96 protein-coding genes (2 of these 96 only partly in view) are annotated in these 113,530 nt (G+C 73.7%); 53 read left to right on the top strand and 43 right to left on the bottom strand.

Translation table 11 applies throughout. From position 1 onward, the window contains the following. The 11 genes from ACSU6L_RS33125 to ACSU6L_RS33075 form a co-directional block, all read left to right on the top strand. Positions 1–2,255 carry the 3' portion of a lantibiotic dehydratase gene (locus ACSU6L_RS33125; protein ID WP_437062819.1) on the top strand. It extends 994 nt beyond the left edge of the window, so 2,255 of the gene's 3,249 nt are visible here — the last part of the coding sequence; the start codon falls outside the window, past its left edge; it ends in the stop codon at positions 2,253–2,255. After that, on the top strand, positions 2,252–3,643 hold the full coding sequence (locus ACSU6L_RS33120; protein ID WP_437062817.1) for a lanthionine synthetase C family protein: 1,392 nt from the start codon (positions 2,252–2,254) through the stop codon (positions 3,641–3,643). Before ACSU6L_RS33125 ends, ACSU6L_RS33120 begins: the two co-directional genes overlap by 4 nt. Next, positions 3,640–4,596, top strand: coding sequence for an ABC transporter ATP-binding protein (locus ACSU6L_RS33115; protein ID WP_437062815.1), 957 nt, complete (start codon positions 3,640–3,642; stop codon positions 4,594–4,596). Before ACSU6L_RS33120 ends, ACSU6L_RS33115 begins: the two co-directional genes overlap by 4 nt. Further along, complete coding sequence (locus ACSU6L_RS33110) at positions 4,593–5,390, top strand: ABC transporter permease (protein ID WP_437062813.1); 798 nt, start codon at positions 4,593–4,595, stop codon at positions 5,388–5,390. Before ACSU6L_RS33115 ends, ACSU6L_RS33110 begins: the two co-directional genes overlap by 4 nt. Next, positions 5,387–6,838 (top strand): DUF6895 family protein, encoded by a 1,452-nt coding sequence (locus ACSU6L_RS33105; RefSeq protein ID WP_437062811.1) that lies wholly within the window; start codon positions 5,387–5,389, stop codon positions 6,836–6,838. The genes ACSU6L_RS33110 and ACSU6L_RS33105 overlap by 4 nt, the downstream gene beginning before the upstream one ends. Beyond that, positions 6,835–7,113, top strand: a complete 279-nt coding sequence (locus ACSU6L_RS33100) for a hypothetical protein (RefSeq protein ID WP_437062809.1) — start codon at positions 6,835–6,837, stop codon at positions 7,111–7,113. The genes ACSU6L_RS33105 and ACSU6L_RS33100 overlap by 4 nt, the downstream gene beginning before the upstream one ends. Before the next feature lie 109 nt (positions 7,114–7,222). Beyond that, positions 7,223–7,882, top strand: a complete 660-nt coding sequence (locus ACSU6L_RS33095; RefSeq protein ID WP_437062807.1) for a dienelactone hydrolase family protein — start codon at positions 7,223–7,225, stop codon at positions 7,880–7,882. Positions 7,883–8,067: 185 nt separating this feature from the next. Continuing rightward, a complete protein-coding gene (locus ACSU6L_RS33090) occupies positions 8,068–9,492 on the top strand; it encodes a cytochrome P450 (RefSeq protein ID WP_437062805.1) in 1,425 nt (474 codons plus the stop codon). Between the two features lie 5 nt (positions 9,493–9,497). Further along, positions 9,498–10,505 (top strand): (-)-alpha-amorphene synthase, encoded by a 1,008-nt coding sequence (locus ACSU6L_RS33085; protein WP_437062803.1) that lies wholly within the window; start codon positions 9,498–9,500, stop codon positions 10,503–10,505. 189 nt (positions 10,506–10,694) lie between these two features. Then, entirely contained in the window at positions 10,695–13,598 is a 2,904-nt protein-coding gene (locus ACSU6L_RS33080; protein WP_437062801.1) for an ATP-binding protein, read from the top strand. Positions 13,599–13,649: 51 nt separating this feature from the next. Then, complete coding sequence (locus ACSU6L_RS33075) at positions 13,650–14,324, top strand: hypothetical protein (RefSeq protein WP_437062799.1); 675 nt, start codon at positions 13,650–13,652, stop codon at positions 14,322–14,324. 15 nt (positions 14,325–14,339) lie between these two features. Here ACSU6L_RS33075 and ACSU6L_RS33070 read toward each other — a convergent pair whose 3' ends face one another. The 16 genes from ACSU6L_RS33070 to ACSU6L_RS32995 all read right to left on the bottom strand — a co-directional run bounded on the left by ACSU6L_RS33070 (position 14,340) and on the right by ACSU6L_RS32995 (position 36,243). After that, positions 14,340–15,710, bottom strand: coding sequence for a DUF6519 domain-containing protein (locus tag ACSU6L_RS33070; protein ID WP_437062797.1), 1,371 nt, complete (start codon positions 15,708–15,710; stop codon positions 14,340–14,342). A 43-nt stretch (positions 15,711–15,753) separates the two neighbouring features. Next, a complete protein-coding gene (locus ACSU6L_RS33065; protein WP_437062795.1) occupies positions 15,754–17,877 on the bottom strand; it encodes a hypothetical protein in 2,124 nt (707 codons plus the stop codon). Continuing rightward, on the bottom strand, positions 17,874–21,134 hold the full coding sequence (locus ACSU6L_RS33060; RefSeq protein WP_437062793.1) for a putative baseplate assembly protein: 3,261 nt from the start codon (positions 21,132–21,134) through the stop codon (positions 17,874–17,876). Before ACSU6L_RS33060 ends, ACSU6L_RS33065 begins: the two co-directional genes overlap by 4 nt. After that, positions 21,131–24,187 (bottom strand): putative baseplate assembly protein, encoded by a 3,057-nt coding sequence (locus tag ACSU6L_RS33055; protein ID WP_437062791.1) that lies wholly within the window; start codon positions 24,185–24,187, stop codon positions 21,131–21,133. The genes ACSU6L_RS33060 and ACSU6L_RS33055 overlap by 4 nt, the downstream gene beginning before the upstream one ends. Further along, positions 24,184–24,546 carry a GPW/gp25 family protein gene (locus ACSU6L_RS33050; RefSeq protein WP_437062789.1) on the bottom strand — a complete coding sequence of 121 codons (363 nt, stop codon included), beginning with the start codon at positions 24,544–24,546 and terminating at the stop codon, positions 24,184–24,186. Before ACSU6L_RS33050 ends, ACSU6L_RS33055 begins: the two co-directional genes overlap by 4 nt. 5 nt (positions 24,547–24,551) lie before the next feature. Next, on the bottom strand, positions 24,552–24,905 hold the full coding sequence (locus ACSU6L_RS33045; RefSeq protein ID WP_437062787.1) for a hypothetical protein: 354 nt from the start codon (positions 24,903–24,905) through the stop codon (positions 24,552–24,554). Between the two features lie 16 nt (positions 24,906–24,921). Beyond that, positions 24,922–25,494 (bottom strand): phage baseplate assembly protein V, encoded by a 573-nt coding sequence (locus ACSU6L_RS33040; RefSeq protein ID WP_437062785.1) that lies wholly within the window; start codon positions 25,492–25,494, stop codon positions 24,922–24,924. Next, positions 25,491–26,588 (bottom strand): hypothetical protein, encoded by a 1,098-nt coding sequence (locus tag ACSU6L_RS33035; protein ID WP_437062783.1) that lies wholly within the window; start codon positions 26,586–26,588, stop codon positions 25,491–25,493. The genes ACSU6L_RS33040 and ACSU6L_RS33035 overlap by 4 nt, the downstream gene beginning before the upstream one ends. Positions 26,589–26,608: 20 nt before the next feature. Further along, positions 26,609–26,935 (bottom strand): LysM peptidoglycan-binding domain-containing protein, encoded by a 327-nt coding sequence (locus ACSU6L_RS33030; RefSeq protein ID WP_437062781.1) that lies wholly within the window; start codon positions 26,933–26,935, stop codon positions 26,609–26,611. 15 nt (positions 26,936–26,950) lie between these two features. Next, complete coding sequence (locus ACSU6L_RS33025; protein ID WP_437062779.1) at positions 26,951–27,595, bottom strand: hypothetical protein; 645 nt, start codon at positions 27,593–27,595, stop codon at positions 26,951–26,953. Next, the gene (locus ACSU6L_RS33020; RefSeq protein WP_437062777.1) at positions 27,592–27,897 is read right to left on the bottom strand and encodes a hypothetical protein; all 306 of its coding nucleotides are present in this window, start codon (positions 27,895–27,897) and stop codon (positions 27,592–27,594) included. Before ACSU6L_RS33020 ends, ACSU6L_RS33025 begins: the two co-directional genes overlap by 4 nt. Further along, a complete protein-coding gene (locus ACSU6L_RS33015; RefSeq protein WP_437062775.1) occupies positions 27,894–29,090 on the bottom strand; it encodes a DUF4255 domain-containing protein in 1,197 nt (398 codons plus the stop codon). Before ACSU6L_RS33015 ends, ACSU6L_RS33020 begins: the two co-directional genes overlap by 4 nt. A gap of 3,382 nt (positions 29,091–32,472) precedes the next feature. Beyond that, positions 32,473–33,210, bottom strand: a complete 738-nt coding sequence (locus ACSU6L_RS33010; protein ID WP_437062773.1) for a hypothetical protein — start codon at positions 33,208–33,210, stop codon at positions 32,473–32,475. A 6-nt stretch (positions 33,211–33,216) separates the two neighbouring features. Beyond that, on the bottom strand, positions 33,217–33,738 hold the full coding sequence (locus tag ACSU6L_RS33005; protein WP_437062771.1) for a phage tail protein: 522 nt from the start codon (positions 33,736–33,738) through the stop codon (positions 33,217–33,219). Between the two features lie 10 nt (positions 33,739–33,748). Then, on the bottom strand, positions 33,749–35,590 hold the full coding sequence (locus ACSU6L_RS33000; RefSeq protein WP_437062769.1) for a phage tail sheath family protein: 1,842 nt from the start codon (positions 35,588–35,590) through the stop codon (positions 33,749–33,751). Between the two features lie 230 nt (positions 35,591–35,820). Then, entirely contained in the window at positions 35,821–36,243 is a 423-nt protein-coding gene (locus ACSU6L_RS32995) for a secondary thiamine-phosphate synthase enzyme YjbQ (RefSeq protein ID WP_437062767.1), read from the bottom strand. A 212-nt stretch (positions 36,244–36,455) separates the two neighbouring features. Here ACSU6L_RS32995 and ACSU6L_RS32990 point away from each other — a divergent pair, with 212 nt between their 5' ends. After that, a complete protein-coding gene (locus ACSU6L_RS32990; protein WP_437062765.1) occupies positions 36,456–37,532 on the top strand; it encodes an NAD(P)-binding domain-containing protein in 1,077 nt (358 codons plus the stop codon). Positions 37,533–37,571: 39 nt separating this feature from the next. Here the strand turns inward: ACSU6L_RS32990 and mltG are convergent, their stop codons facing one another. Both mltG and ACSU6L_RS32980 read right to left on the bottom strand, forming a co-directional pair. Next, on the bottom strand, positions 37,572–38,435 hold the full coding sequence (gene mltG, locus ACSU6L_RS32985) for an endolytic transglycosylase MltG (RefSeq protein ID WP_437062763.1): 864 nt from the start codon (positions 38,433–38,435) through the stop codon (positions 37,572–37,574). Positions 38,436–38,488: 53 nt separating this feature from the next. Further along, positions 38,489–40,291: an ABC transporter ATP-binding protein gene (locus ACSU6L_RS32980; RefSeq protein ID WP_437062761.1), complete on the bottom strand. Its 1,803-nt coding sequence runs from the start codon at positions 40,289–40,291 to the stop codon at positions 38,489–38,491. 89 nt (positions 40,292–40,380) lie between these two features. Between ACSU6L_RS32980 and ACSU6L_RS32975 the strand changes: the two genes are divergently transcribed. After that, positions 40,381–40,830, top strand: coding sequence for a MarR family winged helix-turn-helix transcriptional regulator (locus ACSU6L_RS32975; protein WP_437062759.1), 450 nt, complete (start codon positions 40,381–40,383; stop codon positions 40,828–40,830). 59 nt (positions 40,831–40,889) lie between these two features. Here the strand turns inward: ACSU6L_RS32975 and ACSU6L_RS32970 are convergent, their stop codons facing one another. Next, on the bottom strand, positions 40,890–42,545 hold the full coding sequence (locus ACSU6L_RS32970; RefSeq protein ID WP_437062757.1) for a peptide-N4-asparagine amidase: 1,656 nt from the start codon (positions 42,543–42,545) through the stop codon (positions 40,890–40,892). A gap of 226 nt (positions 42,546–42,771) precedes the next feature. Between ACSU6L_RS32970 and ACSU6L_RS32965 the strand changes: the two genes are divergently transcribed. The 4 genes from ACSU6L_RS32965 to ACSU6L_RS32950 all read left to right on the top strand — a co-directional run bounded on the left by ACSU6L_RS32965 (position 42,772) and on the right by ACSU6L_RS32950 (position 47,591). Further along, positions 42,772–44,619, top strand: a complete 1,848-nt coding sequence (locus ACSU6L_RS32965) for an ABC transporter transmembrane domain-containing protein (protein ID WP_437062755.1) — start codon at positions 42,772–42,774, stop codon at positions 44,617–44,619. Then, the gene (locus ACSU6L_RS32960) at positions 44,616–46,397 is read left to right on the top strand and encodes an ABC transporter ATP-binding protein (protein WP_437062753.1); all 1,782 of its coding nucleotides are present in this window, start codon (positions 44,616–44,618) and stop codon (positions 46,395–46,397) included. Before ACSU6L_RS32965 ends, ACSU6L_RS32960 begins: the two co-directional genes overlap by 4 nt. 402 nt (positions 46,398–46,799) lie before the next feature. Then, a complete protein-coding gene (locus tag ACSU6L_RS32955; RefSeq protein WP_437062751.1) occupies positions 46,800–47,270 on the top strand; it encodes a DUF5709 domain-containing protein in 471 nt (156 codons plus the stop codon). A 63-nt stretch (positions 47,271–47,333) separates the two neighbouring features. Then, a complete protein-coding gene (locus ACSU6L_RS32950) occupies positions 47,334–47,591 on the top strand; it encodes a type B 50S ribosomal protein L31 (protein WP_073943614.1) in 258 nt (85 codons plus the stop codon). A gap of 35 nt (positions 47,592–47,626) precedes the next feature. Here ACSU6L_RS32950 and ACSU6L_RS32945 read toward each other — a convergent pair whose 3' ends face one another. Continuing rightward, a complete protein-coding gene (locus ACSU6L_RS32945) occupies positions 47,627–48,421 on the bottom strand; it encodes a metal-dependent hydrolase (RefSeq protein ID WP_365511169.1) in 795 nt (264 codons plus the stop codon). A gap of 145 nt (positions 48,422–48,566) precedes the next feature. Between ACSU6L_RS32945 and ACSU6L_RS32940 the strand changes: the two genes are divergently transcribed. Together ACSU6L_RS32940 and ACSU6L_RS32935 are read left to right on the top strand one after the other, a co-directional pair. Further along, positions 48,567–51,080, top strand: coding sequence for a DEAD/DEAH box helicase (locus ACSU6L_RS32940; RefSeq protein ID WP_437062748.1), 2,514 nt, complete (start codon positions 48,567–48,569; stop codon positions 51,078–51,080). Positions 51,081–51,099: 19 nt separating this feature from the next. After that, positions 51,100–51,966 (top strand): acyl-CoA thioesterase, encoded by an 867-nt coding sequence (locus ACSU6L_RS32935; protein WP_437062746.1) that lies wholly within the window; start codon positions 51,100–51,102, stop codon positions 51,964–51,966. A 1-nt stretch (position 51,967) separates the two neighbouring features. Here ACSU6L_RS32935 and ACSU6L_RS32930 read toward each other — a convergent pair whose 3' ends face one another. Continuing rightward, positions 51,968–52,876 (bottom strand): DUF6397 family protein, encoded by a 909-nt coding sequence (locus ACSU6L_RS32930; RefSeq protein WP_437062744.1) that lies wholly within the window; start codon positions 52,874–52,876, stop codon positions 51,968–51,970. A gap of 126 nt (positions 52,877–53,002) precedes the next feature. After that, entirely contained in the window at positions 53,003–53,416 is a 414-nt protein-coding gene (locus tag ACSU6L_RS32925) for a roadblock/LC7 domain-containing protein (RefSeq protein ID WP_437062742.1), read from the bottom strand. 93 nt (positions 53,417–53,509) lie between these two features. Between ACSU6L_RS32925 and ACSU6L_RS32920 the strand changes: the two genes are divergently transcribed. Further along, the gene (locus tag ACSU6L_RS32920; RefSeq protein WP_437062740.1) at positions 53,510–53,938 is read left to right on the top strand and encodes a PPOX class F420-dependent oxidoreductase; all 429 of its coding nucleotides are present in this window, start codon (positions 53,510–53,512) and stop codon (positions 53,936–53,938) included. 27 nt (positions 53,939–53,965) lie between these two features. On the opposite strand, the gene ACSU6L_RS32915 is transcribed toward ACSU6L_RS32920, so the two are convergent. The 5 genes from ACSU6L_RS32915 to ACSU6L_RS32895 are packed head-to-tail and all read right to left on the bottom strand — an operon-like array spanning position 53,966 to position 58,859. Then, positions 53,966–54,571, bottom strand: a complete 606-nt coding sequence (locus ACSU6L_RS32915; protein ID WP_437062738.1) for a GTP-binding protein — start codon at positions 54,569–54,571, stop codon at positions 53,966–53,968. A gap of 46 nt (positions 54,572–54,617) precedes the next feature. After that, on the bottom strand, positions 54,618–55,094 hold the full coding sequence (locus ACSU6L_RS32910) for a DUF742 domain-containing protein (RefSeq protein WP_437062736.1): 477 nt from the start codon (positions 55,092–55,094) through the stop codon (positions 54,618–54,620). Between the two features lie 22 nt (positions 55,095–55,116). Beyond that, the gene (locus ACSU6L_RS32905; RefSeq protein ID WP_437062734.1) at positions 55,117–55,548 is read right to left on the bottom strand and encodes a roadblock/LC7 domain-containing protein; all 432 of its coding nucleotides are present in this window, start codon (positions 55,546–55,548) and stop codon (positions 55,117–55,119) included. Continuing rightward, positions 55,545–58,052, bottom strand: coding sequence for a sensor histidine kinase (locus tag ACSU6L_RS32900; RefSeq protein WP_437062732.1), 2,508 nt, complete (start codon positions 58,050–58,052; stop codon positions 55,545–55,547). The genes ACSU6L_RS32905 and ACSU6L_RS32900 overlap by 4 nt, the downstream gene beginning before the upstream one ends. 33 nt (positions 58,053–58,085) lie before the next feature. Next, positions 58,086–58,859 carry an MHYT domain-containing protein gene (locus ACSU6L_RS32895; RefSeq protein ID WP_437062730.1) on the bottom strand — a complete coding sequence of 258 codons (774 nt, stop codon included), beginning with the start codon at positions 58,857–58,859 and terminating at the stop codon, positions 58,086–58,088. A 152-nt stretch (positions 58,860–59,011) separates the two neighbouring features. On the opposite strand from ACSU6L_RS32895, the gene ACSU6L_RS32890 reads away from it, so the two are divergent. After that, a complete protein-coding gene (locus ACSU6L_RS32890) occupies positions 59,012–59,611 on the top strand; it encodes a class I SAM-dependent methyltransferase (protein WP_437062728.1) in 600 nt (199 codons plus the stop codon). 4 nt (positions 59,612–59,615) lie between these two features. Here the strand turns inward: ACSU6L_RS32890 and ACSU6L_RS32885 are convergent, their stop codons facing one another. Next, complete coding sequence (locus ACSU6L_RS32885; protein WP_437062726.1) at positions 59,616–60,371, bottom strand: alpha/beta fold hydrolase; 756 nt, start codon at positions 60,369–60,371, stop codon at positions 59,616–59,618. Positions 60,372–60,516: 145 nt separating this feature from the next. Here ACSU6L_RS32885 and ACSU6L_RS32880 point away from each other — a divergent pair, with 145 nt between their 5' ends. From ACSU6L_RS32880 to ACSU6L_RS32870, 3 genes are all read left to right on the top strand, one after another. Then, complete coding sequence (locus tag ACSU6L_RS32880) at positions 60,517–61,041, top strand: PadR family transcriptional regulator (RefSeq protein WP_437065138.1); 525 nt, start codon at positions 60,517–60,519, stop codon at positions 61,039–61,041. 153 nt (positions 61,042–61,194) lie between these two features. After that, positions 61,195–61,491, top strand: a complete 297-nt coding sequence (locus tag ACSU6L_RS32875; RefSeq protein WP_437062724.1) for a hypothetical protein — start codon at positions 61,195–61,197, stop codon at positions 61,489–61,491. A gap of 137 nt (positions 61,492–61,628) precedes the next feature. Next, complete coding sequence (locus ACSU6L_RS32870) at positions 61,629–62,450, top strand: hypothetical protein (RefSeq protein ID WP_437062722.1); 822 nt, start codon at positions 61,629–61,631, stop codon at positions 62,448–62,450. A 92-nt stretch (positions 62,451–62,542) separates the two neighbouring features. Here the strand turns inward: ACSU6L_RS32870 and ACSU6L_RS32865 are convergent, their stop codons facing one another. Beyond that, positions 62,543–62,725 carry a hypothetical protein gene (locus ACSU6L_RS32865; RefSeq protein WP_062704261.1) on the bottom strand — a complete coding sequence of 61 codons (183 nt, stop codon included), beginning with the start codon at positions 62,723–62,725 and terminating at the stop codon, positions 62,543–62,545. 296 nt (positions 62,726–63,021) lie between these two features. On the opposite strand from ACSU6L_RS32865, the gene ACSU6L_RS32860 reads away from it, so the two are divergent. Further along, on the top strand, positions 63,022–65,823 hold the full coding sequence (locus ACSU6L_RS32860) for an SNF2-related protein (RefSeq protein WP_437065137.1): 2,802 nt from the start codon (positions 63,022–63,024) through the stop codon (positions 65,821–65,823). Next, positions 65,820–67,106, top strand: coding sequence for an SWF or SNF family helicase (locus ACSU6L_RS32855; protein ID WP_437062719.1), 1,287 nt, complete (start codon positions 65,820–65,822; stop codon positions 67,104–67,106). The genes ACSU6L_RS32860 and ACSU6L_RS32855 overlap by 4 nt, the downstream gene beginning before the upstream one ends. A 385-nt stretch (positions 67,107–67,491) precedes the next feature. Here the strand turns inward: ACSU6L_RS32855 and ACSU6L_RS32850 are convergent, their stop codons facing one another. Beyond that, a complete protein-coding gene (locus tag ACSU6L_RS32850; protein ID WP_437062717.1) occupies positions 67,492–67,953 on the bottom strand; it encodes a hypothetical protein in 462 nt (153 codons plus the stop codon). Positions 67,954–68,092: 139 nt separating this feature from the next. Continuing rightward, entirely contained in the window at positions 68,093–69,259 is a 1,167-nt protein-coding gene (xylA, locus tag ACSU6L_RS32845; RefSeq protein ID WP_437062716.1) for a xylose isomerase, read from the bottom strand. Positions 69,260–69,407: 148 nt separating this feature from the next. On the opposite strand from xylA, the gene xylB reads away from it, so the two are divergent. From xylB to ACSU6L_RS32815, 6 genes are all read left to right on the top strand, one after another. Further along, positions 69,408–70,853, top strand: coding sequence for a xylulokinase (gene xylB / locus ACSU6L_RS32840; RefSeq protein WP_437062714.1), 1,446 nt, complete (start codon positions 69,408–69,410; stop codon positions 70,851–70,853). Positions 70,854–70,867: 14 nt separating this feature from the next. Then, positions 70,868–72,076, top strand: a complete 1,209-nt coding sequence (locus tag ACSU6L_RS32835) for an ROK family protein (protein ID WP_437062712.1) — start codon at positions 70,868–70,870, stop codon at positions 72,074–72,076. A gap of 476 nt (positions 72,077–72,552) precedes the next feature. Continuing rightward, positions 72,553–73,152 (top strand): N-acetylmuramoyl-L-alanine amidase, encoded by a 600-nt coding sequence (locus ACSU6L_RS32830; RefSeq protein WP_437062710.1) that lies wholly within the window; start codon positions 72,553–72,555, stop codon positions 73,150–73,152. A 161-nt stretch (positions 73,153–73,313) separates the two neighbouring features. Further along, on the top strand, positions 73,314–74,690 hold the full coding sequence (locus ACSU6L_RS32825; RefSeq protein WP_437065136.1) for a GAF domain-containing protein: 1,377 nt from the start codon (positions 73,314–73,316) through the stop codon (positions 74,688–74,690). 166 nt (positions 74,691–74,856) lie between these two features. Beyond that, positions 74,857–76,380 carry an acetaldehyde dehydrogenase ExaC gene (gene exaC / locus ACSU6L_RS32820; protein ID WP_437062708.1) on the top strand — a complete coding sequence of 508 codons (1,524 nt, stop codon included), beginning with the start codon at positions 74,857–74,859 and terminating at the stop codon, positions 76,378–76,380. A 53-nt stretch (positions 76,381–76,433) separates the two neighbouring features. Next, complete coding sequence (locus ACSU6L_RS32815) at positions 76,434–76,967, top strand: hypothetical protein (protein WP_437062706.1); 534 nt, start codon at positions 76,434–76,436, stop codon at positions 76,965–76,967. A 54-nt stretch (positions 76,968–77,021) separates the two neighbouring features. On the opposite strand, the gene ACSU6L_RS32810 is transcribed toward ACSU6L_RS32815, so the two are convergent. Genes ACSU6L_RS32810 through ACSU6L_RS32800 form a run of 3 tightly spaced genes read right to left on the bottom strand, consistent with a single transcriptional unit; the run spans position 77,022 to position 78,829 of the window. After that, positions 77,022–77,771, bottom strand: coding sequence for a phosphodiesterase (locus ACSU6L_RS32810; protein WP_437062704.1), 750 nt, complete (start codon positions 77,769–77,771; stop codon positions 77,022–77,024). After that, positions 77,768–78,181, bottom strand: coding sequence for a hypothetical protein (locus ACSU6L_RS32805; RefSeq protein ID WP_437062702.1), 414 nt, complete (start codon positions 78,179–78,181; stop codon positions 77,768–77,770). The genes ACSU6L_RS32810 and ACSU6L_RS32805 overlap by 4 nt, the downstream gene beginning before the upstream one ends. A gap of 48 nt (positions 78,182–78,229) precedes the next feature. After that, on the bottom strand, positions 78,230–78,829 hold the full coding sequence (locus ACSU6L_RS32800; protein ID WP_437065135.1) for a hypothetical protein: 600 nt from the start codon (positions 78,827–78,829) through the stop codon (positions 78,230–78,232). 337 nt (positions 78,830–79,166) lie between these two features. On the opposite strand from ACSU6L_RS32800, the gene ACSU6L_RS32795 reads away from it, so the two are divergent. The 6 genes from ACSU6L_RS32795 (at position 79,167) to ACSU6L_RS32770 (ending at position 87,809) form a co-directional block, all read left to right on the top strand. After that, complete coding sequence (locus ACSU6L_RS32795) at positions 79,167–80,366, top strand: hypothetical protein (protein WP_437062700.1); 1,200 nt, start codon at positions 79,167–79,169, stop codon at positions 80,364–80,366. A 10-nt stretch (positions 80,367–80,376) separates the two neighbouring features. Further along, the gene (locus ACSU6L_RS32790) at positions 80,377–80,970 is read left to right on the top strand and encodes a hemerythrin domain-containing protein (RefSeq protein ID WP_437062698.1); all 594 of its coding nucleotides are present in this window, start codon (positions 80,377–80,379) and stop codon (positions 80,968–80,970) included. 109 nt (positions 80,971–81,079) lie between these two features. Continuing rightward, the gene (locus ACSU6L_RS32785) at positions 81,080–82,177 is read left to right on the top strand and encodes a carboxylate-amine ligase (protein ID WP_437062696.1); all 1,098 of its coding nucleotides are present in this window, start codon (positions 81,080–81,082) and stop codon (positions 82,175–82,177) included. Positions 82,178–82,353: 176 nt separating this feature from the next. Beyond that, the gene (locus ACSU6L_RS32780) at positions 82,354–83,937 is read left to right on the top strand and encodes a SpoIIE family protein phosphatase (RefSeq protein ID WP_437062694.1); all 1,584 of its coding nucleotides are present in this window, start codon (positions 82,354–82,356) and stop codon (positions 83,935–83,937) included. 67 nt (positions 83,938–84,004) lie between these two features. Beyond that, positions 84,005–86,935, top strand: coding sequence for a SpoIIE family protein phosphatase (locus ACSU6L_RS32775; RefSeq protein WP_437062692.1), 2,931 nt, complete (start codon positions 84,005–84,007; stop codon positions 86,933–86,935). A gap of 106 nt (positions 86,936–87,041) precedes the next feature. After that, positions 87,042–87,809 (top strand): hypothetical protein, encoded by a 768-nt coding sequence (locus ACSU6L_RS32770; protein WP_437062690.1) that lies wholly within the window; start codon positions 87,042–87,044, stop codon positions 87,807–87,809. Here the strand turns inward: ACSU6L_RS32770 and ACSU6L_RS32765 are convergent. Continuing rightward, positions 87,784–88,293, bottom strand: a complete 510-nt coding sequence (locus ACSU6L_RS32765) for a DinB family protein (protein WP_437062688.1) — start codon at positions 88,291–88,293, stop codon at positions 87,784–87,786. The two genes, ACSU6L_RS32770 and ACSU6L_RS32765, sit on opposite strands and share 26 nt — an antisense overlap. 147 nt (positions 88,294–88,440) lie before the next feature. On the opposite strand from ACSU6L_RS32765, the gene ettA reads away from it, so the two are divergent. Next, positions 88,441–90,105, top strand: a complete 1,665-nt coding sequence (gene ettA, locus ACSU6L_RS32760; RefSeq protein ID WP_437062686.1) for an energy-dependent translational throttle protein EttA — start codon at positions 88,441–88,443, stop codon at positions 90,103–90,105. A gap of 5 nt (positions 90,106–90,110) precedes the next feature. Here the strand turns inward: ettA and ACSU6L_RS32755 are convergent, their stop codons facing one another. Beyond that, the gene (locus tag ACSU6L_RS32755) at positions 90,111–90,500 is read right to left on the bottom strand and encodes a RidA family protein (RefSeq protein WP_437062684.1); all 390 of its coding nucleotides are present in this window, start codon (positions 90,498–90,500) and stop codon (positions 90,111–90,113) included. A 72-nt stretch (positions 90,501–90,572) separates the two neighbouring features. Here ACSU6L_RS32755 and ACSU6L_RS32750 point away from each other — a divergent pair, with 72 nt between their 5' ends. Both ACSU6L_RS32750 and ACSU6L_RS32745 read left to right on the top strand, forming a co-directional pair. Then, positions 90,573–91,154, top strand: a complete 582-nt coding sequence (locus ACSU6L_RS32750) for a DUF1360 domain-containing protein (protein ID WP_437062682.1) — start codon at positions 90,573–90,575, stop codon at positions 91,152–91,154. Positions 91,155–91,179: 25 nt separating this feature from the next. After that, entirely contained in the window at positions 91,180–92,805 is a 1,626-nt protein-coding gene (locus tag ACSU6L_RS32745) for a right-handed parallel beta-helix repeat-containing protein (protein ID WP_437062680.1), read from the top strand. 7 nt (positions 92,806–92,812) lie between these two features. Here the strand turns inward: ACSU6L_RS32745 and ACSU6L_RS32740 are convergent, their stop codons facing one another. Both ACSU6L_RS32740 and ACSU6L_RS32735 read right to left on the bottom strand, forming a co-directional pair. Further along, positions 92,813–94,267 (bottom strand): FAD-dependent oxidoreductase, encoded by a 1,455-nt coding sequence (locus tag ACSU6L_RS32740; protein ID WP_437062678.1) that lies wholly within the window; start codon positions 94,265–94,267, stop codon positions 92,813–92,815. A 91-nt stretch (positions 94,268–94,358) separates the two neighbouring features. Further along, the gene (locus tag ACSU6L_RS32735; RefSeq protein ID WP_437062676.1) at positions 94,359–95,585 is read right to left on the bottom strand and encodes a polysaccharide pyruvyl transferase family protein; all 1,227 of its coding nucleotides are present in this window, start codon (positions 95,583–95,585) and stop codon (positions 94,359–94,361) included. A 530-nt stretch (positions 95,586–96,115) separates the two neighbouring features. Here ACSU6L_RS32735 and ACSU6L_RS32730 point away from each other — a divergent pair. The 10 genes from ACSU6L_RS32730 (at position 96,116) to ACSU6L_RS32685 (ending at position 107,205) form a co-directional block, all read left to right on the top strand. Next, a complete protein-coding gene (locus ACSU6L_RS32730) occupies positions 96,116–97,120 on the top strand; it encodes an NAD-dependent epimerase/dehydratase family protein (protein WP_437062674.1) in 1,005 nt (334 codons plus the stop codon). 56 nt (positions 97,121–97,176) lie between these two features. Further along, positions 97,177–98,838 carry a carbamoyltransferase family protein gene (locus tag ACSU6L_RS32725; protein WP_437062672.1) on the top strand — a complete coding sequence of 554 codons (1,662 nt, stop codon included), beginning with the start codon at positions 97,177–97,179 and terminating at the stop codon, positions 98,836–98,838. Further along, entirely contained in the window at positions 98,838–99,923 is a 1,086-nt protein-coding gene (locus ACSU6L_RS32720; protein ID WP_437062670.1) for a glycosyltransferase family 2 protein, read from the top strand. Before ACSU6L_RS32725 ends, ACSU6L_RS32720 begins: the two co-directional genes overlap by 1 nt. After that, the gene (locus ACSU6L_RS32715; protein ID WP_437062668.1) at positions 99,920–100,669 is read left to right on the top strand and encodes a D-glycero-alpha-D-manno-heptose-1,7-bisphosphate 7-phosphatase; all 750 of its coding nucleotides are present in this window, start codon (positions 99,920–99,922) and stop codon (positions 100,667–100,669) included. The genes ACSU6L_RS32720 and ACSU6L_RS32715 overlap by 4 nt, the downstream gene beginning before the upstream one ends. Next, entirely contained in the window at positions 100,666–101,796 is a 1,131-nt protein-coding gene (locus ACSU6L_RS32710; protein ID WP_437062666.1) for a glycosyltransferase family 9 protein, read from the top strand. The genes ACSU6L_RS32715 and ACSU6L_RS32710 overlap by 4 nt, the downstream gene beginning before the upstream one ends. Then, a complete protein-coding gene (locus ACSU6L_RS32705) occupies positions 101,793–102,758 on the top strand; it encodes a glycosyltransferase (protein WP_437062664.1) in 966 nt (321 codons plus the stop codon). Before ACSU6L_RS32710 ends, ACSU6L_RS32705 begins: the two co-directional genes overlap by 4 nt. After that, positions 102,755–104,023 carry a glycosyltransferase gene (locus tag ACSU6L_RS32700; protein ID WP_437062662.1) on the top strand — a complete coding sequence of 423 codons (1,269 nt, stop codon included), beginning with the start codon at positions 102,755–102,757 and terminating at the stop codon, positions 104,021–104,023. Before ACSU6L_RS32705 ends, ACSU6L_RS32700 begins: the two co-directional genes overlap by 4 nt. A 94-nt stretch (positions 104,024–104,117) precedes the next feature. Then, positions 104,118–104,747 carry a D-sedoheptulose-7-phosphate isomerase gene (locus ACSU6L_RS32695; RefSeq protein ID WP_437062660.1) on the top strand — a complete coding sequence of 210 codons (630 nt, stop codon included), beginning with the start codon at positions 104,118–104,120 and terminating at the stop codon, positions 104,745–104,747. Further along, positions 104,744–106,153, top strand: coding sequence for a D-glycero-beta-D-manno-heptose 1-phosphate adenylyltransferase (gene rfaE2 / locus ACSU6L_RS32690; RefSeq protein ID WP_437062658.1), 1,410 nt, complete (start codon positions 104,744–104,746; stop codon positions 106,151–106,153). The genes ACSU6L_RS32695 and rfaE2 overlap by 4 nt, the downstream gene beginning before the upstream one ends. Continuing rightward, complete coding sequence (locus ACSU6L_RS32685) at positions 106,150–107,205, top strand: glycosyltransferase family 9 protein (RefSeq protein ID WP_437062656.1); 1,056 nt, start codon at positions 106,150–106,152, stop codon at positions 107,203–107,205. The genes rfaE2 and ACSU6L_RS32685 overlap by 4 nt, the downstream gene beginning before the upstream one ends. Positions 107,206–107,489: 284 nt before the next feature. Here ACSU6L_RS32685 and ACSU6L_RS32680 read toward each other — a convergent pair whose 3' ends face one another. Then, positions 107,490–108,749 (bottom strand): MFS transporter, encoded by a 1,260-nt coding sequence (locus tag ACSU6L_RS32680; protein WP_437062653.1) that lies wholly within the window; start codon positions 108,747–108,749, stop codon positions 107,490–107,492. Positions 108,750–109,198: 449 nt separating this feature from the next. Between ACSU6L_RS32680 and ACSU6L_RS32675 the strand changes: the two genes are divergently transcribed. After that, positions 109,199–109,762, top strand: coding sequence for a hemerythrin domain-containing protein (locus tag ACSU6L_RS32675; protein WP_437062651.1), 564 nt, complete (start codon positions 109,199–109,201; stop codon positions 109,760–109,762). A 50-nt stretch (positions 109,763–109,812) separates the two neighbouring features. After that, on the top strand, positions 109,813–110,007 hold the full coding sequence (locus ACSU6L_RS32670; protein WP_073943547.1) for a DUF2795 domain-containing protein: 195 nt from the start codon (positions 109,813–109,815) through the stop codon (positions 110,005–110,007). An 82-nt stretch (positions 110,008–110,089) separates the two neighbouring features. Here ACSU6L_RS32670 and ACSU6L_RS32665 read toward each other — a convergent pair whose 3' ends face one another. The 4 genes in view from ACSU6L_RS32665 to ACSU6L_RS32650 are tightly spaced (at most 4 nt apart) and all read right to left on the bottom strand, a layout consistent with a single transcriptional unit that may run on beyond the window. Continuing rightward, on the bottom strand, positions 110,090–111,004 hold the full coding sequence (locus ACSU6L_RS32665) for a glycosyltransferase family 2 protein (protein ID WP_437062648.1): 915 nt from the start codon (positions 111,002–111,004) through the stop codon (positions 110,090–110,092). Beyond that, positions 111,001–111,918, bottom strand: coding sequence for a glycosyltransferase family 2 protein (locus ACSU6L_RS32660; protein ID WP_437062646.1), 918 nt, complete (start codon positions 111,916–111,918; stop codon positions 111,001–111,003). The genes ACSU6L_RS32665 and ACSU6L_RS32660 overlap by 4 nt, the downstream gene beginning before the upstream one ends. Before the next feature lie 4 nt (positions 111,919–111,922). Further along, the gene (locus ACSU6L_RS32655) at positions 111,923–112,786 is read right to left on the bottom strand and encodes a glycosyltransferase family 9 protein (protein WP_437062644.1); all 864 of its coding nucleotides are present in this window, start codon (positions 112,784–112,786) and stop codon (positions 111,923–111,925) included. Next, positions 112,783–113,530: the 3' portion of an NAD-dependent epimerase/dehydratase family protein gene (locus ACSU6L_RS32650; protein ID WP_437062642.1), read on the bottom strand. It continues 275 nt past the right edge of the window; only the last 748 of its 1,023 coding nucleotides appear in the window; the start codon falls outside the window, past its right edge; the stop codon is at positions 112,783–112,785. The genes ACSU6L_RS32655 and ACSU6L_RS32650 overlap by 4 nt, the downstream gene beginning before the upstream one ends.

Genomic DNA, 113,530 nt, shown 5'->3' with positions numbered 1-113,530 from the left:
AGCTGCGTCTGCCGTACGCCGTGCGGGAGGAGGTCGAGCGGGCGGCGACGCTGATGCTCCGGCTGTCGCGGCCGAAGCGGGGACTGCTGGCGCTGCGCGACTTCCACCGGCGGTTCCTCGACGTGTACGGCGCCGACCGGCTGGTGCCCGTGCTGGAACTGCTCGATCCGGCGACCGGGCTGGGGGCGCCGGCAGGGTACGGCTGGCCGAACAGCGAGGCCGCGCCCGCCCCGCCCGAGGAGCCGCGCGCGGTCGCCGTCGACCGGGCGATGGCGCGGCTGGCGGCGACGGCGGTGCGCGAGCGGCGGCGCGAGATGGTGCTGACCGACGCCGAGCTGGCGGAGCTGTGCCCGGACACGGCGGACACGGCGAACGCGGCGGACACAGGCGCTGTCGGCGCCGTCGCGCAGAATTCGTGCGAGGTCACGGTGCAGGTGGTGGCCGCCGACGCGGACGCGCTGACCGGCGGGGAGTTCCTGGTCTTCCTGTCCCCCTCCCCCGGCTCCCACCGGGCGGGTTCCACCCTGGCGCGGTTCGCCGACCTGGACCCCGGCTGGCGGGAGCCGTTCACAGCCCTGCACCGGGAGACGCCGGTGCACGTGGCGGGGGCCGTGGCGGTGGACCTCGCCTTCCGGACCCGGTCGGGCCGGGCGTCCAACCTGGCCCACACCGTGCCCGCGACGGGGCGGCGGATCTCCGTGGGCGTCCCGGACGCGGCCGGTGCCGAGGAGTTGCGGCTCGCGGACATCGGCGTCGGCGCCACCTTGGACCGGCTGACGGCCGTGCACCTGCCGACGGGCCGGGAGATCGTGCCGGTGCTGGGCAACATGGTGAGCGCTCCCGCGCAGGCGCCCAACGCCGCCCGGCTGCTGTGGGAGATCGGCCTGGAGGGGCAGCGGCTGTGGGAGCCGTGGAACTGGGGTCCGCTCGCCCAGGCGCCGTTCGTGCCGAGGATCCGCTCCGGCCGGTTCGTGCTGGCCTGTGCCGTGTGGCGGCTGGACGAGCTGCGGGCCGTGGCGCCGGGCGCGACCGGGGCCGCGTGGGACCGTGAGGTCGCCGCCTGGCGCGAGCGCTGGGACGTTCCCCGGCTGGTCCTCGCCGTCACCGCGGACCAGCGGCTGCTGCTCGACCTGGACCGGGCGTGGCACCGTGAGCTGCTGCGCGACCGGCTCCCCCGGCACCCCGACCTGATCGCCCAGGAGGTGCCCGGGGAGCACGAAGGACTGCTGGACGGTCCGCTCGCCGGGCACACCACGGAGATCGTCGTTCCCCTCACCCGACGCCCGGCACCGCCGGCGTACCGCCCCTACACCGGTCACCACACCGCGCGGCGCGCCGTGCACGGGCTAGGCGGCGACTGGCTGTCGCTGAAGGTGTACGGCTCCGCGCGCGGCCAGGACGAGCTGCTGCGCACCGCGCTGCCCGGGCTGGTGGAGCGGGCCCGGGAACGCGGCGTGGACCGCTGGTTCTTCCTGCGCTACACCGACGACGCCGGGCACCATCTGCGGGTGCGGCTGCACGGCGCGCGGTCCGATCTGTGGGGCGCGGTCGCGCTGGAGGTGGGCGGGCTGCTGGCCGAGTGGCAGCGGCGGGGGCTGGTGCGCGGGCATGCGCTGGCCCCGTACGACCCGGAGGTCGAGCGGTACGGCGGCGCGGGCGCGCTGGCGGCGGCCGAGGAGGTGTTCCGACGCGACAGCGAGGCCGCCGTCGCGCTGCTGCGGCTCGCCCACGAGGTCCGGCACGCCCCGCCCGCCGGTGTCTGGTCAGGCGTCCGGTCCGGCCCGGCCGGGATCCGGGCCGACGACCTCGCCGTGGTCTCCTGCGCCGCGCTGGCCCACGCCTTCGGGGCGCCCGCGCCCGGGCATCCGCTGCTCGCCGAGGACTGCGGGGGCGACGGCGCGGCGGCCTGGCTGGGCATGACCGGCTCCCGGCGGGACCTGCCCGAGGCCTTCCGGGAGCGGGCCGCCGGCTGGCGCCGGCTGGTCGATCCGTACGGCGGCTGGCCCGCGCTGTCCGCCGACCCCGTCGGCGCGCGCGTGCTGGCCGCGCTGGGCGAGCGGGACGCGGCCGTGCGGCGACTGGCGCGGGCGGCACGGGAGAGCGGACGGACGCCGGAGGGCCGGGTCGTGGGCAGTCTGCTGCACATGGTGTGCAACCGGCTGCTGGGCGGCTCCACCGCCCGGGAGACGGCCGTGCTCGGCATCGCCCGGGGCGCCGTACAGGACCATCTCTACCGCCGGAGGCACCTGTCATGAGTTCCGTCGCCCTCGGGCACCGCTCCCCCGCCTTGGCGGCGGCGGCCGAGCGGGCCGTGGCGCTGGTCGCGCGGCGGCTCGCGGACCCCGACGCGGTCGCCGCCGTGGCGTCCCGCGAGGACAACCGGGACCCGGTGTACGACGCTGTGATGTGGGGGCCGCTCACCCTCTCCAACGGTCTGCCCGGCACCGCTTTGCTGTACGGGGAGCTGGCCCGCGCGGACGCGTCGTGGCGTGCGGTGGCGCACCGTCATCTCGCCGCCGCCGGCCGGGCGGTGGGCGCCGTGCCCAGCCGTGGCCTGTTCTCCGGTCCGGCCGCGCTGCTCGCCGCCGCCCAGACCTGCGCGGGCGGCGCGGGCCATTACGCGTCGCTGCGGCGCCGCCTGGCGCAGTGGGTCGCGCGGGAGCAGCGGGAGCGGCTCGCCGCGTTCCAGGAGCGCGCGGGGCGGGGCGGGCAGGGTGTGGACTGGGCGTCGTACGACCTCGTCAACGGGTTGTCGGGGACCACGCGGATCCTGCTCGACTCGGCGGAGGACCCGGCCGAGCGGTCCCCGGAGGTGGCGGAGACGCTGGCGGCGTCGCTGCGGCACCTGGTCGCGGTCAGCGAGCCGGTCACGGTGGTGGGGCCGGTGCGGCGCACGGTGCCCGGCTGGTGGGTGCCGGCCGATCTGCAGGTCAGCGAGCGGGACCGGCGGACGTATCCGCGGGGCGACTTCAACCTCGGTATGGCGCACGGCATCGCCGGGCCGCTCGCCGTGCTGGCCGCGGCCGCGGAGCGTGGGCACGAGGTGCCGGGGCTGGCGGAGGCGGCGCACCGGATCGCGGGCTGGCTGCTGGGCTGGACGCTGCACGACGAGGCCGGGCCGTACTGGCCGGCGCGGGCGGGCTGGGACGACGAGACGGCCGCCGACCGGCCGCGCGCCCTGTTCACCCGTACGGCCTGGTGCTACGGCACGCCGGGGGTCGCTGCGGCGCTGCACCGCGCGGGGCGGGTGTTCGGGCAGCCGCGCTGGCGGGCCGCCGCCGCCGAGGGGCTGCGCGCGGCGCTGCGGCGGGACGAGCGCCGGTGGGCGGTGGACGGGCCGACCGTGTGCCATGGCTTCGCCGGGCTGCTCGCGGTGCTGTCGCGGGTCGCCGAGGCGGAGCCCGATCCGGTGCTGCATGCGGGCCGTGACCGGCTGACGGGGATGGTGCTGGCAGCTCTCGACGAGGAGGCCCCGTTCGGGTTCCGGCACCTGATGCGCTTCCCGGCGGCCGCGCACTCGTCGGTGCCGCACCGGGCGCTGGACGTGGCCGGGATGCTGGAGGGCGCCGCCGGGGTGGCCCTGGCGCTGTCGCCGGTGCCGCACGGACCGCTGCCGTGGGACCGCTGTCTGGGGCTGGTGTGAGCGGCGCGGCCGGAGCGGCGGGCGGGGCCGGGGTGCCCGCGTACGAGGTGCGCGGGCTGGTCGTGCGGTACGGGAAGGTGACCGCCGTGCGCGGGGTGGACGTCTCCTCGCCTCCCGGGCGGATCACCGCGCTGCTCGGGCCCAACGGGGCGGGCAAGTCGAGCCTGCTGCGGGTGCTGTCCACGGCGGCCCGCGCGGACGCGGGCGCGGCGCGGATCTTCGGCCATGACGTGCGCAGCTCCCCCATGGCCGCCCGGCGCGCCCTGGGCCTGGTCTTCCAGGAGCGCACCCTCGACAAGGAGCTGTCCGTCGAACGCAACCTGTGGTTCCACGCCCGGCTGTTCGGGATGCGGCGGGCGGACGCGCGCGGCCGGATCGCGCTGATGCTGGAGCTGTTCGGGCTCCAGGACCGGGCCCGTCGGCCCGTCGAGGAGCTGTCCGGCGGTCTGGCCCGCCGGGTGGAGATCGCCCGCGCGCTGCTGCACCGGCCGGGGCTGCTGCTGCTCGACGAGCCGACCAACGGGCTCGATCCGAGCGCCCGGAGCGCGGTGTGGGCGGACCTGACCCGGCTTCGGGACGAACTGGGCGTGACGGTCCTGTACTCCACGCACTACATGGACGAGGCCGAGTACGCCGACGAGATCGTGATCATGCGCGACGGCCGGGTGGTCCGGCAGGGCAGCGCCGCGCGGCTCAAGAGCAACCTGGACTCCTCGCGGATCGTGGTGGCCAGCGCCGACGACGCGCTCGCCGCCGCCCAGTTGCGCGCGGCCGGGTTCGCCCCGCTGACCGGGCCGGACGGGATCGCCGTGCACTGCCCGGACCCGGAGAGCCGGGTCGCCGACGTGGTCCGCGCCCTGGACGTCCCCGGGCTCACCCTCTCGGTGCGGCACCCGTCGATGAACGACGTCTACCTGGCCGCGGCCGCCGACGGGCAGGTGAGCGCACGGTGACTCTCCCGGCGGCGTTCGGCGCGGACACCCCGGCGCAACGGCTGGCGTCCGGCCTGCGGGCCGTCGCGGTCATCGCCCACCGGGACCTGCTGCGCCAGGTCATCCGGCCGGGCATGCTGGTCAGCCAGGCCGTGCAGGTCCTGTTCTTCGTGCTGGTCTACGCCGTCGGCTTCGACGGCATGATCGGCTCCGTGCGCCCCGGGGTGCCGTTCAGCGCGTACGTCTTCCCGGGGCTGATCGCCATCCAGGTGGTGTCGGTCGGCATCGCCTCCGGGCAGACGTACGCCTGGGACCGGGAGTACGGCGTGCTGCGCGAGCTGCTGGTGGCGCCGGTGCCGCGGATCTGTCTGCCGCTCGGCAAGGTGGTCGCGGGTGCCGGGGCGGTCACGGCGCAGAGTGTGCTGATGCTCTCCTTCAGCCCGCTCGCCGGGGTGCCGCTGACGCCGTCGGCTTTCGTGGCGGCGGCCGCGTGCTACGCGTTGAGCGCGGCGGTGTTCAGCGTCATCGGGCTGTGTCTGGCGACGCTGATCCAGCGGGTGCAGACGCTCCAGGCGGCCGTGCAACTGGCCATGTTCCCGCTGCTGTTCCTGTCAGGTTCGGTGTTCGCCCCCGAGGACGCGCCGGGCTGGCTGGCCGCGGTGATGCACCTCAACCCGATGACGTACGCGGTGGACCTGGCCCGGCAGAGCCTGCTCGGCGGCCCCGGGATCCTGCCGTGGTGGGCCGATCTAGGGGCGCTCGGCGCGGTCCTGGCGCTGTCGTTGACGCTGCTGCGGCTGCGGAGCGGCCGGTGAGGGAGACCGCGCTCCGGGTCCTGGAGGGAGTGACCGGCTGGCTGTCCTCGCAGCTCGACTGGTTCGACCCCGGCGAGTGGGAGCGCCGGCTGCCGCGCCGCCCCTTCCGGCCGGGTCCGCTGCTGGAACTGCTGGGGTTCCTGCGTCTGCTGGAACGGGTGCCGGGGCTGACGGTTCCGGCGTACTCCGAGCTGCGTGCCCGGGCGCTCGACCTCGCCGAGCGGATCGTCGACGAGCCCGGGTTCGTGACCGGGCTGCGCCGCGCGGACCTGTACTTCCCGTACCACCTCAACCTGGTGGCGCTGCTGGAACTGCTGGGCCGCCCCAGACCGGAGCTGCGGCGGGACTGCCGGGCACTGCTCGCGGTCGGCGCGGGCGGGCACACCCGCCCCCACAGACCGGTGGCGAGCCGGCTGGAGCTGCGCTGCTTCCTCGACCGCTGCGGCCTCCCCGCCCCGCCCGAGCTGCCGGACCGGACGTCCCTCTACCGGCAGAGTCTGCCGGGGCTGGGCGCGGACCCGCTGACCCTGGACGAGGGCGAGGTCTACGCCTTCACCCACGCGCTCTTCTACGCCACCGACTTCGGCGCCCGCCCGCTCCCGCCGGACGTGCCCCTGCCGCGCGACACCGTTCACGTACTGCTGGCCGCGCAGCTCGCCCTCGGCCACCTCGACCTCGTCGCGGAGCTGCTGGTGTGCGCGGAGCTGGCGGGCGATCCCGACGACCGGCTCAGGTCCGCCGGCTGGGCCACCCTGGCCCGCTCCCAGCGCCCCGACGGGGCGGTACCCGGCCCGGTGCACCGACCCGCCCTGCTGACCGGTCCGACCCCTCTGACCGGCGAGAAGGCGACGGCGTACCTCTTCGGCACCTGCTACCACACCACGCTGGCGACGGGGCTCGCGGCGGCGGTGCATCTGGGTTCACCGGTATCGGCCGACGGCCGCGCGGACGACCCCGGGCACCCCACACCGCCCGGCACAGGGTCAGGCGGCACCACACGGCCCTCGGCACCCACCGAAGCCGACAGCGGCAGCCGCAGCACCGACCGCTCCCCAGAACCCGCAGCACAGTCACCGCCCGCCGCCGGAGCCGACGGCACCCCACGACACACAGCCCCACCGTCACCCCCCGACGCCGGTGACGCCGACGCGGTGTGTCGCTGGGCCGACGCGGTGCGGGGTGGCGTAGGGGAAGCGTCCGACGGGGAGCGGGCCGCGTGGGGTGCTTGTGTCGAGCCGCTGCTCGTCGTGTGTGCGTGGCGGCGGGACCGGGCGGGGCTCGCGGCGGTGCTGGCGGTGGCGCATGTGCTGGGGCGGGGCGACACGGCTCTGGCGCGGTCGGCCGCCGCGCTGCTGGCCGCGGGGTGGTGTGACTCGCATGAGGCGGGGCCGGACGGGTACACGGGGGGACCGACCGGGACCGATCGGACCTCGGGAGGAACACGATGAGCGAGCAGACACCGTCCCAGGCCGAGGGCGAGCGGGACGACGCCACCGACACGTACGACCCGCCGCGCACCACTCCCTCCCAGGCGGAGGGCGAGCGTGAGGACGACGTCGAGGACGTGCCGGAGACGGATTACTCCCGTGCCCTCGACGAGGAGGAGCCGGGTTCCCACTCCGGTCTGGAGAGCCGGCCCCGTGAGCCGGAGCCGCCGGGCACGGCGACCGGCGATCCGCTGACCGGTGTCGAGGGAACGGCGGACGACGAGCGGAGCGGCTGACCCCGGCTCGCTGACCTCGGCCCGTCGGCCCGTTGGCGGGTGCCGGCCCAGTGGAGGGCCGGGGGTTCGGCGTGCCGCTGTCGATACGCGCACCCGGAGGTGAGGGCGGATGAACTCCGAGGCGGTGACGGTGCCCGCCGGTGAGGTGGCGCTCGCGGGCGATCTGGTGGTGCCGGGCGGTGAGGTCCCGGCGGTGGTGCTGTTCGCGCACGGCAGCGGCAGCTCCCGGCACAGCCCGCGCAACCGGGCGGTGGCCGAGGCGCTGAACCGGGTGGGTCTCGGCACGCTGCTGCTGGACCTGCTGAGCGAACGGGAGGAGTACGAGGACGCCGCGACGGGCCGGCACCGTTTCGACATCGGTCTGCTGGCCGGGCGGCTGGTGGCCGCGGTCGACTGGCTGGAGCGGCGGCGCGGCACCGAGGGTCTTCCGGTAGGGCTGTTCGGGGCGAGCACGGGCGCGGCCGCGGCGCTGGTGGCCGCCGCCGAGCGGCCGGGGCGGGTGTACGCGGTGGTGTCGCGGGGCGGGCGGCCGGATCTGGCGGGCGACTGGCTGCCCCGGGTGGAGGCTCCGGTGCTGCTGATCGTGGGTGGCGCCGACGAGACGGTGCTGGGTCTCAACGAGGATGCCGCCGCGCGGCTGTCCGTGCCGTACCGGCTGCATGTCGTACCGAACGCCACGCATCTGTTCCCGGAGCCCGGGGCGCTCGAGGAGGTCGCCGAGGCGGCCGGTGGCTGGTTCCGGGAGCGGCTGGCGCAGCCTTCCGGCTGAGCGCGCCGCCGTCAACGGGTCGGCGGTGAAAATCTCTTTGTGTGCTTCACCGTGCTTCCGTGCGCCCCTGTGGAAAAAGGATTCCGCAATCCGCGACCAGGTTGAACTGGGCAGGACTTGGTTCAAGTGCCCATTCGGTGGGTGATCACCGAATTTCGCGTTTCGACTGAGGCGGGTGGTATCCGATGAACGGTTCCGCAACGGAACCAGAACAGGCATGGACAGCGGGTTCCGCGCCGGGCGCAATCCCACTGCTCGGCCACGGTATCGCCTTGTTCCGCCGACCGCTGGCGTTTCTGAATATTTTGCCGGCATACGGCGATTTGGTGGAGGTGCGGCTGGGCCCCCGGCGCGCATGGGTGGCCTGCCACCCGGAACTGGTCCACCGGATACTCGTGGACGCACGGACGTTCGACAAGGGCGGCCCGCTGTTCGACAGACTGCGCGGGCTGATGGGCGACGGCGTCGTCACCTGCCCGTACGAGCCGCACCGGCGCCAGCGCAGACTGCTCCAGCCGGCCTTCCGCCCCTCCCGCGTGGCCGGCCACGCGGAACTGATGGGCCTGGAGGCCGAGTCGGCGTCCGCCTCCTGGCAGGCCGGACAGCAGGTCGACGTCAGCGCGGCGATGATGACGGTGACGGCCCGGGTGATGAGCCGCGTGCTGTTCTCCGACTCCCTCGACGCGTCGGCTCACGCCGAGGTGCGGCACTGCCTGGCCGAGGTGGTCCGTGGCCTGTTCGTCCGGACGATCGTGCCGTTCGACGCCCCGTTCCGCTTTCCCATACCGGCCAACCTCCGCTACCGGCGCGCGGTCGACCGGCTGCACGCCATCGTGGCCGCGGCCGTCGCCGAGCGGCGGCGGGCGGGCGACCACCGCGACGACCTGCTGGGAACGCTCCTGCAGGCCGCCGCGCTCGACACCGGGCCGACCGTCACCGACCAGGAGGTCCACGACCAGCTGATCACCCTGCTGCTCACCGGCGTGGAGACCACCGCCCTGTGCCTGGCCTCCGCGTTCGACCTGCTGGCCCGCAATCCGGCGGCGGAGCGCGCGCTGCACGCCGAGATCGACATGGTGCTCGGGGGGCGACGGCCCGGCGCCGAGGATCTGCCGCGCCTCGAACACACCCGCGCGGTCGTGACCGAGACGCTGCGCCACTCCCCGCCGGGCTGGCTCTTCACCCGCGTGACCACGCGCGAGACGGAGCTGGCGGGACGCCGTCTCCCGCGCGGGACGACGGTGCTGTACAGCCCGTACCTGCTGCACCACGACTCCGCGTCGTTCCCCGAGCCCGAGCGGTTCCTCCCGGAGCGCTGGCTGCCGGGGCGGCCCCCCGCCGGGCGGGAGCACGCCATGGTGCCCTTCGCCGCGGGGAGCCGGAAGTGCCTCGGTGACGGCTTCGCCATGGCGGAGGCGACGATCGCCCTGGCGGTCGTCGCCGGCCGCTGGCGGCTCCGGCACGCGACCGGTCCCGCCGAGGAATCGCGCCCCGCGGTGACGCTGGGCCCGAGGGCGCTGCGGATGATCTGCGTGCCGCGTACCCGCGAGCGGGTCGGCACGGCGCACCCGTACGACGTTCCGCGAACCGGACTCCCGAACGGCAGGTGACAACGGTGTCGACGACGCATGAGGAAATCACGGTCCCGCGGCAGGGCGGAATTCACAATTCCAGCCTCAAGGAGCTGATCGACGCCCATCTCTACATGCCTTTTCCCTTCCAGCGGAACCGGCATGAGGCGGAGGCCACGGCGGGAGTCGAGAAATGGCTCCGGGCGTGCGGACTCGGCGACGAGCCGGGCGTGCTGGACATGATCGCGTACACGCGTCCGGCTGAACTGGCGTCGTTCAACAGCCCGGCCATGGACGCCGAAATCCTGCAGATCATGGCCAACCAGATAGCGTACCAATTCGTCTACGACGACCGAGCGGAGGAGCTCGGCCGCCATTGGCCGGAACGGCTGCTGCCGATGCTCTGCGAGAGCATCGCGATCCTGCGGGACGGTGCGGCCCCCAGCACCGCGCTCGGCTCGGCCCTTGCCGACCTGTACCGCCAGGTCCAGGAACGGTGCACGCCCGCCCAGGCGGCGCGGTGGGCCTGGAAGAGCCGTGAGTACGTCCATGGCCTGCTGTACGAGGCGGTGGCGCAGACCCGTTCGGCGCCACCGACCATCGAGCTGTGCACCTCGGTCCGCTCGCTCACCGCGGGTGTGGAACCGTTCTATCCGCTGTGCGAGGCCTCGCACTCCCAGGAACTGAGCGCCGCGGAACTGCACCACCCCGTCATGCGACGCCTGGAACGGCTGTCCGCCGACGCCGCGGTGTGGATCCCCGATCTGTTCTCCGCGGTCAAGGAGCAACTGGCGGGCGAGATGATCAACCTGGCGCTGGCCCACCAGTACACGGACCGGTGCTCCCTGCCGGTGGCCGTCGCGCGTGCCATCGGGCAGATCAACAGCACCATCAGTGAGTTCGAGGGGCTCCACGCGCAGATCGAGCCGGAGCTGAGCCCGGCCGGCGTCTCCTACGTGGAGGGCATGATCGGCTGGATGCGCGGTTGCTACTACTGGTCCCGCACCGTCCCCCGGTACGCGGAGGCGACCACGCCAGCCGTGTTCCAGTGAACTCCGGCGATTGGCCCTCACTCCGAGGGCCAATCTTGCTTGATTACCAGACAGACGGGTGGTCAAACCAGCAGAGTCGTCGATTCACCCATCCTTGTTCTCCTCCTGTATCAATGCGGCCGATTGGGGGACGTTGAGGGCGTACGCTCGGCGCTGCCTGCGAACCAGCGACAGGAAGCGGTAAGGCACATGGCGCCTGAGTCACGGCAATCGATCGCCCCGGCCCGGCCGTTGTTCGAACGCCAGAGGGAACTCGATGCGCTCGACGCCGCCATGTCGGAACTGCGTGCCTCTTCACACGGCGGCGCGCCCGGTCACGGCGGTCTGCTCGCCTTCACCGGTCCGGGCGGCCTCGGGAAGACGGCACTTCTCTCCGCGGCTCGTGCCCGGGCCACGGCCCACGGGTTGCGAGTGCTCTCGTGCCGGGGTGGCGAGGCGGAACAGGAGCTGGCGTTCCGTGCCGTCCGCCAGCTCGTGCAGCCCACTCTGGCCACGATGAACGAGTCCGCTCTTCACAAGTTCATGGGGAGTTGGTACCCCATCGTCGCCACCACCCTCGGCCTGGAGGCGGCACCCAACGGGCATGTGCCGGACCCGACCGGGGTGCGTGACGGTCTGGACTGGGTGATGACTCGGCTCACGGCGACGAAGGGGCCGCTCGTCCTGCTCCTCGACGACTTGCACTGGGCCGACCTGGAGTCCCTGAGCTGGCTCACCTCGTTCGCTCCCCGCGTCGCAGACCTGCCCGTCCTGATCGTCGCCGCCTACCGGCCCGCCGAACTGCCGCCCGAGGCGGCGGCGTTCCGCGCTCTCATCGAGGACCACGGCCGCCGTCCCTACTCGCTGGCCCCGCTCACCACTGCGGGCGTGGCACGGATCGTGCGGGACGTGGTCGGAGAGCAGGCCGACGACGAGTTCTGCGCGGAATGCTGTGCGGCCACCGGCGGCAGTCCGTTCGAGACCGTCGAGCTGGCCCACGGGCTCGCCGAACGCAAGTTGAGGGGCACTCGGGAGGACCTCCCCGCCATGCGGGACATCGCGGCGGCGGTCAAGGGCCCGGGCCTGCTGGAGCGTCTGCGCGGGCTGGGCACCAGCACCGTCCTCTTCACCCACGCGGCGGTCGTCCTGGGATCGCCGTTCTCCCCCGAGCTGGCCGCCACGCTTTCGTCGGTCGGCAGCCAGGCCGCTGCGGAAGCGGTCGAGAAGCTGCGCGCCGCCCGCATCGTGGCCGAGGGCCAGGCGCCCGGAGGCGGACTGGACTTCGAGCACCCGATCATCGCCAAGACGATCTACCGGTCCATCTCTCCGGCCTTTCGCAGCGGGCTGCACAACGCGGCGGCGGTGGCCGTCCGCGCGGCGGGGCACGGTCCGGCGGCAGCCGCCCGCCACCTGCTGGAAGTGCCGTGCGAAGGCAAGCCGGAAGCGGTCGACAGCCTGCGGGAGGCCGCGCACGAGTACCTGCGCGCAGGGGCTCCGGAGGCGGCCCGGCGGCTGCTGAACCGGGCCTTGCAGGAGCCGCCTCTTCCGGAGCAGCGTGCCGCGCTTCTGCACCAACTCGCGTGTGCCACGTTTCTGATCGAGCCGACGGCCACGGTGCATCATCTGCGGGAGGCCCTGGCGGAGCCCGGTGTCGACCCCGAGCTGCGCGCCGCGATCGTCTACCGGCTGACCCAGGCGCTCGCCCACACCGACCGGATGGCCGAGGCCGCGACGGTGGCCGCCGAGGAGGCGCACAAGGCGGCCCATCCACGGATCCGGCTGCGGATGCAGGCCGATCATTTCGTGTGGAGCATGTTCCGCACCGACGAGTCCGACTCGCCCGCGCGCTCACGCCGGTTGACCCGGCTGGCCGAGCGGCTGCCCGGACGTGGGCCCGAGGAGCGCTGGATTCTGGGACTGCGGGCCTGGGACGCCCTCCTGCGCGGAGAGCCCCAGCAATCCGTACTGCGCTACGCCGAGGAAGCCCTGCGCGACGGCATGAGCTGGACCGACGAGAACCGGGGCTTCGAGGTGCCGGTGTCGGTGGCCCTGGCGTTCATGTACTGCGACCGGCCGCGGCGGGCCGAGGAACTGTTCACCAAGGGCATGGCCGAGTGTGAGACGAAGGGCTGGCGCGGCTCCCACCTGGCCCTGGGGCAGACCCTGTTCGGCTACATCCGCTACCGCCGTGGCGACCTCATCGAGGCGGAGGAATGGGTCCGCGGGGGCCTGCGCACCGCCGCGCGGGTCGAAGGAGCCGTGCCCGCGCAGTGGTTCGCCATCGGCATCCTCATCCAGACGCTGCTGGCCCGCGGCCGCACCACCGCCGCGCGCCGGGTCGCCGACGAGCACCACTACGGCGAGGTGGTCCCCAACGCCGTCATCTACCCCGACCCGCGCACGGTCTACGCGGAGTTGCTGCTGGCGGAGGGGCGCCGGGCCGAGGCGGAGCGGTTGCTGACCAAGGTCGGGAAGTGGCTGGACGGGCGGGACTGGCGCAACCCCGCCTGGTGCCCCTGGCGGATGGATCTGTCGACCGCGCTCGCCCGATCCGCCCCGGAGCGGGCGGTGGAGACCGCCCGGGAAGCCGTGGCGCGGGCCCGGGACTTCGGTGCGGAATCCGCGATCGGCCAGGCGCTCCGCGTCGAGGCCGAGGTGACGGGCGGGCCGGCGGCGCTGGAGTTGTACACGGAGGCCGTGGACCGCCTCGAGCAGTCGCCGGCGGCCTACGAGCTGGCCCGGGCACTGGTCGGACACGGCGCCGCGCTGGCCCGCCACGGCCGGCTGCAGGATGCCGCCGACCGGCTCTACCAGGGGCTGGAGGTGGCCGTCCACTGTGGTGCCACGGCGTTGGCCGCCCAGGCCAGGGAGGAGCTGTCGACCGCCGGGCTGCGGCCGTTGCCGTTGCGGTACACGCAGACGGACTCGTTGACGGCGCACGAGCGCCGGGCCGCCGAGCTGACGGCGCAGGGCCAGCCGGCGTCGGTGGTCGCGAAGGATCTGCGCCTCACGGAGCAGGGGGTGCGGCAGTTGCTCTCGGCCGCGTACCGCAAGCTCGGCACCGACCCGGCGGGGCTCGCCGAGGCGCTGGGGGCTCCGCGGTCGCGTCCGTGACGGGGGTTCGCTCCTGTGGCGCGGGCGTGGCAGCGGGGTGACGATGGTGGTGTGGATGGCGCCTGGACCTGCGAGAGCTGTGGCAGAGAGGCACCCGCCAGCGCGCAGAAGTGCCGCGTCTGCGGATCGTGGCTGCCGCCCTTCCTGAACGAGGACGAGCGGCCGTGGTGGCGGCGTCGGCGCCGGCGGTCGACCTGGACGGAGCCGCCTCCGGAGAGCACGGTCGGCCGGCCCGTCGTCCGTGACCCGACCGTCGTCACGGACGCCCGGACGGACACGCGGATGAACACGCGGACCGACCACCGGTCCGTGGAACCGCCGCTGCGCCCCGTGAGGCAGCCTCCCCCGTCCCTCGTCCACACCGGCGGCGGCACCATCGAGGGCGTGGCGCAGAACGTGCGGATGCGCACCGAGGTCGACGAGGGTTCCGGCAGCACGGTGGTGTGCGACTTCCGGGTGGAGATCCAGGAACGCCGGAGCGGTACGCCGCTGCGGCTGGTGGCCGTCGAGATGCGCGGCGACCGGTTCGACGGCGCCGTCCACGACGGCGACTGGGTGCGCGCCACGGGTGAGTTCAAGCGCGGGACGCTGCGGGTGCGGCGGCTGCGGAACCTGACGACCGGTGCGGAGGTGTCGGTCGGCCGGACCAACGTGGTCGCCATCACGGTGATCCTGGTGCTGTTCGTCGCCTACATGGTGTTCCTGTTCGGGTTCGTGGGCCGCTGACGGGGGTGTCGTCGGTCACCGGCGGCCGTGGATGGGCACGCGGAGGTCCACCAGTCGGAAGTCGCCGTCGCCGCGCGGCTCGACGTAGGCCAGTGGCGCGTAGTGGTAGTGGACTCCGTGGGGGCGGCGTGGGAGCGGGCGGCCCCCGCGGCCGCGGGGCCATTCGACGTCGCCGGTGAGGACTCTGGCGGGGATGATCCAGTGGTCGCCGTGCCGGTAGACGCGGGAGCGGTCCTCGCCGGGCTCGAACCAGATCTCCACGCCGTCCTCCAGGGGCAGCCATTCCGCCTCCCGGACGGGAAGGCCCTCGCCCTGCTCGTCGCCCCAGGCGTTGGTGCCGTGGTCCCAGCGGCGCAGCAGCGGGTGGTGGCGGGCGGACTGGCCGGCGGTCCGCAGGTAGGGGTCGTGTCCGGGTTCGGCGTCGAGGCGGACCTCGTGGCCGCCGTAGTCGATCTCCTGGACGGTGTAGAGGCGGCAGCAGCCCTCGTCGGGGTAGTCGGCGGCGCCACGGCTCACGGTGGCGTCGTCGACGATCTCCACGACGTCGCCGGTGTCCACGCCGAGCTTGTCGTCCCGTCCGAGGGAGTCGAGCAGGACCGTGGGGCCCTGGATGTCGCGGATGGGCAGGACGACGGAGCCGTTCTCCCGTGACCATTTGAAGGTCGCCGTGCCCTCGGTGCCGCCGCGGTGGATCTCCACCCGGTACAGCTGGTTCTCGGGGGCGCGGTAGCCGGAGGACGCGGGCAGGGCGCCGGGGGCGAGGGTGATGGTCTCCTCGGGGCGCCGGGTGCGGGCGGCCAGCGCGCCGCGCGGCTCGAAGCGCCGGCGGATGCGTTTGCGTACGTAGCGTGCGGCGTCGTGCGCGTCGGGGACCGAGCCGCCTTCCATGGGGAGCAGGCACAGCTGCCAGACGACGCGGGTGCGGGCGGTGGTGTCGGGCCCGTCGGTGCCGAGGGCGACCTCGCGGATCCAGGGCGCCTCCAGAGCGGTGACGAGGCGTTCCCACACCCGCAGGTAGATCAGGAAGGGCCCGGAGGGGAGCCGGTCGTCGTCCTGGCTGGGGTCGAGGTGGCCGTCGGGCTGCTCCCAGTAGTCGGTGCCGTCGCACTCGCAGAGGATGCCGTCCACGTACATCCGGCCCGGTGCGACGGTGAAGGTTTCTCCGTCGCACCCTTCGACGCCGAATCCGCCGATGCCGTCCCGGTCGTCGTCGGGCGGGTAGGCGGCGGGGCCGAGGACGTCGGCCGCGAGGGTGCGGACGTAGTGCAGGAGGATCGCCGTCTGTTCGTTGAACTCGGCGTCGAGCTGGACGCGGCCCTGCTGGGAGAGCACGGCCGAGAAGCGCTGGGCGGGGTCGAAGGTGACGCGGGAGAAGTCGCCGTGCATGGGGGGTGTTTCCTGCCTGTGGGGGTGGGCCGGGCGGCGGCTGTCAGGTGACGAAGAAGATTCCGGTGTCGCAGCCGGCGGGGGTGTACTCGGCGAGCCGGGTGCGCAGGTTGTCCTCGCGCTGGGGCTGGAACAGGTGGTGCAAGGCGCCGGGTTCGCCTCCGTCGTCGGCGCCGCGGCGGATCTCCTCGGCGCAGCCGTCGGCGAGCCGGACGTAGTCGGGCAGGCCGTACCGGGTGCCGGCGAAGCGCAGCCGGACGCGGTCCGGGTCGCCCGAGTGCTCGGGTTCGCAGCGGAAGCGGGGCGGTGTCCGTGAGCCGTCGGGCACCCAGCAGTAGCGGACGGAGCCCTGGTCGTCGCGGGTGATCCGGACGTCGCCGTCGAGGAGGGAGTTCTCCAGCACGTCGACGGCGCGGGCGCGGACCGCTCCGATGACGGTGGTGCGGCGGGCGGTGAGGAGGACGTCGGCGGGGCCGCCGTGCGGGGCGGAGAGCGCCGTCGCCTCGCGGTGGGTGGCGTCGAGGACGGTGTCGTGGAGGGTGATCCGGCAGGGTGTGTCGCGCCCGGTCACGGTGATGGCGCCGAGGACGCTGTGCCGCACGTCGACCCGGTCCGGGCCGTCGTCGATCTCCAGGGCCGGCGCGTCGGGTGCGAGGGGGGTGCCGTCGGAGGTGACGGCCCAGCCCGGTACGAAGGTGCAGTGCCGGACGGTGAGACGGCTGACGCGGCCGGTGACCCGTACGCGGCCGCCGGTGATCAGGAGGCCGTCGAGGACGATCCGGGCGCCGGGTGTGCCGGGGTGCCCGTGCTCGCTGCCGGTGATCCGCAGTGACCGGGGTTCGGCGGCGTGCCGCCGGGTGAGGCGGACGACGGGGCGGACGCCGTCGGCGGCGCGCAGGGTGAGGTGGTCGCCGGGGTCGAGCCGGATCCGGGTCAGGTCCTCTTGGACGTCGTTGGCGGTGATCTCGACGATCGCCTCGGTGTAGCCGCGGTCGCCCTGTTTCTCGACGCGCCAGCGTTCGAGGGCGTCGGCGATGCTGTGGTGGTCGTCCGGGCCGGGGCCGACCCGGTAGGTCGCCGTCTTGCCGCTGGTCTCCGTGTCCGGGCGGGGGTATTCGCCGCCGCCGAGGTCGCCGGAGAAGGCGTGGTGGTAGGTGACCCGGACTCCTCGGGCGGGGGCGGCGCCGGTGGGCAGGGCCAGGCGGCCTAGGACGGGGTCGACGGCGATGCGGCCGGGCCGGGGCCGGTACCGCCAGTCGGAGAGGTCGGCGGCGACGATCCGGTCGGGCACCACCAGGTCGTCGCCGGTCCACACGCACAGGCTCTTGCCGGGACCGTAGAAGTCGTACAGACGTTCGGCCAGGGCGCGCCGGCCGATCGGCTCCGGGACGTTCGTCTCGTCGGCGACATGGCCGCTGGACGGCTCGGGCACCGGGGACGTGTACAGGGGCGTGTCGAGGGCGAGCACGTTGAAGGTGTAGCAGGCGTCGTCCCGGTCCAGGCAGTACGCGGGGGCGCGTGTCACGGAGTAGGTGCGCAGCCGCCACACGTGCAGGCCCACCGACTGGAGGCCGTACCGGCCGGGGCGGCGGACGGAGCCGGGGCGGGGTACCTCCACGGTGCGGGCCAGCGGGTCGAACGGGCCGCCTACGGAGTCCAGGGCGGCGGCCCGCCGTACGTCGGCGAGGGCGCCGTGGGCCGCTCGGCGGCGGGCGTCGCGGTCGTCGGAGGTGTACCGGCGCACCGGCTGGGTGACGGCGAGCGCGTGGCGGTACTCGACGACCCGGGCGGGCCAGCCGGCCACGCCGGACGCCAGGTCCTCCAGGAGGGCGAGGGTGCCCTTGCGACGGCGGTTGGCGACGGTGTCGGCGACGTCCCGCCGGGGTACGGCGGCGGCCGGCAGGCCGGTGGCGCGGGCGGTGTCGTCGGAGAGGGCGGCGGCGATGCCCGGCAGGACCTCGTAGCCGACGAGGTCGCCGATGTAGGGCGCCACCCAGTCCTCGCAGGTCTCGATGAACCAGTTGTCGTAGAGGCGTTCGATGTCCTCCTGGAGGACGCGGGCCTGTTCGGCGACGACGGTGAGCAGCGCGTGGAGGGGGCGGCCGCGTTCCTCGTCGTGGCGGCGGTGCACCGCGGGCAGCAGCGCGTACAGCTCGTCGGGGGTCATGGGATCCTCCGCAGGATCAGGGTCCCGGGCACGGCGGGGTCCAGCAGGACGAGTTGGGCGGGGCGCAGCAGGGTGCGCGCGGCCGGGCCGGTGGTGCGCGGGCGGGCCGGCCGCGGCCCGCCGGGCCGGTCGAGGACGACCGTGGGGGCGTACGCGGAGTCGACGACGGCGGACGTGCCCTGCGGGGTCGACGTCTCGCGTCCGGCGCGGGGGCCGGCCGGCAGGCCGGGCACGACGGAGACGGCGGACGGGTGGGTGGCGAACCGGGCCACCTCGGCGGCGGTGGTGCCCTCCGGTACTCCGCCGAACGCGTCGACGTCGACGAAGTCCACGCCCGGCACCGAGTGGGCGGCGGCGACCACGGCGCTGAGGTACACGGGCTGGGCCAGGCGGGCCGCGTCGAAGCCCAGCCGGGCGGCCAGCGCCTCGCGCACCCGCCGCTCGACCCTCTCCGGGTTGTGGCCGGGCAGCGTGCGGACGCCGAGCACCAGGACGAGCCGAACCCGTTCGCAGGGCTCGACCCGGACCGGCAGGCCGGGGTCGCCGTACCGGCGCAGCGCGGTGCGCAGCGCGGTCAGCAGGGGTGCGGCGGGGTCCAGGGGGGCGTCGTCGGCGGCGGCGACGGTGATGTGGACGAGTGAGCGGTGGTCGTCGGTGACTCGGCGGGCCACGGCCTTGCCGACGCCGGCGAAGGCGCGTGCGAAGGACTGGTAGTCGCGGACCGAGACCAGCCGGTCGAAGGCGGCGAGCCTCAGCGGGATGGCCTGCCGCAGTTCGGCCGGGCCGTCGGCGTCGGCGCCGCCGGTGGCGGGCAGCGGGTTGGTGACGCCGCGGACGCCGAGCGGTTGGGTGATCACCTGGCTGATCCGTCCCGCCGGGACGTTCCCGGCGCGGCCGCCGCCGATGCGGTAGCGGGCGGTGACGTTCTCGCTGCCGGTGGGCAGGCGCGCGCCGTGCCGGCCGTCGCCGAACTCCACCACGGCCTGGCCGTCGACGGCGGCGGCGAGCCGGTACACGGGGTCGGCCGGGCCCGCCTCGCCCAGGTCGGCGGTGCGCCGCCACGCCACGTCGTCGACGCGGACGGTCAGCGCCTCGTCGCCGCCGTCGGCGGTCGCGGACGGCAGCCAGACGAGCGGCCCCTGCCTGAGCGGCAGCGACTGTCCGGCCAGGCCGGCGTCACCGCTGCCGAGCACCTCGGTGACGGTCTCCCCGGCGGTCGCCTGGACGACGTTGCCGTGCACGACGGCGGTGTCGCGCCGGTAGCGGTGCGCGAGCGGGGCGGTGAGCAGCAGCGTGGTGCGCACCCGGGCGTCGGCGGACGTCCCGTCGAAGGCGTGCCGCACCCCGGCGAGCACGGCGAGTTCGGCGCCGGGGACGCCCGGACGGGCGCCCGGGGCCGCACCGTCCTCGGGCACGATGTCGGTGCGTTCCCCGGCGACGACGACCAGCCGTCCGGGGGCCAGTCCCTCGAAGGTGCCGTCGAGGTCGACGGCGTCGCCCTCGACGTCGGTGAGGTCGGGTGAGGGCGCGAGGACGAGGGGTGCGGGCGCGGCCCACACGGTGGTGGCGCGGCGGGCGGCGACGTCCTCGGCGTCCTCGGTCCACGGTGCGTCCAGGCGCAGCCGGGTCACCCGGACGGCGTCCTGTTCGTTGGCGACGGCGATCCGGTCGGCCTCGGTGACGCGAAGGACGCGGGTGCGGGAGCGGCCCGCCACGCGTACCGCGATCCAGCTGCCGGGCTGGATCTCCTCGTACACGGCGTCGAGCAGCAGGACGCGGGTGTCGAGCGCGGCGTCGCCCTCGGCCGGGGCGGGTACGGCGGCGCGCAGCAGCCGTTTCACCCGGGCGTCGTCCGGGACGGCGGCGCCGAGCGGGGTCGTGGCGAGCCGGAAGTGCCAGACGCCCGGCGCCGGCCCGGCCGCCGGGGTGACGGCGGCCAGCGCCTCGTACAGGGCGGCGGTGAGGCCCGGCCGGTTGCCCGCGAGGAGGCGGGGCAGCGCGTCGGAGCCGGGGCCGAGGACGTCGCGGACGGCGGGCGGGCCGCCGGGCGGGGGTCCGCCGCGGCGAAGGGCCTCCAGCAGCGGGCCGACGGTGTGCAGGACCGGGCGGTCCGGTGTCTCCAGGTCCCGCAGCAGCGCTTCCCGCTCGGTTCCGGCGGTCGGCGCCTCGGGTTGCCGGGTCAGGCGGCGGACGGCGTCGCGGACGGTGGCGAGGCGTACGGCGGCCCGCTCGGCGAGGGCGTCGGCGTCCAGGTCGTCGGCGACGGCGGACAGCCGCTCGCGCAGCCGGCGCAGCCTGCGGTCGAGGCGGTCGGCGAAGGTTTCCGGGTCGTGCAGTTCCCCGGCGCGCTCGCGGACGTCCCGCAGCAGGTCGAGCAGTTCCTCGAAGGGGCCCTGGGAGCGGGCCCGGCCGGCCGCGTCCTCCATGTCCTCGCGCAGGGCGTCGACCGCCACGTTCAGCTGCCGGGACGGGTCCGGTACCCGCAGCCGTACGGTGGTCCGTCCGAGCGCGGGGTCCCGCTCGACGTCCGCCACCAGGCGGGTCTGGTTCAGCCGGCGGTCGGGATAGGTGAACAGCAGGCGGTCGCCGGGGCGTACGGGATGCTGGACGCCTTCGACGTCGACGGCCGCGGTGCGGACCGCCGCGTGCGGGGCGAGCGCGGCCGGGCGGGTGGTGCGGACGGGGAGCCGGTTCCACTCCGCCCTCGCGGTGAGGTCCTTGGCCGTCTCGAAGGTCAGGGGCAGGCCGCCCGGTTCGGGCTCGCTCCTCACCTGGGAACCGGCCGGCAGCACACAGGAGGCGCCGGGGTCGAGGGTGTACGCGAGGTGGGTGGCGGCGGCGAGGGCGGGGCGGGGCCGGTGGCCGACGAGCCGGCCGAGCCGGACCAGGGAGTCGTGCTCGGTGGCCGTGCGCAGGAACCCCTCGTTGGCGATCCGCTCCTGGTAGAAGGTCAGCACGTCGGCGACGACGGCCCAGGCGTCGAGCAGCGCGATCGTGGGGTCGTCCGGTTCGCGTGTGGTCAGCGCGGCCAGGGGGCCCTCACGGGTCGCCGCGGGGACGTGGCCCGCCGCGGGCAGCCCCGTTTCGGCGGGGTCGCCGTCCGCCCCGGGCGGCGCTCCCGTGGGGTCGCCGTCCACCAGGGGCAGCCGGGCGAGCATCGCGTCGAGGAACTGCCGGTGGGTGCCGACGCGGTACGACAGGGCGGGCAGCCCGGGCCGGTTGCGCGCCGGAGCCGGACCGTCGGTCGGGGAGGTCATCGTCCTCCTCTCAGGCGCAGGGTGAGCCGGCCGTTCTCGGGCCGGGTGACGTCACCGTCGAGCCGGGGAATCTCCAGGGGCCGCATCCGCAGCTCCCCGGAGGGCGGCACGTCCGGGACGCGGAGCGCGTCGTCGTGGACCCTGCGCAGGCGGACGACCTCGGCGTGCCGCACGCCGGGGACGTCCATGCACAGGGCGACCAGGACGCTGGTCCGCACCGGTGTGCCGAAGGTGAGCGCGGAGGGGTCGAAGAACCCCGGCCGGCCGCCGGAGCCGCGTCCCGGCAGCAGCCGCCGCAGCAGGGCCGCGCGGATGTGGCCGGTGAGGTGGTGCGGGTCGACGAGGACGTCCAGCGCAATGTCGAGGGGCACCAGGAGGGCGGGCCGGGTGACCACGTCGTGGCCGATGCGCCGGTAGCGGCACAGGTCGTCGCGTACGTCCTCCAGCAGCCGGGGCGACGGGGCGGTGGCGCCGTCCGGGTCGAGGGCGACGTCGGCCTCGTACCAGCTGCCGGTCCAGCGCAGCGAGGCGGCGGCGCGCTGGACGCCGGGCCGCTGGGCGGCGAGGGTGGCGTAGTCCTCGGCGGTGACGGCCCGCAGCAGGGTCCGGAACGGGGCGCGGGGAGCGGCGAGGCGGACCTCGGCGACCGGCTCCGGGTCGGTTCCGCCGCTCGCGGGCAGGGGGTTGCGGACGCCGGTGACGACGCCCCACAGGTTTGTGCGGCGGGCGGCGATCCGGTTGACGACCTCCCGGCCGGCGTTGCCGGAGCGGCCGTTGCCGACCCGGTAGACGGCGCTGAGACTGCGGCCCGGCTGCGGGGCGCGCCCGCACCGCCCGTCGCCGAAGCGCAGCCGCAGTACGCCGTCGTCGTCGGTCTCGGCCGTCACGTGACGGTCGCGGGGGCCGCTGGAGAGGAGGTCGCGGCGGGGACGCCACTCGGGTTTGGCGGTGCGTCCGCTCCCCTGATGCCCGCTCCTCCCTTCCCCGCGTCTGTTCTGCTCCCCGAGTCCGCTCTCCTCCTCGATGAGGCGCAGGGTGGGCAGAGCCTCGCGGGGGTCGGGGCGCAGCGCGGTGGCCGCCGGGCCGTGCAGGGCCGGGTTGGCGGGATCCAGGGACGCCGCGGCGAGGCCCCGCCAGGTCCGGTCGAACCCCTCGCCCACGTCCGCGGGGTCGAGGACGTACCCGGAGCGGGCCCGGCGGACGAGTCGTTCGACCTGGCGCAGCCTGGGCCGCAGCAGCTCGTCGAAGCGCGACCGCAGGCGCGGCAGGAGGCGTTCGGAGTCGGGCCCGCCGGCGAGGGAACGGCCGAACAGGGCGCGGAGGAAGTCCCGGTCCTCGTCGGTCGGCGCCGTCGCGTCGACGGCGCGCAGCCGGTCGCGTGCCTCGGCGGCGAGGTCGAGGAGCCGGCGGGCCTGGGCGGCGGCCACGTCGGCGGGGCGGGGGTACGGCGGCGACCAGGTGACGGGGCTGCCGCTCAGCGTGGCCGTGAAGGGGCGACGCCGGCCGCCGTCCGGCTCCGGGTCCGGGCCCGGGACCGTATCCGGGTCCGGGTCCGGGTCCGGGTCCGGGACCGAGACGATCTCGGCGGTGGCCGAGGGCAGCCAGGTGTTCTCCAGGCCGTGCTCGACGAGGACGGCGTTGCCGCACGCCACGGCGGTCCTTCCCGGTCTGCCGTCGCCGTTCGGCGGGTTGCGCAGGGTGAGCGGGAAGGTGAGGGCGTCCTCCTCCGCCCAGGCGATCTTCAGGACGTGTGTGCCGGTGTACGCGTCGACGTCCCTGTCGACCCGGGTGAGCCGGACCGCCTGCCGGTGCGCCGGGTCGGGCGGACCGCCGTCGGACCCCTCGGTCTCCTCGATGACGACGAGGTCGCCCGGCACGAACTCCAGTTTCCGGTCCGGGTCGTACAGGGCGGCCCGGGTGGTGCCGACGGGCAGCGGGAAGGCGTCCTGCCCCCAGGCCCACAGCGGGACGCGGTTGTGCTGGGGCCGCAGCCGCAGCTTGTAGTGGCCGAGTGGCTGGTAGACGGGGTGCGGGCCGGCGATGAGGGCTTCGGGGGTCATCACCGGGCCGCTCGCCCCCGTGAGTTCGTCCTCGGGGAGCGCGGTGAACGCCAGCTCCTCGGTGTGCAGGTCGTTCACGGCCGAGGCCGTCTCCAGGCAGACGACGGTGCGGGCGGCGCAGCCGTCGTGCATCGGGTAGCCGACGAGCCGGGCGTGCCGCCGCACCGAGGTGCGCAGCCGGGCGGTGTCCAGGTAGGCCTCGGTGGCAACGGCGTCCTGCTGGTAGCTGAGCCGGTCCCCGACGTGGGCCAGGATCTCCACCAGGGTGATCCAGAGGTCGGGCACGTGGCGTTCGGTCCACTGCGGCATGGTGAGCGACATCCGCTCCAGCAGCAGCCGCCGGAAGCTCGCGTAGTCCTTGGCCAGGTAGTCGATGGCCGGCGCGGGCCGCGGGAGCGGCGTGCCGGCGGGCTCCGCCGCGGGTTGCTCCTCCGGGCGGGCGGTCGGCCGGAACGTGAACTCGGCGCGGTCGCGGCCGCCGTGGAAGCCGGGGCCGCGCACCCGCAGCCGGTAGGTGGACTCGTCGCCCGGCCGGTCGAGGGTGAGCCTGAGCCGTCTCGCGGTCCGGTCGCCCCGGGCCTTTCCGTGCTCGTAGCGCTCCTCGCGATCCTCGCGGTCTCGCCGGTCCTCGCGATCCCCGCGGTCTCGTCGCTCCTCCCGCTCCTCCCGCTCCTCCCGCTCCTCCCGCTCCTCCCGCTCCTCCCGCTCCTCCCGCTCCTCCCGCTCCTCCCGCTCCTCCCGCTCCTCGCGGTCCCACCGCTCCTCCCGTGCCTCGCGTTCGTCGCGTTCTTCGCGCTCCTCTGTGACGCGCACGACGCGCAGTCCGACCACGCGGCGGCCGCCCTCGATCAGGAAGTCGTCCCGGCGGAGGAGCCGTGGGGGCGGTCCGGAGAAGGTGACGGTGAGGGTGCGCCGGTCCGGGTGCGCCGTCACCTCGTCGAGGCCGACGGGGTCGGCGGGCCGGCGCAGGTCCAGGTCGTGGAACTCGGTCATGCGGCCACTCCCCCGCTCACCGTGACGACACGGCTCTCCCCGGTCGCCTTGAGGACGTACGCGACCCGGACCCGGAGGGTGGCCTCCTCCGAGGTCACCGTCAGGGACTCCACCTCCAGCAGGTCGCCGAGCCAGCGCTGCAGGGCCGCCTGGGCGGTCATCTCCAGGGTGGCGGCGAGTTCGGGGCTGTTGCCGGCGAAGACCATGTCGAGGAGGTTGCAGCCGAAGTCGGGCCGGTTGACCCGCTCCCCGGGGCTGGTGAAGAGGACCTGCTCGACCATGTCACGGACGTGGCCGGGGTGGTCGACGGTGGCCGTGCGGCCACGGGCGTCGACGCGGTAGGGGAAGTCGATCCGCATCCCGGTCACATCCCCCGCACCCGCAGCTGCATGGCCAGCACCATCGGGGGGTTGGGCGGCGGTGTGCCGATCCCCATGGCGGGGGCGGGGCTGACCGGCGGGCTGGGCTGCAGCAGCACGGGCAGGCCGTTGACGAACACCCGGGTGGAGGTGTGCAGCCAGGTGACGCTGGTGCAGGGCGGCGCGCCCGCGGTCATGGCCGGGAACGTACAGCCGGCCACCAGGAACACGTCGGCGCTGGTGGCGACCGGTTGCGGCCCGACGAGCACACGTTGCTGCACGGGGGCCGGGATGGTGACGAGGCCGGGTGGATGGGCGCACATCATCATGGCGCCGAAGTGCATCAGCAGTCCTGGCATGGCGTCCTCACAGCCCTCACAGCACCGTCAGGGCACCGCTGTTGACGGTGACCTGGGGTCCGACGAGTTGGATGGTGGCGAGCCCGGGGCCGCAGGACAGCTCGATCGACGTCTCGTTGATCTTGAGGTAGGGCCCGGTGTCGCCGTGCAGTTGCAGCTTGATGCCGCCCGCGGGTCCCGGCAGGTCGCTGATGACGAGGGCGTTCCCGGTGGGGGTCGCCAGCACGATCTGCGGGATGCCGGGCGGGGTGGACTTCGCGGCGGGCGGTACGTCTCCGGATCCGCCGCGCCGGAACCCGAGCCACACCGGCCGGTTGGGGTCCTTGTCCAGGAACCACACCCACACCCCGGAGCCGGGGGGCGGCACCACGTACATCCCGCAGTCCGGTCCGGCCAGGGGGGTGAGGGGCGCGGCCCACACCGGGTTGCCGTCGCCCAGGACCTCGGGGACGCGCACCAGGAGCCGGCCGACGCCGGTCGGGTCGACGGCGGAGACGACGACGCCCTGGTACATGCCGTCCCACTGCCCGGCCCGCGCCGGGGTCGCGCTCCCTTGTGCGCCGGTCGTGTTCATCTCGGATGCGGTCATACGGTCACCACCTGGATGTCGGCGCCGAGCCCGTCGCGGACCAGCGTGAAGTGCTGTCGGTAGGTGTCGCGGGTGAGATCGTGGGTCACCGCGGCCACGAGGTACCGCCCGTCGTAGGCCTGCCCCGCCCCGCGCACCCCGACCAGGGCGTGCGGGCTGAGGACATGGCCGTAGCGCAGGACGTCGACCGTGCCCCGGCCGGTGACGGGGTCGGCGGCGACGGACCGGCCGAGCCCGGCCAGCAGGGTCTGCGGCAGGGACCGTCCGGTCTGGCCGCGCAGCGCCTCGACGCGCAGGGCGGGGGCGGGGCCGGCGGCGAGGCTGCCGCGCAGCATCCGGGTCTCCGGGGCGGTGACCTCGGAGGAGGAAGCCGACGACCCTTCGAGGCGGTGAGTGCCGTGCCCGGACGCGGCGAGCCCGTCGAGGGCGAACGTCAGCTCCTCCACGTTGTCCGCCGCTCCGCAGCCCGTGGTGAGGGCCGGTTGGAGGGCTCCGTCCCGCTTCTGCGGCCCCCAGTAGGCGGTGCTGACGCCGGGCGCGGGGCCCGGTTCGAGGTGGAAGACGTGTCCCACGTCGGCGGCCATGGAGCGCAGATAGACGAGGTCGGTCGCCGACTGCACCGGGATCTCCACCAGCGGGTTGGGCTGGTGGGTGAGGACCGGGGCGACGCACCGGGGCGTGATGCCGTACTGCGCGTACCCGGCGCACACGGTCGTCGCCCGCAGCTGCGACGGCAGGCCCGGGAAGGCGCGGCGGACGTGCCGGAGATCCATGAGCAGGGTCAGATCCTCGCCGGTCACGACGAGATACGACGAGCCGGGCGTCCGGCCGGCGTGCAGCTCCTGCCGGGTGATCACACCGTCGACGAGCACATGGCAGCGGCCCGCGAGCACGACGGCCAGGACGACCCGCTTCTTCGGGTGCAGCGTTCCGCCGGGCAGGACCGCGCGGTGCAGCGGTGAGCCGGGGCTGCTCGCGAAGGTCAGCTGGAAGCCGCTCGTGGTGCCGCTCGCGGCGGTGACCCGGGCGCCGTGCAGGGCGTCGATCAGCGCGGCGGGGGCCGGGCTCGGCACGGTGTCCCCGACGAGTAGCATCAGGTGCAGGCTGTGCGTGGTCACCGGGCCGGCCCGCCCGTGACGGGCGCCGCCGACGCCTCGGCGGGCAGGGTGATCCGCAGCCGGCGGCCGGGCACGGCGGTCAGATCGTCCGGCCGTACCGCCCGGTTGGCGTCCGCGATCCGCCAGGACTGCTCCGGATCGCCGTACCAGCGGGCCGCGATCCGGTCGAGCCGGTCCCCCGCGACGACGACGTGCTCGCCGACCACCGCCAGTTCCTCGGGCTGCGGCAGCAGCCGGCGGCGCAGGTGGGCGACGGTCCGGCCGTCCGGGAGGGTGTGGACGGCCGTCGGGATCCCGCGGTATCTGCTGGTGGGCTCGAACATGTCCGATCTCCTCGCTCAGCGGCCCGTGTAGCCGACCGCGCCGGGGCCGTAGCCGACGAGCGCGGCGAAACGTTCCCTGCTCTGCTGGTACTGCAGATACAGCCCGCCCGCCTTGTGCCGGTGGCCGACGTCGTCGACGGTGAGGATCCGGACGGTGAGCGTCACCCGCGCCCGGATGGGGTTGAGTTCCCCGTCGTACGTCTCCTCCGTCACGTCGATGTCCAGCATCCGCACCGGCAGCACCCGGTGCGGGCCGAGCACCAGCACCGGCAACGGCCCCTGCACCGGGGCGACTTCGAGCATGCCGCGGGCGGCGAGGTCGTTCTGCTGGGTCAGCTGCGCGCCGGTCGGGCAGACGGCGGACTCCAGCGCGGACAGCATCCCGAACAGCCCGCTGCCGACCGGCGGCGCGCCCGCCGGGGCCGTGCCGACCTGGTCGGTCGCGTCGAACTCCGCGTCGATACGGAACGTCTCCCGCGGCGGCCCCTGCAACCGCAGTGCCTCCAGCCGGTCCCCGGCGTCGGCTCCGATGCCGCGCGGCCGTACGGCGCGGATGATGGTGTCGGGGTTGTACTGAAAGGGCACGACGCGCAGAACGCGCCCCTGCTCGGGGTCGAGGAAGACGAAGCCGCCGCGTCGGGGGGCTGCCGGAGTGCTCATGACGCTCCGTCACCTTCCGTGTCTCGGGCCCGCAACGCGGCGTCGTACACGGCACGGGCGATGTGCCGGGCGAGGACGGCGGCGTGGGGATTGGCTGGGACGGTTCGTACGGCGGGTGGTGCCGAGGTTCGCACGGGGGCTGGAGCGGCTGTCCGGGCGCCCGCCGGCGTGCCGTCGAGGCCGAGCAGTACGGCCAGCTCGGCCTCGACGGCCGCGCACAGCGCCGTCGGCGACAGTCCGACGGGCGCGTCCAGCTCCAGCTCCAGCCGCCGGATGCGCAGCTCGACCCGCGTGCCCGTCATGTGATCACCACCGCCGCCTCGGGGTCGAACCGCTCGGCCCGCTCGTCGGTCAGCGGACTGTCCACCCCGTCGACGCGCAGCCGCACCGGATACCGGCCGGGCCGCGCGCCGTCCAGCCGGAACCGCAGCTTCCGGGTGGCCCTCTCGGCCATGGGCTCGGCGGGCACGGGCAGGTCCCCGACGAGCAGTTCGGCCCGCTGCCCGGGATGCACCGCCGGAACGCAGTCCACGGAGAGCAGCACGGCCCCGGCGCGGTCCCGCTCGACCGTGAGCGGCAGAGCACTGGTGATGCGCGGCGCGATGTGCAGAGGCCGGGGCCCGGTGGTCCGTTCGCTGCCGTCGGGCGCGGCGAGCACCACGACCGCCGACCAGCGCCCCGCGCCCAGCTCCTCGCCCACGGTGGCCGTCACGGTGCCGCCCCCGTCGGCGCGCGCGGACAGCACCACCGGGCCGCCGAGCAGCGGATGCGTCAGCCGCACACTCGGCGTCCCGGCGTCGAGCCCCGTACCGCTGAGCACCAGTTCCGCACCGGGCACGGCCACCGCGGGCCGTACCGCGTGCAGCACCGGCCACGGGCCGGTGGCCGTCGCCGGCGCGGCCTCGGGGCCCCGCCCGGAGTCGCCGCGCCGCAGGACCGGCAGCGGCGTCCGCCCCGGCACCGCGCTGTCGATGAACACGACCCGCGCCTCATAGGCCGCCGACAACCGGTAGCCGTGGCCCAGCGCCTCCCACAGGCGGTACAGCTCCTCGGCCGCCGGCTCCGCCGGGGTCACCTTGACCGGCTCCTGCTGCAGATGCAGATCGCTGAAACCCGCGGCGGCCCGCAGCTCGGCCGCTCGCAGCACCGGCCGGTCGTGCAGCGCCGCCATCGCCGCGCCGAGCAGCCGCTCCGGGAGCGCGGAGTCCTCGGCCGGGGCGGCGTAGCCGGTGAGCAGGTAGTGCAGTACGAGGGGCAGCGCGGGTCGCCGGGTCTCACCGGGGTGCGTGTTGACCGGGTCGGTGTTGCGCCAGGCGGCGTCGATCGACGTCCGGTACAGGAAGACGTTCAGCGCGGCGGCGACGCCGTCCTCGACACCGGCAGCCTCCGGATGCCGCGCGGTCACCACCGCACCGGGCACAGCCCGCCGCACGGCGTCCTCCAGCACCGCCCTCAACGTCTCCGTCACCGCGGCGACGGCCAACGCGTCACTCATGGGCGCCGCCTCCCCAGGTAGTCGTCGAGGCTCAGGTCCGGTCGGCGGGGAGGGGCGGGGGGTTCGTCGGGGGGCAACGGTGCGGGGGTGGTGCGGACGACCAGGCGGTCGATGGTGATGCGTACGACTGTTTCTCGGTGGGTGGGGGCGGGGGCGGGGGTGGCGGAGAGGGTGGAGGTGGGGGTGGGGGCGAGAGGGGGGGTCGGTCGAGACAGGGGGCTTCGGGAGGGGGCGGTGGGTCTGGCGGGGAGGAGGGCTGGTGAAGCGTGTGCAGAGGAGGGTTGTCCGGGTTCGTGTGACCGATCCCGGGTCGCGCCAGGGGTGGCAGAGGCAGCGAGTGAGGGGTGGGTCGAGTGCCGGGGCGGCGTGTCTTGGGGGTTCGGCGCGGAGGTGAAGGTGTCTCGCGGAGGCGTGGCGGAGGAGGTTCGGGAGCGGGAGGAGTCGGCGGGCGCGTGCGTCGCGGGAGAGGGGTTCGCGGGTGGTTCAGCGGACTCCGGCGACGCGAGTGGGGCGGGGTGTCGGACGGTTTCGGTTCGGGGGCGGGGGCCGACAGGGGTGTCCGGCGTGGGGGCGAGGGACTGCGGTGCTGAAAGCGGGGACGGCGTGGGTGTCGGGGAGGTGGTGGCGTAGGGCTCGGACGGTACATGTGGACGTGAGGTCAGCGGGGGCAGGTCGGTGCGCTTCGGCGGCATGCCTGAGGGCTTTGGCGGCAGCTCGTCAGTTGCCGGCCGCTTCGTTTCGGGCATTGGCGAGAACTCGTGTGACGTCGGCCGCTTCGCTGCGGGCGTCGGCGATTGCTCATTGGGCGCCGGCCGCATCTCTGAGGGCTGTGGCGAGAACTTGTCTGACGCCGACCGCGTTTCTGAAGGCTTCTGCGGCAGCTCGCCGGACGCCAGCCGCTTCTCTGAGGATGTCCGCAGCAGCTCGCCGGACACCAGCCGCTTACTGGATGGCTTCCGCCGCAGCTCGGCAGGCGCCGACGGCGCATCTGAGAGCGTCGGCGGCAGCTCGGCAGCCGCAGGCCGCTCGTCTGAAAAGCTCGGGGGGAGCTCACCTGACGGCATCAGCGGCAGACCGTCAGCCCGCGACAGCACGCCTGACGGCCTGAGCGGCGACTCCCCCGACGCCGACGGCCTGCCTGAAGGCTTCGGCGGCAGCTCAGCCGCTCGCTCGAAGGGCAGCGCTTCAGCCCCCGACAATGCGCCTGACGGCCTGAACGGCGACTCGCTCGGCGCCAATGGCGCGCCTGAGGGCTTCGGCGGCAGCCCACCGGACGCCGCACCCTTCTCTGAGTTGCCCGGCGGGAGTTCGCCTGACTGCTTCAACGGCAGCTCGTCAGCCCCCGACAACGCATCTGACGGCCTGAGCGGCGACTCCACCGACGCCGACGGCCTGCCCGAAGACTTCGGCGGCAGCTCAGCGAACACCAGACCGTTCTCTCGGGAGCCCGGCGGAAGTTCACGCGCCTGCTTGAAGGGCAGCTCGTCACCCCCCGACAGCGCTCCTGGCCGCCGCAGAGGCGTCTTCGCCGACGCCGTCGGCTCGCCTGAGGGCTTGTCCGGAGGGCTCACCGGCTCGGGCTGCGCAGCTGCGGGTTGCGGCGACCGGCGGTGCGCACTCAGCCACGCGGCTGCGGACCCCGGCGACAGGCCGTCGCCCTCGGGCCGCAGAGCTGCGGACTCCGGAGAAGTTCCCTTGGATTCCGGCCGCACAAAGGCAGATGGCTGCGAGAAACCCTGGCGCTCCGATCCCGCCGCTGCAGCCCCCGCCGACAGATCCTCTCGCTCAGGCTCCGCAACCACGGATCCCGGCGGCACGCCCTTGGACGCCGACCGCGCTGGGACGGGCCCCGGCGACAGCGCATCGCCCTCTGGCTTCATAGCCTCAGCCCCCGACAAAGGACTCCTGGACTCCGACCCCACAGGCAGGCCACCAGGCCCCGGCCCCATAGCCGCAGATCCCGGCGACAAGCCCTGGCGCTCCGCCTTCACCGCCGCAGACCCGGGCGACGAACCCTGACGCTCCGATTCCACCGTCGCAGATCCCGACGACGTGCCCTGACGCTCCGACCCCACCGCCGCGGCCCCCGGCGCCAAACCCTCCCGGTCGGGCTGCACCACCGCGGCCCCCGGCGTCAGGCTCGCGGACACCGACCGCACACCGACCGACCCCGGCGGCAATCCTTCACCCTTTGCCCCCGCCGCTGCCCCCGGCGAAGGCCTCCCAGGCTCCGACCCCGCAGCAGCGAACCCCACGGGCGGTGCCTCGGACTCCGCCCTCACAGCAGCCCCAAACCTCGACGGCGCGCGCTCGCTTTCCGGCCCTGCCACCGCAACCCCCGACAACGAGCCCTCAGACCCCGCCCCCGCAGCGACGGCCCCCGGCAACACACCCTCGCGCTCCGACCGCACCACCGCAGAACCTGACGACGGACCCTCGAACCCCTCTCGCGCAGCTGCGGGCTCAGGGGAACGACGATCAAGCCCCAGCTGCCGCCCAGCCCCAGGCCTAGGCGACGGACCGCGAGACGGCGGCGACTCAACCGAACCGGTCCGGTGCCGAGCGGCGTGTTCGTCGGCCGGCAGCGGGCCGGGGCTGTGCGATGCCGTGGCCGAACCGTTCGGCAACGGATCAGAGGACGAATCGTCGTAGGAGCCAGATGGCCCGTCCGCCGCAGTCGGCACCGAACCGGCGACCGTGGAAGCCGCTTCCGCCGGACGCGCCACGTCCCCCGTCTCCCGCACCGGGCCAGGCCTCGACGGTGGTTCCAAGCCACCCCCAGCACTCCTCGGCAACGCATCCGACTCCGGCAGGCCCCGCCCAGGAGTGGCCGCCCAACTCGCTTCCACACCCGCCGAAGGCACCGTGATCTCCCCCCGGCCGACCGCGCCCTCTCCGGTCGTACGACGGTGGGGTTCCCCTCCCGGAACCTGCCCCGGCGTCACCACCGGCCGCTGACTCCCGCCCCACACGGCGTCCGACGCGCAATCCACGGCTCCCGCCGCACTCTCGACATGCCTCGGCGCGTCCCCGGCACCGGCGAGCCGACGAGTCCCACCCGGCGCCGCCGGGCCCATGGGTTCAACCTCTCCCTCACCCTCATCACCCCCCGGCGTCCACATCGACTCCAGCTCAGGCACGGCCGACACCACAGTCCCCGCAGCCCCCGCCACAGCCGCGGTGCCGCCCACAGCCGCCACCCCCCGGCCCACCGATCCCGATCCCGATCTCGATCCCGGTCCCGCTTCCGATTCGCCCTCCTCCCACCCGTCATCGACCACCTGCCCACCGGGCAACCGCGGTGCCGCAGGGTCGAAGACGTTGGGTGCCAGGGGCCGCAGCCACGGTCCCGGTGCCCCGAGCAGCCGGGCCACGAAGTCGCTCATTCCGCGGTCGCCTCCAGGTAGAACTGCCGCCGCACCGGGCTGACGGCCAGCGCGTCGGCCTCCGACCAGCCGTAGGCCCGGGCCAGGGCGTGCACCTCGTGCAGCAGCCGGTGCGCGTAGCCGCTCACGTCGGTCCACAGGTGGTCGGCGATGTCGAGCGGCGCCTCCCACCGGTGCTCGCACTGCGGGCAGTCCAGCGTGAACGACGGATCCGCGCCGGGGTCCAGGCCGGGCAGCCTGCGGGCGATCTCCTCCAGGGCCTGGTCCGGGATCTCGCCTTCGCTCGGGGAGACGTCGACCACGCAGCGCCGCAGCAGGTGCTGGCGGGCGCGGGGCGCAGCGGGGTCGACGGACCCTACGTCGCGGGCGGTGAGCGCGCGGAAGGTGATCTCCATGCCGTGCGCGGTCAGCGTCGCGGTGGCGGGTTCGGCCCGTTCACGGGTCGCCGGGGCGGCCCGGGAGGCCCACTGCGCCCACAACTCGCCCGTGGAGACGGTGACGTCGAGGCTCTCACCGCACTGGGGGCAGTCGGTGACGCAGGGCAGCCGGTCGCCGAACGCCCCGGACCGCAGTTCCAGCAGCAGGGCGTTCAGGGCGCTGAGCGGCAGGTCCGCGACGTCGTGACCCGCGGGTGCCGCCAACGAGGCGAGCAGCAGGGCCCGGACCGCCGGCGTGCGGCCGAGCCCGCTCTCCCACACGTCGAGGACGTTCGCCTCCGTCAGCGACCGCGGCACTGCTCATCACCCGGCGATGTCGGTGAACTGGGAGTCCTCGGGTGGGCTGGTCTTCTCCCGCACCCAGCCGTGGTGCTCCACGGTGATGCGTTCGAAGGCGACCCCGGCGGACCCGGCGTCGAGTTCGGGCAGTCCCTGGTACTCCGACACCCAGGCCTCGCGGACGGAGTAGGACAGCACCTGCTTCCCGGCCTCGTCGAAGACGTCGATGATGAGGTCCCGGCGGAAGTCCTTGAGGGAGGTCTCCAGGCCGCCGGCGGAGTTGCGAAGGCTCCAGATGCGGTTGGCCCACTCCTCGAAGGCGGTGTCGACGGTGCATCCGCGTTCCAAGGTGATGGCCTCGTACTCGGTGCGGCCCGGCAGTTTCCGGCTGGTGCCGGGGTCGCCGCCGTCGCGGTGACGGATGACCTCGGTCGTCCGCTTGAGCCCGCTGACCTGGCTGATTCCCGCGATGTAGGCGGTCTCCCCGCTGAACTTGACCTTGAAGCGGAAGTTCTTGAAGGGGTCCCGGCGCGTCACTTCCGGCATCGTCGTCCTCCTAGACCTGGATCTGGCCGGCGAGCTGCTGGATGTGGACGATCACGAACTCGGCGGGCTTGAGCGGTGCGAAGCCGACGTGGATGTTGACGATTCCGCGGTCGATGTCGTTCTGCGGGTTGGTGTCCTTGTCGCACTTGACCAGGTAGGCCTCCTGGGGGGTGCGGCCCTGGAAGGCGCCCGCGCGGAAAAGAGAGTTCATGAAGGCGCCGACGTTCAGGCGGATGGACGCCCACAGCGGCTCGTCGTTGGGTTCGAACACCACCCAGTGGGTGCCGCGGAACAGGCTCTCCTCGATGAAGAGCGCGAGCCGGCGCACCGGGAGGTACTTCCATTCGTCGGCGAGCCGGTCGGCGCCGCGCAGGGTGCGCGCTCCCCAGGCGACCGGGCCCGCGGCGGGCAGCCGGCGCAGGCAGTTGACGCCGAGCGGGTTGAGCCGGCCGATCTCCAGGTCGGTCAGCGGCACCTCGAGTTCGCTGACGCCGGTGAGTGAGGCATCGGTGCCCGCGGGCGCCTTCCACACTCCGCGCTGGACATCGGTGCGGGCCAGCACGCCGGCCATCACGCCGGACGGCGGGAAGGCCCGCAGGGCGCCCTGGCGCAGGGGGTCCGGGGCGAGGATCTGGGGGTAGTAGACGGCGGCGTTCTTGCCGGGGTCTCCCGCTTCCACGTCCGTGATGTGCTGCACCACGGCGCTCACGGCGCCGGCTCCGTCACCGGACTGCGGCTCCGTCCAGCTCGGTGGCGGGTCGACCAGGAGGATGGCGCGTCTGTCGACGCAGAGCTTGAGGGCGGCGTCCTGGAACGGCTTCGCGCCGCCTTTGTCCTTTAGCTGCTGGTCGAGCCAGGGCACGTCGGGCAGGCAGAGGATGTTGAAGATGTCCGTCTTCAACAGCTGGTGCAGGCCGGTCTTGAGCGCGGCATTGCCCATGTAGTCCTTGGGCTCCAGGGAACGTTCGTCGTCGTCGGCTCCCTTGTTGGCCTCGGCCGGGGCGTAGTACGGCAGCTGGCCCTGCGCCGACTCGTCCGGTCTCAGGGAGAACGGGTCGACTCCGGCTTCCACCTCCGAGTTGGGCGGGGGCACCGTGTCGATCGGGGTCTGGGGATCAACACGGACCAGCTTGGATGTCTCCAGCAGGTTGGCGAGATTGCGGGGACTGTCCGGCCTGACGCTGGCATTGAGGTACGTCTCCACTTCGCCGGTCAGCACGTCACGGACGGTCAGGTTGAACAACGTCCGCCGGCCCTTCTCGGGTTCCAGCTCCGCGGGCGTGTCGTGGTCGACCCTGGCCCGCAGGTTCCGCCCCCAGCGGCCAGGTGAGACGGCCACGAGCGCGGGTGGGGCGGCGTGGGTCCTGCCGCTCGAACGCTCGCCGCCTGCCGGCTCGCCGCCGCCCCGACCTTTCTTCTTCTCCTCGGCAGGGGTGGGGGCGGGGGTAGGAGTGGGGCTCTCTCCGCCCCCGCCCTCGGCGGTCGCCTCCCCGCTCTCGTTCCCCTTCGGAGGCGGTCCCGACGTACGGGAGGACTCCGTGCCGGGCGCGCTCGGCCCGAGCGGCAGACGGACGGGCTTCTCGTCCGCCTTGACCACCCGGACGATCTCAGCCTCGCTGCCCCCGTTCAGATAGAACTGGTAGACGGCGTAGCTCATCGGGCAGTTGGCCTGGAGCCCGCCGAAGGCGGCCTCGTAGTCGGCCCAGCCCGTGATGTGTACGGGCCGGTCGGCGGGACCTCGTGGCGCGTAGCCGACGAAGGCGGCGACCGATGTCGGTACGCCCGTGATCGTCCGTACGGAACTCTTGACCTCGTCGATGTAGACGCCCGGGTAGGTGACGTTCACGGGCATGCCAGCCTCTTTCTCTCCACGCCGAACGGGAACGACGCCGCTCGTGGTCCGCGATCACCGTATGCGGACAATGCGGACACCGCGCCCCGGAGAGCGGTCCGACTGCTTCGATCAGGTGAGGATGATCGTCTGATCAGACCGGACTGGGCGGGGCAAGGCAGGGCAGGGCATGACCGCCGTGCCCGCGCAATCGGCGCGGGACGCGTCGAGCGCGCGCCCCGCGCCCCTCGTCAGCCGAGGAAGCTGAGCCGGACCTGCCGGTTCGGGTTGTCCCGGTTGGTGTCCACCAGGCACACCGACTGCCAAGTGCCCAGCTCCAGGCGGCCGTCGAGCACCGGCAGGGTGGCGTGCGGCGGGACGAAGGCGGGCAGGACGTGGTCGCGGCCGTGGCCGGGGCTGCCGTGGCGGTGCTGCCAGCGGTCGTCGGCGGGGAGCAGGGTGTGCAGGGCGGCGAGCAGGTCGTCGTCGCTGCCCGCGCCCGTCTCGATGATCGCGATGCCGGCGGTGGCGTGCGGCACGAAGACGTTGAGGAGGCCGTCGCGCCCGGCGGCCGCTTCCTGGAGGAAGGCCTCGCAGTCGCGGGTGAGGTCGACGACGGTCTCCGCGGAGCCGGAGGCGATGTTCAGTACTCGGGTCGTGAACGCATCTGACATGCCCCCATCCTGACCCATCCGCCCCGCGCCCGTGCCCCACGACCGCCCCACGACCACCCGGCTTCCGATACCGCGAGTCCAGCGAGCGAGATGTCCGTCGACCGCCGCGGCACGGCCTCGTCGACGCACTGGGCCGGGAACGGCGCGGGGCCCCGATGACCGGCCGGGACCGCTCCGGGAAGACCCACGGCCTCACCCCTGTTGGTAGAAGCGTGAACAACACACGCGAGGTCGAGGTAGTCGTCGTAGGCGCAGGTCAGGCCGGACTTGCCGGCGCCTACCACCTGCGCCGGACCGGCTTCGAGCCGGACCGCGACTTCGTGGTGCTGGACCACTCCCCCGGCCCGGGCGGCGCCTGGCAGTTCCGGTGGCCGTCCCTGACGTACGGCAAGGTGCACGGGATGCACGCGCTGCCGGGGATGGAGCTGACGGGGGCCGATCCGGCGCGGCCGTCGGCGGAGGTCATCAGCGAGTACTTCGCCACGTACGAGCGGACCTTCGACCTGCGGGTGCGGCGGCCCGTCGACGTACGGGCCGTCCGGGAAGGCCCGGACGGGCGGCTGCTGGTGGAGACCTCCGCGGGGACCTGGGCGACGCGGGCGTTGATCAACGCGACCGGCACCTGGGACCGGCCCTTCTGGCCGCGCTATCCCGGCCAGGAGTCCTTCCGCGGGCGGCAGTTGCACACCGCGCAGTACCCGGGGCCCGAGGAGTTCGCCGGGCAGCGGGTGGTCGTGGTCGGCGGGGGCGCCTCCGGCACGCAGCATCTGCTGGAGATCGCGCCGTACGCGGCGGCCACCACCTGGGTGACGCGGCGGCCGCCGGTCTTCCGGGAGGTGCCGTTCGACGAGAACGCGGGCCGCGCGGCGGTCGCGCTGGTCGAGGAGCGGGTGCGGCAGGGACTGCCGCCGAAGAGTGTGGTGTCGGTCACCGGGCTCCCGTTGAACGACGCGATCCGGCAGGGCCTGGCCGACGGGGTCCTCGACCGGCAGCCGATGTTCGACCGGATCACCCCCGACGGGGTGGCGTGGCAGGACGGACGGCACATGGAAGCCGACGTCATTCTCTGGGCGACCGGGTTCCGCGCCGCGATCGACCATCTGACGCCGCTGAGACTGCGCGAGCCGGGTGGCGGCATCCGCATCGAGGGGACGCGCGCGGTCGTCGATCCGCGCGTTCATCTGGTCGGCTACGGTCCGTCGGCGAGCACCATCGGCGCCAACCGGGCGGGCCGCGCCGCCGTACGGGACATCAGGAGACTGCTCGACGGGGAACCGGTCCCGGCATGATGTCCCGTCGGGCTCGGGGTCACCCCTTCGGGCTCCGGCTCACTCCTTCGGGCTCTGGCTCTTCCGCGCGGCGTCGGCGCTCTTCTGCCGCGCGTCGAACTCGGCCAGATTGCGCTGGTGCTCTTTGTACTCGGCGGTGAAGCGGGTGTCGCCCGGCTTGACCGTGACGTAGTACAGCCAGTCGCCCGGCGTCGGGCTGATCGCGGCCCGCACCGCCTCCTCGCCCGGGTTGTCGATCGGCGTGGGCGGCAGCCCCATGCGCTGGTACGAGTTGTAGGGGCTGTCGATGCGGGTGTCCTCCAGCGTGGTCGACGCCGGTGCCCGGTCGAGGGCGTAGTTGATGGTGGAGTCCATCTGCAGGGGCATGCCGCGTTCCAGCCGGTTGAAGATCACCCGGGCCACCTTGCCCATGTCGGCCTTGCTGGCGGCCTCGGCCTGGACGAGGCTGGCGATGGTGACGGCCTGGTAGACGTTCATGGCGTTGCGCTGGGCGCCGGCGGCGATCGGGGCGCCGTTGAACTTCTTGTTCGCGGTGTCGACCATCGCCGTCAGCAGTTCCTCGGGCGTGGTCTTCTCCGCCAGCGGATACCTCGCCGGGAAGAGGTAGCCCTCCGGGTTGCCCTCGGCGTCGATCGGCAGCTTGAGGTCGGCCTGGTCCAGCGATTTCTTGGTGGCGCCCGGGGGCAGTTCGAGGGCCTTGTCGACGGCCGCGTAGACCTGGGCGGCGCGCCAGCCCTCGCGGATGACGAGGGAGGTGGGCTTCTTCTCCTCCTCCTGGTCCTGGACGGTCAGCAGCGGCACCGCCACGGCGGTGCCGGCCACGACAGCTCCGGTCGCGATGAGGGCCAGGCGGCCCCGGCGCGTCAGTCGGATCGTTTTCCGTGACGGAGTGTTCATCTGCATGCGGGCACGGTAACCCGCATATCGTCACAAATCCGGCACACTCCGGCATATCTTCATCTTGTCGGCTCCAATTGGGCGTCCCTGCGCACCAACGCCGCGTAGCGCCCGTCCAGCGCCAGCAGCTGCTCGTGCGTGCCCCGTTCGGCCGCGCGGCCGGAGTCGAGCACCACGATCTGGTCGGCGCCCCGGACGGTGGACAGGCGGTGCGCGATGGTGAGCGTGGTACGGCCCGCCGAGAGCGCGTCGATCGCCTGCTGCACCGCGTGCTCGGTGCCGGTGTCCAGGGCGCTGGTCGCCTCGTCGAGGATCAGCACCGGCGGATCGCGCAGGATGGTGCGGGCGATGGCCAGCCGCTGCTTCTCGCCGCCCGAGAACCGGTGGCCACGCTCGCCGACCACGGTGTCGTACCCGTCGGGCAGGGCCGCGATGTGGTCGTGGATCTGGGCGGCGCGGGCCGCCTCGTGCAGCTCCTCGTCGGTGGCGTCGGGCTTGGCGAAGCGCAGGTTGTCGGCGACGGTCGCGTGGAAGAGGTACGTCTCCTGGGAGACCACGCCGACCGCGCGGGCGAGGGTGTCGAAGTCGAGGTCGCGCACGTCGACGCCGTCGAGGGTGACCCGGCCGCCCGTCACGTCGTACAGCCGGGGCACCAGGTAGCCGAGGGTGGACTTGCCGGCACCGGTCGGGCCGACGATCGCGAGACTGCCGCCGGCCGGGACGGTGAGGTCGATGCCGTCGAGGACGGGGGCGCCCTGGTCGTCGTAGCGGAACTCGACGTTCTCGAAGCGGACCTCGCCCTTGACCTTGTCGAGACGGACCGGGCTCTCCCGCTCGGTGATGTCGATCGGCAGGTCGAGGTACTCGAAGATGCGCTGGAAGAGCGCCAGCGAGGTCTGGATCTGCACGCCGGTGCCGAGCAGGCTAACCGTCGGACGGAACAGGCCCTGCTGGAGGGAGACGAAGGCGACGATCGTGCCGAGGGAGACGTCCGGGCCGCCGAGGGCCAGGGCGAGGCCGGCGGTCCAGTAGATGACGGCGGGCAGGGCGGCCATGACGATCGTGATCACCGCCATCCGCCAGCGGCCCGCCATGTTCGAGCGGACCTCCAGGTCCACCAGGCGCTCCGACTCGTCGGCGAACGACTTCGTCAGCGACTCCGCGCGGCCCATGGTGCGGCCGAGCAGGATGCCGCTGACCGACAGCGACTCGGTGACCGTGGCGGCCATGGTGGCCATCTGTTTCTGGCGCTGGGTGGTGATCTTCCGGCGCTCGTTGCCCACCCGGCGGCTGATCCACACGAAGACCGGCAGCAGGATCAGCGAGACCACGGTCAGCCGCCAGTCCAGGGCGATCATCGCGACGATCGTTGCGATCACGCCGGTGAGGTTGGAGACCAGCGAGGTCGCGGTGGAGGTGACGGTGGCCTGCATGCCGCCGATGTCATTGGCGATGCGGGACTGGACCTCGCCGGTGCGGGTGCGGGTGAAGAACGCCAGCGACATGCGCTGCAGGCGGCCGTAGACCGCGGTGCGCAGATCGTGCATGACCCGCTGGCCGACCGTGGTGGAGACCAGAGTCTGCAGCACGCCGAAGACGCTGGTGAGGACGGCGCTGAGGATCATCCCCAGCGCGAGCAGGGTGAGCAGGCCGGTGCGCTGCTGCGGGATCGCGACGTCGAGGATTGCCTTCAGCAGGAACGGCGTGGCCACCGAGACCACGGACGAGGCGCCGACCAGCAGGCCGACGACGGCGAGACGGCCGCGGTAGGGGCGGAAGAGCGCGAGGATGCGGCGCACCTGCCGGGGCTGTTCCTTGGCGTCGGCGGGCGGGCTCCAGGCGGGTTCGTTGTCGGGGTGCATGGGCTCCTACGGAGGGACGGGACCGATTGAGGATCGTAGCTCATTGTTACCTATACTCACAATGAACGGTGTCCTGATATTGTTCCCGTATGACCACGCCCGATCCCGACGCCCTGCTCGCCGAGCAGCTGCTGCGGCTCACCCGCCGGGTGCACCGCATCCAGAAGCGTCATCTGGAACAGCGCGGCCTGGGTATCACCCCCGCCCAGTCCCGGCTGCTGCGCACGCTCGCGCACTACGGCTCGCCGCCCCGTATGGCCGACCTCGCGGAGCGCCTGGAGGTCGTGCCGCGGGCCGTGACGACGCTGGTCGACGGGCTGGAGGCGAGCGGCAAGGTGCGCCGGGTGCCGGATCCGGCGAACCGGCGGGTGATCCGCGTAGAGCTGACCGACGACGGCCGCAAGGCGCTGAGCGAACTGCGGGGAGCGCGGCGCTCCGCGGCCGACGAGATCCTGGCGCCGCTGTCGGATGATCAGCGGAGCATGCTCGAGGGGTTGCTGGACACGTTGGTGGACGGGGGCGGCGAGCGGAGCTGCTGAAACCTTTCTCGCTCGTCTCGGCAGCTTCGCCTCAGCGACTTCCTCTCAGCGGTTCCGCCTCAGCAGTCGGCCCGGTCCTCCGTGAGCACGCCCTGAACGGTCGTGAGCGTACGGTGGTAGCACCCGGATCGGCCGGCCTGCGATCCGTACAGCCGGTAGCGCTCGCTCGTCGTGCCGACCGCGTGCCGCTGGTCGCGCGGTACGTTCGCGGTGTAGGTGGCGTCGCCGGTGTAGGTGTCGTCGAGCCGTGACCAGGCGGTGCGCCGGCCGCCCTGCGTGGTGACGGCCGTGGCCCGGTCGCCGAGGGTCAGCACGGTACGGAGCCGGTCCCCCGCGCCGAGGGTGGTCGTGCCGTCCATCGTGTACGTCCGCTGGGTGCGCGTGGAACGTGCCGGTCCGCGTCCGTCGACGGTCACCGTCTCGGCGTCGCTCCACTCGGCGTCGAGCGCGTCCGTTCTCTCGCCGTCGGTCCAGCGGTGCGTGGAGGTGTGGGCCAGGGTGCGGCTGACGGTGGTGGTGACCCGGCCGTGCGAGGTGTCGGCGTACCCGGAGACGGTCAGCCGACCACCGCCCTCGGTGTCCACGCGGTGCTCCTGGTTCTCCGAATCCGGCGTGTACGTCGAGGAGTTCGGCGGAGCGCCCGCCTGGGAGGTGATGAGCCCGCCCGGCACGTGAGCGCGCTTCTCGTCCTGCCAGACCAGGACGTTGACGGGGGTGCCCCAGCCGGCGCGGCCCTCGGGCAGGCCGGCGACGGAGACCTCGATCCGGTGCGGGCGGCCGTCGTTGAGGAGTCCGGCGAAGGGGGTGAGGTCGTAGGTGAGGGGCTTGACGTCGAAGGCGCGCGGGCCCGGGACGACGTACCAGAGGAAGGGGTTGGACCAGCCGCCGGTCCACACGGTCGGGAACGGCGCGGCGATTCCGGCCAGTTGCCCGTCGACCCGGATCCGCACCTCGCGGTACGGGCCGTCGTCGGCCTGGCAGGAGTAGGGCGCGGCGGGCGGCACCGTCAGGTACCAGTACTCCTCGCAGCCCCCGCCGGAGCCCGTGGCGTACACCTCGGCGATGACGCGTTCGCTGTTGCGTGGGGTGGTGAGGGTCGAGTCGGCGGTGAGGGTGAGGACGCGGTCGGGTATGCCCCGGTCGGCCACTGCCGGCTCGGCGGGGCCGGCGGTGTGGTCGTGGCGGCCGTCGGCGTAGAAGGTCAGCGTGACCTTGACGTCGATGACGCCCGTGTAGGTGTCGTCGACGACGTTGCCGATCAGCATCTCGACGTCCTGGGCATGGCGGAGGGTGGGGGTGTAGCGGGTGACGTCCTTCTCGACGGACCACTCGATGCCGTCCGGTGACGGCTGCGGGGTCGAGGTGCGGAAGATCTCGACGCCGCCGACGCTGACGTATCCCAGACGGTCGTACTGACGGCCCTTCACGTTGCCGTCGAGCCGCAGGACCACCTTGCTCCAGCGGTCGCCGCAGTCGTCGGGCGGGGTGTAGGTGCCGCGGTAGGGGGTGAAGTCGCGGAACCGGGCCTCGGCGAGGGTGACTTCGCAGGACTTGGTGTCCGGCTTGGGGACGGGCGGGGCGGCGGTGACCGGGTCGTGCCAGTCGGTGCCGAATTCGGCGGGCACGTCGGCCGCCCGGGCACCGGTCGCGCCGACCAGGGTGCCGGCCAGGAGGGCCGCTCCGGTGAGCATGGACATGATGAACCGGCTTCTCATTGCGGGGGTTCTACGCGAGTTCGGCGGCACCCGCAACGAGGCCGCCTCGGCCACCCGTCGGCCACCTCCCGACCCTCCCACCATCACCCGCCACTCATCACCCGCCCACGCATTGCCTGTTTCGTGCGCTCCGGTGGAAAAGCGCTTGCTATCGGCCTGCGCCGGACGTCAACCTTGCACGGTTTGCTGTCGCCGTTCATCCCTTGACACGAGCCCCTGGGACGTCATGCAGATCCAAGACCTTCCGTTCCCCGACCCGGGTGTGCCGGACGCGCGCTCGGGGCCCCGATTCCTGTGGTGGCTCGGCCGGAACCAGCTGGGCGGCCAGCTGAAGTCGCTGGCCTGGGGCCTGTTGCACTTCCTCTCCGTCTCCATGCTGCCGTTCTGCGTCGGGTTCGCCGTCGAGGCCGTCGTCGACCGCTCCGGCTCCCGGCTCGCTCTCGCGGGCGGACTGCTGGCGCTGTGCGGGATCGGCGTCGCGGTCGGCGACACCTTCCTGCACCGCGCCGCCGTCACCAACTGGATCACCGCCGCCGCCCGCGTCCAGCAACTGCTGGCCCGCAAGGCCGCACAGCTCGGCTCGGCACTGACCCGGCGGGTCGCGGCCGGTGAGGTGGTGGCCGTCTCCACCGGTGACGTGGAGAAGATCGGCTGGTTCGTGGAGGCCGTGTCCCGGTTCACCGCCGCCGCCCTCACCGTCGTGCTGGTCGCCGTCGGTCTGGTCGTCTACCAGCCCGCGCTCGGAGTCGTCGTCGCGGTCGGCCTGCCCGTGCTGGCGCTCGCGGTACTGCCGCTGCTTCCCCGCGCGACCCGACGGGCCGACGTCCAGCGCGAGAAGGCGGGGCGGGCCACCGAACTGGCCTCCGACACCGTGGCGGGCCTGCGGGTGCTGCGCGGCATCGGCGGCGAGGAACTGTTCCTGGACCGCTACCGCCGCGCCTCCCAGGAAGTCCGCCAGGCGGCCGTGCGCAGCGCCCGCATGTGGTCACTGATCTCCGCGATCCAGGTGCTGCTGCCGGGACTGCTGCTAGTCACGGTCGTCTGGTACGGCGTCCACCTGGCCCGTGAGGGCCGGCTCAGCGTCGGCGAGCTGGTCACCGTCTACAGCTCCGTCATGATCATGACTTACCCGCTGCGGCACTTCGAGGAGATCGCGATGGCGTACTCCTTCTCGCGTCCCTCGGCCCGGCGGGCCGCGCGTGTGCTGTCGCTGGAGCGGGCCACCGACACCGAGGGATCACGCGCCGCCGAACTGCCGTCCGGAGACCTGTACGACCCGGCCACCGGTCTGCTCGCCCCTGCCGGCCGGTTCACCGCGGTGGTCTGCGGCGACCCGGACGCGGCCGGACGGCTGGCGGAGCGGCTGGGCGGGCACTCCTCCGAGGCGGGCACGTCCGCCCTGCTCGGCGGGGTGCCGCTCGACGAGCTGCCGCTCGACTCCGCCCGCACGGCCGTCCTCGTCCAGGACAAGGACCCGGTGCTCCTCTCGGGCACCCTGCGGGACCTGCTCGACGTGCCTGCCTCGGGCGCGGTCAGCGCCGCCGCGGCGCTGGCGGCCGCGCAGTGCGAGGACGTACTGGCCGCCCTCGTGCAGGGTTCGCTCGGAGCCGACGACCCGATGGACGCCCGGATCACCGAACGCGGCCGGTCCCTGTCGGGCGGCCAGCGCCAGCGGCTGGCACTCGCCCGGTCGCTGCTCACCGACCCCGAGGTGCTGGTGCTGGACGAGCCGACGTCGGCCGTCGACTCCCACACCGAGGCGCGGATCGCCGAGGGTCTGCGGGACCTGCGCGACGGCCGTACGACGGTCGTGTTCACCTCCTCGCCGCTGCTGCTGGACCGCGCGGACCGGGTGGTGCTGGTGCACGAGGGCGAGGCCGCGGCGGTCGGGACGCACCGGGAGCTGGTGCACGAGGAGCCGCGGTACCGCGCGGTGGTGACCCGCGAGACGGACGAGGAGACGGACGAGGAGCAGGACTCGGCCGGTGACGTCCTCGACGAGCTGGACGAGCTGGACGAGTTGAGCAAGTTGAACAAGTTGGACGAGCTCGAAGAGATCGAGGAGACCGCATGATCGGCGTGGCGCCACCGGCCTACGACCCGGCGGCCCCGACGACGGCGAACACCCTGCCCGTCGGCGCCCCCGCGACCTGCCGCGCCTACGTGGCCGAACTGTTCCGCCGGCACCACCGTGCCTTCCTGCTGCTCATCGGCGTGAACACGGTCGCCGTGGTCGCCTCCATGGCGGGCCCGTACCTGCTGGGCGGGCTCGTCGAGCGGGTGTCGGACGGCGACCGGGAACTGCGGCTCGGGCTCACGGCGACGCTGTTCCTCGTGGCCCTGCTGGTGCAGGCCGCCTTCGTCCACCAGGTACGGCTGCGCGGAGCGATGCTCGGCGAGCGGATGCTCGCCGACCTGCGCGAGGACTTCCTCGTCCGCTCGGTCGGCCTCCCGCCGGGCGTCCTGGAACGGGCCGGCACGGGCGATCTGCTCTCCCGGATCACCACCGACATCGACCGGCTCGCCAACGCCATGCGCGAGGCCGTGCCCCAACTGGCGATCGCGGTGGTGTGGGCGGTTCTGCTGCTCGGCGGACTGGTCGTCACCGCGCCCCCGCTGGGCGCCGCCGTGCTGCTCGCCCTGCCGCTGCTGGTGGCCGGCTGCCGCTGGTACTTCCGCCGGGCGCCCGCCGCCTACCGGTCCGAGGCCGCCGGGTACGCCGCCGTGGCCGCCGCGCTCGCCGAGACCGTGGACGCCGGCCGCACCATCGAGGCGCACCGGCTGGGCCGGCGGCGCATCGAGCTGTCGCAGCGGCGGATCCGCGAGTGGACCGCCTGGGAGCGGTACACCTTGTGGCTGCGGTCGGTGCTCATCCCGGTCATCAGCCTCACCCACGTGACGATCCTCGGCTCGGTCCTGATGGTCGGCGGTGTCTTCGTCCTGCAGGGCTGGATGGGCGTCGGGCAGCTCACCACGGGCGCGCTGATCGCCCAGATGCTGGTCGACCCGGTCGGGCTGATCCTGCGCTGGTACGACGAACTCCAGGTCGCACAGGTGTCGCTGGCCCGGCTGGTCGGGGTCCGGGACATCGAGCCGGACGCCGGTGACGCGTCGGTGGTGCCGGACGGCCGCGACGTGCACGCCGACCAGGTGCGCTTCGGCTACCTGGAGGGCGTCGACGTCCTGCGCAAGGTGTCCCTGGAGGTCGCCCCCGGCACCCGGATGGCACTGGTGGGCCCCTCGGGCGCGGGCAAGTCCACCCTGGGCCGGCTGCTCGCCGGGATCTACGCGCCCCGCGACGGCCGGATCACCCTCGGCGGCGCCGAGCTGTCCCGGATGCCGGCCGAGCGGGTCCGCTCCCACGTGGCCCTGGTCAACCAGGAGCACCACGTCTTCGTGGGCTCCCTGCGCGACAACCTGCTGCTCGCCCGCACTGACGCCGCGGACGCCGAGCTGTGGGCGGCGCTCGGCGCGGTGGACGCCGACGGGTGGGCGCGGGCCCTGGACGACGGCCTGGACACCGAGGTCGGCTCGGGCGGACTCGCGCTCACCCCGGCGCAGGCCCAGCAGATCGCCCTGGCCCGCCTGGTGCTGGCCGACCCGCACACACTGGTGCTGGACGAGGCGACGTCCCTGCTCGACCCGCGCGCCGCCCGCCACCTGGAACGGTCCCTGGCCCGCGTCCTGGACGGCCGTACCGTCGTCGCCATCGCCCACCGGCTGCACACCGCCCACGACGCCGACGTCATCGCCGTCGTCGAGAACGGCCGCATCAGCGAACTGGGCAGCCACACGGAACTGGTCGCCGCGAACGGGGCGTACGCGGCGCTGTGGAGGTCCTGGCACGGGTGAGCCGCTTGTCCCACGGGGCGTCCCCCGGGGGCTGAGCCCCGTCACGTCCGCGGGGGCTGCCGGTGCCGGGGCTCCCGGTGCCGGGGCGTTCGTATCCGGTGCAGCCGCGTGCCGGGCAGCCGCGTTCGGTGCCGGTCGGCATGCCGACCGGCATGCCGACCGGGTGGCCGGACTCGGCCCGCCGAGCGCGCGGGGAACCGTCCTGGAGCCCCGGCGGCCGCCTCCCGGCCCCTTGCCGTTGCGCGGTTCCGAACAGGGGTGGAAGGCTGGATAACGGCGGCACCGGCTCGGGGGCACGCTCGCAGTCCCCGGCGGGCAGAGCCTGTGCCCCCGGCACGGACGGTCGCGGTCCGCCGCCCGACGCGGTGAGAACGACCCCGTCCCCACCTTCTGGAGGTTCCCGTGAACAGCGCCGACGGATGGGGAGACGACGTCTACCAGCCCGACGCGTCCGACCAGCGCGAGGACACCGGGCTGCTCGACGCGGAGGACACCCTCGAGTACGACGGTGTCGAGGATCCCCTCGACCGGGGCTGGTCCCCTCCGGAGCGGCCGTGGGCCGTGGAGCACACCGGTGTCACAGCGGCCGAACGTCAGGCCGGTGAGAGCCTGGACCAGCGGCTGGCGGAGGAGCAGCCCGAGCTCACCGCCCCGGACGGCGACGGCCTCGGAGACACCACGGAGACGGACGGGGAACTCCTGGACAACGAGGTCGGTGCCGCCCGCTCGGGCCGTCTCGTCGCCCCGGACGAAGGCGCGCACGAGGACGAGGAGGCCGCGCTGGTCGCCACGGACGTCGGTATCGACGGCGCCGCCGCCTCCGCCGAGGAGGCCGCGATGCACATCGTCGACGAGGAGTCCCTGTCCGGCTGACCGACCGGCCGCCCCCGCCGTCCTCGGCCCCTCTCCCCTGCCACCGCCCCACCTGGAGCAGCCATGCAGCAGGACAAGCACCCCGAGTACCACCCCGTCGTCTTCCGCGACCGGGCCGCCGGCTACGCCTTCCTCACCCGGTCCACGGCGACCAGCGACCAGACCATCGACTGGGACGACGGCGAGACCTACCCGGTCGTGGACGTGGAGATCTCCTCCGAGAGCCACCCCTTCTACACCGGCAAGGCCCGCACGGTGGACACGGAGGGCCGCATCGCCCGCTTCGAGCGGCGCTACGGCGAGAGCACCGGGCAGAGCTGAGCCGGACGCTTCGGCCCGCCGGGCGGCGGCGCGCCTCAGATGACGTTGAGTGCGGCGGCGCCGCCCACTCCCCCGAGCAGCATGAACGCCGGCATCAGCACCTTCAGCTCGACCCAGCTGCCCGCCCGGAAGCGCATCGCCTTGGGCGGGCCCACCGGATACCAGCGCTTGCGCCCGATCGGGATGGGCCACAGGATCGGGCAGCCCGAGACGGTCAGCGCGTCCCCGATGTCGTGCACCAGCGCACCCAGCACGATCGGCAGTCCCAGCCACAGGTACTCCTGACCGGGCCCGGTGAACAACCAGTCCGACCCGTTGCCCGGCTTGTCCAGCACCCCGGCGAGGATCCACGCGCTGGTCGCGGCCAGCAGCCACACCAGGACGTCGCTGCTGGACCCCCGGGCCGCCCGCCACAGCAGCCCCTCGATCGCCAGCACCATGTGAACGAAGAGGAGCGCCAGCACCGCCCAGCGCCCGCCGGTGATCGCCAGCGCCGACGCACCACCGCCGATCAGCACCGCCCACACCCAGGTGTGCGTCAGCGTGCGGTGCCCCCCGGAGCGACGCGGGTCGCCCTGCTTCCTGGTGGACTTGTAGACCGCGTACGACAGCTTGTCGACGATCTCGCACAGGCCGCGCGAGAGCGGGCCGAAGGCCCGTGAGATGGTCGCCGCCTTGTGGTCGAGGTCGGGGGCGAGAGCGGCCCCGGCGCAGATCAGCGCGCCGGCCAGCAGCACCGGCCAGGGCATGGTGTGCCCCGCTGCGGCGGCGGCCGCCCCCACGCCGAGCCAGGCCGCGGCACCGGAGAGTGAGTGTGCTGGTCCCATCATCGCCGTTGCCCGCCCTGTTGCTCGTGTGCCGCTGTCCAGTTGACCCGCTGCGCTGACGCCGCGTCGGCGACACAGCGTAGCGTTCGCGATCTTCGTACGGGCATCCGATTCCCGCATCGAGCGGGAGGCCAGGCAAGATGGGGGCGTGACCCTCATCGATCAGCTGCCGCCGACCGCCGACCCCGACGCCCTGTACGAAGCCTTCGAGTCGTGGACTCAGGAGCGCGGTCTGACCCTCTACCCCCACCAGGAGGAGGCGCTGATCGAGGTGGTCTCCGGCGCGAACGTGATCGTGTCGACGCCCACCGGCTCCGGCAAGAGCATGATCGCCGCCGGTGCCCACTTCGCCGCGCTCGCCCGTGACGAGGTCACCTTCTACACGGCCCCGATCAAGGCGCTGGTCTCGGAGAAGTTCTTCGAGCTGTGCAAGCTGTTCGGCACCGAGAACGTCGGCATGCTGACCGGCGACGCGTCCGTCAACGCCGACGCCCCGGTCATCTGCTGCACCGCCGAGGTCCTCGCGTCGATCGCGCTGCGCGACGGCAAGCACGCGGACGTCGGCCAGGTCGTCATGGACGAGTTCCACTTCTACGCGGAGCCGGACCGCGGCTGGGCCTGGCAGATTCCGCTCCTGGAGCTGCCGCAGGCGCAGTTCATCCTGATGTCGGCGACGCTCGGCGACGTCTCGATGTTCGAGAAGGACCTCACCCGGCGCACCGGCCGGCCGACCTCGGTGGTCCGCTCGGCGACCCGCCCGGTCCCGCTGTCCTACGAGTACCGGCGCACGCCGCTCACCGAGACCCTGACCGAACTGCTGCAGACCCGGCAGGCGCCCGTCTACATCGTGCACTTCACCCAGGCGCAGGCCGTGGAGCGGGCACAGGCGCTGATGAGCATCAACATGTGCTCGCGTGAGGAGAAGGAGCAGATCGCCGAGCTGATCGGCAACTTCCGCTTCACCACGAAGTTCGGCCGCAACCTCTCCCGGTACGTGCGGCACGGGATCGGTGTGCATCACGCCGGCATGCTGCCGAAGTACCGGCGTCTGGTGGAGAAGCTGGCCCAGGCCGGTCTGCTGAAGGTCATCTGCGGCACCGACACGCTCGGCGTCGGCGTCAACGTCCCCATCCGCACGGTGATGTTCACGGCGCTGACCAAGTACGACGGCAGCCGGGTGCGCACGCTGCGCGCGCGGGAGTTCCACCAGATCGCGGGCCGTGCCGGGCGCGCCGGTTTCGACACGGCGGGTTTCGTCGTGGCGCAGGCCCCCGAGCACGTCATCGAGAACGAGAAGGCGCTCGCCAAGGCGGGCGACGACCCGAAGAAGCGCCGCAAGGTGGTCCGCAAGAAGGCGCCCGAGGGGTTCGTGGCGTGGTCGGAGGACACCTTCGAGAAGCTGATCGCCTCCGAACCGGAGCCACTGACGTCCCGCTTCCGGGTGACGCACACCATGTTGCTGTCGGTGATCGCGCGGCCCGGCAACGCCTTCGAGGCGATGCGTCATCTGCTGGAGGACAACCACGAGCCGCGCAAGCAGCAGCTGCGGCACATCCGGCGCGCGATCGCGATCTACCGCTCGCTGCTGGACGGCGGCATCGTCGAGAAGCTGGACGAGCCGGACGCCGAGGGCCGCATCGTGCGCCTCACCGTGGATCTGCAGCAGGACTTCGCGCTGAACCAGCCGCTGTCCACCTTCGCGCTCGCCGCGTTCGAGCTGCTGGACCCGGAGTCGCCGTCGTACGCGCTGGACATGGTGTCCGTGGTGGAGTCCACGCTGGACGACCCGCGGCAGATCCTCGTCGCCCAGCAGAACAAGGCGCGCGGCGAGGCGGTGGCCGCGATGAAGGCGGACGGCGTCGAGTACGAGGAGCGCATGGAGCGACTCCAGGACGTCACCTACCCGAAGCCCCTGGAAGAGCTGCTCTCCCACGCGTACAACACGTACCGCAAGAGCCACCCCTGGGTCGGTGACCATCCGCTTTCGCCGAAGTCCGTGATCCGGGACATGTACGAGCGGGCGCTGTCCTTCACGGAGCTGGTGTCCTACTACGAGCTGGCGCGCACCGAGGGCATCGTGCTGCGGTACCTGGCCGGTGCCTACAAGGCGCTCGACCACACCGTCCCCGACGACCTGAAGTCCGAGGACCTCCAGGATCTGATCGAGTGGCTGGGCGAGATGGTGCGCCAGGTCGACTCCAGCCTGCTCGACGAGTGGGAGCAGCTGGCCAACCCGGAGGAGATGACAGCCGAGGAGGCCCAGGAGAAGGCCGACCAGGTCAAGCCGGTCACCACCAACGCGCGGGCCTTCCGGGTCCTGGTCCGCAACGCGATGTTCCGCCGGGTCGAGCTGGCCGCCCTGGACCAGATCGACGAGCTGGGCGAGCTGGACGCCGAGTCCGGCTGGGACGCCGACGCCTGGGGCGAGGCGATGGACAAGTACTGGGACGAGTACGAGGAGCTCGGTACCGGTCCGAACGCGCGTGGCCCCAAGCTGCTGCTGATCGAGGAGGAGCCGCAGAACGGCCTGTGGCGCGTCCGCCAGATCTTCGACGACCCGAACGGCGACCACGACTGGGGCATCAGCGCCGAGATCGACCTCGCCGCGTCCGACGCCGAGGGCCGCGCCGTGGTCCGGGTCACCGACGTCGGCCAGCTGTGAGCGCAGGAGAACGACACCCATGACGAACCCCGCCGAAAGGCTCGTCGACCTGCTCGACCTGGAGCAGATCGAGGTCAACATCTTCCGTGGCCGCAGCCCCGAGGAGTCCCTGCAACGGGTCTTCGGCGGCCAGGTGGCCGGCCAGGCGCTGGTCGCCGCCGGCCGCACCACGGAGGGCGACCGTCCGGTGCACTCGTTGCACGCGTACTTCCTGCGCCCGGGCCGGCCGGGCGTGCCGATCGTGTACCAGGTCGAACGGGTCCGCGACGGGCGGTCGTTCACGACCCGCCGGGTCACGGCCGTGCAGCAGGGCCGCACGATCTTCAATCTCACCGCCTCCTTTCACAAGCCTGAGGAAGGGAGCTTCGAGCACCAGTTGCCGCCGACCCGGAAGGTGCCGGTCCCGGAGTCCCTGCCGACGGTCGTCGACGAGATCCGTCAGCATCTGGGCGCGCTGCCCGAGCAGTTGGAGCGGATGGCACGCCGCCAGCCGTTCGACATCCGCTATGTGGACCGGCTGCGCTGGACGCCCGACGAGGTCGAGGGTGCCGAGCCGCGCAGCGCGGTGTGGATGCGGGCAGTCGGTCCGCTGGGGGACGATCCGCTGGTGCACACCTGCGCGCTGACCTACGCCAGTGACATGACCCTCCTGGACGCCGTGCGCATTCCGGTCGAGCCGCTGTGGGGCCCGCGGGGCTTCGACATGGCGTCGCTGGACCACGCGATGTGGTTCCACCGGCCGTTCCGCGCTGACGAGTGGTTCCTGTACGACCAGGAGTCGCCGATCGCGACGGGTGGCCGGGGCCTGGCCCGTGGCCGGATCTACGATCTTCAGGGCCGTCTGCTGGTGTCCGTCGTCCAGGAGGGGCTGTTCCGGGCGCTGTAGTTCAGGAGCTTCTGCGGCGCAGCCATCGAAGCAGGCCGCGCTGCCGCTCCGGCTCGCACGCGGGCTCCGGCTCGGGCTGCTCGGGCTCGTGCCCGGGGTGGAGGGGCGCGGGCGGTGTCCGCCGTGGTGCCGGGCGGGGTGCGGGTCGCTGTTCACGGGCTTCCGCCAGGGCCTGGGTCAGGTCGGCGCGCAGCCAGGCGATCTCGTCGGGGTCGTCGGCTGTCGCGATCCGCGCGGCGAGCTGGGCGGCGGGAGAGCCTGGTGTGCTCTGCCCTGGAGGATCCGGCCGGAAGCGGTTCAGGTGGGCGCGTTCGTAGGGGTCCTTGACCAGTTCCGCGATCTGGACGGGGGCGAGCAGGGCGGCCGGCGCCGCGGCCCGCTCCCAGGGGTCGTGGGCCTGTCGCAGCAGGAATCCCAGGTGCCGTCCCCGCCAGTTCCGGGGCCGCAGGTCGAGCCCGGCGTTCAACTGGTCCCGCAGGCCTTCGGGTGCGCGGCCTTTCAGCAGCGCGGTGTTCTTCTCGTCGGCGGTGAACTGCCGTAGCTCGTCGGCCAGATAGAGCCAGACCAGGGCTCGATAGCGGTTCACGTAGAAGCGCACCGGCGCCACCAGCCCCAGGCGTGCGAGGCGGGTGAACCTGGTCTCCGTGATGCCCATGACGGCCGCGGCCTCGCGTGTGCCCACCGTCCGCAGGCTGTCGAGGAGCGCTTCGGGGAAGCCCTCCGCCGAGCGCAGCCGGTCGATCTCGGCGTGTGGGACACGGCGGCCGCCGCCTCCTTCGTCGGGCACCGTGCGGATGCGGCCGAGGTGCACCGCGAGGTCGAACTCGGTGCGCTTGAGGCCCAGTTCGCGGGCGGCGCGGCCCGGTGCCCAGGTGAGGTGGTCCGTCGTGGTGATGGTGTCGCCTGACATCGATGGTCTCCCCCGTGGAGTCGCCCGCTCACGCTCCGTGCGTTTGCGGTGACACAAAGGTATCCGGAACGGCCGACAGCGCGGCGAGCCTGTGGATAACTTGGCGGGGGACGTCGAACGCGCTGGTCAGCGTTCGGCGGCGGGGGCCTGTTCCGGTAGGCGGGCGTCCACGCCGAGGTGTTCTCCGACCCGGTTGACGAGCAGTGTCATCTCGTACGCGATCTGGCCGATGTCGGCCTCCGCGCCGCTGAGCACGCACAGACAGCTGCCGTTGCCCGCGGCGGTGACGAACAGGACCGCGTCGTCGAACTCCACCATCGTCTGGCGGACGCCGCCCGCGCCGAAGTGGCGGCCCGATCCCTTGGCGAGGCTGTGCAGTCCGGACGCGACGGCGGCCAGATGTTCGGCGTCCTCACGCCGCAGTCCCGTGCTCGCGCCCGTCACCAGTCCGTCGTTGGACAGGACCAGTGCGTGCCGCACTTGTTCGACGCGCTCGGTCAGGTCGTCCAGCAGCCAGCCAAGTCCCTGGTTCTGCGCCATGATCCGGTCTCCCCGTGTGATGTCTCCCCCTGGCCGGAGGATCTCTCCGCCAGCCTTCCCCAGGAGCGACGCGCGGGCAAGGAGGATGGCGGCATGGCACACAAGATGACCGACACGCAATGGCGGGAGTTCGTCTCGCACGGCACCCGCACCGGAAAGTTGTCGACCGTCCGGGAGGACGGGAGTCCCCATGTGGCGCCCATCTGGTTCCTGCTGGACGGCGACGAGGTGGTGTTCACCACGGGCAAGGACACGGTGAAGGGGCGCAATCTGGCCCGCGACGGCCGGGTCGCCCTCTGCGTGGACGACGACCGGCCGCCCTTCGCCTACGTGGTGCTGCGGGGCCGCGCGCGGCTGTCGGAGGACCTGGACGAGCTGCGGCACTGGGCGGCCCGGATCGGGGCGCGGTACATGGGCGAGGACCGCGCCGAGGAGTACGGAGCGCGCAACGGCGTGCCCGGTGAAGTCCTGGTGCGGGTCACCCTCGACAAGGTGCTGGCGGAGAGCGGCGTGGCCGAGTGACGCCGGCCGTTCGCCACGCCGTTCCGGTCAGCTGACGGAGTCGAGCAGCCGGGCGGTGTGCATCCGCCCGGCGTACTCGACGAGCCGGATCAGCACCTCCTTGCCGGAGTCGCGGTCGCGGGCGTCGCAGAGCACGACGGGGGTGCCCTGGTCGAGGTCGAGGGCGCGGGACACGTCGAGGCCGCCGTAGGTGCGGGCGCCCGCGAAGCAGTTGACGGCCACCACGAACGGGATGTGCCGGTGCTCGAAGTAGTCCACTGCGGGGAAGCAGTCCTCCAGACGGCGGGTGTCGGCGAGGACGACGGCGCCCAGGGCGCCCTGCGACAGTTCGTCCCACAGGAACCAGAAGCGGTCCTGGCCGGGTGTGCCGAACAGGTAGAGGGACAGTCCCGACCGGATGGTGATGCGGCCGAAGTCCATGGCGACGGTCGTCGTGACCTTCTGGTCCACTCCGTCGGTGTCGTCCACCAGTTGTCCGGCCTGGCTGAGGAGTTCCTCGGTGCGCAGCGGCCGGATCTCGCTGACCGCTCCCACCAGGGTCGTCTTGCCCACGCCGAAACCACCGGCGACCAGTATCTTCAACGCCAGCGCGGTGTTGTCGCCGCCGAGGGCGTCGGAGTTATCGGAGACCATCGATCACTTCTCTCTGGTGTGCCGGCATTGTCTGACGACCGAGCGTCTACAGGGCTCGCAGTCCATCGATCACCTCGCGCAGGATCCGCTCGTCGGGCAGCTGCGCGGGGGGTACGGGGCGGCTCACGGTGACGCGGCCGAGTTCCAGCAGGTCCCCGAGGAGCACCCGGACCACCCCGACGGGCAGGTCGGCACCCGCGGCGAGTTCGGCGACCGACTGGGTCTCCGCGCGGCACAGCTCGATCAGGGCGCGGTGTTCCGGTCCGAGCGTGCCGTCGCCGTCGGGGCCGGCCGCGCCCGGGTCGAGCGTGACGAGGGCGATGAGGTCGAAGGGGACCCCCGTGGGGCCGGGTTTGGTGCGCCCGCCGGTCATGGCGTACGGACGTACGAGGGGCCCTGCCTCGTGGTCGTACCACTGGCTGTCTCGCTCGCCCGGGGCGTCGGCCGTGTCGGGCCTGTCGGTCGTCTCGGTCGTCTCGGTCGTCTCGGTCGTCTCGGTCGTCTCGGTCGTGTCCTCGGTCATCGCTGCGGACCGCCCTTTCGGCTCATCCGGCGGCGGGCGGCCGCGCGGAGGCGCGCGGTGGTGTGTACAGGTGCTCGCCGACCCGCTTGACGAGCCGGGCCATCTCGTAGGCGACGAGGCCGATGTCGGCGGTCACGGCGGTCAGGACGGCGAGGCAGGTGCCGTCGCCGGCGGCCGCGACGAACAGGAAGGCGTCGTCCATCTCCACCATGGTCTGGCGTACGCCGCCGACGCCGAAGTGCCGGCCGGCGCCTTTGGCCAGGCTGTGGAAGCCGGACGCGACCGCGGCGAGGTGTTCGGCGTCCTCGCGGCCCAGGTCGCTGGAGGCGCCCACGGCGAGTCCGTCGTTGGAGAGCACCACGGCGTGCCGTACCTCGTGCACCCGCAGCACCAGGTCGTCGAGCAGCCAGTCGAGTTCGCCGGACCGCTGGGCGGCCCTCGGGTCCTGGATCATGCGGGGTCTCCTTCACTGCTGTCACGGCCGGGGCGCCGGCCGCCGCCTCGGACCCAACCGTCGCGGTAGGCCGTCATGCGGTCCCGTACGAGTTCCGGGGTGCGCGTCTCGTCGCCGTGCGGCCCTGATGGTCGGGCCGGTTCCTCGGGGCGTCGGTCGCGCAGTTGGGGGACGAGATGGGTCTGCCGTACCCGGCGGGGGAGGTCGTCGGGGCTTTCGGGAGTGTCGGGCGGTCGGTGCAGGCGCAAGGCGGTGACTCCCGGGGGCGGGGGTTCGGGGCTGTGCTCCGCCACGGCCGGGGCGGGGGCGGGGGCCACCAGCACGGGCCGGTCGGCAGTTGTCGGCACGGCCTGGACGGACGCCTCCTGGTGGCCCGATCCGTCGGGCACGCGCGCGTAGGCGCGTTCGGTGTCCTGTTCCGCGGTGGCAGGCTCGTCGGGGGCACGTTCCGGCGCGCCGTTGTGCAACAGCGCTTTCGGCAGCAGGACGACGGCCGTGGTGCCGCCGTAGGGCGAGGTCCGCAGGTGGACCTTGATGTCATGCCGTGCCGCGAGCCTGCTGACCACGAAGAGGCCGAGCCGGTCGCTGTCGAACAGGTCCAGCGCCTCCGACTGCTCGATACGGCGGTTGGCCTCGGCCAGGGTCTCCGGGCCCATGCCCAGGCCGCGGTCCTCGACCTCGACGGCGTATCCGTTGCCGACGGGTTCGCCGGTCACCCGCACGCGCGTGTGGGGCGGCGAGAACTGGGCGGCGTTCTCGATGATCTCGGCGAGGAGGTGGGTGAGGTCGGCGACGGCGGCGCCGATGACGGACGCCTCGGGGAGTTGCCGCACCTCCACGCGCGCGTAGTCCTCGATCTCGGACACGGCCGCGCGGACCACGTTGGTCAGGGACACCGGCATGCGCCAGGCCCTGCCGGGGGCGGCGCCGGAGAGGATGATCAGGCTCTCGGCGTGCCGCCGCATGCGGGTGGTGAGGTGGTCGAGCCGGAACAGGTCGCTCAGCTCGTCGGGGTCGTCGGAGCGGCGTTCCATGCTGTCCAGGAGGCTCAGCTGCCGGTGGACGAGGACCTGGCTCCGGCGGGCGAGGTTGACGAAGACGCCGGAAATGCCGCTGGCGAGTTCGGCGCGTTCGACGGCGGCCCGCAGCGCCGCGCGGTGCACGGTGCCCAGTGCCTCGGCGACCTGTCCGGTCTCGTCCTCGGCGGGTGGTCCGGGCGGGGCCTCCGCGCGGATGTCGATCTCCTCGCCGGCCCGCAGTCTCAGCATCGCCTCGGGGAGTTTGCGGCGGGCGATCTTCAGGGCGCCGTTGCGCAGGCTGACCAGTTCGACGACGAGGCCGCGGCCGATGCGCACCGAGATGACGAGGGAGGCCGCGACGGCCGCGAGGCCGAGGAGGACGGCGGCTCCGGCCGGGGTGAGCAGGCCGCGGGTGAACGGGTCGGCGCGTTCGGCGACGCCGCGCGCCGCGTCGCGCTCGATGGTCCGCATGCCGTCCTGGACGTGCCCGTGCGTCTTCTGCCAGGCGGCTTCCGGTGCCGCCGCGACCGCGCGGGCGCCCGCGCTGCTGGCCAGGACCCGGTCCTCCAGAGCGCCTACGGCTGCGTAGTCGGCGCCTTCGGCGAGGTCGAGCCAGGCGGTGCGTTCGTCGCCGCGCAGGTCGGCGACGGCGGCCTCGGTGAGGGTGCGCCGGGTGTCGACGGCGCCGGTGAACAGCCGGAGCCGCTCTCCGGTGAGTCCGTCGGCGAGGCGGGCGCTCGCCAGCAGGACGTCCTCCTGCGCCAGGGCCTCGCCCGCGCGGGAGAACTCCAGCAGCACGCGCGCGTCGGAACCGAGTTCGGCGTCCTGGACGCCGGTGAGCGCGCCGGTCACGCCGAAGGCGTGCGCGATGGTCTCGGTGTACCGCTCGTACGTCTCGTTCCAGCCGGTGCGGTGGTCGAGCACGGCGGTGCGCAGCGGGCGCAGCTCCCCGGCCTCGGCGACGAACGCGACGAGGCGTCGGGCGACCTCGGCGGGCAGTTCCTGGCCGTCGGCGACGGTTCCGCGCTCGCCGAGGCGGAGTCTCGCCACCGCGCGGTCGGTGTGTTCAGCGAGCCGGTCCAGGTCGCCCCTCCCCCCGGCTGACGGGTCGGTCGCGTACCGCACGGCGGCGGCACGCTCGGCCTGAAGGGCGGCGACGGCGTCCGCGACGGGGGTGCGGACCTCGGCGTCGACGCGCTGCAGCTGGCGCAGCCGGGAGACGTCCTGGGCGGTGGTGACGGTGGCGTACGCCCACAGGGCCAGCAGGGACACGACGGGCACCATCAGCAGGCAGATGATCTTGGCGCGAACGGTACGGGGCCGTATCCGCCAGCGTGTGTCACGCGTGGCCGTGCGGTCCGCCGGTATGCCCGCGGCGGCGTCCGGGCCCTCGTCCGCCGGTGGTCCGGCGTGCGCGCGGCGGCCGCGCACCGCGGGCCGGGGTTTCTCGGCGCCGGCCGTCGGGGTCCTTCGGGATGTAGGCATGGCCTCCTGCCTCGGCAAGGGGGTTCGGGCGGTTCAGCGGGCAGCGGTCTCGACCGGCCGCTGCGCGGAGGCGGAGGCCTCGCGCTCCCCCGCCGTCGGTGACAGAGCGACGAACGCCGAGGTGAGGAAGAGATAGGACCCGAGGCCGACGGCGAGGGGGAAGACAAACTGCATCGCCGTGGCCCCGGGCAGCGGATCACCGGCGGGCGTGACCCGCACACGGACCGCGAGCATGCCGGTGTAGTGCATGCTGCTGACCGCCGCGCCCATGACGAGGGAGGCGACGGTGACCGCGGCGGGCGCTTTGATGTTGAGCGCCGCCCAGAGGGCCGCCGTCGCCGCGACGACGGCGATCAGCACGGAGAGGCCGACGAGCACCGGGTCGTAGGTCACGTCACCGTGCAGTCGTACGGCGGCCATGCCCAGGTAGTGCATGCTGGCCACGCCCAGTCCGGTGGTGAGTCCGCCGAGCAGGAGGGCGCGGGTGCGGTCACGGCCGTAGCCGACCGCGAAGACGCCGACGCAGACGACGATCATGGCCACCAGCAGGCTGAGCACGGTCGGTGCGACGTCGTAGCGGATCTCGGTGCCGCTGACGCGGAAGCCCAGCATGGCCACGAAGTGCATGGTCCAGATGCCGGTGCCGATGGCGGAGGCGGCGGTGATCAGCCAGTTGCGGCGCGAGCGCCCGGTGGCACCGAGGGCGCGCACGGTGCAGCGCAGCCCGAGGGCGGCGCCTACGCAGGCCATGACGTACGACAGCACGGGGGTCAGCCAGCCGAAGGCGGCGTGGTCCAGGTGTCCCATGGCCCCGGGACGCTAGCCGGGGCAGAGGCGCACGAAGGGGGCGCATTTCGAAAGGTGTTGGAATATGACACACAGAGATACCTGAACGATCGCGTCCAGCTCGAACATGCACACCGCGACGTCATCCACGCCGGTGAGGGATCATGCGGAACATGAGCGACGACCGTACGCACGTCCAGGAGTTCTTCACCGCCCGCGCCGCCGACTGGGACAGCCGCTTCCCCGACGACGGCCCGGCCTACGCGGCCGCGGTCGCCGAGCTGGGACTGCGTGCGGGCGACCGCGTCCTCGACGCGGGCTGCGGCACCGGACGCGCCCTGCCGCCGCTGAGGGCGGCCGTCGGGCCGTCGGGAGTGGTGCTCGGGGCCGATCTGACCCCGGCGATGCTCCAGGCGGCCGTACGGGCCGGCAGGGACCGGGACGGGCTGCTGCTGCTCGCGGACGTGGCCTCCCTGCCGCTGCGGGCCGAGGCGCTGGACGCTGTCTTCGCGGCGGGCCTCATCGCCCATCTGCCCGATCCTGCCGCGAATCTGCGGGAGCTCGCGCGTGTCGTGCGCCCCGGCGGCCGGCTCGCCCTGTTCCATCCGATCGGCCGCGCGGCGCTGGCGGCTCGCCACGGGCGGCGGATCACCCCGGACGACCTCCGCGCGGAGCCCAATCTGCGGCCCTTGCTCGCCGGTTCGGGGTGGCGGATGACGTCGTACGTCGACGAGGACGCCCGGTTCCTGGTCCTCGCCGATCGCGAGGCCTGAGCCGTCACACCCGCCCGGCGACCGCCGCCGCGAAGGCGTCGGGGTTGTCGAACATGACGTTGTGCCCGGCTCCGGGCACGGTCACGACGCGTACCCCGGCGGCCTCCAGCGTCCGCCGCCCGTCGAGCTCCCCGCTCAGCTCTCCCTGCAAGTAGACGCGGTCGACGGTCAGTTCCTCCAGGATGGCGCGCATCATGGGCTGCGATCCGCGGCGCAGTCCGACGGCGCTGCGGTGCAGGGCGCGCGGGTCGGCGTGCCGCATGGTCGCCGCCCACAGGGGACCGACTTTCTCCAGCACGCGCACGTACCCGCCGTCGACGAAGTCGTCCTCCTCATAGGAGGCGATTCCGCTGCTCCCCGCGGTGGGGGGCGGGAAAGCGTCGAGGTTGGCTTCGGTGAGGACCAGCCGGGAGACGAGGTCGGACCGCCGGTGGGCCAGCACCAGGGCGACGGCGCCGCCCATGCTGTGCGCGATCAGTTCGGCGCCGCCCACGCCCGCGGCGTCAAGTGCAGCCGCCAGGGCGGCGGCGTGCTCCTCGAGGCCGTAGCCGAAGCCGGCGGGCCGGTCGCTGATGCCGTGCCCGGGCAGGTCCACGAACAGGCTGCGCCGGCCCGCGAGCTCCGGCCGGGCCGCTATATGGGCGTGATAGGCGGCGGAGGCCGACCCGAGCCCGTGGACGTACACCCGCGCGGGTTCCGTCCCCGGTGTCTCCGTCCACCGGATCCGGCTGCCCTCACCGTCGAACTCGGCTTGCTGCATCACGCCTCCCTCATTGGTCCACCGTCGTTGTCGGCTCACCCAGGAACATACATCGGTGTCGAGGTATAGAGAAGCTGATGTATTCCTCAAAGGAGGTACTCCATGCCGGATGTACAGCGGGAGCGGAGTGCGCGAGAATGCCGCCATGCTGGAGCTGGCCATCCTCGGATTCCTGTACGACACCCCGCTGCACGGGTATGAACTGCGCAAACGCATCACAGCGCTGACGGGACACGTGCGGCCGGTCGCGGAGAGCACGCTGTACCCCGCGATCAAGCGCCTGGAGCAGGCGGGCCTCCTGGAACGGGCCACCGAACCCGGAGCGGTGGCCGCGCCCCGGCATGTGCTGGCGCTGACCGACAAGGGCAAGTGGGAACTGCGCCGCCGACTCGCCGAGCCCACCCGGCGTGACATCACCGACGAGAACCGCTGGTTCACGGTGCTCGCCTTCCTCCGCCACCTGGACGACGCCGGCGCCCAGGCGGCCGTACTGCGCCGCAGGCTGGCCTTCCTGGAGGAGCCCGCGAGCTTCTTCTACGACGGTGACCGGCCGCTCGCCGCGGAGGAACTGGACGACCCGTTCCGGCAGGGCATCCTGACCATCGCCCGCGCCACCTCGCGGGCCGAACTCGGCTGGCTGCGCGCCACCCTGGAATCACTCGGCGACTGACCCCTGCGCACCACCCGGGGCGACGCCGGTCCGAAGCGCTTCACCGCGCCCTCCCTGCGCCCTTCCTCTTCTGCCGCCGAAGCTTCAACTCTACGTTGAGAGGCAGCATTTGTACGATCAGCGACGAGACCTCACAGGGGGAAGGCGGTCGGCATGTTCGGCAAGGTGCGGGAGTCCTGGAGCAGATTTCGCGGCGCGGGGCGGGAGGAGCGGACCGCCGCCCGTGGCTCACGGACGCACAACCTCTTCGAGGCGGCCGCCGTCTATGTGGCGGCCAACGCCGAGGACGACCAGGACCGGGTCGACGAGGCGGCGGGCTGGGTGTCGCCGGAGGCGTTGTCGTTCGGGGTGAACGAGCTGGCGTGCCGGGCCGTGATCGCGCTCGCGCGGGAGCGCGGCGAGTCGCCACACGCCGTCGCCCGCGACCTCCTCGGGCTGCCGACGGCCTGAGGCGCGTCGCTCCGGGTGGTCGATTCGTCCGGTCTCCACGGGATCACCGCAGCTCCGCGCGGCCGACGGAGTCGTGACAAGGGGCTCTCGGTCGCACTAGGGTGCGCGCCGTTGGACAAACCCATGGGGAGGCTGTGATGGCCGGAACGGACGAGTACGCCGTCACCGCCACGGACGACGCGCTGTATGTGCTCACGGCGGTGCTGCTGACACCGGCGAAGTTCCCGAGCGTGCTGGGCGACGACTACCCGGAGGCCTGCGCGGCGCTCGGCCTCGCGCCGCTCGCCGACGGGTACGGCCTGGTGCTGGGCCAGGACGGCGACGGCGCGCGGTGGACCGTGGTCACCGACGACGTGTCCCTGGTGGCCGTCGCCATCGCCTCCTGGGACTGCGGCATGGAGTACGACCTGTCGCCGGACGAGCGCAGTGTGGTCGCGGCGCTGCCCGGCTGGCCCCTGGCGGTCGCCGTGTCGGCGCCCGGTGTGCCCGCGCCGCACGACCCCGATCCCTCGGTCGACGACCGTCGCCCGCTGGCGCCCCCGGACACGGATGTCTGGGGTCCCGCCCAGCGCCGCCTCGGCGCCGACGAGATCGCGCTCCAGTGGGCGCAGTGGCGGGAACAGATCGACGACGCCGAGTTCGTCACACCCGGCGTCGGCGAGGCCGGGGAGGGAGCCGAGGCGGGCACCGGGCGGACCGGTGTGCGGCGTGTCCTCGCCGAGGCACGCGCGTACGTGGACACGCCGCCGCCGCTCGGCCGGGTCCGCTCGTCCTTCGCGCCGGGCGACGCGCGGACGCTGCGCGCCGACGGCCCCGGCTGGTCGATGGTGGCCAGGACCGACGACATCGCGTTCGTGCTGCTCGACGAGGCGCCCGGGGAAGTCCTGCCGGTGGGACGCGGTCCGGAGCTGCCGGGTCTGCTGGAGGCGCTGGACAAGATGGCCGTACGGCCGACCTGAGCGACCGGGCCGGGCCACGGCGCCTGCCGCGGCCCGGCGGGTGGGTGTCCCACTGAGGTCGACCGGCTTCACGGAGGCGCGGGCGCGCCGGGCTAGCGGCCGAGCTCCTTGCGGGTGGCGCGGCGCAGCCGGCGCCGCTGTGACGGGTCCAGGGTGAGGTACGCGGCGGCCGGGACGCCCAGCACGATCAGCAGCGCGGCCCACCAGGGCAACCAGATCAGCAGAATGAGACCGGCCGCCACACCTCCTGCGGCGATCTTCGCGTTCTTCGACATGTGTGTCGCCTCCTTCGCGGCCACTGCCGCTCTCTGCTGTGAAAACGGCTCCGCGCCCGCGGCGGTTCCGTGCCGCGCCCCTAGGAAATCCCTGACGCGCACCCCTTAGGGATTCCCCCACAGCCCGGATTCAGTGACTCAGCTCACACCCATTGCATGCAAGGTCGACCGGCTTCGTCCTGTAACCTCGGCCGCTCACCCTCCAGGTAGTCAAATTTGAGGAATGCGACCACACTGTGCAGAGCACTCCCCCGGCAACTTCCTCCGACATCCACGAACTGGCGCACTGCTGCGCTATGTTCGTCCCGGGCGACCCGGCCCGTACCGGCGGGGTCGCCTTCTGGCGGCCCGACGGCGAGGCTCCGGCGGCCGTGGCCGCAGCCGCCCTCACGGACCTGACGGTCGTCCTGCCCGGTGAGACCGGCGTCGAGCCGGTCACCGTGCCGGCCGTCGTGCTCCCAATGGGCGCGGCCCTGCCCGTCCTCACGCACGCACGGGCCGCCGGACAGGGACATCGCGCGGCCGTGTTCTGGGGCGCGGCGGCCCTGCTGGCCCTGCACTTCACGGCGCGTGGTCTGCTGCTGCCCGGCCTGTCCACGGGCGAACACGACGCCTGGCGTGTGGGACCGCTCCGCGCGGAGGACACCGAGCGGATCCGCCGGCTCGCCGCCGCGATGCCGCCCGAGGCGCACGCCGTCGCGCCGGACCTCACCGAACCCCTGCGGCTGCCCGACCCGGAAGGGCTGGTGCGGGCCTTCCTGGACGCCGTCGCCGACACCCTGCCGCGCTCCCCCGCCGCCCCGCTCGTCACCGGCGGCCCGGCCTTCGCGGCACCGGAGCCGCAGCACCGGCCCGACCTGCGCCCCTGGGCCGCGGACATCGCCGCAGGACACGACGCGGGCGTGCGGATCTCACTGCGGATCGAAGTGACCGGTCTGACCGACGCGGCCGAGGAGGCGGTACCCGCGTTCCGGGCCGTCCCGCAGGTGCACCCGGTCGGCGACCCGTCCGTCGTCGCGGACGTGGCCACCGTGTGGGCCGCGTCGGACGCCACCAGCGGGGCCTTCGGGCCGGGTGCCCGGATGGACGCGCTGGTGGCGCTGCGCCGCGCGGCACGCGCGTGGCCGGCGCTCGGCCCGCTGCTGTCCGCCGCCGTGCCGGACGCCGTGGAACTCGCCGACGAGGAGGTCACCGAGCTGCTGGGCGAGGGCGCCAACGCCCTCGCGGCCGCCGGGGTGGACGTGCACTGGCCCAGGGAGCTGGCCCGCGAGCTGACCACCCGCGCGGTCGTCGGTCCGCCGGACGACGAGCCGGACCCGGGCAGGCTCGCCTCGGACACGCCGTCCTTCCTGTCCGCCGACGCGCTGCTCGCGTTCGACTGGCGGTTCGCGCTCGGCGACCGGCAGCTGACCCGCGAGGAGCTGGACCGGCTCGCGGAGGCCAACCGCCCCGTGGTCCGGCTGCGCGACCAGTGGGTGCTGCTCGACCCCCGGGAGGCGCGGCGCGCCCGCGAACGGCAGGACCACAGGGTCACCCCTGTCGACGCGCTCGGCGCGGCGCTCACCGGCTCCACGGAGGTCGACGGCCACCGGGTCGAGGTGCATCCGACGGGGTGGCTGGCCGCGCTGCGCGAACGGCTGTCCGAGCCCGAGGGCCAGGATCCGGTGGCGCAGCCGGCCGCCCTCGCCGCCGACCTGCGGGACTACCAGCGGCGTGGTCTGAACTGGCTGGCCCGGATGACGTCGCTGGGGCTGGGCTGCTGCCTGGCCGACGACATGGGCCTCGGCAAGACCATCACCCTGATCGCCCTCCATCTGCACCGGCAGACCGACCCGTCGTCCGCCGGTCCCACCCTGGTGGTCTGTCCCACGTCCCTGATGGGCAACTGGCAGCGGGAGATCGAGCGGTTCGCGCCCGGCACGCCGGTACGCCGCTTCCACGGCGCCGGGCGCGACCTGGACGGGGTGACCGACGGGGAGTTCGTCCTCACGACGTACGGCACCATGCGCCTGGACGCGCGCCAGCTGGCCGGGGTGCCGTGGGGCCTCGTGGTGACCGACGAGGCTCAGCACGTGAAGAACCCGTACTCGGCGACCGCGCGGGAGCTGCGTTCGATCGGCGCTCGCGCACGCGTGGCGCTCACCGGCACCCCGGTGGAGAACAACCTCTCGGAGCTGTGGGCGATCCTCGACTGGACGACCCCCGGGCTGCTGGGGCGCCTGGGCACCTTCCGCGCGAGGTACGCACAGGCGGTCGAGGGCGGCCAGGACCCGGCGGCCGCGGACCGGCTGGCCCGGCTGGTGCGCCCGTTCCTGCTGCGCCGCCGCAAGTCCGACCCCGGTATCGCGCCCGAACTGCCGCCGAAGACGGAGACCGACCGCGCGGTGTCGCTCACACCGGAACAGACGGGCCTCTACGAGGCAGTGGTGCGCGAGACGCTCGCGGAGATCGCGGGTGCCGACAGCATGGCGCGGCGCGGGCTGATCATGAAGCTCCTGACGGGTCTGAAGCAGATCTGCAACCACCCGGCGCAGTACCTCAAGGAGGAGCGGCCGGCGATCGCCGGGCGCTCCGGGAAGCTGGAGTTGCTGGACGAGCTGCTCGACACGATCCTCGCCGAGGGGGCGGGCGTGCTGGTCTTCACCCAGTACGTGCAGATGGCACGGCTCATCGAACGGCACCTGTCCGCGCGGGGTGTGCCCTCGCAGTTCCTGCACGGCGGAACGCCCGTGCAGGAGCGGGAGGCGATGGTGGGGCGGTTCCAGGACGGCGAGGTGCCCGTGTTCCTGCTGTCGTTGAAGGCGGCGGGCACCGGTCTCAACCTCACCCGCGCGGAACACGTCGTGCACTACGACCGCTGGTGGAATCCGGCCGTCGAGGCGCAGGCGACCGACCGCGCGTACCGCATCGGGCAGACGCGGCCCGTGCAGGTGCACCGGCTGATCGCGGAGGGCACGATCGAGGACCGCATCGCCGGGATGCTGAGCCGCAAGCGGGAGCTGGCCGACGCGGTGCTCGGCGCCGGCGAGGCCGCGCTCACCGAGCTGACGGACGCCGAACTGGCCGATCTGGTGGAACTGCGAGGGAGCACGCGATGAACCGGTACGAGAACGACATCGAGCGCACCTTCGCCGCGCTGCCGCCCGCGCGGGGGCAAGGTTTCGCCCGCACCTGGTGGGGTCAGGCCTGGCTGAAGGCGCTGGAGGACGCGGCTCTGGACTCGGGGCAGGTGAAGACGGGCCGCCGGCTCGCCCGCGCGGGCGCGGTGGGGGCGGTGTCGGTGCGGCCGGGGCGCATCACCGCGGTCGTCCAGGACCGCGACCGCACGGCGCACCGGGCGGATGTCCTGCTGGAGGAGCTGTCCGCCGACCGGTGGGACCGTTTTCTGGAGCTGGCGGTCGAGCGGGCCGGGCATGTCGCGGCGCTCGTCGACCGGGAGATGCCGCCGCATCTCGTGGAGGACGCGGCGGTGGCGGGCATCGAGCTGCTGCCGGGGCTGGGCGATCTGGAACCGCAGTGCGACTGCGGTGCCTGGGACCACTGCGGGCACACGGCCGCGCTCTGCTACCAGATGGCGCGGCTGCTCGACGAGGACCCCTTCGTTCTGCTGCTGATGCGGGGACGCGGTGAACGGGCCGTCGTCGACGCCCTCCAGGCGCGGGATGCCGCCTCCGCCTCCGCCTCCGCCTCCGCCTCCGCCGAGCAGACCCGGGCCCCCGTCGGCGTGGACGCCGCGGAGGCGTACGCGGCCGGCGACATCCTGCCGCCGCTGCCCGCCCCGCCCGAGCTGCCCGAGCTGCCCGGACTGCCGCCGTCCCTGGACGCCGAGACCCCGCCCGCGCCCGGGGTCGACCCGGTCGCCCTCGAGTTCCTGGCGGCCCGGGCGGCCCGGGCGGCGCACCGCATGCTGGCCGAGGCACTGCGGCCCGACGGCGACGTGTCCCGGCCCGACCTGACGGTCGCGCAGGACGCGGTCCGGCTGGCCGCGGGCGCGCCCGAGCGGGCGGTGCTGGAGCGGCTGGCCGACGGCTCGGGGAGAGGCCGGGAGGACCTGGCGGCCGCCGTACGCGCCTGGGACCAGGGCGGGCCGGCCGCCCTGGCGGTCCTCGAGGAGGAGTGGACGGTCGAGGGTGACGCCCTCGCACGCGCGCGTGCCGCCCTCGAAACGGCCTGGGACAAGGAGGAGCGCCCGACGCTGCGTGCGCGAGCCAACCGCTGGACGGTCGTCGGCACCTCCAGCCAGCTGCGCCTGGGCCGCGACGGACGCTGGTGGCCGTATCACGAGGACCGTGGCCGCTGGCTGCCGGCCGGCGGCCCGGCGCAGGATCCGGCGACCGCACTGGCCGCGGCACGGGCCGTCCCCGAGGAGGAGACCTCCTGACCCCGGCGTGCCCGTGACGTGGGTGTGCGTCGCCCGGCATCGGCCGACGCCACCCTCGTGCGGGCCGACGCCCCCCGCGCGGGCCGACGCAGACCCACGTGCGCACGGCTGCCGTGGCGACCGCGGCTGCCGTACCGACCCGTATGTGGCTCCCGTGCGGCGTACTGGCCACCGTCGCACACCGCTAGGGGGCGTCTCGCCGATCATGCCGGGCTCGCGGCGTCTGGTGCCGCGCCTCGCCGCGTTGTCGTCGGTCCCCGATTCCCCCAAGCTCTCGGCTCCGCTCGAGCAGGGGGGACCCCCATCGCATCGGCTCCCTCCTCCGCCTTGCGATGCACGGCACCAGACGCCGCTCCCTGATCCGACCTGATCGACGAGACACCCCCTAGGGCAGTTCACCCTCCCCAAGGGATGGGATCAGCGATTCCAGCCCACTGGGGAAGTGGCTGGGAATGCCGCCGGGAAGCTCGCTCGGAAACCCGCTCGGCAGTTCGGTGGGGAAGCCGCTGGGAAGCCCGCTGGGCAGCTCGCTGGGGAACTCCGACGGCAGCGACGGCAGACCGCTGGGCAGCCCGCTCGGGAGCCCGGACGACCTTGTCGGTGATGGGTCGGTGCCGCTGCTGCTGCCCGGCTCGCCGGACGGCCCCCCGTCCGGCGTGTCGTCGCCCGCGAAGGCCACCACCCACAGGACCGCGGCCACGACACCGACGGCCAGCAGTGCGGCCAGGGCGACGAGAGCCGGGCTGCGCCGCCTCGGCGGGGGCCCGGCGTCTCCGGGCGGCGGCGGTCCGAACCCGCCCGGAGGCGGTGCGCCGGGCGGCTGAGGCGGTGGGGGCGGCGTGGCCATACCGCCCAGACTCGCGCGTACCGGCCCAGCACCGCGACCCCCGCGCGGAATTCGGCACGGACTCATGGCGTGGATCGCATGATTCCGCGACATACCGCGCGGGGGCCGTCCTACTGGGACCGGGCCGCCGAGGACAGGTTCAGCCGCGCGCACCCAGCAGGTGGTCCATGGCGAGCTGGTCCAGGTGCTCGAAGGCCATGCCGCGTGCGGCGGCGGCGTCGACGTCGAAGTCCTCGAACGCGGTGGCGTCGGCGAGCAGGGCCTGCAGGCCGTCGGCGGCGGTGGGCTGGGCCAGTTCGTCGAGGCGGGCGGCGCGCAGCGCCTGCTGGACCTCGGGGTCGGCGCGGAAGGCGGCGGCGCGCTCCTTGAGGATCAGGTAGTTGCGCATGCAGCCGGCGGCGGAGGCCCACACCCCGTCGAGGTCCTCGGTGCGCGGGGGCTTGAAGTCGAAATGGCGCGGCCCGGTGTAGCCGGCGCTCTCCAGCAGGTCGACCAGCCAGAACGCGGAGCGCAGGTCGCCGGCGCCGAAACGCAGGTCCTGGTCGTACTTGATGCCGGACTGGCCGTTGAGGTCGATGTGGAAGAGCTTTCCCGCCCACAGGGCCTGCGCGATGCCGTGCGGGAAGTTCAGCCCGGCCATCTGCTCGTGCCCGACCTCGGGATTGACCCCGTACAGCTCCGGGCGCTCCAGGCGCTCGATGAAGGCCAGCGCGTGGCCGACGGTGGGCAGCAGGATGTCGCCGCGCGGCTCGTTCGGCTTGGGCTCGATGGCGAAGCGCAGGTCGTAGCCCTGGGCGGTGACGTACTCGCCGAGCAGGTCGAAGGCCTCCTTCATGCGGTCCAGGGCGACCCTGACGTCCTTGGCGGCACCGGACTCCGCCCCCTCGCGCCCGCCCCAGGCGACGTAGGTCGTCGCGCCCAGCTCGACGGCCAGGTCGATGTTGCGGATGGTCTTGCGCAGCGCGTAGCGGCGCACGTCGCGGTCGTTGGCGGTGAACGCGCCGTCCTTGAACACCGGGTGGTTGAAGAGGTTCGTGGTGGCCATCGGCACGGTCAGGCCGGTGGCGTCCAGCGCCTGGCGGAAACGCTTGACGTGCGACTCGCGCTCGGTGTCGGTGGACCCGAACGGGATCAGGTCGTCGTCGTGGAAGGTCACGCCGTAGGCGCCGAGCTCGGCCAGGCGCTGCACCGTCTCGACCGGGTCCAGGGCACGCCGGGTGGCGTCACCGAACGGGTCTCTTCCCTGCCAGCCGACGGTCCACAAGCCGAACGTGAACCTGTCCTCGGGGGTGGGCTGGTAGCTCATGCCGCGACTCCTTGCTCGCTTGCTGCCGACTATTTCGTCATGGCCGTTTACAAATTAGTATGCGGTCGCGTCTCTGGGAAGAGACAAGGTGCCCCGGATCACAATCCACCACATATCCCCGCTGAGCCGCGGAAGAGGGAGAGCCCCGATGTCAGCAGCCGAGGGTCCGCTCGTCGTCGGCGTGGACACGTCCACGCAGTCCACCAAGGCGCTCGTCGTCGACGCGGCGACCGGGCAGGTCGTGGCGAGCGGCCAGGCGCCGCACACCGTCACCTCCGGAGCCGGCCGCGAGAGCGACCCGCGTCAGTGGTGGGACGCGCTGTGCGAGGCGCTGCGCCAGTGCGGTGACGCGGCCCACGAGGCCGCCGCCGTGTCCATCGGCGGCCAGCAGCACGGCCTGGTCACGCTGGACGAGCGGGGCGAGCCGGTCCGGCCCGCGCTGCTGTGGAACGACGTGCGCTCGGCGCCGCAGGCCCGGCGGCTGACCGAGGAGCTGGGCGGCGCGAAGTTCTGGGCCGAGCGCACCGGCTCCGTCCCCGCCGCCTCCTTCACGGTCACCAAGTGGGCCTGGCTCGCCGAGCACGAACCGGAGGCGGTCCGCGCCACCAAGGCGGTACGTCTCCCGCACGACTACCTGACCGAACGGCTCACCGGCCAGGGCACGACCGACCGCGGCGATGTCTCCGGCACCGGTTGGTGGGCCTCGCGGGTCGAGCAGTACGACGCCGAGATCCTCGCCCACGTGGGTCTCGACCCGGCGTTGCTGCCCCGCGTGGTGCGGCCCGGCGAGGTGGCCGGCACCGTCCGCGACAGCCACGACCTGCCGTTCTCCAAGGGCACCCTGGTCGCGGCCGGCACCGGCGACAACGCCGCCGCCGCGCTGGGCCTCGGGCTGCGCCCCGGCACCCCCGTGATGAGTCTCGGCACCTCGGGCACGGTGTACGCGGTGTCCCGGCGCCGGCCCACCGACCCGACCGGCATCGTCGCGGGCTTCGCCGACGCGCGCGGTGACTGGCTGCCGCTGGCCTGCACCCTGAACTGCACGCTGGCCGTGGACCGCGTGGCGGCGCTGCTCGGGCTGGACCGGGAGGCCGTCGAGCCCGGCACGACCGCCACCCTGCTGCCGTATCTGGACGGCGAGCGCACCCCCGCCCTGCCGCACGCCTCGGGGCTGCTGCACGGCCTGCGGCACGACACGACCGCGGGGCAACTGCTGCAGGCCGCGTACGACGGCGCAGTGCACTCGCTGCTCGGCGCGCTCGACCTGGTCCTCGACGAGGACGCGGACCCCTCGGCTCCGCTGCTGCTGATCGGCGGCGGCGCCCGCGGCACGGCCTGGCAGCAGACCGTACGACGGCTCTCGGGACGCCCGGTCCAGGTGCCCGAGGCGAGGGAACTGGTCGCGCTCGGCGCCGCGGCGCAGGCCGCCGGGCTGCTGACCGGCGAGGACCCGGCCGCCGTCGCCCGGCGCTGGGACACCGCGCGGGGCCCCGTGCTGGAGGCCGTGGAGCGGGACGAGGAGACACTGGCCAGGATCGCCGGGGTACTCTCCGACGCGGCCCCGCTGCTGGAGCGGAGCCCACAGAGCCGCTGAGGACGGACGGAGGCATGACCGCACCCCCGCACGACACCCACCCGGCAGGCCCCGGGCGCGCGTTGCCCGACACCCAGCAGGGCATGCGCCGCCGCAACCTCGCCCGGGTCATGCACACCGTCAGCGCCGAGGGGCCGCTGTCCCGGGCCGCCGTCGCCTCGCGCATCGGTCTGACCCGCGCGGCCGTGTCGACGCTGGTCGACGAGCTGATCCGGTCCGGGCTGCTCCAGGAGCTGGGGCCCGAGCGGCCGGGGCGGGTCGGCCGGCCCGGTTCCGCGCTCGCGGTCAGCTCGCACGGCCCCGCCGGGCTCGGCGCGGAGGTGGGAGTCGACCATCTCGCGGTGTGCGCGGTCGACCTGCGCGGAGAGGTCCGGGCCCGCGCGGTGCGGCACGGCACGAACCGCGGCCGTGCGCCCGAGCCGGTGATCGAGGAACTGACCGGACTCATACGGCAGGTCGTCGCCGAGGCGGAGGGCGAGGGACTGCGGCCCGCCGGGCTGGCGGTCGCCGTACCCGGTCTGGTGGCGCGCGACGCCCGTACCGTCGTCCGCGCCCCGAACCTCGACTGGCACGACACCGACCTCGGTGCCCTGCTGCCCTTCGGGTTCGAACTGACCGTGGACAACGAGGCGAACTTCGGCGCCCTCGCCGAACTCTGGCTCGGCGAGGGCACACCGCCCGACTTCCTGCACGTCTCGGCCGAGATCGGCATCGGCGCGGCCGTGGTCGTCGGCGGTGGCCTGCTGCGCGGAACGCGCGGATTCGCGGGCGAACTGGGTCATGTGCCGGTCCGCCCGGACGGGCCGGAGTGCGCTTGCGGCGGGCGTGGCTGCCTGGAGCAGTACGCCGGCGAGGAGGCGGTGCTGCGGGCGGCCGGGCTTGAGCCGGGCGAGGACCGGGTGGGGATGCTCGCGGGGCGTGCCGAGAAGGGCGACGAGGAGGTACGGCGGGCCCTGCGCGACGCGGGGGAGGCGCTCGGCATCGCGCTGACGGGGGCGGTCAACCTACTGGACCCGGAGAGCGTGGTGCTGGGCGGCGCGCTGGCGGGGCTGGCACCGTGGCTGCTGCCGTCGCTGCGCTCCGAACTGGCGCGGCGCACGGCGGGGCCGCCCTGCCCGGTCTCCGTCTCCCGGTTCGGACCGGAGGGCCCGTTGCTGGGTGCCGCGCACTCGGTGATCCGGGCGGTGCTCGACGATCCGGCGGCGGTAGCCGAGCAGGCCTGACCCCGCCTGATCGCGGGCCGCCTCCGAGCCCTCGATGGCCCGAGGCCCGCCGGCCTCGGCACGCCAACCACCCGTGTGAGTGAGCAGGTTGTCCACAAAGGCGCGCTTGTCCACGGGAGATCGACCGATCCTTCTGCCGGTCACCGAAGCCCCGTACCGTGAATCACGTGACACGCAGTCATGCAGTCGTGCAGTCACTCATTCACGCAGTCACTCATTCACGCAGTCGAGCGGGGGAAACGACCATGTCCACACGCATCCTGACGGTACGCACCCAACCAGACGAAGGTGCCCGGGCGTTCGGCCCGACGTGCGACACGAACCACACCCACGTGGCCGAGCTCCGCGAGAAGTGGCCGCCCGCCCGCGAGACTCACCGCGGACCGCACGCCCGACTGTGCGAGGCGGCGGCGATACCGCGGTGCTGAGACCGCACGCCGCCACTTCCCCGCGCAGATCACCCGAAAGGCACTTCCATGGAACGGGCACGACCGCTCCCCGACCGGCGACGGATCCTGCAAGGCGCCGCCCTCGCCGCCGTCCCGTACACGCTGCTGCCCGAGACACGGGCAGACGCGCAGACCCAGGCTCCCGACCAGCCGTCGGCGGTCTGGCATCCCGCGCACACCGCCAACTACACGCCGGCGAACCGCCCCAGGAGCCATCCGGTCGACTTCGTGGTCATCCACGTCACCCAGGCCAGCTACTCCACCACGTTGGGCGTCTTCCAGAACCGCAGGAAGCAGGTGTCCGCGCACTACGTGCTCCGCTCGTCCGACGGCCACCTCGCCCAGTGCGTACGCGAGTCCGACATCGCCTGGCACGCGGGGAACTGGGACTACAACACCCGCAGCATCGGGATCGAACACGAGGGGTGGGTGGACCAGCCCCGCTACTTCACCGACGTCCTGTACGAGCGTTCGGCCCGGCTCACCGCCTCGATCTGCGCGAAGTACGACATCCCCAAGGACCGCTCGCACATCATCGCGCACTACGAGGTCCCGGGCTCCGACCACACGGATCCCGGACCGCACTGGGACTGGGAGCGGTACCTCCGGCTGGTCCGGAGAGCCTGACGAACGCCGGGCCGCACAGAACCGTTCTGGTGACCCCGGTCGAAACGGTTGTCCGCGCGCACGGCGGGAGTGACGATGTTCCGGGCCGTGCCGCGCCGTCCCTCCCCCTGCGGCACGGCCGCGCCGCACACACCAGCCGTATCGCCTGCCGGGAGGCCGAGGTGACCGATCCCTGGGTGGCTCTGGAGCCGGGAGCCGACCCCACGGAGCGCGCACGGATCCTGCGTCGCGCCCACGAGACGTTCACGGAGGCGGGCACGGTGTCACGGCCGGTGCGGGCGGTGGTCGCCGACTCGTGGCGGCGCTCGGCCCGGGCCGGCGTCGGGCCGGACGGCGCAGCGAACGTGGAGCTGATGGACGGCGACCTCGGTGCCTACCGGGCGGAGCACCCGCTGGCCCGGGTGATGCCGCTCTGCCGTGAACTGATGGGCTCCTTCGCTGTGGACGGGGAACACCTGCTCGCGGTGTGCGACGCGCACGGCCGGCTGCTGTGGGTCGAGGGGCATCCCGCGACGCGGCGCCAGGCGGGGCGGATCAACTTCGTGCCGGGGGCCCGGTGGGCGGAGAGCGCGGTGGGGACCAACGCCCCGGGCACGGCCGTCGCCGTCGACCGGCCGGTGCAGGTGTTCGCGGCCGAGCACTTCGTCCGCCGGGTCCAGCCCTGGACGTGCGCGGCGGCCCCGGTGCACGACCCGCGCACCGGCCGGGTGCTCGGCGCCGTGGACATCACCGGCGGGGACGGGCTCGCGCATCCGCACAGCCTGGCGTTCGTGCAGGCGGTCGCACGAGCCGCCGAGTCGCAGCTGGCGTTGCTCGCCCCGGGTCGACCGGTCGGTGAGGTCCTGCAGTTGACCGCGCTCGGGCGCAACGAGGCGACCGTGCTCGCCGGTGGCCGGCGCATCCGGCTGAGCCGTCGGCACAGCGAGATCATGGTGCTGCTCGCCCGGCACCCGGAGGGTCTGACCGGGGACGAGCTGCTGTGCGCCCTGTACGACGACGAGTCGGTGACCCCGGTGACCCTGCGCGCCGAACTGGCCCGGCTGCGTGGGGTGCTGGGCCCCGGGCTGCTGGCCTCCCGCCCCTACCGGCTCACCGTGGGCATCGAGTCGGACGTCGCCGTCGTCGAGCGGCGGCTGGAGTCCGGGGCGGTCACGGCGGCCGCGACGGCGTACACCGGACCGCTGCTGCCGGCCTCCCGGGCCCCGGCGGTGGCCCGGCTCAGGCACCGCCTCGCGGACGGACTGCGTACGGTACTGATCGCCCGCCGCGACCCGGACCTGCTGGCCGACTGGGCGCACGCGCCGTGGGGTGAGGACGACCTGGAGATATGGCAGGCGCTGGCGGCGCTTCGTCCGACGGCCGCGGTCCGGGCGCGTCTTGCGGCGCTGGACGCCGAGCTGGCGGCGCCGCGCGGGGAGATGCGGCCGGTGACGCTGCCGGGCCTACCGCTCCAGCCGGGTCCGTCGGGTCGGCCGGGTCAGCCGGGCCGACGCGGAACAGCGGGGAGTCGGCCGGGTCCGTCACCGGGGTACGCCTGAGACGTCCGGCCCCCCTCCCCGGCCCCGCCACGCTGCCGGCCCACAGCCCGAACCCAGTCCCAGCCCAGCCCTGTGTGCAACGTGACCGCAACGTCCGCGTCCGTACCCTCGCGCACCTGGAGCCGCCCGACGGCGGGCGGCGCTGCCACCTGGAGGCTGGACCAGCATGACCCGTTACGCGGCACCCGGCACGCCCGGGGCGATCGTCTCCTACCAGTCGCGCTACGACCACTTCATCGGCGGCGAGTACGTGCCGCCGGCCCGCGGTCGGTACTTCGAGAACCCGAGCCCGGTGACCGGGCAGCCGTTCGCGGAGGTGGCGCGGGGCACCGCGGAGGACGTGGAGCGGGCGCTGGACGCGGCGCACGCCGTCGCGCCGGCATGGGGCCGCCGTTCGGCGACCGAGCGCTCGGACATCCTTCTGAAGATCGCCGACCGGATGGAGACACACCTGGAACAGCTCGCGGTCGCCGAGAGCTGGGAGAACGGCAAGCCGGTCCGTGAGACGCTGGCAGCGGACATCCCGCTCGCCATCGACCACTTCCGCTATTTCGCGGGCGCGATCCGCGCGCAGGAGGGCTCGCTCGCCGAGGTCGACGACGACACGGTGGCGTACCACTTCCACGAGCCGCTCGGCGTCGTGGCGCAGATCATTCCGTGGAACTTCCCGATCCTGATGGCGGCGTGGAAGCTGGCCCCGGCCCTGGCGGCGGGCAACGCGGTCATCCTCAAGCCCGCCGAGCAGACCCCGGTCTCCATCCACTACTGGCTGAGCCTGGTCTCCGACCTGCTGCCGCCGGGCGCGGTGAACATCGTGAACGGCTTCGGCGAGGAGGCGGGCAAGCCGCTGGCGTCCAGCCCGCGGGTGGCGAAGATCGCCTTCACCGGTGAGACCTCGACGGGGCGGCTGATCATGCAGTACGCCGCGGAGCACCTGAAGCCGGTCACCCTGGAGCTGGGCGGAAAGTCGCCCAACATCTTCTTCGACGACGTCTGGGAGAAGGACGACGATCTGCGGGACAAGGCCCTGGAGGGCTTCACGATGTTCGCGCTGAACCAGGGCGAGGTGTGCACCTGCCCGTCGCGCGGGCTGATCCAGCGCGGGAACTACCCCGACTTCCTGGAGGCGGCGATCGCCCGCACCGAGTCGATCAAGGCCGGGCACCCCCTGGACACGGACACGATGATCGGCGCCCAGGCCTCCGGCGACCAGCTTGCGAAGATCCTCTCCTACCTCGACATCGGCCGGCAGGAGGGCGCGAAGGTCCTGACGGGCGGTGAACGCCTCCAACTGGACGGCGAGTTGAAGGGCGGCTACTACGTCCAGCCGACGATCTTCGAGGGGAACAACCGGATGCGGATCTTCCAGGAGGAGATCTTCGGTCCGGTGGTGTCGGTGACGTCGTTCGACGACTTCGACGACGCCATGAAGATCGCCAACGACACGCTGTACGGCCTCGGGGCGGGCGTGTGGACCCGCGACATCAACACCGCGTACCGCGCGGGCCGCTCCATCCAGGCGGGCCGTGTCTGGACCAACTGCTACCACGCCTACCCCGCGCACGCGGCGTTCGGCGGGTACAAGCAGTCGGGCATCGGCCGCGAGACACACAAGATGATGCTGGAGCACTACCAGCAGACGAAGAATCTGCTGGTGAGCTACTCCGCGAAGAAGCTGGGCTTCTTCTAGGCGCGACGGCCGGCGGGCGCGTGAAGACGCCCGCGGCGGGTACCCGGCGGCACATGCTCAAGCGCGCTCTGTGGCAGGGTCTGCTCGCGGGTGGCATCGGGGGCGTGGTCATGACCCTCGGCGAGAAAATCGAGCAGAGGGTCACCGGCCGGCCCGATTCGCATGTGCCCGCGCGGGTCCTGGAACGCCTGACGGGTCTGCCGGAGCCCCCGGGAGCCCAGCCGCCGGCGCTCAACTGGGCCATGCACTACGGCCAGGCCGCCCTGCTCGGCGTACTGCGCTCGGTCATGGCCCAGGCCGGTCTGCGCGGGCCGCTGGCGTCGGCGAAGTTCACGGTGGTCCGTCTCACCAACGACCAGATCCTGGAGAACGCGACCGGAGTGGGTGCTCCGCCGGCCACCTGGCCGCGCGGGGAGCTCGTCCTGGACGTCCTGCACAAGGCCGTCTACGCCTTCACCACCGGCGCCGTAGCCGATGCCCTGGCCGCCCGCAGCGGGCCCGGCCCGGGGCAGAGGCACGCCGCCATGCGTCCCGGCCGCCGACCCGATGTCGGGCCCCTGCCCCGCGGGAACGCCCACGGCCGGTGAGAGCGCCGGCCATCGGACAGCGTCCTCTTCGCCGGCCGGCGAACCGCAATCTCGTCAGCGGCCGAATCGCCGGCCGGCCCGCGAGCCGCGGTAGGCGGCGCGGCGGATGACGGACAGCGCGGGGCCGGGGGTGAAGTCGCGCGCTTCGTGGGCGTAGATGTCGAAGTCGGCGCTCTCCGTGGGGCGTACGGGCAGCGGCGTGTGGACAGTCAGCACGGCGAACTCGCGCCAGCGCCGGTCGGTCGCCTCGGCGCAGAGGTCGAAGACGAGCGGTCCGGCGCTCAGCGCCCGGCTCAGGCTCACCGGGTCGCCATGGACGGGAGCATCGCGAGCCTCGCGTGAACGACGGGGGAAGGCGGCCAGGACGGATGGACGGCCGGCGATCCGGTAGGAGAGGAGGCTGGAGTACGGTCCGCCCAGGGCGTCGGCGCGTGGCAGCGGCAGGTGCCGGGTCATCCGGCCCCGGCCACTGCTCGTGAGCAGCAGATCAAGGGCGTGGCCCGGGCCGTCGGCCTGTTCCACGCGCACCGCCAGCCCCAGCCCGTCGGGCAGCCGCCGGGGCAGGCCGGCCGCTCGGGACAGACGTACCGTTGCCTCGTAGCGACCCGGTGTGTCCAGCCACGGCACGTCCCAGCGTTCGCCGCCGTCCATGACCCGCAGCTCGGCCGTGCACATCAGCCCGTCCGGATGCAGGGCCGGAGCCCCGCGCAGGCGGGCGATCAGGCGGAAAGCCGCCTCGACCGCTCTGACGTGCCGTGATTCCGCCGGTGTCGCGGACCGGGCCGTCCGGGCCGGGCCCCTCACCGGCCGCACCCACCCGCGTGCCTACGGGACGGTGTCCCTTTCGGGCCGGTGGTGCGCAGCCAGGCAGCGATCCAGCCTGCCTGCATCACGGCGTCCAGGAGGTACGTCGGCCGGATCCGGCCTTTCGGCACATAGGTCAGATCGACGGCCAGCAGGGTCAGCGCGGTGCCCAGGCCGATGCGGCGGGCATGCACCGGGCCCAGCGGGTCCGCCGCCGCGGCGAGCTGCGCGAGACCCGCTGAGGCGAGCAGTCCGCCCGTCGTCATCTGCAGCCACACATCGGTCTTCGGCCCGAAGACCCATTCGAAACTGCGCAGGTGCGCGAGCGGCCACAGCCCGCCCACGGTGTTGAAGGCACCGTGCGCGACCGCGACGCCGCGCGCGGACTCCCGTAGTGTCGTCCCGCCCATGACGCCTCCCTTCCACGGCTCGCCGGGTACCCCTCGGACCGGCACCCTTCACTCCGCTTCGAGCGCCACCGTCGTGGTGACCCGGACGAGCGCGGGTCGCCTCGGCACCGAACCGAAGCCGAAGCGCACGGGCGGTTCCACGATCGCCATGACACCGAGGTCGGCGCCCGCGAAGGACGCGGAGACGGCGCGGATCGGCCGCAGGTCCTGTGCGCCGTACCACTCGCGGCGGCCCGCGCGCGCACTGCCGCGGGTCCGCACTCCGGGCAGCAGCAGGCGGGCCGGCCAGTACGTGCACGCGCTCCACGCCGGACGGCGGGCGAGCGCGCCCGGCACGGCCCGCAGCAGGCAGCCCAGGGGCCCTCGCCGCCCGGTGAGGAAGCGCAGCTCGAGCGGGCCCGCGGTGACGGTCCAGGTGCGGTCCGCGACGCCGACCCGCACGGGGACGACGCGTACCGTCTCGAAGACGTAGGTGCCGCCGATGAAGTCGGCCGTCTCCTGTGTGGGGGCCATCAGCAGCCGTTCCCCGTCGGCCCGTTCCAGCATGACGTCGCTGAACGGGCCGAACGGTGTCCGCTGCCAGTGGCCGAGTACGACCCGCGTGCCGGACGAGGTGCCCAGGCCGGCGATCCAGCCCTCGAAGCGCAAGGCCGGGTGCCGTACGGCCGGCTCGGGAACCGGTGGCACCGACAGCCGTACCCGCTGCTCCGCTCCGTGCTCCGCCACAGGCGGCGAGTCCCCCTCGACCGGGAGCCGGAAACGGGCGGGGCGGGCAGGCGCCGGCGGCACATGGCCCCGGTGCCGATCGGCGGGGCTGAACAGCCGAAGGGGCTGCTCGAACGGAGGGCCTGTCCGGGCGTCCGGGCGTGTGCGGTGGCCGCGGTGGCGGGCCGGCTGAAACATGACGGGCGTGCCCTGGCGTCGCCACGCAGTGCGGCGACGGGGGCATTTCGCCCGCCTGGCCTGTCACGAGGAGCGCTCCCCCATGACCTTCAATCCTCTGGAGCAGCGGGGCATCCCGCTGGACCGTCAGCTGCGCAACTGGCGAGAGCTGAACGTACAGCCGGTCGATCCGGACCGCTGCGACCCCTACACCCGCTGCCGCGTCATCACGATGAACGGCATCGAGGTGGAGGCGATCCTCTTCAGCCACCAGCTCGCCCGCAACACGGTCGACCCCGAGGTCAAGCGGCAGCTGGCGCGTACCCGCTACATCGAGGCCCAGCAGCAGAAGGCCGTCAACTGGCTGCTGCCCGGTGTGTCCTCGGTGCTGGAGACGACGATCGCCTACGAGCAGGTGGCGGTGGACCTGACGTCGTGGGTCGCGCGCATGGAGCCGGACCCGTATCTGAAGCAGGCGTACGAGTTCGGTGTGCTCGAGGACTTCGACCACCTGTACCGGTACGCGAACCTGTACGAGATGATCGAGCACCGCAAGGCGGAGTCGATCGTCGACGGGCTGACGGAGGTCATGCCCGGCCGGCCGACGAAGTTCCACCACCGGGACCCGGTCGACAACGTGCGCGACCCGTACGCCAAGGACGAGACGAACCCGCTGTCCAAGCTGCACGCGCTGACGATCATGTCCGCGGAGCAGCAGACCATGAACTTCTACATGAACACCGGCCCCACCTACATGGAGCCGATCGCCCGGCAGCTCTACCAGGAGATCGGGCTGATCGAGGAGGAGCACGTCACCCACTACGAGTCCCTCGTCGACCCGGGTGAGACGTGGTGGGAGCAGCTGGTCAACCACGAGTACAACGAGTGCTACCTCTACTACTCCTTCATGGAGCAGGAGAGCGATCCCAAGGTGAAGGCGATCTGGGAACTGCATCTGAACATGGAGCTGGAGCATCTGCACACCGCCTGCGACCTGATGCGCCGCCACGACGGCCGGGAGCCGCAGGAGGTCCTGGCGCCCGAGCTGCCGAACGTGCTCACCTTCGAGCCGAACAAGCAGTACCTGCGGGAGCTGCTGGACACGCAGATGGACCTGACCACGCTCGGCGCCGGCTACGTCCGCGAGGCCCACGAGCGGTTCGAGAAGATGCAGGAGCAGATCCACGGCGGTGAGCAGCCGCCCAGCGAGCGGGTCATGGCGGAGCACGACGAGATGTTCGGCCGCGAGTACCGCGTCCAGTCCGAGGGCGAGCACCCCGACCCCGCCATGCGCGAGAAGTGAGCGGGCCGAGATGAGCGAGCTGCACACCCCGCAGGCCGGAGACGACCGGGCGAGGGACATCGACGTGGTGGCGCTGCTGACGCGCCAGCACGGTGACATCCGGAATCTGTTCGACGAGGTCGAGGCCTCAACCGGCGAGGAGCGCCGTGACGCCTTCCGCCGGCTCGTGCGGCTGCTGGCCGTGCACGAGACCGCCGAGGAGGAAGTCGTCCACCCCTTCGCGCGGCGGGCGACGCCCGGTGGCGGGCAGGTCGTCGAGGACCGCCTCGCCGAGGAACGGGCGGCGAAGGAGACGCTGGCCGCCCTGGACGAGCTCGACACCGACGACCCCACGTTCATGCCGCAGCTGGTCAAGCTGCGCAAGGACGTCCAGGAGCACGCGCGGGCGGAGGAGCGCTACGAGTTCACGCACATCCGCCGCAGCACCGACGTCACCAACCTCGCCGCGATGGCCCAGGCCGTGAAGGCCGCCGAAGCCATGGCGCCCACCCGCCCGCACCCCGGTGTCGAGTCGGGAGCGGCGAACGTGGCGGTCGGGCCGATCGCCGCGCTCATGGACCGCACCAAGGACACCGTGCGCAAGGCCATGGGCAAGGGCGGCTGACAGACGGGCGGCAGCCCGGTCGTCCGGCCTGGGCTGCCGCTGGGGCTCCGCGACGGTTTTGCGAAGCGGTGACCGTGGCACTCGGGGCTCGCCGAGCGAAGGGCGAGCGATGGCGACGGTCGGCGTGGAAGAGGAATACCTGCTGGTCGATCCGGTCACCGGCATTCCGGTGCCGTATTCGGAGAAGGTGCGCATAGCCGCTGACCTGGCCTGTCACATGAGCGGGCGGGAAGTGCAGTGCGAACTGCTCCAGTCGCAGGTGGAGGTCGCCACGCCGGTGTGCGACACCCTCGACGAGGTCGGAGGGCATCTCCTGCGACTGCGGCAGGCCCTGGCGGCCGGCGCCGGGACACACGGTTGCCGTATCGCGGCCGTCGCGACTCCGCCGCTGCGCGATACGGATCATCCGGTGGCCGTCACCGACCACGCCCGTTACCGGGCCATGCTCGCCCAGGCACCCCAGCTGGTGGCGGAGCAGGTGGTGAACGGCATGCACGTGCACGTGGCCGTGCCCGGCCGCGAGGCGGGCGTGCAGGTGCTGAACCGACTGCGGCCGTGGCTGCCCACGCTGACGGCGATGTCGGCGAACTCCCCGCTGTGGGACGGCCACGACACCGGCTTCGCCAGCTGGCGCACCGTGATCTTCAGCCGCTGGCCGGTCGCCGGTCTGCCCCCGGTCTTCCAGGACGTCGCGGACTACGAGCGGCGCGTGCGGCGCCTGCTGGACTGCGGTCTGATCTCGGACACCGGCCAGCTGTACTGGCAGGCCCGGCTCTCGGACCGGTACCCCACCATCGAGGTGCGCTGCCCGGACGTACAGCTGCGGGTCGACGACGCGGTCATGTTCGCCGGTGTCGTCCGGGCGCTGGTGGAGACGGCACTCGCCGAGGCGGTCACGGACGCGCCGCGGCCGGACTGCGCCCCGGAGTTCCTGCGAGCCGTCATGTGGCACGCGAGCCGTCACGGCCTGAGCGGCACCCTGATCGACCCGAGCGGCACCGTGCGGAGCGCCGGCGACATGGTGCGCGTACTGCTGCGGCACATCGCCGCCGCGCTGGAGGCGTCCGGCGACACGGGCAGGGTCACCGCCCTGGTGAACCGGCTCCTGCGGCAGGGCACCGGCGCGGACCGCCAGCGCGCCGCCCTCGCCGCGGGCGGTCCGCGAGCGGTGATCGACCTGATCGTCGGCGAGAGCACCGCCGGCTGAACCGAGTGCCGGATCGGCGGCCGGGTACTCGCGCTGTACCGGTCTCGGGACCGTCCCTCCACGTCGGGCGTGCGTACACAGGCGGCGGAGAGAGACGATGAGAGGTCCGGGGCACGGAACCGGGCTGCCGCTCCACGGACGGCATGCCGGATCGGCGGCCGGAAGGAGCCGGGATCATGGGTGCGACCGAACCCTTCCGGGACGATCCCGGCACGTCGGAAGTGGTTCCGTCCAGCCCCGGCGGCCTGCTGGACGTGCTGAACGTGGCCGCCGTCCTCCTCGATGCCCAGGGCAAGATCGATCTCTGGAGCCCGCAGGCCGAGATCCTTTTCGGCTACAGCGCCGAGGAGGCGCTGGGCCGGTACGCGGCCCAGCTGCTGATCGACAAGGAGCACCTGGACTCGGTGCTGGCGCTGTTCGCCCAGGTCATGGAGGACGGCGATAGCTGGGCAGGGGTCTTCCCCATCCGGCACAAGGACGGCAGCACGCGCATGGTCGAGTTCCGCAACATGCGGCTGCAGGACGACCAGCGCGAGTACTGGGCACTGGGTCTGGCCACCGACCAGGTCACGCTGCGCCAGGTCGAGCGGAACCTGTCGCTGTCCGCCCAGCTGGTGTCCCAGTCGCCGATCGGGCTGGGCATGCTGGACACCGATCTCCGGTACATCTCCGTCAACCCGGCGGAGGAACGGATGAGCGGCGTGCCTGCGGCCGAGCACATCGGCCGCCACGCCCACGAGGTGCTGCCCTTCCTGGACGATTCGTTCGAGGCTGCCATGCGGGAAGTCCTGGCCACCGGCGTCCCCATCCTGGACCACTACATCGTGGGTCGCACGGCGGCCGACCCGGACAACGATCACGCCTGGTCGATGTCGTTCTACCGGCTCGAAGCGTCCAACGGGAAGGTGCTGGGAGTGGCCACCTCCAGCGTCGACGTCACCGACCGGCACCGCGCCGTGGAAGAGCAGCGCCGCACCGCCCTCACCCTGCAGCGCAGCCTGCTCCCCCATCCGCCGCCGCGGCGGCCCGGCCTCGACATCGCCTTCCGCTACCGCCCCGCCCAGGCGACCATCGAGATCGGCGGCGACTGGTTCGACGTCATCCCCCTGGCCGGCGACAAGAGCGCCCTGGTCGTCGGCGACGTGATGGGCAGCGGCGTCACCGCCGCGGCCGCCATGGGACAGCTGCGCACCGCCACCAGGACCCTGGCCGACCTCGACCTGTCCCCCGCCCAGGTCCTGCACCACCTCGACCACATCACCGACGGCCTCGACACCATCGCCACATGTGTCTACGCCGTCTACGACCCGCACGCCGCACAGTGCCGGGTGGCCCTCGCCGGGCACCTGCCGCCCGTCTTCCTGGGCCCGGACGGCGGCAGTCGGCTGCTCGACCTGCCGACCGGCGCGCCCCTGGGCGGCTGCGGCGTCGCGTTCGACTCCACGACCATCGGCTTCGGCCCGGGCGACCAGCTCGTCCTCTACACCGACGGCCTCGTCGAGACCCGCGATCAGCCGATCGAGACCCGCCTGAACGTTCTCGTCGACATTCTCGACGGCTCCGACCTCTCACTGGACGCCACCTGCGACCGGCTTCTGAACACCCTGCGCTCCGAGGGCGACCACGACGACGTGGCACTGCTCATCGCCCAGGCCGCCCACATCCCTGCGGATGAAGCGCTCACCGGGGCCGAGAACGCGGGTGGAACCACGCAGGACCTCCGTCGCGCCGCGCCCGGCTGGGGTCCTGACCGGCCATGACGGCAGTCCCGGCACCGGTCCACACAAACGGGAGGTTGTTCACCATATGCCCGATTACCCTGGCCTTGTGGAGCCGTATCCGACGCCTCCGGGCAGCGATAACGGCGACCGGTCGCTGCCGATCGCCGGACTACGTCCGGAGATTCTCGCTTCCTGGCAGCGCTCGCTCTCTCTCGGCATCGACCGCGAGGGGGCGGCCCTGCCGATCGAGAGCGACCTGGATCCCGACTCCCGGCTGATCAGGGCTGCCACGCCGGTGCTCGACCGCCTATGTGAACGGTTCGCGGGCATATCGGTGACCGTGGCGCTGGCCGACTCACGGGCGAACATCGTGGGCCGGTGGGGCGATCCGGCGGGGCTGAGTCTGATGGACGCCGCCTCCCTGGTGCCGGGCGCCAATGTCGACGAGCGGTTCATGGGGACCAGCAGCGTCAGCATGGTGCTGAGCACCAGGGCGCCGTTCGTGGTCGTCGGCCACGAACACTTCCTGCACGGCCTCAAGGAGCTGACCTGCATGGCCGCGCCGGTGCGCGACCCGGTGGGCGGCACGGTGCGGGGCGCGGTCAACCTCGCCGTGCCCCGGGCGCTGGCCGACCCCGGCATGGCGCTGGTCCTGCAGGACGCCACCGAACGCATCGGGGAACGCCTGCTGGAGCTGAGCACGGCCCGCGAACGCGAGCTGATGCGCTCCTTCCACCAGTCCAGGGAGCGCGGCGGGCATGCCGAGCTGGACCTCGGCTCGGGAGAGCTGTCCCGGCTCGGCGGACCGGCGCCCCGGCTGGCCTCGCAGGAGCGGCTGACACTGCTGGAGCGTGCCGTCGAGCTGATCTCCTCGACCGGTGAGACATTCGCCGAGGTGCCGCTCGCGGGCAGTCGCGTGGCCGTGCTGCGCCGCCGGGAGCTGCACCACGGCGACGCGGAGGGCGCGGCGGTCGAGGTCAGCTTCGAGGACGCCGGTGGCACGCGGACACCGGGCCCCGCCACGGTCTCCGCCCCCGACGGCCGTCATGTGCCGCTCCTGAACCGGCCCGCCGAGGCGGCGGAGGCGAGTGCACCCGACGCGACGGCGGAACCGGACGCCGCCGCACCGACCGACGCGTGGCTGCTGCTGGTGGGCGAGCCCGGCGTCGGCCGGCTCGCCGCCGAGGCGCGCGGGCGGCTGTCCCTGCTGAACGAGGCGGGCAGCCGGCTCGGCACCACCCTGGACATGTGGCGCACCGCCGAGGAACTGGCGGAGATCGCCGTGCCGCGCTTCGCCGACCTGGTCGTCGTCGACCTGGTGGAGAGCGTCCTGGCGGGCGAAGCGCCACCGCCGGGACGGGTGCGCCCCGACGTGGCACTGCGCCGGGTGGCCGCCCGGACAAGCCTGGCCCGCACGGACGAGGCCGGGACGGACGAGGCCAGGACGGACGAGGCCAGGACGGACATTGCCGGTACAGACGAGGCCGGTACAGACGAGGCCCGAACATACGAGGAGTCCCGTGGCGCCGACTTCGGCGGCGTCAACGAGCCGGTCGGCTATCCCGCCGGTACGCCCCAGGCCCGCTGTCTGGATTCCGGGCAGCCGGTCATGGACTCGGTGCTGACCACCGCCCTGGCCGGGCACCCCGCCGACCGGGTGCACCCCGTCGACCTGCTCGGCGAGGGCGTGCACTCCTACCTGGGCGCTCCGCTGTCCGCGCGGGGCTCCGTGCTGGGCCTGGCGGGGTTCTACCGCCGCGGCAGGACGCGGCCGTACGAGGAGGACGACCTGACGCTGGCGGGTGAGCTGGCGGCCCGGGCCGCGATCAGCGTGGACAACACCCGCCGCTACTACCGGGAGCATCACGCCTCCCTCACCCTGCAGCGCAGCCTGCTCCCGCATGTCCTGCCCCAGCTGAGCACCGTCGATCTGGCCTCCCGCTATCTGCCCGCGGACGCCAGGGCGGGCGTGGGCGGAGACTGGTTCGACGCGATCCCGCTGTCCGGGATGCGCGTGGCGCTGGTCGTCGGGGACGTACCCGGCATCGGTCTGCAGGCGGCGGCGACCATGGGCCGGCTGCGTACGGCGGTGCGGACGCTGGCCGGGCTGGACCTGCTGCCCGAGGAGGTGCTGGCCCATCTGGACGACCTGGTCAGCCGCACCCCCGACGAATCGGCCGGCGAAGAGGACCCCGCGACGGGGACGACCTGCCTGTACGCGATCTACGACCCTGTGTCGTGCCGCTGTACGGCCGCCCGGGCCGGTCATCCGCCGCCCGCGCTGCTCACGCCGGGCGGGGAGGCGCGGCTGATCGACCTCCCGGCCGGTCCGCCGCTGGGGCTCGGCGGCATCCAGCCGTACGAGTCCGCCACCTTCGACCTGCCGGCGGACAGCCTCCTGACGATGTACACCGACGGCCTGCTCAAGGAGAGCCGCGGCTACGGGGACACCGACGCGCGCACCGGGCAGCTGCTGGCCTCGCTGGACCTCGCCGGTCCGGAGCTGGAGGACCTCTGCGACCGGGTCGCGGACACCCTCCCGCCCGGCGGCCCGCAAGACGACGTGGCCCTGCTGCTGGCCCGGGTGCACGCGCTGCCCGAGGACCGGGTGGCGTCCTGGGAGTTTCCGTCCGACTCCTCGGTCGTGGCACGGGCCAGGGAACTGACCCGCGCCCAGCTCGCCGCCTGGGACATGTCGGAGCTGGACTTCAACACCGGGCTGGTGGTCAGCGAGCTGGTCACCAACGCCGTGCGGTACGGCGGCTCCGGGCCGGTGGGCCTGCGGTTGCTGCGCGACGACTCACTGATCTGCGAGGTCTCCGACCGCAGCAACACCTCCCCGCGCATCCGCCGGGCGGCCACGACCGAGGAGGGCGGGCGCGGCCTGTTCCTGGTGGCGCAGTTCACCAAGAGCTGGGGCGCCCGCTTCATGCCGCAGGGCAAGACGGTGTGGGCCGAGCAGCTTCCGCAGCCGGAGCAGCCCGCGTCGGAGACGGACGAGGAGGCGCTGCTGGCCATGTTCGACGACCCCGGCTGATCCGTCCGCTCCGGGGCCGGGCCTGTTCGGGGGCCTGTCCTGTTCGGGGGCCTGTCCTGTTCGGTCTTGTCCTGTTTGGTCTTGTCCGGTCCGGGCCGGACCGTGGGTGGTCTATCGCGAGCCGTGGGACCGTGACGCCCGCGTCCGCGCACGGGCCGCCTCCGGCGGCAGTGTCTCCCCCTTCGCGAAGGTGTCCGCGAACCTCGCCGCTCCCAGTGCGGCCGTCGCCGCGGCGGTGGCGCGGTCGACGTCCAGGCGTTCCGCCGGCGGGAGCGGGGCGCCGGTGGCGGCGCGGGCGGCGGCAGCCGAGCCGAGGAGGAGAGCCGCGGCCTCCGAGTCGTCCGCGATGGCGTGGGCGGCCGCGAGGCCTTCGAAGGGCGAGGGCGACGGCCCGTGGGTCGCCCGTGGTGAGAGCCGTTTCATAGCCCGCGTCCTGGTGGGCCAGCGCGCCCCGCGCGTCGCCGCGCAGCTCGGCGACGAAGCCCAGCTCCGCCATGATCAGTGCGTTGGCTCCGTCGAGACCGACCTGGCGGTGCCAGTCCAGGACCGTGCGCAACCGCGCCTCGGCCTCGTCGAGCAGCCCCTCGCGGCGCGCGCCGAGTCCGAGCCCCAGCTCCGCGTTGATCTCGCCCGCGCGGAAGCCGAGTTCGGCGGCGAGGCGCCGGGACCGCTCGTGGTACTCCCGGCGGCCTTCGCCCTCGCGACAGCGGCCCTGGTGGCGGCACTGCTGCGCCACGTCCCACCGATCGGAGCGACCGCCCCGGCTGAGACACCGCCGGAACCGAAGCCGGAGCCGGAACGGAAACCGGAGCCGGGACCGAGCCCGGAGTCGGCACGACCGGCGGCACTCAGCCCTGGTCGGCCGAGCCGCTGAGGATCTGCTCCCGAAGGATGTCCGCGTGGCCGCAGTGCTGGGCCAGTTCACGCAGGGCGTGGAGGTAGACCCAGCGCAGCGGCAGCGGGCCCCGGCGGTTGCCCCGCAGGAGATCGTCCAGCGTGAGCTCCGCCGTGGCCCGCCGGGACGCCTCGCAGGCCTGCCGATACGACTTCTGGACGGAGGCGATCGTGTCGGCGTCGTCGAGGTCGAACGACTCGTCCGGGGTCTCGGGAATGCCGATCTCCGCACGGGACCGGCAGGTGATCGCCTCGTCGAACCAGACCTTCTCGACGAACGTGGCGTGCTTGACCAGGCCCAGCAGCGTGGTCTTGGAGGCGACCAGCGACCGGCGCGCCTGTTCCTCGGTCAGCCCGTCGAGACTGTCGTGCAGCGCGGACCGGTGCTCATCGAGGAACGTCTCGAACTGCTCGCGCAGCGTCGCGTGGAAGACGTCGGGCTCTAACGACGGATGGGAAGTCATGGCCGCCACGATAAGCCGGCCGTGGTGGCGGTGACGTGGCGGTGCGGCGCGGTGCGCGCTCGGCGTGCAACGCGGCGGAGTTTCCTATGCTTATAGGCTCAACTTGCTTGACGGAGACGGCAACTGACTCACCCTTAGACTCTGCGCATGGCTGAGCTCATCTACAGTATGCGTAAGGCGCGCAAGGCGCACGGTGACAAGGTGATCCTCGACGACGTCACCCTCGGGATGTACCCAGGAGCGAAGATCGGCGTCGTCGGGCCGAACGGTGCCGGCAAGTCGACCGTGCTGAAGATCATGGCCGGCCTGGAGCAACCGTCCAACGGTGACGCCTTCCTGTCCCCCGGTTACAGCGTCGGCATCCTGCTCCAGGAGCCCCCGCTGAACGAGGAGAAGACGGTCCTGGAGAACGTCCAGGAGGGCGTCGCGGAGATCTGGGGCAAGGTCCAGCGCTTCAACGAGATCGCCGAGCAGATGGCGACCGACTACTCGGACGCGCTGATGGACGAGATGGGCAAGCTCCAGGAGGAGCTTGACCACGCCAACGCCTGGGACCTGGACGCCCAGCTCGAGCAGGCCATGGACGCCCTGGGCTGCCCGCCCGGCGACTGGCCCGTCACCAACCTCTCCGGTGGTGAGCGCCGCCGTGTCGCGCTGTGCAAGCTGCTCCTGGAGCAGCCCGACCTGCTGCTGCTCGACGAGCCCACCAACCACCTCGACGCCGAATCGGTGAACTGGCTGGAGCAGCACCTCGCCCAGTACCCCGGCACCGTCGTCGCCATCACCCACGACCGGTACTTCCTCGACAACGTCGCCGAGTGGATCCTGGAGCTGGACCGCGGGCGCGCGATCAGCTACGAGGGCAACTACTCGACGTATCTGGAGACCAAGGCTTCCCGTCTGAAGGTCGAGGGCCAGAAGGACGCCAAGCGGCAGAAGCGGCTCAAGGAAGAGCTGGAGTGGGTGCGCTCCAACGCCAAGGGCCGCCAGGCCAAGTCCAAGGCGCGTCTGGCCCGCTACGAGGAGATGGCCGCCGAGGCCGACAAGATGCGGAAGCTGGACTTCGAGGAGATCCAGATCCCGCCGGGCCCGCGTCTGGGCAACGTGGTCGTCGAGGTCAACAACCTCAGCAAGGCCTTCGGTGACAAGGTCCTCGTCGACGACCTCAGCTTCACGCTGCCGCGCAACGGCATCGTCGGCGTCATCGGCCCGAACGGCGCCGGCAAGACCACGCTGTTCAAGATGATCCAGGGCCTGGAGGAGCCGGACTCCGGTTCGATCAAGGTCGGCGAGACCGTGAAGATCTCGTACGTCGACCAGAGCCGCGAGAACATCGACCCGAAGAAGACGCTGTGGGCCGTCGTCTCCGACGAGCTGGACTACATCAACGTCGGCCAGGTCGAGATGCCGTCGCGGGCGTACGTCTCGGCGTTCGGCTTCAAGGGCCCGGACCAGCAGAAGCCGGCCGGTGTGCTCTCCGGCGGTGAGCGCAACCGGCTGAACCTGGCGCTGACCCTGAAGCAGGGCGGCAACCTGCTGCTCCTCGACGAGCCGACCAACGACCTCGACGTCGAGACTCTGTCCAGCCTGGAGAACGCGCTGCTGGAGTTCCCGGGCTGCGCCGTCGTCGTCTCCCACGACCGCTGGTTCCTCGACCGCGTCGCCACGCACATCCTCGCCTACGAGGGTGACTCCAAGTGGTTCTGGTTCGAGGGCAACTTCGAGTCCTACGAGAAGAACAAGATCGAGCGGCTCGGCGCCGAGGCGGCCCGCCCGCACCGCGCCACCTACAAGAAACTCACGCGCGACTGAGCATGTCACGCGGTCGGCCGCCGTGCGTACACCTCTATCTCGATCTTCATCCGGGGATCGGCGAGACCGCACACGAGCATCGTGGCGGCCGGCCGGACGTCGCCGAAGCAGCGGCGCAGGACGGGCCAGCAGGGCTCGAAGTCCTCGCGGTCGGGCAGCAGGTAGCGCACCCGCACCACGTCGGCGAAGGTGCACTTCGCCTCGGCCAGCGCGGCCCCGATGTTGCGCAGGCACTGTTCGGCCTGCTCCACCACGTCGTCGGAGATGGTCATGGTGGTGTAGTCGAACCCGGTCGTCCCGGACACGTGCACCCAGTCGCCGTCCACCACGGCACGGGCGTAGCCGATCTGCTCCTCGAAGGCCGAGCCGCTGAGGATCGCGCGTCGCTCTGTCATGCGCCGCACGCTAGGTGACCAGCGGACATACGTCTAATACACGCACAGGCATGAGTCGATACCTCCCAGCGTATGGAGGCCGCCGCCGTCCGGCGTGTGGCCGTGGCCGCGGCCGGGCACTCGGGGCTGGTTCGCGGGAACCCGGAGGACGGGAGGGCGGTCACGGTGGACGACGAGCGGTACGACGACGAGGGTGGTGTGCCCCTCGCGGGCTACGCGGGGCTGATGGGCGGCTTCGCGGCGGGTGCGGCGGCGTACGCGGTGGTGTTCCGGCTGCTCGGCCGGCGGCCGCCGGAACAGGTGCCGCCGTGGGACGTGGCGCTGCTGGGCACGGCGACGTTCAAGGTGGCGCGGCTGCTGTCCAGGGACAAGGTGACGGGCGTCGTGCGGGCGCCGTTCACCCGCCGCGAGGGGGAGGGCGAGGCCGCCGAGGTCATGGACGTGCCCCGGGAGGGCGGTACGGCCCGGCGGGCGATCGGTGAACTCGTGTCGTGCCCGTTCTGCATGGCCGCCTGGGTGGGCGCCGGACTGACCGGCTACTACGCGTGGGCGCCGCGGGCCGCCCGCCTGGTGTGCGCGGGTCTGAGCGCGATCACGGTGGCGGACTGGCTGGAGTACGCCTGGACCGGGACGCAGCAGGCCGTCGAGGGCTGACGGGCGAGTGAGGGCAGGAGTGCGTATGTCCATGTCTGTGTCGTTGCCGTTGACGCTGGACGCCAGGCAGCACGGGCTGGTCGGGGACGGGGTCACCGACGACCAGCCGGCGTTCGCGCGGCTGGTGGACATGGTGGGCGCGGCATGCGCGGCGGACGGCCGGCCGCGGACCATCGAGGTGCCGGCCGGGCGGTACGTGATTCGGGACCGGCCGACCCTCTGGCACAGCGGGGTGTCGCTGACCGGGGCGGGGCGGGGTGCCACCTGCTTCGTCCTGGAGAATCCCGGCGCGCCGCGCACCCCGGTGCCGCTGGCCTGGTTCACGACGGCGCAGCACGGCGCCGGCCGGGACCGTCACCTCGCCGACGTCACCTTCGCGCACTTCGAGATCGACGGGTCGGGGGTGCGGACGGAGCAGTACGAGGTGCTGGCGAAGGGGCTGGGGCTGCAGTACGTGCTGCGGGGGCGCTTCAGCGACCTGTACATCCACGACACGGCGGCCACCGGGTTCGGCTGCGACTTCCTTCAGGACACGGTCGTGGAGGGGGTGCTGGCCGAGCGGTGCGGGCGGCAGGACCCCGGGGAGAAGATGGGCGGCGCGGGCATCGGGATCGGCGTCGGCGGATGGGGGCCGAGCGAGCGTCTGACGATCACCTCGTGCACCGCGGTCGGCAACGGCACCAACGGCATCTTCCTGGAGCTGCAGCAGGAGCACTGGAGGCCGCCGCGGGGCATCCGCATCGTCGCCTGCCACTGCGAGGACAACCGGTTCGGCATCTCCGACTGGGGGGCCGACGGGCTGGTGGTGTCCGCCTCGACGATGATCGGCAACCACGAGGCGGGCTTCGACGTGTCGTCCCAGGGCACCACGAGCGTCGGCGGGCGGGGCGGCATCGTCACCGGCTGTGTCATCGACGGCAACGTCCGCGACGGTATCGGGTTCGGCAACTCCCCCGGCCCGTACGCCTTCCGCGGCAACCGGATCAGCAACAACGGCCGGTACGGGTACTGGGATCACAACCTGGAGGGCGGGGACCAGGAGCCGGCCATGGACGTGGTGCTGGAGTCCAACGACATCTGCGGCAACGCGCTCGACGGCGTCCGCGTGGACGCCGGGCTGCGCGACTCGGCGCTGCTCGGCAACCGGATCCGTGACAACGGCCGCCGTGCCGCACCGGCGGCCTCGGGCGGCGGCGACGGGGTGCGCTGTTCCCCGTTCACGCTGGTCGACGAGGGGGCTGCCTGGCCGCCGGACGGCCACCGCGGCAAGCTGGTGACGGTCGGCGAACAGAGTGCGCGGGTGGTGTACAACACGGGGACGGAACTGGGGCTGGCGCCGTGGCGGCCGGGCGCGCCGACCGCCTGGCCCGACGGCACTCCCGCGCCGGGCTCCGGGTATCGCCTGCCCGGCTGTCCCGCCGTACGCGCCGGGATCACCGTGGACTCGCCGGTGTCGCGGCCGCAGCTGACCGGCAACCGGGTCTGGGACGACCGGCGGCCGCAGACGCAGACGCACGGCCTGTGGATCACGGCCGACGGCCGTATGACGGGCGGGCGGGTCACCGACAACGACTTCTCGGGCAACGCCTCGGCGGCGACGCGGTTCGACACCGCGCCGGTGGGCGGGCGGTGGCAGGACAACGACGCGTGAGCAGGGGTCAGCCCGGCTGCCGGGTGGGCGCGCCCATGCCGAGGCGCAGCCGCGCGCCCTGGCGGAGCAGTTCCTCCTGGACGAGTTCGGCGGGCACCTCGCGCGGGGTGCGGCCGTCACGGGTGGCCAGCGCGGCGCAGACCCCGGCGGCCTGGCCGGTGGCCATGGCGATGGGCATGACGCGGTACGAGGAGTGCGCGACGTGCGAGCCGGAGATGCAGCGGCCTGCGACGAGCAGCCGTTCGGTGTCACGGGGCAGCAGGCAGCGCAGCGGGATGTCGTAGAACCGCCCCTGGGGGACGCGCATGAGGACGGTACCGGAGCCCTTGGGGTTGTGGATGTCGACGGGGTAGGCGCCGTGCGCGACGACGTCGGGGAAGGAGCGGGCCTCCATGATGTCGTGGCCGGTCAGGTGGTAGTCGCCGAGGACGCGGCGGGTCTCGCGGACGCCGATCTGGGTGCCGCTCTGCACGACGTACGACTCCTCGAAGCCCGGCACGCGCCGGCGCAGGAAGCGCTCGATCTGCTCCAGCTGCCGGCGGGCGGTGTACTCGGCGCGGGTGAGGTCCCACACGTCGATGCCGAGCGCCCCGGTGACGCGGGTGCTGTTGACGCTGACCTCGCCGGGGTGCGGGGTGCCGAAGAACAGCATGTCCTCGCGGGGCAGGTCGAGTTCGCCCGCCTTGGTGGCCTCCTCGACGAGGTCCCACAGGCCGTGCACGCCCTTCCACTGGTCGGGGTGCTCGCGGACGTACTCGGAGAAGCGCGGCCGCAGGAAGTCCACGACCCGGAACATCAGCGTCATCGGCTGCACCAGCCCGTCCTGGGGGCGGCCGATCTCGCAGGGCGCGCCGCAGGCCACGGCCACGTCGCCGTCGCCGGTCCCGTCGACGACGATGCCCGCGTCGATCACGACGGGGCCCGACTTGCTCTCGAACACCACCCGCCAGCCGTCGTCGAGTGGCAGCGCGGTGGAGGCGAAGGCGTGGAACAGCATGCGCACGCCCGCCTCGTCGAGCAGGTCGAGGAGGACGAGTTTGTAGATCTCGGGGTCGAACGGCACGGTGTAGCCGGTCTTCAGGGACGGCTGCACGCAGCCGCCGCGTGTGCCGAGCCGGTCCAGGAGCTGCCACAGGAACCCGGCGACCACCGCCTCGCCCTCGCCGTGGTCGGTGGGCAGCAGATGGTCGCCCTGCTGGCCGGGCTCGGTGAACACGGCCTGTTTTCGCTCGTTGTGGAACGACATCAGCGGCATGACGAGGGCCGCGGTGGCGTTGCCGCCGAGGAAGCCGTAGCGCTCGACGAGGACCACCTCAGCGCCGGCCTCGGCCGCCGCGCAGGCCGCGGCGGTGCCGGCCGGTCCCCCGCCGACGACCAGGACGTCCGTGCGGCCGCCGTGGCGGGCGGGGCGCGGCGGCAGGGTGACGGTCCGGGACTGTGCGGGTGGTTCCAGGATCGGCATCGCTTCTTCCCGTCGGCAGGTGGTTCCGGTACGGAGGGCCCGGCGTCCGGCGCGGCGGGGGCGGCGTCCGGGACGGCGGGCCCTCCGGGCGTCAGGTCGCGGTCCCGGTACCCGGCCTGAGCAGATGCAGGCCCGGCTCGCCGGCGTCCGCCACGCCCGCGATGCCGGTGTCGAGGGAGTCGAGCACGGCTCCGACCCGGGCGCAGGTCTCCCGCGCCCGGCCGCGCAGTCGCCGTACGCGCTGTTCGAAGTCGTCGCGCCGGTCGGGGAACTCGTCCCAGAGCCGGTCCACCTCCGCCAGCAGCAGTCCGGCCTGCTCGCGGGCGACGCCGACGAGGGCGGGGGCGCCGAGGCGGCGGGCGAAGTCGAAGACCTTGCCGGAGTAGGGCAGCGGCAGCACGGGCAGCCCGGAGAGCGCGGCGAAGATCAGGAAGTGCAGGCGCATGCCGACGACGAGGTCGAGGTGGCTCATGAAGCCGAGGACCTGGCCGGGGCTGTAGACGCTGTGCAGGATGCGGCCCCGGTCGGGCGCGGTCATCCGGGAGAGGACGCCGTGGGCGTGGTGCACGTCCTGGCGTTCCATGGGGACGAAGACGACGTGGGCGTCGAGGCGTCGTACGAGGAAGTCGGCGACGTCGGCGAGGAGGGCGTGATAGTCGCCCTCGTCGAGTTTCTCGGCGGCGCGCCCGGGTTCCCGGACCGACATGCCGACCAGCCGGTTGGCGTCGGCGGGGATGCCCTCCTGGCGCATCATCTGGTCGGTGAACGGCTCCGGCGGCAGCAGCAGGGCGGGGTCGGCGGTGACGGTGATGTCCCGGTCGACGCCGGCCTCCTCGAGCACGAGGTGCGACTCCTCGTCGCGCACGACGACCTCGTCCATGGCCGTCAGCACCGAGCGCACCGCCTCCCGGTCCTCCGCCTCGCGCAGCGGGCCCGCGCCGATGGCGTAGGCGAAGGTGCGGACGCCCCGGGCCTGGGCGGCACCGGTCACCCGCAGGTAGCGGCGGGCCTCGCCGTCGTAGAGGATGCCGCCGCCGCCGAGGACGAGCAGGTCGAGGCGGGACAGCACGTCGAGCACCTGCCTCTGGGGGACGCCCTCCCAGTCGACCACCTCGTCGAGGGTGGGGTGGTGGGCGCGGGTGTGCTCCGCGTTGCGGCTCAGGGCGATCAGCCGGGCCTGCGGTCGGTGGGTGCGCAGACAGCTCAGCATGCAGGTGAGGATGGCCTCGTCGCCGAGGTTGTAGCCGCCGTAGGAACCGAGCAGGCCGATACGCGGGCTCGTCCCGGTGGCGCGGGGAGGCTGTGCGGTGGTGGTCATCCGGAACTCCTGTCCGAGGCGGGTCGCTGCCGCGGGTTCGGGCCCGAGTTGCCGTCACAAGTCGGGAGAAACCCCTGCTGAGGCACTTTCGGCGGACGGTGTCCGGGCTGGTCCGTGAGGGCGGCGGACGGCCGGAACGCCGTCGATGTCATGCGCACAAGGACCGCGAGGTGCGTCGCGGCGGAGCCCGTGACCGCCGGACCCGGGCCGGGCGGTCCTGCTCCGGAACCGGACCGGCCGCCGGTCGGCGGCCGACTCCCGGCGCCCATCCTTCCACGGGACCCGAACGGCCACCATCGCAGCGGAGCGGCCCCGCTCGGCTGTGTGTGCGGTTCCCGGCATGTTCCGGTACCAGGCGGGAAACCGGGGCCGCGTCCCGCGCCGTCCGGCGCGGCACGGAGCCCGTCACGCTCCGTACGTCACTCCGATGCCGTACACCACCGAGCCCCGCGAGCCCGGGCGTCGGAGGCTGTTCGGGTGTGGGCGGTCCGCCGCCGCACCCCTGCCGTCCCTCTGACGAGGAGGCCTGAATGAGCAACCCTTCTTCCCGGACTTCGCGGACTTCGCGGGCTGCCGCGCGGACTTCCCCGCGGGCCTGGCGGCACGCGGTCGTCACCGGCGGCGCCGGCTTCGTCGGCTCGCACCTGTGCGCCGCGCTGCTGGAGTCGGGCGCCGCGGTCACCTGCGTGGACGACTTCAGCACGGGACGGCCCGAGAACGTGACACCGCTGATGGACCGGCCCGGGTTCACGCTGGTGCAGGCCGACGTGTCCGAGGGCCTGCCCGTCGACCGGCCGCCCGACCTCGTCCTGCACTTCGCCTCCCCGGCGTCCCCGGCCGACTATCTGCGGCTGCCGCTGCACACCATGGACGCCGGCAGTCTCGGCACCCGGCACGCCCTGGAGCTGGCGCACCGCTCCGGCGCCCGCTTCCTGCTCGCCTCGACGTCCGAGGTGTACGGCGACCCGCAGCAGAACCCGCAGGACGAGCGGTACTGGGGCCATGTGAACCCGGTCGGCCCGCGCAGCGTCTACGACGAGGCGAAGCGCTTCGCGGAGGCGCTGACCACCGCGCACGCGGACGGCGAGGGCACCGACACCTGCATCGTGCGGCTGTTCAACACCTACGGCCCCCGGATGCGCGGCCACGACGGCCGGGCCGTGCCGACCTTCGTCCGGCAGGCGCTGGACGGCGAACCCCTCACGGTCACCGGCGACGGCGGCCAGACCCGCTCCCTGTGCTACGTCGACGACACCGTGCGCGGCGTCCTCGCGGCCGCGGCGCACGGGCTGCGCGGCCCGGTCAACATCGGCAACCCGCACGAGATCACCATGCTCGACCTGGCCCGCCTGGTGGTCGAACTGACCGGTTCCGCCTCCGACATCCGCTTCATCGAACGGCCGACCGACGACCCGGCCGTGCGCTGCCCGGACATCACGCTGGCCCGCGACAAGCTCGGCTGGGAACCGGAGGTGGACGCCGAGGAGGGCTTGCGGCGGACCATCGCCTGGTTCCGCTCCGGCGCCGACCACTGACCCGTCGTCCCTTCCCCGGGAAGCCGACCGCCCCTTCGCCGAAAGGCCTGGCATCCATGCGCATCCTCGGAATCAACGCCCTCTTCCACGACCCCGCCGCCGCCCTGGTGGTCGACGGCCGTACCGTCGCCGCCGCCGAGGAGGAGCGGTTCTCCCGGCGCAAGCACGGCAAGCGGCCGGTGCCGTTCTCCGCCTGGGAGCTGCCGGAGAAGGCCGCCGCGTGGTGCCTGCGCCGGGCGGGTCTGCGCCCGCAGGACCTGGACGCCGTCGCCTACTCCTACGACCCGGCACTCGCCCGGCCCGCCGCGGACATGGGCCTGGACGATCCCTGGGACCACCTGCGGCAGACGTACGCCCGGGAGGCGCCGGGCTTCCTGAAGGCGGCGCTGCCGGGCCTCGACCCGGACATCGTGCGGTTCGTGCCGCACCACATGGCGCACGCCGCGTCCGGCGCCTACTGCGCGGACGGCGCCGAGGACTCCTCCGTGCTGGTCCTGGACGGGCGCGGGGAGCGTGCCTCGCATCTCGCCGCGCGCCGGGTCGGGGACCGGCTGGAGGCGCTGTACGCGCAGGAGCTGCCGCACTCGCTCGGCCTGGTCTACGAGGAGCTGACCGATCATCTGGGCTTCCTGCGCTCCTCCGACGAGTTCAAGGTGATGGCGCTGGCCTCGCACGGCACCCCGCGGATGCTGGCGGAGCTGCGCCGGTACGTGCATCCGACGGGTGACGGCGGGTTCCGGGCCACCGGGGTGCCGTGGCACGAGTTCTGCCCGCGGCGCGGCGCGGAGGAGCCGTGGACGCAGGAGCACGCGGACGTGGCCGCGAGCGCCCAGGCGGTGCTGGAGGAGACGCTCCTCGATCTGGTGCGCTGGCTGCACGGCCGGACCCACGACAGCGTCCTCACGCTCGCCGGGGGCGTCGCCCTCAACTGTGTCGCCAACTCCCGCATCGCCCGCGAGGGCCCGTTCTCCCGGGTGTGGGTGCAGCCCGCCGCCGGTGACGCGGGCACCGCGCTGGGCGGCGCGCTGCTGCTGGCCGCCGGGAAGGGGGACTCCCCGGAGCCGATGACCGGCGCCGACCTCGGCCGGGACTGGTCGGACGCGGAGCTGGGGGCGTGGCTGAAGACGGCCGCCGTACCGTTCGAGCGGCCGCCGGACATCGCCGGGACGGTGGCGCGGACGCTCGCGGACAACGGGATCGTCGCCTGGTTCCAGGGCCGCTCGGAGTACGGCCCCCGGGCGCTCGGCCATCGCTCGCTGCTGGCCCACCCCGGGCACGCGGGCAACCTGGAACGGCTCAACGACGTGAAGGGCCGCGAGCAGTTCCGGCCGGTGGCGCCGATGGTGCTGGCGGATCGCGCCGCCGAGATCTTCGACGGGCCGCTGCCGAGCCCGTACATGCTGTTCGTGCACGACGTGGCGCCGGCCTGGCGGGAGCGGATCCCCGCCGTCGTGCACGTGGACGGCACGGCCCGGATCCAGACCGTCGACGCGGCGCGGGAACCGCTGGTGGCGCGGATGCTGAGCGAGTTCGAGAAGCTCACCGGGCTGCCGGTCGTGGTCAACACCAGCCTGAACACGGCGGGGCGCCCCATGGTGGACGACCCGCGCGACGCCCTGGAGTGTTTCGGCTCCTCACCCGTCGACCTGCTGGCCATCGGCCCGTACGCGATCCGGCGCGGCGACTTCTTCCGCGCCTCGGCCGAGGGGAGGGTCTGATGAACGAGCGGCACTCCGCCGGGGAGCCCGCCGAGACCACCGGATACGCGATCGTCATCCCCACGCTCGGCCGGCCCAGCCTGCGCACGTGTCTGCGCGCGCTGGCCGCCGCCGGCGGTCCCCCGCCGGCGCGGGTGGTCCTCGTCGACGACCGGCCCGCCACGGCGGGCGGCGCGCCCCTCACGGATGTCGTCCCCGAGCCGCTGCGGCCCGTCACGACGGTCGTCGCGGGCGGCGCCCGAGGACCCGCCGCGGCCCGCAACGCCGGGTGGCGGGCCGCCGGACCGGTGCCCTGGGTCGTCTTCCTGGACGACGACGTGGTGCCCGGGCTGACCTGGGCCGCCGATCTCGCCCGCGATCTGGCTGCGGCGACGCCCCGGACCGCCGCGGTGACCGCGCGCGTCCACGTGCCGTTGCCCGCCGACCGGCGCCCCACCGACTGGGAGCGCAACACCGCCGGGCTCGCCACCGCCCGGTGGATCACCGCCGACATGGCGTATCGGCGGACCGCGCTGGAGGCGGCCGGGGGCTTCGACGAACGGTTCCGGCGGGCCTTCCGGGAGGACGCGGACCTGGCCCTGCGGGTGACCGGCGCCGGGTGGTCGGTGGCCGAGGGGTCCCGTACGACGACCCATCCGGTACGGCCCGCAGACCGCTGGGTCTCGGTACGGCTCCAGGCGGGCAACGCGGACGACGTGCTGATGACACGGCTGCACGGCCGCACCTGGTGGCGCCGGGCGGACGCGCCACGGGGGCGGCTGCCCGGGCATCTCGCGGTGACCGGGGCGGCGGTGGCCGCGCTGACCTGCGCGGTGCTGCGCAGGCCCCGGGCCGCCGCGGTGTGCGGTGGGCTGTGGCTGGCCGGGACGGCCGAGTTCGCGCTGGCCCGGATCCGGCCGGGGCCGCGCACCCGGGACGAGATCGTGACGATGGCGCTGACCAGCGTGGCGATCCCGCCCGCCGCCGTACGGCACTGGCTGCGGGGGTGGTTCGCGCACCGGCGTACGCGGCCGTTCGACGCGTCCCGGGTCGCGGGGCCGCCGTCGGCGCGGCCGGAGCCGGAGCGGGAGCGGGTGGGGTCATGAGCGACCGCCCCTGGCTCTTCGAGGGCCGCCCGCGCGTGTCCGAGGGGCCGGCGCCGCCCGCTCGCTCCCCCGCCGACGCCCTGCCGGCCGCCGTGCTCTTCGACCGCGACGGCACCCTCGTCGTCGACGTGCCGTACAACGGCGACCCGGCGCGGGTCGAGCCCATGCCGACGGCGCGCGAGGCGGTCGACGCCGTCCGGGCGGCGGGGATACCGGTCGGCGTGGTCAGCAACCAGTCGGGGGTGGCACGGGGGCTGCTCACGCGCCCGCGGATCGAAGCGGTTCAGCGCCGGGTGGAGGAGCTGCTCGGTCCGTTCGACGTGTGGGCGGTCTGCCCGCACGGTCCCGACGACGGCTGCGGCTGCCGCAAGCCCGCGCCGGGACTCGTCCTGGCCGCCTGCGCCCACCTCGGCGTCGACCCGGCCCGCAGCGTCGTCGTCGGCGACATCGGCGCCGACCTGACCGCGGCTCGGGCCGCGGGCGCACGGGCCGTACTGGTCCCCACACCGTTGACCCGCCCCGAGGAGACCGCCCTGGCGGAGGAGACGGCGGAGACCGCCGTGGACCTGCTCGGGGCGGTACGGCTGGTCCTGGGCACGAGGCCCGCGGACGCCGTGGCCCGGCACGGGAGGGCGCCACGTCCTGCGGCTGGGCCGAGCGGCACCAGGACCGGGACCGACCGCACGCCGGGCCACGGCGCGGACTGCTCCTGGCAGCGAACGACGCGAACGGCGGCCCCGTCATGACCGCCGCACCCCGCACCCTCGTCGTCCGGCTGGACAGTGCCGGTGACGTGCTGCTGGCCGGGCCCGCCGTGCGGGCGGTGGCGGCCGGGTCGTCGTACACGGCGATGCTGTGCGGGCCGCAGGGTGAGCAGGCGGCGCGGATGCTGCCGGGCGTGGACGAGGTGCTGGTGCACGACGCGCCGTGGGTGGGGCTGGAGCCGGCGCCGGTGTCCCGGGAGGAGACGCGGCGGCTGCTCCAGACGCTGGCCGGGCGTCGCTTCGACCGCGCGCTGATCCTGGTGTCCTTCCATCAGAGCCCGCTGCCCGCGGCCCTGTTGCTGAAGCTGGCCGGGGTCGGCTGGGCGGCGGCGGACAGCGTGGACTATCCGGGCGCGTTGCTCGATCTGCGCCACCGCCGGCGGCCGCACCGGCACGAGGCGCTTGCCGCCCTGGACCTGGCGGAGGCCGCCGGGTTCGCGCTGCCGGCGGGTGACGACGGCACGTTGCGGGTGCTGCCGCCGCCGGACACGACCCGCCTGACCGGCCCAGAACCGTATGTGGTGCTGCATCCGGGTGCCGCCGTGCCGGCCCGCGCCTGGAGCCCGGCCCGGGCGGCGCGGGCCGCAGCGGCGCTGGCCGCCGAGGGCTACCGGGTGGTGGTGACCGGCGGCCGCGGGGACCGGGAGCTGACCGCGCGGGTGGCCGGTTCGCACGCTTTGGACCTGGGTGGGGTGACGGATCTGCGGCAGCTGGCGGGGGTTCTGGCCCGCGCGCGGGTGGCGGTGACCGGGAACACCGGCCCCGCGCATCTGGCCGCGGCGGTCGGCACGCCGGTGGTGTCGCTGTTCGCGCCGGTGGTGCCGGCCGAACGCTGGCGGCCGTACGCGGTGCCGTCGGTGCTGCTGGGCGACCAGGAGGCCGCCTGTGCGGGGACCAGGGCCCGGCGTTGCCCCACGCCGGGACATCCGTGTCTGGACGGGATCCGCGACGCGGAAGTGCTGGCGGCGGTGGCCGCGCTCAGCACCGGAGGAAGGGCGGACCAAGGGGAAGACCGACCGGTCGGGATGAATGACTTGACTGAGACAAGGAAGACGGCGGATCGGGCAAACGAAACAAAAGGGGCCAGTGAGCGAGGAGTGGCGTGGTGAACATTCTGCTGTGGCATGTGCACGGCTCCTGGACGACCGCGTTCGTCCAGGGTCCGCACACCTACCTCGTCCCCGTGCTCCCCGACCGCGGCCCGGACGGGCGCGGCCGGGCCCGGACCTTCCCCTGGCCCGCCTCCGTGCGCGAGGCGACCCCGGACGAGCTGCGGGACGCGGAGGTCGACCTGGTCGTCCTCCAGCGGCCGCACGAGATCGAGCTGGCCGAACGCTGGCTCGGCGGCCGCCGCCCCGGCCGGGACGTCCCCGCCGTCTACCTGGAGCACAACGCCCCGGACGGCGACATCCCGAACACCCGGCACCCGTTCGCCGACCGCGACGACCTGACCCTCGTCCACGTCACCCACTTCAACCGCCTGTTCTGGGACAACGGCGGCACCCGCACCGAGGTCGTCGAACACGGCGTCGTCGACCCGGGGCACCGGTACACCGGCCGGCTCGCCCGCGCGGCCGTCGTCGTCAACGAGCCGGTACGGCGCGGCCGCCACACCGGCACCGATCTGCTGCCCGCCCTGGCCGAGGCGGCACCCCTGGACGTCTTCGGGATGCGCACCGAGGGCCTCGCCGCGCACCTCGGGCTGTCCGAGGATCGATGCCGGTCCGCGGACCTGCCGCAGAGCGAGCTGCACGCGGCGATGGCCGAGCGGCGGCTGTACCTGCACCCGGTGCGCTGGACCTCGCTCGGGCTGTCCCTGCTGGAGGCCATGCACCTGGGCATGCCCGTGGTGGCGCTCGCCACCACCGAGGCGGTGGAGGCCGTCCCGCCCGGCGCGGGCGTGCTGTCCACCCGCCCGCAGGTGCTGGCGGAGGCCGCCCGCCGCTATCTGGCGGAGCCCGACGCGGCGGCCGAGGACGGGGCGCGGGCCCGCCAGGCGGCCCTCGGACGGTACGGGCTGAAGCGCTTCCTGAACGACTGGGAGCGCGTGATGACGGAGGTGCGCTCATGACCGCATCGGTCGGTTCCCTGACCGCCGCCCCGGACGCCGGCCACCCCGGCTCCCTCGACATCGCGCTGGTCTCCGAGCACGCCAGTCCGCTGGCCGCGCTCGGCGGGGTCGACGCGGGCGGGCAGAACGTGCACGTCGCCTGTCTCGCCGGCGCCCTCGCGGACCGCGGGCACCGGGTCACCGTGCACACCCGCCGGGACAGCCCGGACCTGCCCGACCGGGTGCCGCTGCGCGACGGGGTGGAGGTCCACCACGTGCCCGCCGGGCCGCCCGAGCCGCTGCCGAAGGACGAGCTGCTGCCCCACATGGACGAGTTCGGGCGGCAGCTGGTCCGGGCCTGGCGGGGCCGGCCGCCCGACGTGGCGCACTCGCACTTCTGGATGTCCGGGCTGGCCTCGCTGCACGCGGTGCGCGCGCTGGACCTGCCGCTGCTGCACACGTATCACGCGCTCGGCACGGTCAAGCGCCGCCACCAGCGGCTCGCGGACACCAGCCCGCCGCAGCGCGTCGCGCTGGAGACCGAGGTGGGCCGGGGCTGCGACCGGGTGATCGCCACCTGCCGGGACGAGGTCGTCGAACTGACCCGGATGGGCATCCGCGCCGAGAAGGCGAGCATCGTGCCGTGCGGCGTCGACACCGGCCTGTTCACCCCGCAGGGGCCTGCTGCCCCGCGCGGCTCCCACCCCTACCGGCTGCTCCAGCTGGGCCGGCTGGTGCCGCGCAAGGGCGCCGCGGTGTCCATCGCCGCGCTGGCCCTGCTGCCCGACACGGAACTCGTCGTGGTCGGCGGCCCCCCGGCGGACCGGCTGGACCCGGACCCGGAGGTGCGCCGGCTGCGGGAGATCGCCCGCCGGGCCGGGGTCGCCGACCGGGTCCGCTTCACCGGCGGGGTGCCCAGCGAGCAGGTGCCGCCGCTGCTGCGCGGCTCCGACGTGGTGCTGTGCCCGGCGGACTACGAGCCGTTCGGCATCGTGCCGCTGGAGGCGATGGCCTGCGGCGTCCCGGTCGTGGCCAGCGCGGTCGGCGGCCAGCTGGACACCGTCGCGGACCCCGGCACCGGACGCCTGGTGCCGCCGCGCGACCCGCGGGCCCTCGCCCGCGCGGTCGCCGGCCTCCTCGCCCACCCCGAGACCCGGCGGGCGTGCGGCGCGGCCGGGCGCCGCCGGGTGCTGCGCCGCTACACCTGGGCGCGGGTCGCCGCCGAGACGGAGGCGGCGTACTGCGCCGTCCTGGAGGCCGAGCCGGCCGTGACGGGGGTGGTGTGAGGCCGTCCGTCCCCCCGTCACCGCTGCGAGCCCCGACGTTCGAAGGAGGTGCGGGTCCCGCCGCCGTCGCCGCGACGCGGTACGCCCGACCAGCATGAGCGAATCCCCTGCACTCGCCGCCGCCCGGCTGCACTGCCGTTCCCTGGAACAGGCACTCGTCCGGCTGCGCACCGACGGCCTCGGCCGGATCGCGGACTGGGGCGACGGGCTCGCCGCCGTCCTGCCGACCGGCGGAAGGCTGCTCGCCGCGGGCAACGGCGGCAGCGCCGCCCAGGCCCAGCACCTGACCGCCGAACTCGTCGGCCGCTACCGGCAGGAACGGCCCGCGTTCTCGGCGATCTCCCTGCACGCGGAGACCTCCAGCCTGACCGCCATCGGCAACGACTACGGCTTCGACCAGGTGTACGCCCGTCAGGTCGCCGCCCACGGCCGACCGGGCGACGTGCTGATGCTGATGTCCACCTCCGGGCGCAGCGCCAACCTGATCAGCGCGGCCGTCGCGGGCCGCCGGGCCGGGCTGCGGGTCTGGGCGATGACCGGACCGGCGCCGAACCCGCTCGCCGAGGCCGCCCACGAGGCGCTGTGCGTCGACGCCGACACCACGGCCACCGTTCAGGAGACCCATCTGGTCGCCGTGCACCTGCTGTGCGAGGGCTTCGACGCGGCCCTCGGCACCCCGGCCCCCGTCCGGGACCGGGCCACCGCCGCCGGGAGGGTGTCGTGACCGGGCCGCGGCCGCTGGTGGTCGTCGGGGACGTGCTGCTCGACGAGGACGTCGAGGGTGTCGCCACCCGGCTGGCCCCGGACGCGCCCGCGCCGGTCGTGGACGTCACCGACGACCGCCGTCACCCCGGTGGGGCGGGCCTCGCCGCCGCGCTGGCCGCCCGGGGCGGACGCGAGGTGGTCCTGGTGACCGCGCTCGGCGACGACGCCGCCAGTGAGGCCGTACGGCGGCAGCTGCGCGGCCGGGTGCGGCTGGTGGAGATCCCGCTGCGGGGCAGCCTGCCGGTGAAGACCCGGGTGCTGGCGAGCGGGCGTCCGCTGGTCCGCATCGACCGGGGCGGCGGCGAGCCCGGGGAGCCCGACGAGGCGGTGCGGGACGCGCTGACGCAGGCCCACGCCGTGCTCGTCGCCGACTACGGGCGGCACACCGCGGGTGCCGTGCGGCAGCACCTGGAGGCGGTCGTCCCGCGCACCCCGCTGGTGTGGGACCCGCACCCCAGGGGCGAGGCCCCGGTGCCCGGCGCCCGGCTGGTCACGCCGAACGCGGCCGAGGCGCGCAGCCTGTACCCCGGCGACGGGGGCGAGTCGCTGCGCGCGTACGCCGAGCGCGGGGCGCGGCTCGCGGACCTGTGGCAGGCCGCGGGTGTCGCCGTGACGCTCGGGGAGCGCGGGGTGCTGCTGACCCGGCCCGCCGCCGGTACGCCGATGCTGGTGCCGCCGCCGTACCGGGCGAGCGGCGATCCGTGCGGCGCGGGCGACTGCTTCGCCGCGACGACCGCCACCGCGCTCGCCGACGGCGCGCTGCCGGAGGAGGCGTTGCAGCGGGCGGTCGCGGAGGCCGCCGCGTTCGTGGCGGCGGGCGGTGCCGGGAATCCGGCGCTGTGGCGGACCGAACCCGACACCGCGTCCGGTCCGGCGCCCGGCGCGGACGCGTTCGCCCTCGCCGAGCAGGTGCGGGCGCGCGGCGGCACGGTGGTGGCGACCGGCGGCTGCTTCGACCTGCTGCACGCCGGGCACGTGGGGCTGCTGGAGAGCGCCCGGCGGATCGGCGACTGCCTGATCGTGTGCCTCAACTCGGACGACTCCGTCCGGGGGATCAAGGGCCCCGGACGCCCCATCAACCCGGTGGCCGACCGGGCCCGGGTGCTCCAGGCCCTCGGCAGCGTCGACGCCGTCGCGGTGTTCGACGAGGCCACCCCGGAGGCTCTGCTGAGCCGGCTGCGGCCGGACGTGTGGGTGAAGGGCGGCGACTACTCCGTGCAGGAGCTGCCCGAGGCGGAGACGCTGCGCGCGTGGGGCGGTCAGGCGGTTGTCCTGCCCTACCTCAACGGCCGGTCCACCACACTGCTGGCCCGGCGGGCGGCGCGCGCCGCCGTGCCGCTGAAGCCGGGCGGGACGGCGGCGTGAGCCGGGACCCCGCCCGGTCCGCCCGGCCCGGTGTCCTGGTGCTGCGCGCGCTCGGCCTGGGCGACCTGCTGACCGCCGTACCCGCCCTGAAGGCGCTGCGGCGGGAACTGCCGGGCCACGAGCTGGTGCTGGCCGCGCCGGGGCGGCTGGCCGGGGCCGCGTCGGCGACCGGCCTTGTGGACCGGCTGCTGCCGGCCGAGGCGCCGGGACGGGCCGTACCGTCCGGGCTGGCCTGGTCCGGGCCGCCGCCCGACCTGGCCGTGGACCTGCACGGCAACGGCCCGCCCAGTCACCTCCTCCTCCAGCGGCTCGCACCGCGCCGCCTGTTCGCGTACGCGCATCCGGGGACGCCCGGCATCCCCGGCCCGGTCTGGCGGGAGGACGAGCACGAGCGGGAACGCTGGTGCCGGCTCCTCGCCTGGTACGGCATCCCCGCCGACCCCGCGGACCTGACGATCCCGGCGCCCGCGGCGCCCTCCCCCGCGCCGGGCGCGGTCGTCGTCCATCCCGGCGCGGACGCGCCCGCCCGGTGCTGGCCGAGCGAGCGGTTCGCCGCCGTGGCACGCGAGCTGCGCGAGGCGGGTCACCGGGTCGTGGTGACGGCGGGCGCGGGCGAGGCGGTACTGGCCCGGCGGGTCGCGGAACGGGCGGGGCTGCCCCCGTCCGCCGTGCTGGGCGGCACCCGTGACGTGCCGTTCGACCGGCTCGCGGCACTGGTCGCCGACGCGCGCTGCGTGGTGGTCGGCGACACGGGCCTCGCCCACCTGGCCACGGCTCTGCGCACCCCGTCGGTGATCCTCTTCGGCCCGGTGGCCCCCCGCCTGTGGGGCCCGCCCCCCAGCCCCCGGCACCGAGCGCTCTGGCATCCCGGCGACGCCACCTCCGCCCGCCCCGGCGACGCCCACGGACGCGAACCGGACGAACGGCTCCTGCGGATCTCGGTGCGGGAGGTCCTGACGGCGGTACGCGGTCTCCCGGCCGACCGGGCACCCCGGACACCCGGACACGGCTCGACCGACCGGGCCCCGGCTCGAGCCCGGCTCCGCCGCTGAGAAGGAACGGAACCGGGGTGCCCCACGACGCCACCCATCTCAGCCGCGATCCACGCGAGCGAGCCGACGCCCGCGACTTTGCCCGGCCACGGCGCCCCGAGCAGAGCGAGGCGCGGGAGCGTCCACCAGGGCCGTCTACGCCGGCCCCGCCCGGGAAGCATCGCAGGGCTCAGGGCGCGATCAAGCGAGGCAAGGCTCAGGGCGCCCGGCAAGCCACCGACCGCAGCTCCGCCCCGGCGCCCCCGCCGGTGGCCCCGGCCGCAGCCCCAGCCCCGCGCGACGGCTCAGGCCGCGGTTTCCAGTTCCGCGTGCCGCTCCCCCGTACGCAGTGGTGTGACCGGCAGCGTGGTGCGGCGTTCGCGGAGGAGGTGGCCCGTGCCGATCGCGCCCGCGATGATCAGGCCGCCGGCGACGAGGGCGCCCCGGGCGCCGGCGAGTTCCATGAGGAGGCCGAGGGCGGGCGGGCCGGCCAGGCCCCAGCCGGTGCTGATGCTGCCCCACACGCCGAGGACGCGGCCCCGCATGTGGGCGGGCGGGTCGGTCTGCAGCACGGTCGTCCCGGCGGTGTCGGAGACCGACTCCACGACGGCCATGGGCAGGACCAGGACGAGCAGCACGGCGAGCGACGGCGACAGGCCGGCCACCACCTGGAGCAGCCCGCCGGTCGCGGCCAGCGCGCCCACCAGCCGCACGGACGGCTTGCGCAGCCGGGCGCCGAGCACCGCGCCGACGATGCCGCCGACGGCGAGGACGGTGGAGACGGTGCCGAAGGCCCCGGCGCCGCCCGCGAGCGGGCCGGTGACGAGTACGGCGAGGGTGAGGCCGTAGTTCCGGCCGAAGACCGCGCTGATGCCGGTGACGCCGGCGAGGGCGACCAGCCGGGGCCGGCGCGCGAAGAACGCCAGGCCCTCGCGGACGGTCAGGTCGCCGTCCTTGCCCCGTGCGCCGTTCGCGCGCGAGCCGCGCCGGGCGGGGACCGCGGCCCGCGTGGCCGCTCCGGCGACGGGTTTCAGGAACGGGACGACCGAGGCGACGAAGAGGAAGGACAGGCCGTTGGCGGCGTACGCGGCGCCGGTGCCGAGGAAGCCGACGGCCACTCCGGCGAGCCCGGTACCGGCGAGCCGCCCGGCGCTGTGCACGAGGGAGCCGACGCCGATGGCGGAGGGCACGTCCTCGGGCCGGACCAGGTCGTTGCCGAGCAGGGCGCAGGCGGGCCCGTCCACGGTGGCGATGGTGCCGGTGACGGCGGCCAGCACCAGCAGGACGGGCAGGTCGAGCCGGTCGGTCGCCACCAGCACCGCCGTGATCAGGGCGACGACGCCGAGCAGCGCCTGGCTGACCATGGCGGTCAGCTTCCGGGGCCAGCGGTCCACGGCGGCGCCGCCCGCCAGGCTGACCAGCAGCGCGGGCGCGGCCTGCACGGACACGGACAGGCCGGTCGCGGCGGCGGACCCGGTGATCTGCAGCACCAGCAGGTTCTGCACGGTGAGCTGCATCCACGTGCCGGCGTTGGACACGATGTTGGCGAGGGACCACCAGCGCATGCTGCGGTAACGCAGAGACCGCCACGGTGAGCTGGACGCGTCGGGCGGCGGGGGCGCGGGGGTGGCGGAATCAGGCACGGCGGAGGAATCAGGCACGGCGGTTCTCGGCAGGTGTCCGGGGACTCGGGGGATCGGGAAATCCACGGGAGTCGGAATCACCGGCTGCACTGCGCGGTCACTCCACGGGATCTTCGGGACGAGCGCCGCCCATCGTGGCAGACGGGCCACCCGAGTCCTGACCGGGCGCCGTCGCCGCGGGTGGCCGGAACGGGGCAAGTTCCGCGCCCGCCAATCGACTTGCCGCATCCTGTGCACTTGCTCACAGGCTCTCCGGGGACCCCGGCATTCCCACCCGTACGGCCGCGTTACGCCCCGCCCCGGCACGGGCACCCGGGAGTCCGGGACGGACCCCTCCGAGGGCCACCGCAGCGACGATGGAGGTACGGGACATGGGACATGGAGGAAACGTCATCGACGAGCTGATGACGGACCACCGCGAGGTGGAGGAGCTCTTCGGCAAGATCGAGGGTCTGCCGATGGGCGCCAAGGACCGCAAGGTCTACGCGGACCAGGTCACCATGGAGCTGGTGCGTCACTCGGTCGCCGAGGAGGCCCACCTCTATCCGGCGGTGCGTGAGCACCTGCCGAACGGGGACGCGCTGGCCGACAAGGAGATCGAGGACCACTCCAAGGCCGAGCGGATCATGAAGGACCTGGAGGGCTGCGAGGCCGACGACCCCGAGTTCGACCGACTTATGGGCATGCTCATGACCGAGATCCGCTCGCACGTGGCGGACGAGGAGCAGAACCTCTTCCCGATGCTGCGCGAGACGTGCCCCGCGGCGGCCCTCGACGAGCTCGGGGACAAGGTGCGGCAAGCGAAGAAGATGGCGCCGACGCGCCCGCACCCGGCCGCCCCCGACAAGCCCCCGGCCGACAAGCTGCTCGCACCCGGCATGGGACTCGTGGACCGGATGCGGGACGCGCTGACGGGCCGTGGCAAGAAGGACTGAACCGGTCCTTCGCTCAACCCCCCACACATCCTCGACGCCATGGAGGAATCATGGCCGGAATCACCCCTCCCGACCTGCAGAAGGCCCTGTCCGGCGCGGAGTACCCGACGGACAGCAAGAAGCTGGCGAAGGTCGCCCGGGACAATCACGCGTCCAAGGAGATCACCGACCGGATCGAGCACCTGGGCAAGAAGGAGTTCCAGAACCCGGCCGAGGTGAGCAAGGCCGTGTTCCGCGAGGAATGACCTCTTGCACACCGCAGACGGCGGCCGTGGCGCTCGTGCGCCACGGCCGCCGTCGTCATGTCCGGGATCTCTCAGGGATCTCTCAGCCGATGTACCGCCGCGCGGGCGAGGACCGCCGGGCCTGTTCCAGCGCGACCAGCCGCGCCTCCAGGTCGGGCGGCACGGGGTCGCGCTGCCGCAGCACCCAGGGCAGGCCGGCCGCCGCGTGCGCGAAGGCCCGCGCCGAGGCGCGGTCGTGCGGGACCGTGCGCAGCAGGTACCAGGTGCGGCGCAGCGCGGACGGCCAGGGGCGGCGCAGCCAGGTGAACCACAGGGTGTTGCGCAGGCCGAGGACGCGCCGGTGGGTGCTGTCGCGGACCGGGGAGGCGGCGTGATGGATGGTCAGCTCGGGGGCATAGCTGAGCCAGTGCCCGCGCCGCAGCAGGTCGGTGGCGAGCAGTTCCTCCTCGCCACCGAGCCACAGCCCGGGGTGGAAGCCGCCGACCGCGCGGAAGGCGTCGGTGCGCATCACGGTGGCGGCAGCCAGGAAGGAGCCGAGGGCGGGTCCGGGCAGCCACTCGGGGCCGCTGAGCGGCGAGTCGCGCAGTTCGGCGACCACCGGGTCTTCCTCCCCCGACGGTTCGACGAGGATCCGGGCGGTGACGGCGGCGAGCCGGGGCCGTGTGTCGAGGAGGTCCGCCGCCCGGCGCAGCGAGCCGGGCTCCCACCAGGTGTCGTCGTCGCAGAAGGCCACGTAGGGGGTGCGCACGCGCCGGACGGCGAGGTTGCGGCCGACGGCGCCGAGGTTGCGGCCGGGGCGCAGCAGCAGCACCTCCGGGTGGTCCCGGGCGACCGCGTCCGCCGTGCCGTCGGCCGATCCGTTGTCGGTGACGATCACGGGCGGGCGTTCCGGCAGGTCGCGCAGGGTGCGCAGGGTGCGCAGCAGTTCGGGGCGGCGGTCGCGGGTGATCACCACGACGGTGGTGCGGTCGTCCGGGCCGAGCGTGTCGCCGGTCATGTGTGCCTCCCGTCCAGGAGCCGGGCCGCCCGTTCGACGCGGTCGGGCAGCGGTGCGCGGTGCCTGAGGGCCGCGGGGAGCCTGGCGAGCGCCCCGCGCAGCGCCGCGGCGGCCGCCGGGTCACCCCGGGCGGCGTCGGCGGCGAGCCGGGCGGTGTCGCGCAGGGCGACGCCGGCCGGGCGCCGCAGCCAGGCGGTGAGCAGCGCGTTGCGGCGTTGCACGGCGGAGCGGCCGGGCCGCCGGCCGGGGTCGGGGTGGTGCAGGGCGGTCACCTGGGGCACGTAGGCCACGCCCCAGTCGCGGGCCGCGAGGTCGTAGGCGAGCAGGGTCTCCTCACCGCCGAAGAACAGCACCGGGTGGTAGCCGCCGGCGTCGAGGAAGGCCCTGCGCCGCACCACGGCCGCGCAGGCGAGGAAGCCGAGGACCGAGGGGCCGGGGAGCCCGGGGTCGGCGGGCAGCGGGGAGCCGGCGAGGACGGCGTTCAGCGGGTCCTCGGCGGCTTCCGGGCCGACCAGGGTGCGTGCGGCCAGCAGCCCCAGGCGGGGGTGGGTGTCGAGGATGTCGGCGGCGGTGGCCAGCGCGCCGGGCGCCCACCAGGAGTCGTCGTCGCTGAAGGCGACGTAGGGGGTGGTGGCGTGCCGGACGGCGAGGTTGCGGCCGAGGGCACCGGTGTTGCGGGGCAGGGCGATGACCCGCGCGCCCACCGGGTGGGCGCGGGCGGCGGCGGCCGTGGCGTCGGCGGAGTCGTTGTCCACGACGATCACCGGGGGCCGTTCGGGCAGCGCGGCCAGCCGGTCCAGGGTGCGCAGCACGCTCTCCCGGCGGTCGCGGGTGATCACGGCGACGGTGACCCGGCCCGGCGCGGGGGTCCGGGCCGGGGCCTGCTGGGTCAGTGGCTGCTTGCGCGCGGGCATCGCCTCATGTCCTTTCGTCGAGCAGCCGGTGCACGGCGGCGGTGACGTCACGGGCGGTGCCGTGGTCCGGCTCCAGCAGCACGCCGGGCACGCCGTGCGGGCGGCGCGGTCCGTCCGGCGGGGCGAGCGACACCACCGGTGTGCCGGTGGCGGCGGCCAGCTGGGCGGGGCCGGGGGCGCCGGTGACGACCACGTCGGCGGCGCGCAGCACCCCGGCCAGCCGCCGGGCGTCGGTCCGGCCGCCGAGGTCGACGGCGGTGTCCCCGCTGACGTACCGGGTCAGCGCGCTCTCCGCCGGCTCGCCGGTGACGACGACGCGGTGTCCGGCGTCGGCGAGCGCGGCGACCGCCGCGGCGCAGCAGTCGGGGTCCCAGGCGCCGTCGGGCGGTCCGGCGCCGGGGTGGACGACGACGTAGGGGCCGTTGCCGGTGAGGGCGGCGGTGTCCGGGGTGGGCAGCACCCGCAGGCGTCCGTCGTCGCCGGGGCGGGGGCGAAAGCCCAGGGCGGCGGCGGTGTCGAGGGCGGCGTCGGCGCCGGGGCCGCCGCAGGCGCCGACGCGGCCCACGCGGGCCTCGCGCAGCAGTCGCCCGGCGGAGTGGGGGCCGGTCCCGTCCGGGTCGAGGACGAGGGCCACGTCGTAGGCGTCCGCCCGCAGCCGCCGTACCAGCGCCTCGTCGTCCGCCTCCGGGGTGCCGGGCGGATCGCGTACGACGACCTGGTCGACGTGCGGAAGCAGCCGGGCGGCGGGGGCGCCGCCGGGGCCGCACAGCACCGTCACCGGGTTCGCGCGGGTGGCGAGTGCGCGGACCGCCGGGCCCGCCAGGAGCACTTCGGCGAAGCCGTCGAGCCGTACGACGAGTGCCTTCACAGCCACCCCACCCCCGGGCAGCCGGCCGGTGTCCGCTCGGTGAAGTGCGCGATGGTCCGCTTGAACCCCTCTTCCCACGGGACCCGGGGCCGCCAGCCGTACAGCTCGCGGACGAAGGTGGTGTCGGGTCGGCGCCGGGCGGGGCCGCGGGCCCGGCCGGGCCGGTACTCCAGGCGGGAGGGGGAGCCGGTCAGGTGGATCACCCGGCGGGCGATCTCCTCGACGGTGGCCTCGTCGTCGCCGCCGATGTTCACCGGCCGTACGGAGCGGCTGGCGGCCACCAGCAGCACGCCCTCCACGATGTCGTCGACGTAGGCGAGGGACCGCGTCTGGCTGCCGTCGCCCTCGATGGTCAGCGGGACTCCCGCGAGTGCCTGCCGGACGAAGGTGGGCAGGACCTGCCGGCCGTCGGCGCGCATCCACGGACCGTAGGTGTCGAACACCCGCACGATGCCGGCGTCGGTGCCGTGGGCGGTCGCGCAGGCGGTGGTCAGGGCCTCGGCGAAACGCTTGGCCTCGTCGTGGGCGCTGCGCGGGCCGACCGGGTCGACATGGCCCCAGCAGTCCTCGCGCTGCGGATGCCCGGCCGGGTCGCCGTAGACCTGGCAGGCGGAGCCGAGCAGGAACCGCGCCCCGTCCCGTTCGGCGACGGCGAGCGCGTTGCGGGTGCCGGGTCCGGCGGCGTCCAGCGCGGCCAGGCGGCGGTTCCGGCAGTCGGCGGGTGAGGCGGGGCCGGCGAAGTGC

Origin of the sequence: Streptomyces sp. enrichment culture (assembly GCF_964272855.1) — a bacterium.
In the GTDB taxonomy this organism is placed as follows: domain Bacteria; phylum Actinomycetota; class Actinomycetes; order Streptomycetales; family Streptomycetaceae; genus Streptomyces.
This window is presented reverse-complemented; position numbering and strand designations above follow the sequence as displayed.

Excerpts from the sequence above, each read along its gene's own strand:
- ACSU6L_RS32830 (WP_437062710.1), top strand. The coding sequence starts at position 72,553 with ATGGAACGGGCACGACCGCTCCCCGACCGGCGACGGATCCTGCAAGGC.
- ACSU6L_RS32745 (WP_437062680.1), top strand. The coding sequence starts at position 91,180 with ATGTCCATGTCTGTGTCGTTGCCGTTGACGCTGGACGCCAGGCAGCAC.
- ACSU6L_RS32900 (WP_437062732.1), bottom strand. The coding sequence starts at position 58,052 with ATGCCTACATCCCGAAGGACCCCGACGGCCGGCGCCGAGAAACCCCGG.
- ACSU6L_RS32735 (WP_437062676.1), bottom strand. The coding sequence starts at position 95,585 with ATGACCACCACCGCACAGCCTCCCCGCGCCACCGGGACGAGCCCGCGT.
- ACSU6L_RS32815 (WP_437062706.1), top strand. The coding sequence starts at position 76,434 with ATGCTCAAGCGCGCTCTGTGGCAGGGTCTGCTCGCGGGTGGCATCGGG.
- exaC (WP_437062708.1), top strand. The coding sequence starts at position 74,857 with ATGACCCGTTACGCGGCACCCGGCACGCCCGGGGCGATCGTCTCCTAC.
- ACSU6L_RS32795 (WP_437062700.1), top strand. The coding sequence starts at position 79,167 with ATGACCTTCAATCCTCTGGAGCAGCGGGGCATCCCGCTGGACCGTCAG.
- ACSU6L_RS32855 (WP_437062719.1), top strand. The coding sequence starts at position 65,820 with ATGAACCGGTACGAGAACGACATCGAGCGCACCTTCGCCGCGCTGCCG.
- ACSU6L_RS32935 (WP_437062746.1), top strand. The coding sequence starts at position 51,100 with ATGACGAACCCCGCCGAAAGGCTCGTCGACCTGCTCGACCTGGAGCAG.
- ACSU6L_RS32870 (WP_437062722.1), top strand. The coding sequence starts at position 61,629 with ATGGCCGGAACGGACGAGTACGCCGTCACCGCCACGGACGACGCGCTG.
- ACSU6L_RS33055 (WP_437062791.1), bottom strand. The coding sequence starts at position 24,187 with ATGACCGAGTTCCACGACCTGGACCTGCGCCGGCCCGCCGACCCCGTC.
- ACSU6L_RS32725 (WP_437062672.1), top strand. The coding sequence starts at position 97,177 with ATGCGCATCCTCGGAATCAACGCCCTCTTCCACGACCCCGCCGCCGCC.
- xylA (WP_437062716.1), bottom strand. The coding sequence starts at position 69,259 with ATGAGCTACCAGCCCACCCCCGAGGACAGGTTCACGTTCGGCTTGTGG.
- ACSU6L_RS33005 (WP_437062771.1), bottom strand. The coding sequence starts at position 33,738 with ATGCCGGAAGTGACGCGCCGGGACCCCTTCAAGAACTTCCGCTTCAAG.
- ACSU6L_RS32695 (WP_437062660.1), top strand. The coding sequence starts at position 104,118 with ATGAGCGAATCCCCTGCACTCGCCGCCGCCCGGCTGCACTGCCGTTCC.
- ACSU6L_RS33080 (WP_437062801.1), top strand. The coding sequence starts at position 10,695 with ATGGCGCCTGAGTCACGGCAATCGATCGCCCCGGCCCGGCCGTTGTTC.
- ACSU6L_RS32850 (WP_437062717.1), bottom strand. The coding sequence starts at position 67,953 with ATGGCCACGCCGCCCCCACCGCCTCAGCCGCCCGGCGCACCGCCTCCG.
- ACSU6L_RS32915 (WP_437062738.1), bottom strand. The coding sequence starts at position 54,571 with ATGGTCTCCGATAACTCCGACGCCCTCGGCGGCGACAACACCGCGCTG.
- ACSU6L_RS32765 (WP_437062688.1), bottom strand. The coding sequence starts at position 88,293 with ATGACTTCCCATCCGTCGTTAGAGCCCGACGTCTTCCACGCGACGCTG.
- ACSU6L_RS32865 (WP_062704261.1), bottom strand. The coding sequence starts at position 62,725 with ATGTCGAAGAACGCGAAGATCGCCGCAGGAGGTGTGGCGGCCGGTCTC.
- ACSU6L_RS32715 (WP_437062668.1), top strand. The coding sequence starts at position 99,920 with ATGAGCGACCGCCCCTGGCTCTTCGAGGGCCGCCCGCGCGTGTCCGAG.
- ettA (WP_437062686.1), top strand. The coding sequence starts at position 88,441 with ATGGCTGAGCTCATCTACAGTATGCGTAAGGCGCGCAAGGCGCACGGT.
- ACSU6L_RS32750 (WP_437062682.1), top strand. The coding sequence starts at position 90,573 with ATGGAGGCCGCCGCCGTCCGGCGTGTGGCCGTGGCCGCGGCCGGGCAC.
- ACSU6L_RS33065 (WP_437062795.1), bottom strand. The coding sequence starts at position 17,877 with ATGACCCCCGACGAGCTGTACGCGCTGCTGCCCGCGGTGCACCGCCGC.
- ACSU6L_RS32965 (WP_437062755.1), top strand. The coding sequence starts at position 42,772 with ATGCAGATCCAAGACCTTCCGTTCCCCGACCCGGGTGTGCCGGACGCG.
- ACSU6L_RS32670 (WP_073943547.1), top strand. The coding sequence starts at position 109,813 with ATGGCCGGAATCACCCCTCCCGACCTGCAGAAGGCCCTGTCCGGCGCG.
- ACSU6L_RS32785 (WP_437062696.1), top strand. The coding sequence starts at position 81,080 with ATGGCGACGGTCGGCGTGGAAGAGGAATACCTGCTGGTCGATCCGGTC.
- ACSU6L_RS33050 (WP_437062789.1), bottom strand. The coding sequence starts at position 24,546 with ATGCGGATCGACTTCCCCTACCGCGTCGACGCCCGTGGCCGCACGGCC.
- ACSU6L_RS32675 (WP_437062651.1), top strand. The coding sequence starts at position 109,199 with ATGGGACATGGAGGAAACGTCATCGACGAGCTGATGACGGACCACCGC.
- ACSU6L_RS32975 (WP_437062759.1), top strand. The coding sequence starts at position 40,381 with ATGACCACGCCCGATCCCGACGCCCTGCTCGCCGAGCAGCTGCTGCGG.
- ACSU6L_RS32860 (WP_437065137.1), top strand. The coding sequence starts at position 63,022 with ATGTTCGTCCCGGGCGACCCGGCCCGTACCGGCGGGGTCGCCTTCTGG.
- ACSU6L_RS32660 (WP_437062646.1), bottom strand. The coding sequence starts at position 111,918 with ATGCCCGCGCGCAAGCAGCCACTGACCCAGCAGGCCCCGGCCCGGACC.
- ACSU6L_RS33025 (WP_437062779.1), bottom strand. The coding sequence starts at position 27,595 with ATGAGCACTCCGGCAGCCCCCCGACGCGGCGGCTTCGTCTTCCTCGAC.
- ACSU6L_RS32950 (WP_073943614.1), top strand. The coding sequence starts at position 47,334 with ATGCAGCAGGACAAGCACCCCGAGTACCACCCCGTCGTCTTCCGCGAC.
- ACSU6L_RS32805 (WP_437062702.1), bottom strand. The coding sequence starts at position 78,181 with ATGGGCGGGACGACACTACGGGAGTCCGCGCGCGGCGTCGCGGTCGCG.
- mltG (WP_437062763.1), bottom strand. The coding sequence starts at position 38,435 with ATGCAGATGAACACTCCGTCACGGAAAACGATCCGACTGACGCGCCGG.
- ACSU6L_RS32780 (WP_437062694.1), top strand. The coding sequence starts at position 82,354 with ATGGGTGCGACCGAACCCTTCCGGGACGATCCCGGCACGTCGGAAGTG.
- ACSU6L_RS32835 (WP_437062712.1), top strand. The coding sequence starts at position 70,868 with ATGACCGCACCCCCGCACGACACCCACCCGGCAGGCCCCGGGCGCGCG.
- ACSU6L_RS32730 (WP_437062674.1), top strand. The coding sequence starts at position 96,116 with ATGAGCAACCCTTCTTCCCGGACTTCGCGGACTTCGCGGGCTGCCGCG.
- ACSU6L_RS33045 (WP_437062787.1), bottom strand. The coding sequence starts at position 24,905 with ATGCCAGGACTGCTGATGCACTTCGGCGCCATGATGATGTGCGCCCAT.
- ACSU6L_RS32925 (WP_437062742.1), bottom strand. The coding sequence starts at position 53,416 with ATGGCGCAGAACCAGGGACTTGGCTGGCTGCTGGACGACCTGACCGAG.
- ACSU6L_RS33100 (WP_437062809.1), top strand. The coding sequence starts at position 6,835 with ATGAGCGAGCAGACACCGTCCCAGGCCGAGGGCGAGCGGGACGACGCC.
- ACSU6L_RS33015 (WP_437062775.1), bottom strand. The coding sequence starts at position 29,090 with ATGAGTGACGCGTTGGCCGTCGCCGCGGTGACGGAGACGTTGAGGGCG.
- ACSU6L_RS32920 (WP_437062740.1), top strand. The coding sequence starts at position 53,510 with ATGGCACACAAGATGACCGACACGCAATGGCGGGAGTTCGTCTCGCAC.
- ACSU6L_RS32980 (WP_437062761.1), bottom strand. The coding sequence starts at position 40,291 with ATGCACCCCGACAACGAACCCGCCTGGAGCCCGCCCGCCGACGCCAAG.
- ACSU6L_RS32995 (WP_437062767.1), bottom strand. The coding sequence starts at position 36,243 with ATGTCAGATGCGTTCACGACCCGAGTACTGAACATCGCCTCCGGCTCC.
- ACSU6L_RS32720 (WP_437062670.1), top strand. The coding sequence starts at position 98,838 with ATGAACGAGCGGCACTCCGCCGGGGAGCCCGCCGAGACCACCGGATAC.
- ACSU6L_RS33020 (WP_437062777.1), bottom strand. The coding sequence starts at position 27,897 with ATGACGGGCACGCGGGTCGAGCTGCGCATCCGGCGGCTGGAGCTGGAG.
- ACSU6L_RS32790 (WP_437062698.1), top strand. The coding sequence starts at position 80,377 with ATGAGCGAGCTGCACACCCCGCAGGCCGGAGACGACCGGGCGAGGGAC.
- ACSU6L_RS32945 (WP_365511169.1), bottom strand. The coding sequence starts at position 48,421 with ATGATGGGACCAGCACACTCACTCTCCGGTGCCGCGGCCTGGCTCGGC.
- ACSU6L_RS32710 (WP_437062666.1), top strand. The coding sequence starts at position 100,666 with ATGACCGCCGCACCCCGCACCCTCGTCGTCCGGCTGGACAGTGCCGGT.
- ACSU6L_RS32895 (WP_437062730.1), bottom strand. The coding sequence starts at position 58,859 with ATGGGACACCTGGACCACGCCGCCTTCGGCTGGCTGACCCCCGTGCTG.
- ACSU6L_RS33000 (WP_437062769.1), bottom strand. The coding sequence starts at position 35,590 with ATGCCCGTGAACGTCACCTACCCGGGCGTCTACATCGACGAGGTCAAG.
- ACSU6L_RS32875 (WP_437062724.1), top strand. The coding sequence starts at position 61,195 with ATGTTCGGCAAGGTGCGGGAGTCCTGGAGCAGATTTCGCGGCGCGGGG.
- ACSU6L_RS32880 (WP_437065138.1), top strand. The coding sequence starts at position 60,517 with ATGCTGGAGCTGGCCATCCTCGGATTCCTGTACGACACCCCGCTGCAC.
- ACSU6L_RS33060 (WP_437062793.1), bottom strand. The coding sequence starts at position 21,134 with ATGACCTCCCCGACCGACGGTCCGGCTCCGGCGCGCAACCGGCCCGGG.
- ACSU6L_RS32970 (WP_437062757.1), bottom strand. The coding sequence starts at position 42,545 with ATGAGAAGCCGGTTCATCATGTCCATGCTCACCGGAGCGGCCCTCCTG.
- ACSU6L_RS33090 (WP_437062805.1), top strand. The coding sequence starts at position 8,068 with ATGAACGGTTCCGCAACGGAACCAGAACAGGCATGGACAGCGGGTTCC.
- ACSU6L_RS32890 (WP_437062728.1), top strand. The coding sequence starts at position 59,012 with ATGAGCGACGACCGTACGCACGTCCAGGAGTTCTTCACCGCCCGCGCC.
- ACSU6L_RS32740 (WP_437062678.1), bottom strand. The coding sequence starts at position 94,267 with ATGCCGATCCTGGAACCACCCGCACAGTCCCGGACCGTCACCCTGCCG.
- ACSU6L_RS33095 (WP_437062807.1), top strand. The coding sequence starts at position 7,223 with ATGAACTCCGAGGCGGTGACGGTGCCCGCCGGTGAGGTGGCGCTCGCG.
- ACSU6L_RS32755 (WP_437062684.1), bottom strand. The coding sequence starts at position 90,500 with ATGACAGAGCGACGCGCGATCCTCAGCGGCTCGGCCTTCGAGGAGCAG.
- ACSU6L_RS33120 (WP_437062817.1), top strand. The coding sequence starts at position 2,252 with ATGAGTTCCGTCGCCCTCGGGCACCGCTCCCCCGCCTTGGCGGCGGCG.
- ACSU6L_RS32700 (WP_437062662.1), top strand. The coding sequence starts at position 102,755 with ATGACCGCATCGGTCGGTTCCCTGACCGCCGCCCCGGACGCCGGCCAC.
- ACSU6L_RS32905 (WP_437062734.1), bottom strand. The coding sequence starts at position 55,548 with ATGATCCAGGACCCGAGGGCCGCCCAGCGGTCCGGCGAACTCGACTGG.
- ACSU6L_RS32960 (WP_437062753.1), top strand. The coding sequence starts at position 44,616 with ATGATCGGCGTGGCGCCACCGGCCTACGACCCGGCGGCCCCGACGACG.
- ACSU6L_RS33040 (WP_437062785.1), bottom strand. The coding sequence starts at position 25,494 with ATGACCGCATCCGAGATGAACACGACCGGCGCACAAGGGAGCGCGACC.
- ACSU6L_RS32910 (WP_437062736.1), bottom strand. The coding sequence starts at position 55,094 with ATGACCGAGGACACGACCGAGACGACCGAGACGACCGAGACGACCGAG.
- ACSU6L_RS33030 (WP_437062781.1), bottom strand. The coding sequence starts at position 26,935 with ATGTTCGAGCCCACCAGCAGATACCGCGGGATCCCGACGGCCGTCCAC.
- ACSU6L_RS33070 (WP_437062797.1), bottom strand. The coding sequence starts at position 15,710 with ATGCACGGCGACTTCTCCCGCGTCACCTTCGACCCCGCCCAGCGCTTC.
- ACSU6L_RS32680 (WP_437062653.1), bottom strand. The coding sequence starts at position 108,749 with ATGCGCTGGTGGTCCCTCGCCAACATCGTGTCCAACGCCGGCACGTGG.
- ACSU6L_RS32665 (WP_437062648.1), bottom strand. The coding sequence starts at position 111,004 with ATGACCGGCGACACGCTCGGCCCGGACGACCGCACCACCGTCGTGGTG.
- xylB (WP_437062714.1), top strand. The coding sequence starts at position 69,408 with ATGTCAGCAGCCGAGGGTCCGCTCGTCGTCGGCGTGGACACGTCCACG.
- ACSU6L_RS32885 (WP_437062726.1), bottom strand. The coding sequence starts at position 60,371 with ATGCAGCAAGCCGAGTTCGACGGTGAGGGCAGCCGGATCCGGTGGACG.
- ACSU6L_RS33035 (WP_437062783.1), bottom strand. The coding sequence starts at position 26,588 with ATGCTACTCGTCGGGGACACCGTGCCGAGCCCGGCCCCCGCCGCGCTG.
- ACSU6L_RS32930 (WP_437062744.1), bottom strand. The coding sequence starts at position 52,876 with ATGTCAGGCGACACCATCACCACGACGGACCACCTCACCTGGGCACCG.